Source organism: Corynebacterium heidelbergense, assembly GCF_028609845.1.
Taxonomy (GTDB): Bacteria; Actinomycetota; Actinomycetes; order Mycobacteriales; family Mycobacteriaceae; genus Corynebacterium; species Corynebacterium heidelbergense.
Window position 1 is genome coordinate 744,304 of record NZ_CP063191.1, and the last position, 115,343, is coordinate 859,646.

At 64.7% G+C, this 115,343-nt stretch carries 97 protein-coding genes, 3 tRNA genes and 1 other RNA gene (2 of these 101 only partly in view); 63 read left to right on the plus strand and 38 right to left on the minus strand.

Going from position 1 to position 115,343, the window contains the following annotated elements; genetic code table 11:
• On the plus strand, window positions 1–850 hold the 3' portion of the coding sequence (locus CHEID_RS03310; protein ID WP_112769811.1) for an exonuclease domain-containing protein. 2,951 nt of this gene lie to the left of the window's left edge; the window shows 850 of its 3,801 coding nt (coding positions 2,952–3,801); its start codon lies off the left edge, out of view; the stop codon is at window positions 848–850.
• A gap of 37 nt (window positions 851–887) precedes the next feature.
• Here the strand turns inward: CHEID_RS03310 and CHEID_RS03315 are convergent, their stop codons facing one another.
• Window positions 888–2,717 carry an ABC-ATPase domain-containing protein gene (locus tag CHEID_RS03315; RefSeq protein WP_273661246.1) on the minus strand — a complete coding sequence of 610 codons (1,830 nt, stop codon included), beginning with the start codon at window positions 2,715–2,717 and terminating at the stop codon, window positions 888–890.
• A gap of 11 nt (window positions 2,718–2,728) precedes the next feature.
• Window positions 2,729–3,301, minus strand: coding sequence for a type II toxin-antitoxin system PemK/MazF family toxin (locus tag CHEID_RS03320; RefSeq protein ID WP_112768835.1), 573 nt, complete (start codon window positions 3,299–3,301; stop codon window positions 2,729–2,731).
• Between the two features lie 173 nt (window positions 3,302–3,474).
• Between CHEID_RS03320 and lepA the strand changes: the two genes are divergently transcribed.
• Window positions 3,475–5,328 (plus strand): translation elongation factor 4, encoded by a 1,854-nt coding sequence (lepA, locus tag CHEID_RS03325; RefSeq protein WP_112768836.1) that lies wholly within the window; start codon window positions 3,475–3,477, stop codon window positions 5,326–5,328.
• A gap of 65 nt (window positions 5,329–5,393) precedes the next feature.
• Here the strand turns inward: lepA and CHEID_RS03330 are convergent, their stop codons facing one another.
• From CHEID_RS03330 to CHEID_RS03355, 6 genes are all read right to left on the minus strand, one after another.
• Window positions 5,394–6,623, minus strand: coding sequence for an Nramp family divalent metal transporter (locus tag CHEID_RS03330; RefSeq protein WP_112768837.1), 1,230 nt, complete (start codon window positions 6,621–6,623; stop codon window positions 5,394–5,396).
• A 169-nt stretch (window positions 6,624–6,792) separates the two neighbouring features.
• Complete coding sequence (locus CHEID_RS03335; RefSeq protein WP_112768838.1) at window positions 6,793–7,542, minus strand: DUF2786 domain-containing protein; 750 nt, start codon at window positions 7,540–7,542, stop codon at window positions 6,793–6,795.
• 138 nt (window positions 7,543–7,680) lie between these two features.
• Entirely contained in the window at window positions 7,681–8,454 is a 774-nt protein-coding gene (locus tag CHEID_RS03340; protein WP_181645862.1) for an anti-sigma factor, read from the minus strand.
• Window positions 8,441–9,019: an RNA polymerase sigma factor gene (locus CHEID_RS03345; RefSeq protein ID WP_112768840.1), complete on the minus strand. Its 579-nt coding sequence runs from the start codon at window positions 9,017–9,019 to the stop codon at window positions 8,441–8,443. Before CHEID_RS03345 ends, CHEID_RS03340 begins: the two co-directional genes overlap by 14 nt.
• A 23-nt stretch (window positions 9,020–9,042) precedes the next feature.
• The gene (locus CHEID_RS03350; protein WP_112768841.1) at window positions 9,043–9,672 is read right to left on the minus strand and encodes a class F sortase; all 630 of its coding nucleotides are present in this window, start codon (window positions 9,670–9,672) and stop codon (window positions 9,043–9,045) included.
• Window positions 9,673–9,702: 30 nt separating this feature from the next.
• Window positions 9,703–10,506: a DUF4397 domain-containing protein gene (locus tag CHEID_RS03355; RefSeq protein WP_112768842.1), complete on the minus strand. Its 804-nt coding sequence runs from the start codon at window positions 10,504–10,506 to the stop codon at window positions 9,703–9,705.
• 559 nt (window positions 10,507–11,065) lie between these two features.
• Between CHEID_RS03355 and CHEID_RS03360 the strand changes: the two genes are divergently transcribed.
• The 4 genes from CHEID_RS03360 (at window position 11,066) to CHEID_RS03375 (ending at window position 15,146) form a co-directional block, all read left to right on the plus strand.
• A complete protein-coding gene (locus CHEID_RS03360; protein WP_112768844.1) occupies window positions 11,066–11,665 on the plus strand; it encodes a metallophosphoesterase in 600 nt (199 codons plus the stop codon).
• 97 nt (window positions 11,666–11,762) lie between these two features.
• Window positions 11,763–13,520: a thiamine pyrophosphate-binding protein gene (locus CHEID_RS03365; protein ID WP_181645863.1), complete on the plus strand. Its 1,758-nt coding sequence runs from the start codon at window positions 11,763–11,765 to the stop codon at window positions 13,518–13,520.
• Window positions 13,521–13,922: 402 nt separating this feature from the next.
• Window positions 13,923–14,777 (plus strand): 3-hydroxybutyryl-CoA dehydrogenase, encoded by an 855-nt coding sequence (locus CHEID_RS03370; RefSeq protein ID WP_112768846.1) that lies wholly within the window; start codon window positions 13,923–13,925, stop codon window positions 14,775–14,777.
• Between the two features lie 174 nt (window positions 14,778–14,951).
• Complete coding sequence (locus tag CHEID_RS03375) at window positions 14,952–15,146, plus strand: CsbD family protein (RefSeq protein ID WP_112768847.1); 195 nt, start codon at window positions 14,952–14,954, stop codon at window positions 15,144–15,146.
• A gap of 185 nt (window positions 15,147–15,331) precedes the next feature.
• Here CHEID_RS03375 and CHEID_RS03380 read toward each other — a convergent pair whose 3' ends face one another.
• The 4 genes from CHEID_RS03380 to CHEID_RS03395 form a co-directional block, all read right to left on the minus strand.
• A complete protein-coding gene (locus CHEID_RS03380) occupies window positions 15,332–16,924 on the minus strand; it encodes an aminotransferase class III-fold pyridoxal phosphate-dependent enzyme (RefSeq protein ID WP_112768848.1) in 1,593 nt (530 codons plus the stop codon).
• Window positions 16,925–17,102: 178 nt separating this feature from the next.
• Complete coding sequence (locus CHEID_RS03385) at window positions 17,103–18,995, minus strand: ABC transporter ATP-binding protein (RefSeq protein ID WP_112768849.1); 1,893 nt, start codon at window positions 18,993–18,995, stop codon at window positions 17,103–17,105.
• A gap of 7 nt (window positions 18,996–19,002) precedes the next feature.
• Entirely contained in the window at window positions 19,003–20,283 is a 1,281-nt protein-coding gene (locus CHEID_RS03390) for a MalY/PatB family protein (RefSeq protein WP_112768850.1), read from the minus strand.
• A 14-nt stretch (window positions 20,284–20,297) separates the two neighbouring features.
• The gene (locus CHEID_RS03395; protein WP_112768851.1) at window positions 20,298–21,836 is read right to left on the minus strand and encodes a carboxylesterase family protein; all 1,539 of its coding nucleotides are present in this window, start codon (window positions 21,834–21,836) and stop codon (window positions 20,298–20,300) included.
• Window positions 21,837–21,903: 67 nt separating this feature from the next.
• Here CHEID_RS03395 and CHEID_RS03400 point away from each other — a divergent pair, with 67 nt between their 5' ends.
• From CHEID_RS03400 to CHEID_RS03410, 3 genes are all read left to right on the plus strand, one after another.
• On the plus strand, window positions 21,904–24,072 hold the full coding sequence (locus tag CHEID_RS03400) for a M3 family metallopeptidase (protein ID WP_112768852.1): 2,169 nt from the start codon (window positions 21,904–21,906) through the stop codon (window positions 24,070–24,072).
• Window positions 24,065–24,256, plus strand: coding sequence for a hypothetical protein (locus tag CHEID_RS03405; protein ID WP_238599232.1), 192 nt, complete (start codon window positions 24,065–24,067; stop codon window positions 24,254–24,256). Before CHEID_RS03400 ends, CHEID_RS03405 begins: the two co-directional genes overlap by 8 nt.
• Before the next feature lie 152 nt (window positions 24,257–24,408).
• A complete protein-coding gene (locus tag CHEID_RS03410; RefSeq protein ID WP_112768853.1) occupies window positions 24,409–24,819 on the plus strand; it encodes a hypothetical protein in 411 nt (136 codons plus the stop codon).
• A gap of 1,120 nt (window positions 24,820–25,939) precedes the next feature.
• On the opposite strand, the gene CHEID_RS03415 is transcribed toward CHEID_RS03410, so the two are convergent.
• A complete protein-coding gene (locus CHEID_RS03415) occupies window positions 25,940–28,132 on the minus strand; it encodes a 4-alpha-glucanotransferase (protein WP_420536382.1) in 2,193 nt (730 codons plus the stop codon).
• Between the two features lie 110 nt (window positions 28,133–28,242).
• On the opposite strand from CHEID_RS03415, the gene CHEID_RS03420 reads away from it, so the two are divergent.
• The 14 genes from CHEID_RS03420 (at window position 28,243) to CHEID_RS03485 (ending at window position 43,103) form a co-directional block, all read left to right on the plus strand.
• Window positions 28,243–30,081 carry an AMP-dependent synthetase/ligase gene (locus tag CHEID_RS03420; protein WP_112768855.1) on the plus strand — a complete coding sequence of 613 codons (1,839 nt, stop codon included), beginning with the start codon at window positions 28,243–28,245 and terminating at the stop codon, window positions 30,079–30,081.
• A gap of 162 nt (window positions 30,082–30,243) precedes the next feature.
• A complete protein-coding gene (locus CHEID_RS03425; protein WP_112768856.1) occupies window positions 30,244–30,969 on the plus strand; it encodes a hypothetical protein in 726 nt (241 codons plus the stop codon).
• Window positions 30,970–30,971: 2 nt separating this feature from the next.
• On the plus strand, window positions 30,972–32,192 hold the full coding sequence (gene hemW / locus CHEID_RS03430) for a radical SAM family heme chaperone HemW (RefSeq protein ID WP_112768857.1): 1,221 nt from the start codon (window positions 30,972–30,974) through the stop codon (window positions 32,190–32,192).
• Between the two features lie 105 nt (window positions 32,193–32,297).
• Window positions 32,298–33,323 (plus strand): heat-inducible transcriptional repressor HrcA, encoded by a 1,026-nt coding sequence (gene hrcA, locus CHEID_RS03435; protein WP_112768858.1) that lies wholly within the window; start codon window positions 32,298–32,300, stop codon window positions 33,321–33,323.
• Between the two features lie 239 nt (window positions 33,324–33,562).
• A complete protein-coding gene (dnaJ, locus tag CHEID_RS03440; RefSeq protein WP_112768859.1) occupies window positions 33,563–34,705 on the plus strand; it encodes a molecular chaperone DnaJ in 1,143 nt (380 codons plus the stop codon).
• Window positions 34,706–34,762: 57 nt separating this feature from the next.
• Complete coding sequence (locus tag CHEID_RS03445) at window positions 34,763–35,602, plus strand: 16S rRNA (uracil(1498)-N(3))-methyltransferase (RefSeq protein ID WP_112768870.1); 840 nt, start codon at window positions 34,763–34,765, stop codon at window positions 35,600–35,602.
• Between the two features lie 93 nt (window positions 35,603–35,695).
• Window positions 35,696–36,745, plus strand: a complete 1,050-nt coding sequence (locus CHEID_RS03450) for a PhoH family protein (RefSeq protein WP_238596629.1) — start codon at window positions 35,696–35,698, stop codon at window positions 36,743–36,745.
• Entirely contained in the window at window positions 36,742–37,359 is a 618-nt protein-coding gene (gene ybeY / locus CHEID_RS03455; protein ID WP_112768861.1) for an rRNA maturation RNase YbeY, read from the plus strand. The genes CHEID_RS03450 and ybeY overlap by 4 nt, the downstream gene beginning before the upstream one ends.
• Before the next feature lie 29 nt (window positions 37,360–37,388).
• Entirely contained in the window at window positions 37,389–38,306 is a 918-nt protein-coding gene (gene era, locus CHEID_RS03460) for a GTPase Era (protein ID WP_112768862.1), read from the plus strand.
• A gap of 185 nt (window positions 38,307–38,491) precedes the next feature.
• On the plus strand, window positions 38,492–39,700 hold the full coding sequence (locus tag CHEID_RS03465; protein WP_238599233.1) for a DUF4282 domain-containing protein: 1,209 nt from the start codon (window positions 38,492–38,494) through the stop codon (window positions 39,698–39,700).
• Between the two features lie 3 nt (window positions 39,701–39,703).
• Window positions 39,704–40,324 carry a DUF4282 domain-containing protein gene (locus CHEID_RS03470; RefSeq protein ID WP_112768863.1) on the plus strand — a complete coding sequence of 207 codons (621 nt, stop codon included), beginning with the start codon at window positions 39,704–39,706 and terminating at the stop codon, window positions 40,322–40,324.
• 6 nt (window positions 40,325–40,330) lie between these two features.
• Window positions 40,331–41,101: a DNA repair protein RecO gene (gene recO, locus CHEID_RS03475; RefSeq protein WP_112768864.1), complete on the plus strand. Its 771-nt coding sequence runs from the start codon at window positions 40,331–40,333 to the stop codon at window positions 41,099–41,101.
• A gap of 99 nt (window positions 41,102–41,200) precedes the next feature.
• Entirely contained in the window at window positions 41,201–41,962 is a 762-nt protein-coding gene (locus tag CHEID_RS03480; RefSeq protein ID WP_420536395.1) for an isoprenyl transferase, read from the plus strand.
• Window positions 41,963–42,023: 61 nt separating this feature from the next.
• The gene (locus CHEID_RS03485; RefSeq protein WP_112768872.1) at window positions 42,024–43,103 is read left to right on the plus strand and encodes a VIT1/CCC1 transporter family protein; all 1,080 of its coding nucleotides are present in this window, start codon (window positions 42,024–42,026) and stop codon (window positions 43,101–43,103) included.
• Between the two features lie 50 nt (window positions 43,104–43,153).
• Here CHEID_RS03485 and CHEID_RS03490 read toward each other — a convergent pair whose 3' ends face one another.
• Together CHEID_RS03490 and CHEID_RS03495 are read right to left on the minus strand one after the other, a co-directional pair.
• Window positions 43,154–43,576: a Fur family transcriptional regulator gene (locus CHEID_RS03490; protein WP_112768865.1), complete on the minus strand. Its 423-nt coding sequence runs from the start codon at window positions 43,574–43,576 to the stop codon at window positions 43,154–43,156.
• Window positions 43,577–44,268: 692 nt separating this feature from the next.
• Window positions 44,269–44,424: a hypothetical protein gene (locus CHEID_RS03495; protein ID WP_181645864.1), complete on the minus strand. Its 156-nt coding sequence runs from the start codon at window positions 44,422–44,424 to the stop codon at window positions 44,269–44,271.
• A 477-nt stretch (window positions 44,425–44,901) separates the two neighbouring features.
• Here CHEID_RS03495 and CHEID_RS03500 point away from each other — a divergent pair, with 477 nt between their 5' ends.
• Window positions 44,902–46,281, plus strand: coding sequence for a glycine--tRNA ligase (locus tag CHEID_RS03500; protein ID WP_112768867.1), 1,380 nt, complete (start codon window positions 44,902–44,904; stop codon window positions 46,279–46,281).
• Between the two features lie 75 nt (window positions 46,282–46,356).
• Entirely contained in the window at window positions 46,357–46,830 is a 474-nt protein-coding gene (locus CHEID_RS03505; RefSeq protein ID WP_238599234.1) for a hypothetical protein, read from the plus strand.
• A gap of 169 nt (window positions 46,831–46,999) precedes the next feature.
• On the opposite strand, the gene CHEID_RS03510 is transcribed toward CHEID_RS03505, so the two are convergent.
• The gene (locus tag CHEID_RS03510; protein WP_273661263.1) at window positions 47,000–49,015 is read right to left on the minus strand and encodes a TPM domain-containing protein; all 2,016 of its coding nucleotides are present in this window, start codon (window positions 49,013–49,015) and stop codon (window positions 47,000–47,002) included.
• Between the two features lie 306 nt (window positions 49,016–49,321).
• Between CHEID_RS03510 and CHEID_RS03515 the strand changes: the two genes are divergently transcribed.
• Together CHEID_RS03515 and CHEID_RS03520 are read left to right on the plus strand one after the other, a co-directional pair.
• Window positions 49,322–49,933 carry a YdcF family protein gene (locus tag CHEID_RS03515; RefSeq protein ID WP_238599371.1) on the plus strand — a complete coding sequence of 204 codons (612 nt, stop codon included), beginning with the start codon at window positions 49,322–49,324 and terminating at the stop codon, window positions 49,931–49,933.
• A 10-nt stretch (window positions 49,934–49,943) separates the two neighbouring features.
• Complete coding sequence (locus tag CHEID_RS03520; RefSeq protein WP_273661265.1) at window positions 49,944–51,290, plus strand: deoxyguanosinetriphosphate triphosphohydrolase; 1,347 nt, start codon at window positions 49,944–49,946, stop codon at window positions 51,288–51,290.
• Here the strand turns inward: CHEID_RS03520 and CHEID_RS03525 are convergent.
• Window positions 51,287–51,757 (minus strand): guanyl-specific ribonuclease, encoded by a 471-nt coding sequence (locus tag CHEID_RS03525; RefSeq protein WP_112769916.1) that lies wholly within the window; start codon window positions 51,755–51,757, stop codon window positions 51,287–51,289. The genes CHEID_RS03520 and CHEID_RS03525 overlap by 4 nt on opposite strands.
• A 26-nt stretch (window positions 51,758–51,783) precedes the next feature.
• Window positions 51,784–53,565, minus strand: coding sequence for an FAD-dependent oxidoreductase (locus tag CHEID_RS03530; protein WP_112769917.1), 1,782 nt, complete (start codon window positions 53,563–53,565; stop codon window positions 51,784–51,786).
• Window positions 53,566–53,740: 175 nt separating this feature from the next.
• On the opposite strand from CHEID_RS03530, the gene dnaG reads away from it, so the two are divergent.
• The 3 genes from dnaG (at window position 53,741) to CHEID_RS03545 (ending at window position 58,937) form a co-directional block, all read left to right on the plus strand.
• The gene (gene dnaG, locus CHEID_RS03535; protein WP_273661266.1) at window positions 53,741–55,696 is read left to right on the plus strand and encodes a DNA primase; all 1,956 of its coding nucleotides are present in this window, start codon (window positions 53,741–53,743) and stop codon (window positions 55,694–55,696) included.
• 926 nt (window positions 55,697–56,622) lie between these two features.
• Window positions 56,623–57,189: a hypothetical protein gene (locus tag CHEID_RS03540; RefSeq protein ID WP_146743879.1), complete on the plus strand. Its 567-nt coding sequence runs from the start codon at window positions 56,623–56,625 to the stop codon at window positions 57,187–57,189.
• Window positions 57,190–57,431: 242 nt separating this feature from the next.
• Window positions 57,432–58,937 (plus strand): hypothetical protein, encoded by a 1,506-nt coding sequence (locus CHEID_RS03545; protein WP_146743880.1) that lies wholly within the window; start codon window positions 57,432–57,434, stop codon window positions 58,935–58,937.
• A 327-nt stretch (window positions 58,938–59,264) separates the two neighbouring features.
• Here the strand turns inward: CHEID_RS03545 and CHEID_RS03550 are convergent, their stop codons facing one another.
• A complete protein-coding gene (locus tag CHEID_RS03550) occupies window positions 59,265–59,579 on the minus strand; it encodes a hypothetical protein (RefSeq protein WP_112769921.1) in 315 nt (104 codons plus the stop codon).
• A 201-nt stretch (window positions 59,580–59,780) separates the two neighbouring features.
• Here CHEID_RS03550 and CHEID_RS03555 point away from each other — a divergent pair, with 201 nt between their 5' ends.
• From CHEID_RS03555 to CHEID_RS03610, 12 genes are all read left to right on the plus strand, one after another.
• Complete coding sequence (locus CHEID_RS03555; RefSeq protein WP_238599372.1) at window positions 59,781–60,923, plus strand: S-(hydroxymethyl)mycothiol dehydrogenase; 1,143 nt, start codon at window positions 59,781–59,783, stop codon at window positions 60,921–60,923.
• 154 nt (window positions 60,924–61,077) lie between these two features.
• Window positions 61,078–61,740: an MBL fold metallo-hydrolase gene (locus CHEID_RS03560; RefSeq protein ID WP_112770286.1), complete on the plus strand. Its 663-nt coding sequence runs from the start codon at window positions 61,078–61,080 to the stop codon at window positions 61,738–61,740.
• Between the two features lie 54 nt (window positions 61,741–61,794).
• Complete coding sequence (locus CHEID_RS03565; RefSeq protein WP_112770285.1) at window positions 61,795–64,032, plus strand: heavy metal translocating P-type ATPase; 2,238 nt, start codon at window positions 61,795–61,797, stop codon at window positions 64,030–64,032.
• Window positions 64,029–64,310 (plus strand): metal-sensitive transcriptional regulator, encoded by a 282-nt coding sequence (locus CHEID_RS03570; RefSeq protein WP_112770284.1) that lies wholly within the window; start codon window positions 64,029–64,031, stop codon window positions 64,308–64,310. Before CHEID_RS03565 ends, CHEID_RS03570 begins: the two co-directional genes overlap by 4 nt.
• An 80-nt stretch (window positions 64,311–64,390) precedes the next feature.
• The gene (locus CHEID_RS03575; RefSeq protein WP_112770283.1) at window positions 64,391–65,530 is read left to right on the plus strand and encodes a FecCD family ABC transporter permease; all 1,140 of its coding nucleotides are present in this window, start codon (window positions 64,391–64,393) and stop codon (window positions 65,528–65,530) included.
• On the plus strand, window positions 65,527–66,285 hold the full coding sequence (locus CHEID_RS03580; RefSeq protein ID WP_112770282.1) for an ABC transporter ATP-binding protein: 759 nt from the start codon (window positions 65,527–65,529) through the stop codon (window positions 66,283–66,285). Before CHEID_RS03575 ends, CHEID_RS03580 begins: the two co-directional genes overlap by 4 nt.
• A gap of 101 nt (window positions 66,286–66,386) precedes the next feature.
• The gene (locus CHEID_RS03585) at window positions 66,387–67,466 is read left to right on the plus strand and encodes an ABC transporter substrate-binding protein (protein ID WP_273661273.1); all 1,080 of its coding nucleotides are present in this window, start codon (window positions 66,387–66,389) and stop codon (window positions 67,464–67,466) included.
• Between the two features lie 49 nt (window positions 67,467–67,515).
• Complete coding sequence (locus tag CHEID_RS03590; protein WP_112770360.1) at window positions 67,516–68,349, plus strand: Rossmann-like domain-containing protein; 834 nt, start codon at window positions 67,516–67,518, stop codon at window positions 68,347–68,349.
• Complete coding sequence (locus CHEID_RS03595; protein ID WP_273661275.1) at window positions 68,346–69,518, plus strand: MFS transporter; 1,173 nt, start codon at window positions 68,346–68,348, stop codon at window positions 69,516–69,518. The genes CHEID_RS03590 and CHEID_RS03595 overlap by 4 nt, the downstream gene beginning before the upstream one ends.
• Window positions 69,515–70,444, plus strand: coding sequence for a GHMP family kinase ATP-binding protein (locus CHEID_RS03600; RefSeq protein WP_181645982.1), 930 nt, complete (start codon window positions 69,515–69,517; stop codon window positions 70,442–70,444). Before CHEID_RS03595 ends, CHEID_RS03600 begins: the two co-directional genes overlap by 4 nt.
• Window positions 70,441–71,565, plus strand: coding sequence for a pyridoxal-phosphate dependent enzyme (locus tag CHEID_RS03605; protein ID WP_181645983.1), 1,125 nt, complete (start codon window positions 70,441–70,443; stop codon window positions 71,563–71,565). The genes CHEID_RS03600 and CHEID_RS03605 overlap by 4 nt, the downstream gene beginning before the upstream one ends.
• Before the next feature lie 59 nt (window positions 71,566–71,624).
• Window positions 71,625–72,281, plus strand: coding sequence for a hypothetical protein (locus CHEID_RS03610; protein ID WP_112770352.1), 657 nt, complete (start codon window positions 71,625–71,627; stop codon window positions 72,279–72,281).
• 153 nt (window positions 72,282–72,434) lie between these two features.
• Here CHEID_RS03610 and CHEID_RS03615 read toward each other — a convergent pair.
• Window positions 72,435–72,506, minus strand: a tRNA-Asn gene (locus CHEID_RS03615).
• A gap of 155 nt (window positions 72,507–72,661) precedes the next feature.
• Between CHEID_RS03615 and CHEID_RS03620 the strand changes: the two genes are divergently transcribed.
• Window positions 72,662–72,735, plus strand: a tRNA-Ile gene (locus CHEID_RS03620).
• 501 nt (window positions 72,736–73,236) lie between these two features.
• On the opposite strand, the gene CHEID_RS03625 is transcribed toward CHEID_RS03620, so the two are convergent.
• A complete protein-coding gene (locus CHEID_RS03625) occupies window positions 73,237–73,521 on the minus strand; it encodes a helix-turn-helix domain-containing protein (protein WP_238599324.1) in 285 nt (94 codons plus the stop codon).
• Window positions 73,522–73,683: 162 nt separating this feature from the next.
• Between CHEID_RS03625 and CHEID_RS03630 the strand changes: the two genes are divergently transcribed.
• Window positions 73,684–74,757 carry a hypothetical protein gene (locus tag CHEID_RS03630; protein ID WP_112769553.1) on the plus strand — a complete coding sequence of 358 codons (1,074 nt, stop codon included), beginning with the start codon at window positions 73,684–73,686 and terminating at the stop codon, window positions 74,755–74,757.
• 39 nt (window positions 74,758–74,796) lie between these two features.
• Window positions 74,797–75,906: a hypothetical protein gene (locus tag CHEID_RS03635; RefSeq protein WP_112769552.1), complete on the plus strand. Its 1,110-nt coding sequence runs from the start codon at window positions 74,797–74,799 to the stop codon at window positions 75,904–75,906.
• Between the two features lie 43 nt (window positions 75,907–75,949).
• Here the strand turns inward: CHEID_RS03635 and CHEID_RS03640 are convergent, their stop codons facing one another.
• Together CHEID_RS03640 and CHEID_RS03645 are read right to left on the minus strand one after the other, a co-directional pair.
• Window positions 75,950–76,720, minus strand: a complete 771-nt coding sequence (locus CHEID_RS03640; RefSeq protein WP_181645917.1) for an anti-sigma factor — start codon at window positions 76,718–76,720, stop codon at window positions 75,950–75,952.
• Entirely contained in the window at window positions 76,717–77,289 is a 573-nt protein-coding gene (locus tag CHEID_RS03645) for a sigma-70 family RNA polymerase sigma factor (RefSeq protein ID WP_112769550.1), read from the minus strand. Before CHEID_RS03645 ends, CHEID_RS03640 begins: the two co-directional genes overlap by 4 nt.
• Window positions 77,290–77,616: 327 nt before the next feature.
• On the opposite strand from CHEID_RS03645, the gene CHEID_RS03650 reads away from it, so the two are divergent.
• Window positions 77,617–78,117, plus strand: coding sequence for a hypothetical protein (locus CHEID_RS03650; RefSeq protein ID WP_112769549.1), 501 nt, complete (start codon window positions 77,617–77,619; stop codon window positions 78,115–78,117).
• A gap of 89 nt (window positions 78,118–78,206) precedes the next feature.
• On the opposite strand, the gene CHEID_RS03655 is transcribed toward CHEID_RS03650, so the two are convergent.
• Complete coding sequence (locus tag CHEID_RS03655) at window positions 78,207–79,082, minus strand: serine hydrolase domain-containing protein (RefSeq protein ID WP_112769548.1); 876 nt, start codon at window positions 79,080–79,082, stop codon at window positions 78,207–78,209.
• Between the two features lie 16 nt (window positions 79,083–79,098).
• Window positions 79,099–79,566, minus strand: a complete 468-nt coding sequence (locus tag CHEID_RS03660) for a phosphopantetheine-binding protein (RefSeq protein ID WP_112769547.1) — start codon at window positions 79,564–79,566, stop codon at window positions 79,099–79,101.
• Between the two features lie 183 nt (window positions 79,567–79,749).
• Between CHEID_RS03660 and CHEID_RS03665 the strand changes: the two genes are divergently transcribed.
• Window positions 79,750–80,766 (plus strand): alpha/beta fold hydrolase, encoded by a 1,017-nt coding sequence (locus CHEID_RS03665; RefSeq protein WP_112769546.1) that lies wholly within the window; start codon window positions 79,750–79,752, stop codon window positions 80,764–80,766.
• Between the two features lie 65 nt (window positions 80,767–80,831).
• On the opposite strand, the gene aceE is transcribed toward CHEID_RS03665, so the two are convergent.
• Window positions 80,832–83,705, minus strand: a complete 2,874-nt coding sequence (gene aceE, locus CHEID_RS03670) for a pyruvate dehydrogenase (acetyl-transferring), homodimeric type (protein ID WP_112769545.1) — start codon at window positions 83,703–83,705, stop codon at window positions 80,832–80,834.
• Window positions 83,706–83,914: 209 nt separating this feature from the next.
• On the opposite strand from aceE, the gene CHEID_RS03675 reads away from it, so the two are divergent.
• Window positions 83,915–84,367, plus strand: coding sequence for a DUF3052 domain-containing protein (locus CHEID_RS03675; protein ID WP_112769557.1), 453 nt, complete (start codon window positions 83,915–83,917; stop codon window positions 84,365–84,367).
• Window positions 84,368–84,500: 133 nt separating this feature from the next.
• Window positions 84,501–84,576 (plus strand) — tRNA-Val (locus tag CHEID_RS03680).
• Here CHEID_RS03680 and CHEID_RS10540 read toward each other — a convergent pair.
• On the minus strand, window positions 84,564–85,631 hold the full coding sequence (locus tag CHEID_RS10540) for a helix-turn-helix transcriptional regulator (RefSeq protein WP_112769544.1): 1,068 nt from the start codon (window positions 85,629–85,631) through the stop codon (window positions 84,564–84,566). The two genes, CHEID_RS03680 and CHEID_RS10540, sit on opposite strands and share 13 nt — an antisense overlap.
• A gap of 35 nt (window positions 85,632–85,666) precedes the next feature.
• Here CHEID_RS10540 and CHEID_RS03685 point away from each other — a divergent pair, with 35 nt between their 5' ends.
• Both CHEID_RS03685 and CHEID_RS03690 read left to right on the plus strand, forming a co-directional pair.
• On the plus strand, window positions 85,667–86,260 hold the full coding sequence (locus CHEID_RS03685; protein WP_112769543.1) for a mycothiol transferase: 594 nt from the start codon (window positions 85,667–85,669) through the stop codon (window positions 86,258–86,260).
• A gap of 96 nt (window positions 86,261–86,356) precedes the next feature.
• Window positions 86,357–87,424, plus strand: a complete 1,068-nt coding sequence (locus CHEID_RS03690) for an SURF1 family cytochrome oxidase biogenesis protein (RefSeq protein ID WP_112769542.1) — start codon at window positions 86,357–86,359, stop codon at window positions 87,422–87,424.
• Here the strand turns inward: CHEID_RS03690 and CHEID_RS03695 are convergent.
• The gene (locus CHEID_RS03695; protein WP_112769541.1) at window positions 87,421–88,167 is read right to left on the minus strand and encodes an HAD hydrolase-like protein; all 747 of its coding nucleotides are present in this window, start codon (window positions 88,165–88,167) and stop codon (window positions 87,421–87,423) included. The two genes, CHEID_RS03690 and CHEID_RS03695, sit on opposite strands and share 4 nt — an antisense overlap.
• Window positions 88,168–88,269: 102 nt before the next feature.
• Here CHEID_RS03695 and CHEID_RS03700 point away from each other — a divergent pair, with 102 nt between their 5' ends.
• The 6 genes from CHEID_RS03700 to CHEID_RS03725 all read left to right on the plus strand — a co-directional run bounded on the left by CHEID_RS03700 (window position 88,270) and on the right by CHEID_RS03725 (window position 93,718).
• On the plus strand, window positions 88,270–89,403 hold the full coding sequence (locus CHEID_RS03700) for a Nif3-like dinuclear metal center hexameric protein (protein WP_273661282.1): 1,134 nt from the start codon (window positions 88,270–88,272) through the stop codon (window positions 89,401–89,403).
• The gene (locus tag CHEID_RS03705) at window positions 89,400–90,110 is read left to right on the plus strand and encodes a zinc ribbon domain-containing protein (RefSeq protein ID WP_112769540.1); all 711 of its coding nucleotides are present in this window, start codon (window positions 89,400–89,402) and stop codon (window positions 90,108–90,110) included. The genes CHEID_RS03700 and CHEID_RS03705 overlap by 4 nt, the downstream gene beginning before the upstream one ends.
• 48 nt (window positions 90,111–90,158) lie before the next feature.
• The gene (locus CHEID_RS03710) at window positions 90,159–91,316 is read left to right on the plus strand and encodes a bifunctional RNase H/acid phosphatase (protein ID WP_202973255.1); all 1,158 of its coding nucleotides are present in this window, start codon (window positions 90,159–90,161) and stop codon (window positions 91,314–91,316) included.
• 90 nt (window positions 91,317–91,406) lie between these two features.
• Window positions 91,407–91,929: RNase P RNA component class A (gene rnpB, locus CHEID_RS03715), an RNA gene on the plus strand.
• A gap of 34 nt (window positions 91,930–91,963) precedes the next feature.
• On the plus strand, window positions 91,964–93,445 hold the full coding sequence (locus CHEID_RS03720) for an RNB domain-containing ribonuclease (protein ID WP_112769538.1): 1,482 nt from the start codon (window positions 91,964–91,966) through the stop codon (window positions 93,443–93,445).
• 99 nt (window positions 93,446–93,544) lie between these two features.
• Complete coding sequence (locus CHEID_RS03725) at window positions 93,545–93,718, plus strand: hypothetical protein (protein WP_181645915.1); 174 nt, start codon at window positions 93,545–93,547, stop codon at window positions 93,716–93,718.
• Between the two features lie 103 nt (window positions 93,719–93,821).
• On the opposite strand, the gene panB is transcribed toward CHEID_RS03725, so the two are convergent.
• Window positions 93,822–94,742 carry a 3-methyl-2-oxobutanoate hydroxymethyltransferase gene (panB, locus tag CHEID_RS03730; RefSeq protein ID WP_273661286.1) on the minus strand — a complete coding sequence of 307 codons (921 nt, stop codon included), beginning with the start codon at window positions 94,740–94,742 and terminating at the stop codon, window positions 93,822–93,824.
• A gap of 120 nt (window positions 94,743–94,862) precedes the next feature.
• Here panB and glnA (CHEID_RS03735) point away from each other — a divergent pair, with 120 nt between their 5' ends.
• The 3 genes from glnA (CHEID_RS03735) (at window position 94,863) to CHEID_RS03745 (ending at window position 100,172) form a co-directional block, all read left to right on the plus strand.
• Window positions 94,863–96,203 (plus strand): type I glutamate--ammonia ligase, encoded by a 1,341-nt coding sequence (gene glnA, locus CHEID_RS03735; protein ID WP_112768946.1) that lies wholly within the window; start codon window positions 94,863–94,865, stop codon window positions 96,201–96,203.
• An 8-nt stretch (window positions 96,204–96,211) separates the two neighbouring features.
• Window positions 96,212–99,352: a bifunctional [glutamine synthetase] adenylyltransferase/[glutamine synthetase]-adenylyl-L-tyrosine phosphorylase gene (locus CHEID_RS03740; RefSeq protein ID WP_112768947.1), complete on the plus strand. Its 3,141-nt coding sequence runs from the start codon at window positions 96,212–96,214 to the stop codon at window positions 99,350–99,352.
• A gap of 160 nt (window positions 99,353–99,512) precedes the next feature.
• Complete coding sequence (locus CHEID_RS03745; RefSeq protein ID WP_112768948.1) at window positions 99,513–100,172, plus strand: hypothetical protein; 660 nt, start codon at window positions 99,513–99,515, stop codon at window positions 100,170–100,172.
• Here CHEID_RS03745 and CHEID_RS03750 read toward each other — a convergent pair.
• From CHEID_RS03750 to glnA (CHEID_RS03760), 3 genes are all read right to left on the minus strand, one after another.
• Window positions 100,120–101,493 (minus strand): DUF418 domain-containing protein, encoded by a 1,374-nt coding sequence (locus tag CHEID_RS03750; RefSeq protein WP_112768949.1) that lies wholly within the window; start codon window positions 101,491–101,493, stop codon window positions 100,120–100,122. The two genes, CHEID_RS03745 and CHEID_RS03750, sit on opposite strands and share 53 nt — an antisense overlap.
• A complete protein-coding gene (locus tag CHEID_RS03755) occupies window positions 101,494–102,996 on the minus strand; it encodes a glycosyltransferase 87 family protein (protein WP_146743822.1) in 1,503 nt (500 codons plus the stop codon).
• Between the two features lie 190 nt (window positions 102,997–103,186).
• Window positions 103,187–104,623, minus strand: coding sequence for a type I glutamate--ammonia ligase (gene glnA, locus CHEID_RS03760; RefSeq protein ID WP_112768951.1), 1,437 nt, complete (start codon window positions 104,621–104,623; stop codon window positions 103,187–103,189).
• Between the two features lie 315 nt (window positions 104,624–104,938).
• Here glnA (CHEID_RS03760) and CHEID_RS03765 point away from each other — a divergent pair, with 315 nt between their 5' ends.
• The 3 genes from CHEID_RS03765 to CHEID_RS03775 all read left to right on the plus strand — a co-directional run bounded on the left by CHEID_RS03765 (window position 104,939) and on the right by CHEID_RS03775 (window position 107,963).
• Window positions 104,939–105,418 carry an RDD family protein gene (locus tag CHEID_RS03765; RefSeq protein WP_112768952.1) on the plus strand — a complete coding sequence of 160 codons (480 nt, stop codon included), beginning with the start codon at window positions 104,939–104,941 and terminating at the stop codon, window positions 105,416–105,418.
• A 53-nt stretch (window positions 105,419–105,471) separates the two neighbouring features.
• On the plus strand, window positions 105,472–106,467 hold the full coding sequence (locus CHEID_RS03770) for a TDT family transporter (protein WP_238599248.1): 996 nt from the start codon (window positions 105,472–105,474) through the stop codon (window positions 106,465–106,467).
• Between the two features lie 275 nt (window positions 106,468–106,742).
• The gene (locus tag CHEID_RS03775; protein WP_112768975.1) at window positions 106,743–107,963 is read left to right on the plus strand and encodes an MFS transporter; all 1,221 of its coding nucleotides are present in this window, start codon (window positions 106,743–106,745) and stop codon (window positions 107,961–107,963) included.
• 14 nt (window positions 107,964–107,977) lie between these two features.
• Here CHEID_RS03775 and CHEID_RS03780 read toward each other — a convergent pair whose 3' ends face one another.
• From CHEID_RS03780 to CHEID_RS03805, 6 genes are all read right to left on the minus strand, one after another.
• Window positions 107,978–108,601: a LysE family translocator gene (locus CHEID_RS03780; protein ID WP_146743823.1), complete on the minus strand. Its 624-nt coding sequence runs from the start codon at window positions 108,599–108,601 to the stop codon at window positions 107,978–107,980.
• A 45-nt stretch (window positions 108,602–108,646) separates the two neighbouring features.
• The gene (locus tag CHEID_RS03785; RefSeq protein WP_112768955.1) at window positions 108,647–109,426 is read right to left on the minus strand and encodes a DUF4191 domain-containing protein; all 780 of its coding nucleotides are present in this window, start codon (window positions 109,424–109,426) and stop codon (window positions 108,647–108,649) included.
• A gap of 39 nt (window positions 109,427–109,465) precedes the next feature.
• Entirely contained in the window at window positions 109,466–110,515 is a 1,050-nt protein-coding gene (gene lipA / locus CHEID_RS03790; protein WP_112768956.1) for a lipoyl synthase, read from the minus strand.
• Window positions 110,516–110,582: 67 nt separating this feature from the next.
• A complete protein-coding gene (lipB, locus tag CHEID_RS03795; protein ID WP_112768957.1) occupies window positions 110,583–111,347 on the minus strand; it encodes a lipoyl(octanoyl) transferase LipB in 765 nt (254 codons plus the stop codon).
• An 8-nt stretch (window positions 111,348–111,355) separates the two neighbouring features.
• A complete protein-coding gene (gene sucB / locus CHEID_RS03800) occupies window positions 111,356–113,722 on the minus strand; it encodes a 2-oxoglutarate dehydrogenase, E2 component, dihydrolipoamide succinyltransferase (protein ID WP_112768958.1) in 2,367 nt (788 codons plus the stop codon).
• Between the two features lie 163 nt (window positions 113,723–113,885).
• Window positions 113,886–115,343: the 3' portion of a leucyl aminopeptidase gene (locus CHEID_RS03805; protein WP_112768959.1), read on the minus strand. It continues 132 nt past the right edge of the window; 1,458 of the gene's 1,590 nt are visible here — the last part of the coding sequence; its start codon lies off the right edge, out of view; the stop codon is at window positions 113,886–113,888.

Genomic DNA, 115,343 nt, shown 5'->3' on the forward strand with positions numbered 1-115,343 from the left:
GGACTTGATCAGCGAAGATACCGCCGATGGTGGCCTGCATGCCGGGGGTGCGCAGGACAAGGACAGTGAGACGGACCCCGCGGATCTGCCCACGCCGCGGGTCGGGGTGACCCTCCGCGAACTGCTCGCGGAGTTGCCGGAAAAGTTCGGCGTGGCACCCAGCTCCATCAAGGCCTACGCCGCAACCGGGGAGTTCGAGATCATCGACGGCACCGTCTACCGCCGCGAGAATCCTCAGGTCAACGACGCAGAACCGGAAGAGTCCTCCGGGCTATACCGCCGCGACGGTCAGTGGCAGTTGCTCGCCACCATCACTGCGGATCATTTGCGGGGTTCCGGGTTCGGCGTCCCGGCGGGCATGCCCTGCCTCTGGGCGGTTGAGTTCGGGCAGACGATCACCCTGCCCAGCCGCCTCGGGGATCAGCCCATGACGTGGGGCATGCTGGCGCAGTCTGGCAGCATCCGGCGCTTCTGTGAGGACATGGAGCTGCGCGTTGGGGATCGGGTGTGGATCAGCGACAACAACGGTCAGCGCTTCGAGGTGGAACCGGCGCCGCCGCTGCGGGAGCACACGGGCCTGGCCGCAGTGGCTGCGGCGATGGGCATTGATCCCGAGCAGGTGGGCACCCACCCACAGGAAGATGGGGAGAATCCACAAAAGCACGCTACCCACCCACAAGCAGACGGGGCCGAGGCGGAGGCCCGCCTGGAGGGCCTCATCGCCGAGGCCCTCGGCTTTCCCGCGACCGCCCCGCGCCGGAAGGTCTTGGCCCGGTTGCGCCATCGGCGGGAAAACCGCTTGGTGGAGATCCTCGAGGGGCTGTGGCTGCCGAGGCGCACGGAGGACTAGGCCCCGAACTGCCGAAGCCCCGCCGGGCTTAGCGCTGCTAGATCTCGGCCGAGCGCTGCCGGATCACCGCCGAGCGCAACCGGTTGACCGCCGCGGCGATGTCCTGCCGGCGCGGCAGCGCCAAACGGCCGGGATGCCCCCGGTGTGGGGACAGCGCTTCCACACCGCCGCGTTCCATCTTCGTGAACAGGTGATCTACCAGCTCGGGTAGCGTCGCCCGGCCATCAGCGGCACCGTCGATTCGGGCCAAGGCCGCGGCGATCGCCCTGGTCTGGGACACGTCCACTAGCTGCTTCACGGCACCCAGATCCAAGAACACGTCGCCCACCCGGATCGTGTCCAGCCCCTTGGCCTGCGGCGGCTTTGGTCCCCGTGGACCTCGTGGACCTCGCGAATCTCCATTCCCGCGCGATCCTTGCCTCTCCCGGTCCCCATGCGATCCCCGTGAATCTCCGCCCTGCCCCTGCCCCGTGCCAAGCCCCACCACAACCCGCGCCCCAGCGCCGTGACCCCCACTCCCGCCACCCGGGATGGGATGGGAGCACGCGGCTACCGCGGATGGGTCGGCCAAGTCTCGGGCAGCGGAGGTCACGTCCACCGGCTGGTACGCGTCGAGCTGGATGACGGTATCGGCGGCGTCGATAAAAGCCCCAGAACCCCCGGCGACCAGTACGGTCGAAACCCCATGGTCCTCCCACAACCCCCGGACGTGGTCGATGAGCGGGGTGATCGGTTCCTTGGTACTCGGCACCAACCGCCGCATCCGCTCGTCGCGGATCATGAAGTTTGTCGCGGAGGTGTCCTCGTCGATGAGCAATGTCCTGGCGCCCGCCTCCAGCGCCTCGATCAACCCGGCGGCCTGTGATGTGGAACCGGAGGCATTCGTCGTACGGAACTCACGCGTGTCCGCCCCCGACGGCAGATCCCGGATAAAAGGGGACACGTCCACGTTCGTCACCGCCCGCCCATCCTCGGCCCGCAGGCTCACAGCGGTGGGGTCCGCGATCGCGAATTCGCGCCCATCGCCCCGGACGTGGTCATACACCCCCAGCTCCAGGGCCCGCAGGACCGTGGACTTACCGTGATAACCACCGCCGACGATGAGGGTAACGCCCGCGGGAATTCCCATGCCCGTCACCGTGCGGCCGGAGGGCAGGTCGAAGCTGGCCCGCAGGCTCTCCGGTGCGGCGAAGGGCACCGCGTTGTCCAGCGGCAGGTCGCTATTGCCGGCCGCCCGGGGCAACACGGCGCCGTCGGCGATGAAGCCCACCAGCCCGCGCCCGGGGAGCTGTTCACGCAGGGCATTCTGGTCCCTGGCGAGGTCCAGGTGTGGTTGTATTGCGGACGCCAATTCCCCCGGCGTCTCCTGGAGCATCAGCGCATCGTCCACGACGTCCGGCAAAGCTTCCGTGAGAAGGCGCCGGGCTGCGTGCCCCATGATGCGTCGACCCCGCGCGGGCAGGGCGGCTTCTAAGCGCAGGCGAAGGACGGGGGAGGGTCCGCTCAGGTCGCGGACCACGCTGGCGCGCTCGAGAACCTGCTGGCCGGGCGCGTCGATGCTGAGGTGCCCGTCGGCCTTGCCGCCGGACTTGGCACCGTGGCGGGCGATGGCGGCGGACAGGTATCGCGCGAGTTGGTCGGTGGTGGCGCGCGCGGAGGTGGCGTTTGCAAAGAAATTATCCGGAAGCCCCACCATCTCTAGTGGGACAATGACCTGGATGAGGGACGGCGGGGCAAAAAGATCCGATTGGACCTTGTCGACGGATAAGCGGAGGTCATCGTCGAGCTGGTGCAGGCCCGATAGGCGCTTGTAGGCGCCGTAGCTGGCACCGTCGAGCTGAGCAAGGGTAGAGGCGAGGGAAGTCATCGCCGGTCATGCTAGCGCCATCCGTAGTCGTTGCGCAGACGCGCCGAGATCCGGTCGAAGCGACGCTCCGGCATGGAGACCCCACGCCGCAGGATCTGCGATTCCGGCACCTCGATGAGCTTATCCAGGCGGATCCAACTTTCCCCGCCGCGGTTTTCCCACGGGCCGGAGCCAATGGGCAGCCAGTTGTCCTCGCTGAGGTGGTCTTTGTTCTCACTGATGAGCAACGTGAGCAGGGTGTGGCCATTGCGACCGATGATGAGGACCGCCCGGCTTTCCATCTCCCCTCCGCGCCGAGGGCGGATATCCACCCACACCACTTCCCCCGGGTCCGCCTGCCCATCCATGTCGGGGGCATACATCACCGAGCGGGCATGATTGGCCGTGGGGGTTTTCACCGTCGTATCCGTCTGGAGCTGCGCGGCGAATGGCTGAGTGTTGAGGCCTAGCTGGGAGTTGAGCTTGTCCAGGCCCTCCGACAGACTGCCGCGGTGGCTGAAGTACCTGTGGATGAAGCGCGACCACGGGTTCTCCTCCGGGCGCGCGGGATCCTCGGGGCGGGGAGATGAGGCGGCCTCGGACATAGTTTCCACCCTATCGCCGTGTTGGGCGGGCGTCACCTGGTTGCTAACGCTTCGCTAGCGCGGTCGGCTGGCACGGCAGCCGGGGGGCGCTGCGTTGGCGCGGCGGTCGGTAGGGGGTTGACGGGTGTGGCGATAGTAAGGTTTGAACGAGTTACCCACCAGGAGGACCAAGCATGGCAAAAGCGCAGGAGAACTACGCGACTACGACGTTTACCGACCCGTCGCGCATTCGAAACTTCTGCATCATTGCCCACATCGATCATGGTAAGTCCACCCTTGCCGACCGTATCCTCGGTCTGTCTGGGGTGGTGGATGACCGCGATATGCGCGCCCAGTACCTGGACAACATGGATATCGAGCGGGAGCGTGGGATCACCATCAAGGCTCAGAACGTCCGCCTGCCGTGGGTGCCGCGTTCTGGGGAGCATGCCGGGCAAGAGCTCGTGCTGCACCTCATTGACACCCCCGGGCACGTGGACTTCACCTATGAGGTCTCCCGCGCCCTGGATGCCTGCGAGGGGGCTATCTTGCTTGTGGACGCCGCCCAGGGGATTGAGGCCCAGACACTAGCCAACCTGTACCTGGCCATGGAAAACGACCTGGAGATCATTCCGGTCCTCAACAAGATTGACCTCCCGGCGGCGGATCCGGACAAGTACTCCCTAGAGCTGGCGCACATCATCGGCTGCGAGCCGGAAGAAGTCCTGCGGGTTTCCGGCAAGACGGGGGAGGGGGTGGAGGCGCTTCTGGATCGGGTGTGTGAGTTGGTTCCCCCGCCTAGTGGGGACGCCAATGCCCCCGCGCGCGCCATGATCTTCGACTCGGTGTACGACATCTACCGGGGAGTGGTCACCTACGTCCGCATGATGGACGGCCGCCTGGAGGCGCGCCAGAAGATCAAAATGATGAGCACCGGCGCGACCCACGAGACCCTGGAGATCGGGGTAGTCTCGCCGGAGCCGGTGAAGACAAAGGGCCTGGGCGTGGGTGAGGTTGGCTACATCATCACCGGCGTGAAGGACGTGCGGCAATCGAAGGTGGGGGACACGATCACGTGGGCCGTTCACGGAGCGGAGCAAGCGCTGAAGGGGTACGAGGAGCCGACCCCCATGGTTTACTCCGGGCTATTCCCCATCTCCGCGAACCAGTACCCGGACTTGCGAGAGGCCATCGAGAAGCTGCAGCTCAACGATGCCTCGCTGACCTTCGAACCGGAGACGTCCGTGGCCCTGGGCTTTGGCTTCCGGTGCGGGTTCCTGGGGCTGTTGCACATGGAGATCACCCGCACGCGCTTAGAGCGGGAGTTTGGGTTGGACCTTATCTCCACGGCACCCAGCGTGGTCTACCGCGTGGTCAGTGAGGACGGCAGTGAGCAGTTTGTGCGAAACCCCAGCGACTGGCCGGGCGGGAAGCTGCGTGAAGTCTACGAGCCAATGGTCAACATGACCATCATCGTGCCCGAAGAGTTCCTCGGCGGGACGATGGAGCTGTGCCAATCTAAGCGCGGCCAGATGAAGAACATGGACTTCCTTTCCCAGGATCGCGTGGAATTGCGCTATCTCATGCCCCTAGGCGAAATAATTTTTGACTTTTTCGACATGTTGAAGTCCCGGACTAGGGGCTACGCCTCCCTAAACTACGAGGACGCCGGGGAGCAGCTTGCAGACCTGGTCAAGGTGGATATCCTGCTTCAGGGGGACCCGGTGGATGCCTTCAGCGCTATCGTCCACCGCGACAATGCCCAGTGGTACGGCAACAAAATGACGGTGAAGCTCAAGGAGCTCATCCCGCGCCAGCAGTTCGAGGTGCCCGTCCAAGCGGCTATCGGGGCAAAGATCATCGCGCGCGAAAACATCCGAGCGCTGCGCAAGGATGTGCTGGCCAAGTGCTACGGCGGCGACGTGTCCCGGAAGCGCAAACTGCTGGAGAAACAGAAGGAGGGCAAAAAGCGCATGAAGTCCATCGGCTCCGTGTCCGTGCCCCAGGAAGCCTTTGTGGCCGCGCTGTCCACGGACGAGGGGAAATAACGGTGCCCTCGGCTGGGTGGCCGGTATTGCCCTAGTTGTGTAAGTGGCGCTGTCCGCTCAGGAGGTTAGGCCTCACCGAGTGCGGTCAGCACCACGAGGGCTACGTTGAGTAGCACGATGACGCCGCAGGAGACCCAGGCGATGGAGCGGATGAGCGGGGAGTTAACCAATCGGCCCATAATCGTGGGGGAGGAGGTCGCCCGAACAAGCGGGACGGCTGCGAAGGGAATGCCGAGGCTCAAGGCCACCTGGCTCATCACCAAAGCCCACGTCGGTTCCACCCCCAGGAAAAGGATGATGATTGCCGGTGCCAGGGTCACCAAGCGTTGCGCCCACACGGGGATCTTGATGCGCAGCAGGTCCCGCGTTACCGAAGATCCGGCATAGGCCCCCACGGAGGCCGAGGCCAGCCCGGACGCCAACAAACCCACGGCGAAGATGGTGGCCACCATGCCCCCGAGGCCAGAAGCGATGGCAGCGTGGGCCCCTTCGATGGTGTCCGTGTTCTCGGCCCCGCTCAAGGACGCGGCGGCGAGGAGCAGCATGGCGACGTTGACGGAACCGGCGAGTGCGAGGGCGAGGACCACGTCCAGGCGAGTGGCCCGCAGCAGTTGCTTGCGGCGTTCGTGCTCGTCCGATCCGCCGAAGCGGTCGTTGATGAGGCTGGAGTGCATATAGATCGCATGGGGCATGATCGTTGCGCCCAGCATGGAAGTGGCCAAGAGCAGGGAGTCCGTTCCGGCAAGCCGGGGCAGCAATCCGCCGATCATCTGCGTGGGGGAGAACCCGGAGAAGAACAGGCCGGTGACGAATCCGATCGTGATGACCGCGAGAAAGGCCATGATGATGCGTTCGAAGGTCCGCTGGCCCCCGTGCTGCTGTGATTGCAGTACGGCCATGGAGATCGCCCCGATGATGATGCCGCCGAGAGGCAGCGGAACCCCGAACAGCAGTTTGAGGGCGATCGCCCCACCAATGACCTCCGCAATATCCGTGGCCATTGCGATGAACTGTGCCTGCATCCAATAGGCGGTGGTGGTCTTCGGCCCCATCCGGTCCGCCGCGACGGAGGCCAGGGATCGCCCGGTGGCAATGCCGAGTTTCGCCGAGAGGTACTGGAAAAGCACCGCCATGACGTTCGCGAGGATCAGCACCCACACCAGGAGGTAGCCGTAGCGAGCTCCGGCAGTCAGATTGGCGGCTACGTTGCCGGGGTCTACGTAGGCGATAGCGGCAACGAAGGCAGGTCCCAGCAGTCGCCACAGGCCAGGGGCCCTTTCGGAGCCCGGCGTCATCGGCCCCCCGGTAGTCGGGGTTCGCTTGGCCCTACGAAAGAGTTCAATATCACGAACATTCACGTTGTGCACCTTACGCCGTACCGAGGAAAGTTGGCCAGCCCGACCCCAGCAACCCGGCGACCAGTCTCCGCGCACCCGTTCATCGGGCCACTGCGCCCGGGCAGGCTCACACCGCCCGGCCACGCCCCAGCGCCCGTACCCCCCGCTGCACCCGCTGCTGTCCTAAATCCATTCCGGCACCCGCCTGGACCCCGGCCTGGTAGCTGAACGGATCAAAAGTCCGGGGTCTGCCCTGGCTGAGGTCCGTTTTCAAGCCAGGGAACTTCTCCCGCGCTGCTGCATAGGCTTGCTTGCGATCATCTTGGAGCGCCACAACCCCCCGGGCCGCGCTAGTTTGGGATTCAAATTGCGGGGCGTGCTTCATCTCAATGGCCTCCAGGCGAGAGCCAACGCTATGGATGAACCCCCGCATCCAGGAACGCTTCTGAGTTTGCGGGCTGGTGTGCGCAAACCCGCACGTGGGTGGAGCTTTGCTTGCTCCGACAATCATGTGCCCACTCAGCAGAGTGTGGAGCATCATCACACGCTCGATGTGATGGTCTCGGCCAAATACGAAGGCTTGATGCACCTTCGTACTGCGCCGCAGTTTCAACCGGACGACCTGGCAATGCAACGCGTGAGCCAGGGTGTTGAGCAGCTCAAACTGCATGTCGGTGTATGTGCCCGCGAAGTTCACCTGTTGGTCTGCGGTGTGGCTAGTTTTGTCCTCCGCCGCCTCGCGGGAGGCCTCCACTCCGTACTGGGCCATGAGCTCGAACGCTTTATCGCGAAAGGAGTCACCCTCGGGGGTACCCTCTCGGTCCGCCGCCTGCCGCAGCAGCTTTTCTACTTTGTCCTGCACCTGCGTCAGCTTCATATCTGAATAATCCCTCAACGTGTCGGCCGTTGTGTGAGGGACAGTAGCATTTCCGCCACTGACCACCCTCGTGCCCTAGAATTACACAGACCGCGACGCACTACACCGTAAAGATCCAGGGGTGACTTACACTAACACTCACCTGATGGCCGCCCGGGCGATAGAGTGGCCGGAATGGAGTGGATCTCCGTCAAGAGTCTCATTTGAGACATCAACCACGGTGTAACCGCTTTCCAGGACAGAGTCGGTCACAGGCAATGACGTCCCCGAGGTCTGGTTAAGCAAACCGAGGGATATCATGCGTTGACCATCCTTGTTGAGCAACCACACTTCGATTTCCTGATCCTTGGGAGTGCTAACGCCAGGCATCTGTACAAGAATATGCTGCGTCGAGTCTGTCTCGCTCTTGATCAACTCCACGGAACCAACGCTATTTTTCCCATCGAGGCTTTCGAGTTCTGCAGAAGACAAAACCACCTCGGGTGGGATCGTCGTTTCACTCCGGTGAAACGAGGGAACAAAAGCGTAGAGAATTAATAGGCAAGCGGCGGCACTCATAGCAACAGTGAGCCTACCAAGATGGGCGAATCCCAGAAAGTTTTTTTTGAAAACACCTTCCCGATTGCCAGACCAGGGGAGCGACAGACTGCGGATCTTGGGGCTGCGATCGAAACGTGATCTCGTAGTTTCATCAAGACAGCTGACGCCTGCATTATCCAGTGTGTATCCCTCGGACGAAAGCTGGGCGCCAGCGTTACGGATGTGAGTGCAAAATGAAACTAAGTTTGCGCAGTCCGGACAATTCTCGAGGTGGGATGCTTCCGCATTTGTAAAACTGTTCCTGCCGCCTGTTGTTAGGCGATCAAGAATGTCATCGGATGTGAGATGGCCACCGCTGTTACTTTCGTTCAAGGATATCGGCCAATCTGCTTCTCAGGAGTGGTATGGTGCGCCTGATATGGCTTTTGACCGTCCCCAGGGGGACATTCAGGCGCTCGGATATTTTCTGGCTAGATAGCCCCTCAACTAGAGATAGCCACATTATTGCCGATCGGGGTTGACCTAGAGAAGAAAGTTCATTGACAAGAGTCATTCTCAATGCCACATCGAATGTTTCTGATAATGCGCTTTGAGTGGCCTCTTCGATGCTCTTGTCGAAAATTAGCTTAGACCTATAGCGAAGTTTCCGAACGTCGGCGATGGTGTTTTTCAGGATTCCCACTAGCCAACCCGGCAGAGATGAGTCGGTAACCTTGAGGGTGTGCCGAGAACGCCATGCACCGAAGAAGGTCAGCTGCACAGCTTCTTCGGCGTCTTCCTTCGACCCTAGAGCGCGGTATGCGATGTTGTAGAGCAGGGAATGCCAAAGGTCGTGTGCCTCTCGGAGACCGCGTTCATCTCCGGCACTAATTTTCTTCGCGATAGAAAGCCGCTTTTCGGCGTCTCCATCATCCTTATATCTGCTGGATCTATGCATAGTGACGCTGCGCGTCAATCCTCTTAGCTCTTTGGAACAGCTGTGGCGATGATGTTGTCGGTGTAGTTGCGAGCAGCGGCGTCAAAAGGACCTCCGCAAGTGATGAGCTTCAATCGCAGGGGCCCGGTCCGGTCGAACACCTCTTGAAAATCTATTTGGTCCTTCGGTTTTTCTTCGACCTGTTCGATGGAGAAAGTCTGAGTCCCAGTACGGTTCCGGAGGCGGATCTCGTCTCCCTCGCGCAGTTCTTTCAGCCGAGCGAAGGGCCCCGTTCCCGATTCCCTTCCGTCTACGTGCGCGGCTAGAACTATCGATCCAGCTGGTGAGTCGAGATCAGGACCAAACTTATACCAGCCGGCTACACCAGGGTCTTCCGGGATAGCCATCTCTGATTTCTCGTCCACACCCACGGGTACAACTGGCATGTCAACGTTCCACTCTGGAACGGTTAGTGCCTCTGGTGCCCCGAGCGGTGGCTGCTCAGTTCCTTCGGCTGCCTCCGCGGTTGTGTCGTCCGCGGTTGCAGCCGCTCTACCGTCGGGCGACTCTACCTCATTTGGTTGCCCGCGAAAGTAAAGCACACCGGCTGCAAGAATCAAGATCGCAGAAAGCGCCAGCAGAATTTTGCTGAAACTCCCGCTGGCGCTTTTCAAGGTGTGCTCTTGTTCTGCTGTTACCGGGGGTTAGGCCGACTTGCGTCGGATAATCACGGCCCCAGCTGCAGCCGCTGCGGAGAGCGCGACCAAGCCCGCGGCGACGGTGACTGACGTGTTGTCTGCGGCACCGCCGTTACCGGCTGGAACGCCCATTGGGGCGGAGTGGAGGCCACCGACAGTTTGGGTTGCGAGTTGCAAGTTGTTGTCCTTCGCGCTGCCCCATGCGTAAACGATCGTGTTCTGGCCTTCAACCAGATCGAGGTTCGCCGGGCCGAGGACGACCTGATCGGTACCAGCGAGCACGACGTCTGCCGAAGCGGTGCCAGCAGGGACGTCAGCTTTGCCCTCATTCGGGTTGGTGACGTTCTTGAACACTGGCTTAGCGTCCGCACGAATGTCTACGGCTGGTGCCGCAGCGATGTGGCGGGCGGTCAGGCGAGCCTGACCCGGCGCGGTCGGCGTGGTGTCGTTAACGAATGGGGTCAGCTCAGGCTTGCCAGCTTCGTCCAGGTGAGCAGCAACCGTGATATTTGCGTTTGCGGGAACCTGTACGTCGTTTGCCTCGACGATGGCTTCACCGTCTTTGCCTGCATCCGGTGCAGTGACCTTGAGGTCATAGTCTCCAGCAGGGAGAGTCAGCGGGTCGGTGAGCGTACCCGGCTTGAAGTCCTCGAGTGTGAGATCGCCGTTGACGTACACGTCCACTGTCGCGTCAGGCACCGCGTGGAGCACAGATACCTGGGCATTCCCACCTTGTGCGAGCGCGGGAGCCGCGCCGAAAATCATAGAACCGGCGGCTAGGGCCGTGATGGTGGCAGTCTTTTTGAGCATGTGTCTCCTCTGAGTGGCCCGACGTTCCGGGGAACCTTGTAGATGAAACTTTTTCTCACCCACTACCCACTTCTTCTTGTTTGCAGCACATTTTGGATGCAGCATCGTGAAAAAATTTCTGGCGCGTGCAACTACGAGCTTGAGCCGCATTGTCGAACCGTCCTCGGCACGTGTGCGGAGCATCTGTGTCCCCGGTGATCGGTTGCCCGCTCAGCAGAGTCTGTATCGCATCGGCCAACATGCTGAGCAGTTCAAACAGCTTCTCGCTGAAGGCATCGCCCTCCGAGGTGCCCTCTCGGTCTGCCGCCTGCCGCCTCACTTTTTCCAGTTGGTTTTGATGGTGTTGAGCCGGGTCTCGTCGACACTAGAGCTGTTGTCGATCTCGTCCTGCTCTATCTTTGCGTACCCCGCGCTTCGTAGTGGTCCGTCGCAGCCGTACGGTCGGCCGCAGGTGGGAACACCCCGCTAGGGTGGAGTGGCGGATCCCCGCCGGAGGCGGTTTTCCCTACCCATTCACTGCCGTGCGGGCGCGCACCAAGGCGGAAGGAAGGTACCTACCTTGACCACCTGGATCACCGCTGACCTTCACCTGGGCCACCCTTTCGTGGCCAAGCTGCGCGGTTACCCGGACGTCTTACAACACGACCGCATCATTGTGGATAACCTCCGCGCCGCCTTGCGGCCGGGGGATGTGTTGTGGATGCTCGGCGATATTTCCTCCGGGTGGGGCCCGCAGGAGGAAAGGGCTCTGGATGTTTTGGACGCCACCTTCCGCGCGCTACGGGAAACCCCCGCCGGCTTTTCCGTGCACCTCATCGCGGGCAACCACGATACGTGCAACCCTCTGCACCCGGAATCGCACTTGCGGCAGCGCCGCTTCCTGGACGTTTTCGACAGCGTGCAGACTTTTCAGATGGTGGAGTGGGGCGGGGAACAGGTGTACCTCAGCCACTTCCCGCGCCCCGGCTATGAGCACGACAATATGGAATCTCGCTACGACGAGCTGCGGTTGGACGTGCCGTTGTTGGTCCATGGGCACCTGCATTCCAGCCGCCCGGTCACCGGCCACGGGATGGTGGATGTGGGGGTGGAGGCCTGGGACCTCCACCCGGTGCCCGCGAAGGTTGTCCAGCAGACGTTGTTTACGCAATCGCTGTAGCAAGGCGCGTGGCCGCTGCTACGCCCCTCCATTCCCCTCTCGGGGCAGCAGTCTTGCCACACCGAGAATGTCCCGCCCAGCGGTTAAACTCCTGTGCGTGCACAACCCAGATCACAGTGACGCTGTCGCAACCCCCGACCTCCCGGCGCCCAGCAACATCTCGGAAGCCATCGCCCAGGTGGTCCGCGAGGCGGGCGCCCACGTCTTCGGGCTGGTGGGCAACGGCAACATTCACTTCGTCAACGCCCTGCCCGCATCGGCCGAGCTGTACACATCCACCCGGCATGAGGCCGGGGCCATTGCTGCGGCTGACGCCTACTACCGCTGTACCGGCGAAATCGCCGTGGCCAGTACAACCTACGGCCCGGGTTTCACGAATGCACTGACCCCGCTGTCCGAAGCGCAGGCCGCGCGCATCCCCATGGTGTGCATCATGGGTGATGTACCCACCACGGGTCTGCGTCCGATTGATGTGGACCAGCGGGCGATTCTCTCCGCGCTCGGGGTGCGCTACCTCACCGCGCAGCCCCACAATGGCGCCGACATCGCGCGCCGGGCTTTCGAGCTCGCCAGGCGCTTGAGTGTCCCGGTCGTTGTTCTCACCCCCCACGATCAGTGCGCCGCACCCCTCGAGGATGCCGAGGCCCCAGCGGATTGTTGCGGCTCCGATGAAACTCGCGAGCCAGCGCGGACGGGGGACGGCTCGGAGAGCCTCGACGACTCCGCAGCCGATCCCACTGCCGCCGTTGAGGAGGTCGCACGTGCCCTCCGCGCCGCCCAGCGGCCTCTCGTCTTGGTGGGTAGGGCAGTGGTGGAAACGGGCACTTCCGATCTCGTGGAGCGCATTGGGGCCGCCACCGGCGCCCTGTTCCTCACCAGCGCCATGGCCCGCGAATGCATCGGCCCCGACTTCAGCCTAGGCATCGCCGGTGGCTACACCCACCGCGGGAGACTGCCGACCGTCCGAAGCGCGGATCTCGTGCTCGTCCTCGGGGCCAGCCTCAACCTGCTGCAAACTCGCAAGGGGACCCTCTTCGGTACGGATGCGCAGATCATCCAGGTGGATCGCGAGTTCCGCCAGGGATTTATTGCGGTCGACCGGCGCGTCCAAGCAGACGTGCGCGATTTCCTCCCGCGCCTGGTCGATGTCTTGGGGACGCCACCACCGCGCGCGGTGGGGTGGCGTCGTGAGATAGGAACCATCCCACCGGCCGAGACGGAGCAGGCAGACCCCGGCTGCTTCGGCACCCGAGGGCCCGACGGCAAACTGGACCCCCGACATGCTCTGCGCCGCCTGAACGATCTGCTACCCCGCAACCGCACGGTCGTGACGGACGGGGGCCACTTCCTGGGATGGGTACCGAAGTACATCGACTGCCCGGACCCCAGGTCTACGGTGCTGGTGGGCACGGCGGTGATGACGATTGGGCTCGGGCTGGCCTCTGCGGTGGGCACGGCGGTGGGGCGGCAGGACCGCTGCACCACCCTGTTCACGGGCGATGGTGGGACCCTCATGGCGCTAGCAGACCTGGACACGCTCCTCCGCGTCGGGAGGCTGCACCAGGTGCCGGGGGAGCCGGCGGCGGTGATTACCGTGCTCAACGACGAGGCCTATGGGGCGGAGGTGCACCAGTACGTCCCGCAGGGCCTGGACGATGCCGCGATGCTCGTTCACGGGCAGCGATTCGCCGCGATGGGGGACCCCTGGGGAGCGCCCGGGCTCACCGTGGAGGATCCGGAGCAGCTGGCAGAAGGCGGGGAGGTCCAACGCTTCCTTGCGGACCACAGTGGGCAGGTCTGCATTCTGGACGTGCGGATCTCCCGGGATGTCATTGCGGACTTTTTGCGGGAGTAAGCGGGCTTTTGGGCTAGTGGTCTCGAGGTTCGGCTCTGTTCCCTCACCGCCGCGTAAGGACCAGAAGCAGGGCGACAGCGCATAACAACGGCGCCCCGCAGATCACTAGCGTGGTCCACGAGGCGCCGTTGCCGACGTTTCAGAGGAGAAATGACCGCTCGTATAGAACCCTTTCTGTTGGTGATATCTAACCGGTGATTCACACCGTAGGGGCCCACCATAGGAGGACCCTGAGGGGCCACTTGAAGGTCACTATCCGTTCAGTAGCGGTTCAGTGGACAAGCGGGTCTTGCATGGCGGGCTGCAGCTCGGGGGCAGGGGGAGAGCGCTCACCAGCCGGTGGGCCGCGCGCGTATGGTTGAAACCGCAAGCCAGACGAACAAAAGCGCAAAAGGAGCGACAATGGTTCAGCGAGTGGGAATTATCGGTGCAGGGCAGATGGGCTCCGGCATCGCGGAGGTCGCCGCCAAGGCGGGTAGCGACGTGCTGGTGTGGGAAGCCAAGCAGGAGTTCGCCGATGCCGGTAAGGCTCGCATCGAAAAGTCCCTGGCCAAGGGCGTGGAGCGCGGCAAGCTCTCCGAAGAGGACAAGAACGCCGCCCTCGGTCGCCTGACCTTCACGACCGAGCTGAAGGACTTCGCCGACCGCGAGCTGGTCATCGAAGCCATCGTGGAGGACGAGAAGATCAAGAAGGACGTTTTCGCCCAGCTCGACAAGATCGTCGAGGATGAGAAGGCAGCCCTGTGCTCCAACACCTCCTCCCTTCCCATCCAGACCATCGCGTCCGCCACCAAGAACCCCGGCCGCGTTCTGGGGCTGCACTTCTTCAACCCGGTGCCAGTGCTGCCGCTGGTGGAGGTCATTCCCGCTCTCACCACCGACTCGGAGGTCGTGCAGCGCGCGGAGGGCTACGCCACGGAGGCCCTCGGCAAGACCGCTATCCACGCTAAGGACCGCTCCGGGTTCATCGTGAACTTCCTGCTGGTGCCCTACATGCTCTCCGCCGTGCGCATGGTGGAACAGGGCGTGGCCACCAAGGAGGACATCGATACCGGCATGAAGCTGGGTGCCGCCCACCCGATGGGCCCGCTGACCCTGGCGGACATGGTCGGCCTGGACACCTGCGCCTTCATCGCGGACGTGATGTACAAGGAATACGGCGAGCCCTCCTACGCTTGCCCCCCGCTGCTGCGCCGCATGGTTCAGGCCGGACACACCGGGCGCAAGTCCGGCAAGGGCTTCTACGATTACAACTAAAATCAAACTCGCCCGTGATGCGCTGAACTGCGGTTTTGGTGTTTCGGCGCCTGGAATATTCGCGGTTCGTACCAGTGCAGCGGGCGTGTGCGTATAGTTGTATGCACAACGTTGGCCAACCAACCCAGGCTGGCTCGTTTCGAATTTCGATGATTCATCCTTTTAGGAGGACATATGTCTACTGATGAGCTGAAGAACAAGGCTGAGCAGTTCGGCGGCAAGGCCAAGGAGGCCGCTGGCGACGCTACCGGCAACGAGTCCCTGAAGTCCGAGGGCAAGGCCGACCAGGGCGCTGGCAAGGTCAAGGAGAAGGCCAACGAGGCTAAGAACAAGGTCGCTGGCAAGCTCAACGACATCCTCGACAACTAGGGGTAACCGCCCGGGCTCGGACCCTGACCAGCCCGCCGCGTTCTCGGCCCTCCCCCGGCCGGACGTGGCGCCCGTTATTACGAGCTCGTAGTGCACTGAACCGCCCCCGCTGTTTTCGGACAGGCGGGGGCGGTTTAGTTTGTGCCGAAGGTGGGGAAACCGCGGGATGAAAGGGGGGACAGTACCTACAGCGCCCGGTCGGTGGCGTCGATAGCCGAATCGACGACCTCCAGAGCCTGCCGTACCTCAGCTTCGGTGGTGATGAGCGGCGGCGCGATGTGCGTCCGACTCCCCGAGACCATCGGCCACACCCCGCCGGCTTTGCACTCGGAAGCGAACTGCTTCATCGCCTCCGCGCCCAAGGGTTCCTTGCTGTCGTGGTCGGCGACGAGCTCAATGGCCCAGAAGAAGCCGCGGCCCCGGACATTACCCACGCTCGGGTGCTTCGCCGCGATCTCCGCCAAGGCCGGGCCAATCACCCGGGACCCAATGTCTGCGACGTGGTCGAAAATGTGATCGCGTTGGTACACCTCCTGGGCTGCCACAGCCACAGCTGCGCCCAATGGATGCCCGGAGTAGGTCAACCCGCCAGGGTAGGGACGATCGCCGAAGGTGTCCGCCACCGCCTGCGTCATCATCACACCCCCGAAGGGAACAACGCCCGAGTTCACCCCTTTCGCGAAGGTCACCAGGTCCGGCTGCAGCACGCCGCCATCCCTGGCGCAGCCCCCGTGCTCGTAGGCGAACATCCTCCCCGTCCGGCCAAAGCCCACCATGACCTCGTCGGCAATCCACACCGCCCCATGCCGGTCGCAGATGTCCCGCACCCCCGCCAGGTACCCATCCGGCGGCGCGATGACACCGGAGGAACCCACCATAGACTCCACCAACACCGCGGCGACATCGCCCTCGAAGATCAGCGTCTGCTCCAGGTGAGACAGCGCACGCTCGCACTCTTCTTCCTCGGTGGTGGCGTGGAAGGGGGTGCGATACAGGAAGGGGCCCCAGAAGTGCTTGATATCGCCATCGGTGGTGGGGTTGCCGTGCCGACGCGGCTCACCAGTTGCCATGATCGCCGAGCCCGTGGCCCCGTGGTAGCTGCGGTAGGCCGTGAGGATTTTCGACTTGCCCGTATGCAGGCGGGCCAGGCGAATGGCGTGCTCGATGGCGTCCGCTCCGCCGTTGGTGAAAAAGACGTGCGAGAAGTCGCCCTGGGCTCGGTCCGTGATCGTCTCCGCGACCTGCCCGCGCAGGTCGTTGGCGAAGGCGGGGTTGAGGTTAGTCACCCGCGTGGCCTGGCGCTGTAGGGCGGCGACCAAGTCCGGATGGGCGTGCCCCAAATTGGCGCTGACTAACTGGCTGGCCAGGTCCAAGTAGGCGTTGCCCGCATAGTCGAAAATCCAGGCCCCCTCGGCGTGGGCAATCGGCATGGGGTTGATCTTGTTCTGGGCAGACCAGGAGTGGAACACGTGGCCCCTGTCCCTGCGGCGCGTTTCCCGTTCCTGCTCTGCGGCCTCAGCGGAGCCGAATGCTACACGGTTTCCGGCAGCATCTGTGTAGTGGGTGGGGTTGGGGTGGCACGAGTTTCCCTCGCCGTTGCTCTCGCTCTCACCCAGGTACTCACCTTGCACCGGTTCCGGGGTTTCCGCGACGGTAGCCGACTCCGGGGCGGCCTGTGCCCCCGCCAGCGGTCCGGCTTCTGCGGGATGGGCCCCGGGGGTGTGATCGGATTGTGTGGGGGAGGAACCTGCTTCCGAGACTGCGTTAGGGCCGGTCATGGAACCTTCTTTCTGCGAAACGTGGGGGCGGTGTTGCCGGTGGCTCATCGAGGGGTGATTGAGGACGCCACCACGGCGCAACCGGTGGAAGTGAACCGATGGGTCTACGAACAGCAACTGTAGTGGGGCTAAGGAGAAGTCCGCAGCCCTGGTCGCTTCCGGGGATACTGCCTGGTATTTAGGCGGGCCGGTCCGCTGACTCAGCGGTGTCTAGGAAGCCAAACCGCTTGAGGCGCTCGCGGTCAGCGGCAGACGCCGAGGACGTCAATCGCAGTAGCTCGGAATAGATCCCGCCGGAGGTAGCCAGCTCGGCGGGCGACCCCACCTCGTCCACCCGCCCCTTATCCAATGTGACAATCGTGTCGACGTTGGCGATCGTAGACAGGCGGTGTGCGATGACCAACGTCGTGCGACCGGCCATGAGTTTTTCTAATCCCGCTTGAACTACTCGTTCCGCTTTGGTGTCCAGCGCGGATGTTGCCTCGTCCAGTATGAGCACCGGCGCGTCCTTGAGCATTGCCCGGGCTACTGCGATGCGCTGCTTTTGCCCGCCGGACAGCCGCAGTCCCCGTTCCCCGATGACGGTGTCGTAGCCGTCCGAGAATCCCATGATGAAGTCGTGCGCATTCGCGTTTCTCGCCGCCGAGATGACTTCCTCATCCGTGGCGTTTGGCCTGGCGTACGCGATGTTTTCCCGCACCGTTCCTGAGAACAAGGCGGGGTCCTGGAAAACAACGCCAACAGACGAACGCAATTCCGCACTGGTCAAGGATGCCACGTCCCGTCCACAAACACGCATTGTGCCACCGGTGGGCCGGTACAACCCCAGCAGCAGATTGACGAGGGTCGACTTGCCACCCCCGGACTCGCCGACCAGCGCAACCTTCTGGCCTTTCTCGGCCGCGAAGCTCACCGCGTGAATGACGGGTTCCTTCTCGTTGTAGCCGAACGTCACCTCGTCGAACTCGAACACGGGCCCGCCGTCTGGCGCAGAAAGCTGGGGGCATACAGCAGCGTCCACATCCGATTCGGCCACCAGGTCAGGCCCCCCGGTTCGGGACGCCGTTAACAGGGCGCTGGTCGCGGAGGGTTCCTCGAGTTCTTCCATTACCTTGAAGTACTCCCGGGAGCCGGCAGCGGCACGTTGAGCTGTGTCGACCATGTAGCTCATCATCATCGCGGGTTGGCGAGCCATGACGACGAACTGCAGCAGCAAGACCATGTCGCCCAAACTGAAGTGTCCGTGCAGGGTGCGCCAGAACAACATGATGTATACCGCGAAGAAGATGAGGTTCATCCCGCCCATGCGGATGATGTCCATCTTGTGCCAATAGCGCGACTGATGTTTGGTGAGGCCGACAACGGAGGCAAAGTGGTCCTGGAATAAACGGAGTTCCCGAAGCTCGGTGACGAAGGATTTCACCACCTTTACCTGGCCCACCACCTCCGCGAACCGGCCCTGGGCAGTGTCGATGTGCTCATTTTTTCGCTTTTCCCAGACGATCCACCGCTTGGATGTCAATGTGGTCATCCACAAGTACAGGGGGAAGATCACTGCAAGCAATAGGGCCAAGGGCCAGTAGTAGATGGCGGTGACGATGAGGATCATCGAGACCGTCAGCAGCATGGAGAAGAAGTTGTTGGCGAAGGTCTGGAAGAAATCCGTCAACCCGGCGATCGACCGGTCCAGTCGGGAGATGATCGTTCCGGTGACCTGGTTATCGAAATAGCGTTGGGGTAGCCCGAGCAGCTTGGCGAAATACCGGTTGGACAGGATCTGGCGCATGCGTGTCGCCATGACGTCACCGAACCAACCCCCGATGTTTTTCACCAGGTTGCTGCTGAACTCCACTGCCAGCAGAGCGACGGCGAACCAGATGATCTTGGTGCTGGCGTCCGCAAGGGAGCCCCTGCCCTGCAGGTGGGCCACGATGGTGTCCGTAGCCAGCTTGACCAGGAAAGGGGTCGCTAAAGCCAGGAGGGCCGTGGTGACGCCCGAGATGATGACAATGACGTAGAAGGGCCACAGTTCCCGCGTCGAGCGCAGGATGCGGGAAAGTGAAGAGAACATACAGTGGCTAAGCGTAGCCCCCGAAGTCCACTTTTTCGATCCGGGCGAAAGCCTCCTCGAGGATTTCCCGGCTGGTCGCGAAGTTGATTCTCACGCAGCCCGCCCCCTGGGCCCCGTAGTTGGTGCCCTCGGCGAAGGCGACCCGAGCCTGCTCCAGGATCGTGTGGGCGGGACGGTCCGCAAGTCCGGCAACACCGCTAAGGTCAACCCACATCAGATACGTCGCCTGGGGAGGCGTGAACTCAGCTCCGGGGAAGACCTCTGGAATCCGCTGGACGAGGTACTCCACGTTGTCGCGCAAGACCTCGATTTGGTTGTCCAGCCAGGCAACCCCCTGGGTGTACGCGGCCGCAGCGGCCACCCTGCCCAGGGTGGAACCGATGCCCGTGCGCAGCGGATGCACCTTGCACATGATCTCCCGGTCTTTGGGGTTGCTCAGGATCATTTGGGCGCACTGCAGTCCGGCGGTGTTCCAGCCCTTGGACGTGGCGGTGACCGTCACTGTTTGGCGAGCGGCGGTCTCCGAGATGCTGGCGGTGGGGATGTGCGGGTGTTCGCCGAGGACAACGGGGGAGTGGATTTCATCGGAGATGACCCGCACTCCGTGCCGGGCAGCTAGCTCCACAACGTTTTCCAACTCCTCGGCGCTAAATACCCGCCCCAAAGGGTTGTAGGGGCTGCACAGAATGAGGGACCCCACTCCAGCCTCATGTTCCGTTGATGTAAACGCGGCCTCCAAACCCTCCAGGTCGAAAGTCCACTGCTCTCCGCAGCCCGGAATGTCCGCCCGTATCATCGGAACCTTGATACACGGACGCTTTGTGGCTCTTGGTACGTCGAAGAAGGGGTGATAGCTGGGAACGGGGAGAACGATCGCAGACCCTTCGGGCGTCAGCTCGTCGATCGCGACTGCCACGCCTTTCACCACGTCCGGCAGTACCCGGACCCACTCGGGTTGCACATCCCAATCGAACCGCTGGGAGCAAAACGTGCTGAGTGCCTTTTCGACGAGATGATCGTGGGCATGATAGCCAAAGTATTCCCGTGAAACGCCGTTTGTAATGGCCCGAAATACTTCGGGGCAGGTATCGAAATCCGATTCTGCCACCCACAGCGGAAGCACGTCCGGGGGATAGGCGGTCCATTTCATCGTGCCCCGGGAGCGCAACGTCTCCACGGAGGGCACGGTCACTTCCAGGTCGCAATGCGTCTGCAACGGCTGGGGATCGCGGTTGACCAGGGGGTTATCTGAAGACTGCGCGGAAGTGTGGGGCTGGGAACCTGTCATGCGGTTCAGTTTAATTAACTGCTCGGGTCGGGCCGCGGGAAGAACCGCCGAACGGCAGTGAACCCGTCCTTCACCACCTGTTCAGCACACGTATTCATGTCGAATTGTTTGGCCAGGCGCTCAGACGTGGGGCTGTACTCTGGCCAATCCGGGGCCATCCCGTGGGCAAAATTCGCCACCAGAGAATGAAACCGATCTGCCAATGGCTGCAAACGCTCTGGTGCATTCGGGCCGCAGAACAAGTTGACGCTCACTGGGCCAACGGAGAGGCAATCGAAGACCAGTGGCAAGTCCCCGCAGTGTTGAGCGTCGGTGCCCCGGGCCCGGCTGTCCCCAGCGCCGCCGTAGAACTCGTACGCCCACGTCCGGCCGTGGCTGCCGCGGGCTTCCAGGGTGCTAATGGCCCACTGCCGGATGGTCAGATCACTTGCTGCCCGGCCCAATGGGCGGGGGACCGGTTCACCTCGGGCGGCCTGAAGCCACCCTTCGCGTTGGCCACGCTCTGGTGGGACGCCCAGAACAGACAGCCCCGCGCGGGTAATCGCCTTGCCGAGCGTTCGAGGCAAGGCCCGGTGGCTGGAACTCAACCGGTCGATCCGCTCTGTGACCCCGATGCCCAGGAATTCCCCCTGCATCGTGCCGATCAACAGTGGAACATTGGCCAGTCTCGCGGGATCGAAGGGGTATGGGCCGACTGCGCAGTCGCTGGGGAACATGCGGGCAAAGCGCAGGTAGGCCCGGAGCAACTGTGCTTCGGAGAGCGTACTGAGGTGATCCACTGTCAGCGGGCCGCCGAGGAAACCCTCCGCACACCGCGCCCGGCGAAACCACGGGGTCCGCGGGAAACCCGGGGACATGACCACAGCCCGGTTGATGAGGTCAGCGCCGCGGAGATCGCATAATGTCCACAGAACCAAGGCGGCTCCCGCGGATTGTCCCATGGCGGTGACATTTGCCGGGTCCCCGCCAAAGGCGGCGATATTGTCTCGGATCCACTGGAGGGCGAAGACGACGTCCTCGGCTCCGCGGAAGTAGGGGTGCCCCTCCCTGGCGTCCTCACGAGAAGAGACCGCCAAGCTCCCAGGTACCGATTCCCTGGACAGGGGCAGGAACCCCTCGAAACGCTTTCGATAATTGACGGTGACCAGTACGCAACCGGAGCGGGCGAAGGCCTCCCCGCGGTACCAGGGGGCATCCCCGTGACCCTCCTCGAAGCGGCCGCCGTGGACGAAGACCACGACTGGATAGAGGCCGGGTCTGTTCCTGCCGGCCGCTGATTCGTCTGGGGCTCCACCGGCAGACGCGGCGGCACGGGGCGCGGTAATGGAGATGGTGGCGTCCGTACCCATGCGCGTACTCGAACAATCCAGTGGCTCCCCCCACGGTGCGGGGGACCTCGGCGGGGAGAACAGATCTGCGGTGCAGGTCGGTTCCGCCCGGCAGGGGACGGCACGCCAGTGAGCCACGCCGGGGCACAGTACACTGCCTTGCACAGGGCCCCTGGCGGTGATGGCAATCGGCCGGGGATCGTCCACAGGCTGTGACATGGGCATATCAGTGATGCTAACGCTATAGGACCGTCGGGTGCGGCGGATTTACCACGACGTACACTAGGTCGCCATGGAGGACTTCCTGAACGCATCTGACCTGCCCTACGGCCTGCCGGATTTCGGATCCATCACCTTGGACTCCCTCGTTCCGGCCTTCCGCACCGCAGTGGTCGACCACGCAGCGGAGATTGAGGCCATCGCCGTCAACCCGGCCGAGCCCACGTGGGAGAACACGATGGAAGCCCTCGAATCGGCCGGGCAAATGCTGCACCGCGTCTGCGCCATTGTGTTCAACTACGCCGGGACCCTGGCCGATGGGGAAGTACAGGCCGTCGAGGCAGCCGTCTCGCCCGAGCTGGCCGCCCACATGTCCCGCATCGCACTCAACGAGCAGCTATGGCGCCGCGTGCAGAGCATGCCGGAGCAGCCCGAGGGCAGCGAGGAGGCGGCGCTGCTGGAGCATTGGCGCAAGCGCTTTGTGCGCGGTGGTGCGAACTTAAGCGGTGAACAGCGCGACAAGCTGGCGACCATCGACGCTCGCCTCGCCGAACTGTGCACCGGGTTCGGGACCTCCCTGCAGCGGGCCACGCAGGCCAATGCTGTGCTGCTCGCGGAGGAGGAAACTGCTGGCCTAGATGCGGCCACCATCCAGCGCCTCGCCGCCGCCGCCGCCGCAGCCGGGCACCCAGAGGGGACGTACCTGGTGCACCTCGGCCTGCCGAGCGTGCAGCCCATCTTGGCGGAACTAGAAAAGCCTGCTGCTCGACGGAAGGTCTACGAGGGTTCCCTGCACCGCAGCGACGGCGTGAACGACGCCGCCATCTTGGACATCGCGCGCCTGCGCGCGCAGCGAGCGGAGCTGCTGGGTTACGCCAATCACGCCGAGTTCGTGGTGGAGGACGAGACCGCGGGCAGCGTGTCCGCCGTGGAGGGGCTGCTTAACCAGTTGACCCCGGCGGCGGTGGCCAACGCGCTCGGCGAGCACAAGCGACTGGTAGACAAGGCTGCGGAGGATGGCGGGTCCCCCAGCGCGGCAGGCAATGATGCGGATGCCATGGGGGCCGCCGATTGGTCCTTTTGGGACGCCAGGCTGCGCGCCGAGGAGCTTTCCGTCGACGAAACAGAGATCCGGCAGTACTTTCAACTGGACCGGGTGCTGGTCGATGGCGCTTTCTACGCGGCAAAACGGCTCTACGGCATCGATGTTGCCCCGCGCGAGGACCTGGCGGGTTACCACGAGGACGTGCGGGTGTGGGAGGTGCGCGAAGCTGACGGGCGGCCCATCGGGTTGCTGCTGACGGACATGTTCGCCCGTCCCACGAAACGGGGTGGGGCCTGGATGAGCAGCTTCCAGGAGCAATCCCACCTGCTGGGCACCCTCCCGGTAGTGGTGAACGTCATGAATATCGCCAAGCCCGCGCCCGCCGCAGACGGCAGCCCCGGGGTGGCCTTGCTCAGCATGGATGAAGTCAAGACGGTTTTCCACGAGTTCGGACATGCCCTGCACGGCCTGCTTTCCGACGTCCGCTACCCGAGCCTGTCCGGGACGAATGTGCCCCGCGACTTCGTGGAATTTCCCTCCCAGATCAACGAAAACTGGGCGCTGGAACCGGAAGTGCTGCGCAACTACGCCCGGCACGTGGACACGGGGGAGGAGCTGCCCGCGGACTACGCGGCGGCGGTGGCCAAGCAGGCCCAGTGGGGCCAGGGCTTTGCCACGACGGAATACCTGGCCGCCTGCTGGGTGGACATGGCCTGGCACACGCTGAGCGCCGAGGAGGCTGCGGCGATCGATGACGTGGCGGCCTTTGAGGAACGGGCGGTGGAGCGCGCTGGTGTGGGCGTCGATAAATTAATTGCGCCTCGGTACCGATCCGCGTACTTCAACCACATCTTCAGCAGCGGGCTCGGGTACTCCGCCGGGTACTGGTCCTACCTATGGGCGGAGGTGCTGGACGCCGACGGGTTTCAGGCCTTTGTGGATACCGGGGCCGCCCACGGGGCCGAAGCGGCAATGGAAGGGCGAGTGCGGGCGGTAGCGGACGCGGATCCGGAGGACGTGCGCTTCGCCGGGGATCGTTTCCGACGGATGATCCTCTCGCGCGGGGCCAGCATCGATTACGAAGATGCCTTCTGGATGTTCCGCGGCAAGCAGCGCAGTGTGCAACCCTTGCTGGAACGGCGAGGGTTAGCTGGCGCGATCGCGCCGGGTGCTGCGGATGGGCCAAAGCATGATTGACTGGCTTATCTCCGTACCCGTGTGGATCCAAACGCCCCTGGTTGTTGCGATCATCATTCCCGTCGCCGGTGGCTTGGCGTGGGGGCTGTACCGGTTATCCGCTGAGGCATTGCCACTGTCTGAGACCGAGCGCGCCTACCTAGCCGCCGACAAGGGGACCGAGCAGAAAGAAGACTCCCGGTGAGACACTCGAAAGTGCGCCTAGCGCTGATTAGCCTGCTGGTGTTGATCGTGCTTGCGTGGGTTGTTACCCAGTTCATGGGGTGACTGTGGCGGCCTGTCGAGCGCATGGAGGGCGGTTTTGATGTTGTCTCGATTTGAGTCAAGGGGTACACAGTGAACGACATTGAACGCCTGGAGCAGCGGGTGGATTATCTATCTACCCAGGTTGAGCGCCTCATTGATCTGCATCAACCTTTTCCCGCGTGGCAAAGACACTTCCGCAAGGCCGCAATGCTCACTGGACAAACCCTCATCCAGGAAGTTCATGCACGGAGGGTGCTGGCGTACGTGATGCACCGGCCGTCTGAGCGCGCCAACATTGATCTCACCACCGGATTGGTGCCGCTCCCCGAAAAAACACAACAATTGCTGTTGTCTCGCGCGAGCGAAGAGCGAATCGCGGATCGCGAGGTGCATTGCATTCTGACGACTGTCGTCGGCGGTGGTGAAAGTGGAGCCGAGCAGCTTTTCGAGGCCTGGCAGCGAGATCTCGCCGTAGAGCAGAACGCAGCGGGTGGTAACTGAACAGTGCCCGGTTCTACTCGTGACAGAGGTCGCGCTTTCGCCCGGTTGGCTGACCTAGGTTGCTCCGACCGGACGGGCACGTCGGCCCAAGGCGAGCCCCAGAAGCCTCGGATGACCCCCGATGGGGAAGTAGAGGGCTCCAAAATTCTCGGACGAACCGGCGAAAGCTGAACCTTATAAGCACCAAGTTGAATTTAAGAAGCTGGCGATTCGGTACTAAATAATCTTGGTGCAAATTTCCGTGATCTGCCTGGTATGCCGTTGCTGTTGGATGAGCGAAACGTGAGAATGGCAATTGGTCCGGTCGGAATAAGGTAACTAACCAGAGGTGATTCTTACCCATTGTCTTCGAATTCGTACCATGAATCTCCCAGATCGCGAACTTTTGCGCTAGGCGGTTCCGGAGCTGTTCTTGAGGTGTCCTTGATCCATCCTCGGATGCTCCACAAGGCCGAACCATCGGCGTCTGTGATGGTGATAGACCCTGAAGGGTCGTGACTGACGGAGAAAACCTCGACACTTCCTACCTGGCGTGGCTCGTCAAAACCATAGGTCTCGTGCCAGCCTAAGGGCTTCCGTTCGATGTCGTTGGCCAACGACTCAAGATCATCCTGTGAACGTTCGAAGTCGTCTGGAGTGCAATACGTTACTGTGGCAAGAACAACGACTAGCGCCAAGCCCAGAAAAACTGGGGTTAGATTGCGAAACCTCCAGGATTTGTTTTTGATTCTAACAAATAACAGAATGAGTAGCGATATCACAGCTACCGCTAAACCGAGATAGAACCCCACTATCACCGCAAGAGTTCGATGGCTGTCGTCGATGTTGCCGGCAAACGGGGACCAATCTACCGCAAGGGTTACAGCGATAAGCCCATATGCGATGACACACAGATCGAGTACCAGTAGAACGGCTCTCCGCATTCCGTAATCCAATCTGGAAGATATGAATATGCGATTTGTTTACTGCAAAAACAACGGGCACGGTGCCAAACCGTCGGAGCCAATCACATCGTCGAACTAGGATGGGGTTACCGATGGACGGTCTCGCCACGTCGTTAAGCCCGTTTGTCCTCGATTGGTCACTCACCACCGTCACACCAGCCACCCCATTCCCGTTCCTACTGACCGCGTGCCGCCTGCAGGATAGCTTGCGCTAGCGCGCCGCTGGTGGCGTCCTCAGCAAGAATAGGGCGACCGGTGGAATCACACAGGGGAACGCGCCAATTCTCGTAGGTGTCGCCGCTGGTCCCGGGCTGGTTTTGCGCCCGGACGTCGCCCACCAAATCCACCAGGCAGATGCATTTAAGCGCGGATGGGGTCATGGCCGCGTAACGGTGTAGCCCCTGGATGATGCCGCTACCAGCGGGTTCGTGCTCCAGGTCCGCTAGCCCGTCCGCACCCCCGGGCCGCTGCTCCCGGCCGTGGCGGGCATCGGCAATTTCCTCCCGCGCGCGCCCGGAAGCGAAGTACTCCTCGCACGGCTGCCCGACAAACCCACCGTGCTCGGCGACCGTGGACAACACCTCGGCCTGCCACTGGGCATCGTCGGCGTACTCGGCCTCCACATCCCGGGTCAGCACCCCCAGCCGGTCCCGCAGTGAAATGTGCTCACCGCGCAGATAGGCCGCCGTAGGGGGGAGATCGTGGGTCGTCACGGAGGTTAAACACAACTCCCGGTAGGCCTGCGGGGGCTTGGCGCCCGTCTCGTCGCCTTCGAACCACAGGATCGACGTGCCCATCACCCCGCGACCGGCCAGGTAATCCTGCACCCAGGGTTCAAAGGTGCCCAAATCCTCCCCGATCACCACGGCCCCCGCCCGCTCCGCCTCCAACACCAGCGCGCCGACCAACGCCTCGTGGTCGTAGCGCACATAGGTGCCGGTCGTGGGGGCCTGCCTGCGGGGGATCCACCACAGGCGGAACAGGCCCAGCACGTGATCGACGCGAATGCCCCCGGCGCTGCGCAGGATGGTCCGCAGCATGTTGCGCCACGGCGCATAGCCCTGCTCCGCGAGCTCCCAGGGGTGCCACGGGGGTTGGGACCAGTCCTGCCCCTGCTGGTTGTAGCCATCCGGGGGCGCCCCCACGCTCACCCCGCCGACCAGCACATCTGCCAGCGTGGTGGCGTCGGCGCCGCCCGGGTGCACGCCCACCGCCAAATCCGCCATCAAGCCAATCCGCATGTGCTCGGTCAGTTCTGCCTGGGTCGCCGTCTCCTGCTCCTGGCAGAGCATTTGCAGCCAGGCGTAGAAGTCGGGGGAGTGGTCCTGTTCCGGTTCCCGTTGCTTGGCGTACTTCGCGCACCAACGGGCGAAGTCCTCCAGCCCTTCGCCTTCCACGGCGCGGTAGGCCTCCAGCTCGGCACGGCGCTTATCGCCCAGGCCGGCCTCCCACAGCCACCGCAGGGCCTGAAGTTTGGCGCCGAATGCAGCATTGCGATCCAGGAATTCCGCGGTGGTGTTTTTCGCCCGCAAGGGGGCTGATAGCTCCGCAATGCGGGTGTGCATTTCGGGGTGGGCGGCGTATTCCGGGGTATCCTCCACATGGATGTACAGCGGATTGGTAAATCGCCGTGTGGTGGGCAGGTAGGGGGAATCCTCTACCGGCGGACAAGGTTCGGCGGCATGCATCGGATTGACCAACAGGAAGTCCGTATTCTTCAGGACGCCCCCAACAGTGCGCAGGGTGCGGTAATCGCCCACGCTCCAGGCGGTGGCGTCCCGAACCGAATAGAGCTGGGCCATGACCCCCGTGGCAGGACGGGACACAAAGGCCTCCGCACTGCTCAGCCGGGCCGGAGAGCAGATCAGTGTGGCGGTGGCGGCGGTGGTTTCCGCGGTGGCTTCGATGCGGTGCCACCCCATGGGCAGCGCGGGGATCTGGAAGGTGGCGATGCCCCAGGTCTGCGGGCGCTCCGCTTTCGTGTGCACCGGGTCCACCCACACGTTGAGCTGTGGGCACGCCAGCGTGTTGCCGTCTTCCAGGAGGACCTTCACCTGGACCTGCTCCCCGTCCCGACAATGCACCTGAAGGTCCCGGGTCTGCCCGGCACAAGAGCACACGGTGGGCGGGATCATCCGCGCATAGCGGGCGGCCCGCAACTGCTCCGTGTGCTGGCGCACCTCCTCCGGTGGGATGGTGGGGCTGATAGGCAGGCCCAGTTGCGTGAGGATGGTGGCGATCGTGGCCGCGCTGACCTCCTGGCGGCTACCGTCCTGGCCGGTGTAGCTTGTGGCTACGCCGCAGAGGTCCGCGAGGGCTGCCAGTTCGGGGGTGGGGGTGTGGGGAAAATCCTCGTGGTGCTCAGTCACATCCGCCATTGTGCCGCCCCCGGCGCTTTTCCGCTGGCCCAGGGGCCAGATTTGGGGTGATGGTGCGGTAGCCTGAATTTGATATCCGAGCTGGGACCCCAAGGAGAATGATGACAGCGGAATACACAGCCGAGGCGTTGTACACCGTAGGCGAGAAGGAGACCTGCCTGACCGCCGTGCGCGATCTGCAGCGGGACAACCCTGAAGTGGTGCTATTCAACCGTCCACTCCATTTCGAATGGGTAGACGTTACGACTACCGAGTTCCTCGACCAGGTCTATGCCGTGGCCAAGGGGCTAATCGCCAACGGGGTCGGGGAAAAAGACCGCGTGGCCATCATGTCCGAAACTCGCTACGAGTGGTCCCTGCTGGACTTTGCCATCATGGCCGCCGGGGCCATCTCCGTACCGATCTACCCGTCTTCCTCCACCGGCCAGTGCGAATGGATCATCCAGAACTCCGGTGCGATCCTCGCGATCGGCGAGACCAGCGACCACACATACCGGTTGGAAACGTTCCTCGGCTCCGACGCCGAGCACACCGATGAGACCAAGCCGTTGCGCCGCGTTCTGGGGATCACCGGGGGAGCGGTGGACATCCTCATCGAGGACGGCAAGAACGCCGAGGTCTCCCAGGAAGTCGTGGAGCAGCGCATCGCGGGCGTGCGCTCCGAGGATGTGGCGACGCTCGTCTACACCTCCGGCACCACCGGTAAGCCCAAGGGCTGCCGCTTGACCCACCACAACCTCCTCTCGGAGTGCCGGGGGCTGCTCACCAACCCCATTGGCAAGATCGGCAAGCCCGGTTGCCGCTCCCTGACCTTCCTGCCGCTGGCCCACGTGCTTTCCCGTTGCGTATCCCTCACGATGGTGGTCAGCGGCGCTACCCAATCCCACTGGGCGGACTTCGGCACCCTCGTCACCGAGTTCCAGCGCTCCCAGCCGCACATGATCCTCGGTGTCCCCCGCGTCTTCGAGAAGGTCCACCAGTCCGCCAAGGCCAAGGCCACGGACGGCGGCGGGCCCCAAGCCAAGATCTTCCTGGCCGCGGAGAAAACCGCGCAGGAGTACTCCCGCGCCCTTGACGAACCCAGCGGCCCCTCCCTGCTGCTCAAGGCGCGCCACAAGGTCTTCGACAAGCTGGTCTACTCCCGCGTGCGGGAAGCCATGGGCGGCGAGCTGTTGTACTGCATCTCCGGGGGATCTGCCCTAAACCCCGATCTCATGCACTTCTTCCGCGGCGTGGGCGTGCTCATCTACGAGGGCTACGGCCTGACCGAATCCACGGCGGCGATTGCCGTGAACCACGAGCAGTCCTACCAGATCGGCACGGTCGGTCGCCCGGTCGGCGGTAACACCATCAAGACCGCCGATGACGGGGAAATCCTGCTCAAGGGCAACATGATCTTCCAGGGCTACTGGAAGAATGAGGAGGCCACGAAGGAGAACTTCACCGAGGATGGCTTCTACCTCTCCGGGGATGTGGGCAAGATCCTGCCGAACGGGCATTTGAAGATCACCGGCCGGAAGAAGGAGATCCTCGTCACCGCCGGTGGCAAGAACGTCTCCCCGGGCCCCATGGAGGACATCCTGCGCTCTGCCCCGCTGATCTCCCAGGCCATGGTGGTCGGGGATGATCAGAAGTTCGTCGGCGCTCTCATCACGCTCGACGAAGAGGCTGCGAAGAAGTGGAAGTCCGCCAACGGGGTGCCGGCCAACACCTCCATGCGCGAGCTGGCCAAGAACCCCAAGCTGCGCAACGTGATCCAGGATGCGGTCAACGAGGCCAACCAGTCCGTTTCCCATGCCGAAGGGATCAAGCGCTTCCGCATCCTTGATCGGGACTTCACGGAGGAGAAGGGGGAGGTAACACCCTCGATGAAGATCAAGCGGTTCGTCATCGCGAAGAACTTCGCGGACGATATCGCCTGGATCTACAAGAATCAGTAAAACCGCGACCTCCTTCCTCGTGTCTGCGTCTACCCGCCCGCCGGGTGCCTTAGGGTGAGAAAACGTCAGCGCGGTTCCCCCGCCCAGTCCGGGATTCTTCCCGACTGAGGTCCCGGGCCCCGTGCACACAAGACCGACGTAGATGTGGGAAAGGACCTTCGCGTGCACTTTGACGCCACCTTGCGCGTTCGCGAGCTCACCCAGAACATCTACGACATCGGCGACGAAGTTGCCGAGCACATCGAGCACGTCGCCCAGGCCATGGCAGACTGGGACCCCGAACTCCTCGCCGAGTGCATGCACGAGTTGAGCGACGTCATTGCCCAGGGCCGCGCGGAAGTGCGCCCGGGCCTTGCCGAGCTCAATGGCCTGCGGCAGGCCTTCATCTCCGGGATCAGGGCGGGGGAGATGTCCAATCACTTCGCCCACCCTGGGCGCACCTTGTCCTTCTTGCATGGGGGCAGATCAGATGTTCTTTCGGACGCCACCCCCACCGCGCGCTCCGGCGCCGTCGGCGCCGCCGAACCCCAGGGTGCCGAAGGTCCCGCCGCGCAACTGGGCACCCAGATGGCCTCCACCGCGGCGTGGCGCCTGTGGCTGCGGACCAACGCGGAAGCGCTCACTGCCCGCCTCAACGGCATCGCCGAGTGGGTGGTGCAGCAAACCCAGGCGGCGGTGGAGAACCAGTCCGTTCTCCTTCCGCAGGCGCTTTCCCGCGCCCAAACGTGGACTGAGGAGACCGTCGTGGACTGGGCGGAGCTGGTGGCCAAGCAGCCGGAGCTCGCCGCGGACATGCGCGGGGAGGCCCCACCGGCGTTCCTTGCCGAGCGGGCGCGGGTGGAGGCGGTTGTGGCCAAGCTGCAGCGGCGGCGCAGCGCGGCGGGCTAACGGTGAGTTCCACACCCCGCCGCGGCCTGTACATCCACGTCCCCTTTTGCGCCACCCGCTGCGGCTACTGCGACTTCAACACGTATACCCCGGCGGAGCTGGCCAGTTCCGGTGGCAGTTCGGCCGGGACCCTGGGAAACACCATCCCCGGGTACCTGCGCGCCCTCACCTGCGAGCTGGAACTGGCCGCCGAGAGCTGGGATGTGCCGCATGTGGACACCGTGTTCTTCGGGGGTGGCACCCCCTCCGTGCTGGGGCATGCCGGGTTGACCCGGGCTCTTAGCGCCGTTCGGCAGACGGTGGGCCTGGCCCCCGATGCGGAGGTGACCGCCGAAGCCAATCCTGAATCCACCGACCCGGAATTCTTCGCCGAGCTGCGGGCGGCCGGTTTCACCCGGGTATCCCTGGGCATGCAATCCGCCGCCGGGCACGTGCTGAAAGTGCTGGACCGCCGCCACACCCCCGGGCGCGCTGTCGCCGCCGCCCGGGAGGCCCAGGGCGCCGGCTTCGATCACGTCAACCTGGACCTCATCTACGGAACTCCCACGGAGACCGACGCGGATCTTCAAGCCAGCCTGGATGCCGCGCTGGAGGCAGGGGTGGACCACATCAGTGCCTACTCGCTCATCGTGGAAGACGGTACCGCGATGGCCCGCAAGGTCCGTCGCGGGGAACTGCCCGCTCCAGACGAGGACACCCTCGCTGACCGTTACCGGATGGTCGACCGAGCCCTGAGCCAGGCCGGTTTTACCTGGTACGAGGTGTCCAACTGGGCCCGCCCCGGCGGGCAGTGCGAGCACAACCTGGTCTACTGGCGCTCGGGGCAGTGGTGGGGTGCGGGGCCCGGAGCCCACGGCTGCGTCCACCTCACCCCCGCGGCACTTGATACCCGTGGCCTCACACCGCCGGATAGCGGATTGACTCGCATGGTCAACGCCAAACACCCCGCCCGCTACTACGAGTCCCTCATCACCGAGGGCCAGCCCCCCGTGACCCTCTACGAACCGCTCAGCGAGCAGGACCTAGCCACCGAGCGGATCATGCTGGGATTGCGCCTGCGCGAGGGCATCGAGTGGCGCTTGGTTGCGGAAGCGGCGTCCACAATTGAAAAATGGATGGACCATGGCCTTTTGCGCCGGGACGCGGATCGGGTGAGCCTCACCGAGGCCGGAAGATACCTAGCGGACGGTATCGTGGCAGATATCCTCTTCGCCCTGGATTAGCCGGAAACCCCGACTCCGACCAAGACCGACCCGAACCGAGACCCACCCCGAGCGAGACCAGCCCCACGAGGGGAGCCGACGACATCGAGAGGGAGCGCACCGCACATGTCCTCCGCCACCGATCAGCGCCGACGCGAGGTCCTGCGGGCAATCGTGGCCGATTACATCGCGCTGCACGAACCGGTGGGATCCAAGATGCTGGTGGACCGGCACAAACTGGGGGTATCTAGTGCCACCATCCGCAACGACATGGCCGTGCTCGAGGCGGAGGGCTACATTACCCAACAGCACACTAGTTCCGGGCGCATCCCCACGGCCAAGGGATACCGCCAGTTCGTCGACGGTATCCACGAGGTCAAACCGCTCAGCGCCCCGGAACGCCGCGCCATCCTCAACTTCCTGGAACACGGCGTGGACCTCGAAGACGTGCTGCGGCGCAGCGTGCAGCTCCTTGCCCAACTCACCCGGCAAGTCGCCGTGGTGCAACTGCCCAACCTGCGGGTCGGGCGGGTGAAGCACTGCGAGGTGGTGCGGCTCACCGAACACCGGCTGCTGCTCGTCCTCATCACGGACACCGGGCGCGTGGACCAGCGCAACGTCGAGCTGGACGACGCGATCACCGAGGAAGACGTGCCGCGCCTGCGGGACCTCATCAACGCGACGGTGGAGGGGCACACCCTCGATGATGCCTGCGCCCGGATCGCCGCACTGGCGCGGGAAGCCACTGGCAATACTTTGCCCGCGGAGCTGCGACCCGCCATGCTTACCGTGGCGACGGTGCTGGTGGAAACGCTGCTGGAACGCCCCCGGGAACGGCTTATCCTCGCGGGAACCACCAACCTCATCGGGATGGGCGAGCTCACGCCCGTCCTGGAGGCCCTGGAGGAGCAGGTCGTTGTGCTCAAACTTCTTTCCGGGGTGCAGGACACCCAGGTGCAGGTGAGCATCGGCGACGAGAACGAACCAGAGGAGCTGCGCAAGGCGGCCGTGATCTCCACCGGGTACGGCTCCCACGATGCCGTCCTCGGCGGCCTGGGTGTGCTGGGGCCCACCCACCTGGACTACCCGGGCACGATGAGCTCCGTCACCGCCGTAGCCCACTACGTCTCCCGCATCCTCTCCGGTCGCTAGCCGGGGTTGAACCACGCACCAGCGGGCCCGACGACTACGCACAACCGACACCGCCAACCACGCACCAGCGGGCCCTTCAACTACGCACCACCGGGGCTAAGGGGGAGGGGCCCAGACCCCACGCGCTAAGATGGCCCTCTGAACTGCGGGAGCACCGCAATCGCTATCCGCCAGCTCGTGGCCTCCCCCCAGCGACCAGACCAGTGACTCGAGAATGAAGTAAGGGGACAAATCCCACCGTGGCACGCGACTACTACGGCATCCTGGGCGTGGACCGGGATGCCTCAGACGCCGAGATCAAAAAGGCCTACCGCAAACTCGCCCGGAAGTATCACCCGGACGTGAACCCCTCCGAGGAGGCCGCCGAGAAGTTCCGGGAGGCATCCCTTGCCCAGGAGGTCCTGACCGACCCCCAGAAGCGCCAGATCGTCGACGCGGGCGGGGACCCAGAGGAGCAGGGCTTCGGCCAGCCCGGCGGCGGATTTGGCGGCTTCGGCGGCAGCGGCGGCCTGGGGGATATCTTCAACGCGTTCTTCGGGGGCGCCGCCGGCGGGGGGCAGCGGGTCCCCCGGGTGCGCCAGGGCAACGACGCGCTGCTGCGGATGTCCCTATCGCTGGAGGAGATCTTCGAGGGCATCAGCAAGGACGTGACGGTGGACACCGCCGTGGAGTGCGATGTCTGCGACGGCAGTGGTTCCGCCTCCAAGGGGCCGGCCGAGGTCTGCCCGACCTGCAGCGGATCCGGCAAGGTGATGGAGGTGCAGAGCTCCATCCTGGGCCGGGTGCAGGTGGCGCGCCCCTGCTCCCGCTGCTCCGGCACCGGGGAGGTCATCCCGGACCCCTGCGAGAACTGCGGGGGAGACGGCCGGGTGCGGGCCCGGCGGGACATCAAGGTCAATGTCCCGGCCGGCATCTCCGACGGGATGCGCCTGCGGATGCCCGGGGAGGGGGAAGTGGGCCCGGGCGGTGGCCCCCCGGGGGATCTGTACGTCGAGATCAAGACCGAGGAACACCCGGTGTTCCTCCGCGACGGCGACGATCTGCACGTGGACGTGCGCGTTCCGGCAGTAGAGGCGGCCCTGGGCACCTCCGTGGACGTGCCTGCCCTGGATGGGTCCACCGCCACCGTGGTCATCGAGCCCGGCACCCAACCGGCCGCGAGGGTAGTGCTGCGCGGCCACGGCATGCCGCATCTGCGCCGGGAGGGCAGGGGCAGCATCGTGGCCCACGTGGATGTGACCATCCCCACCGAGTTGAGCCACAAGCAGCGAGATTTGCTGGAGCAGCTGCGGGAGGCAACGCGGGAACGTGCGGAAGTGGCGGGCAAGGCCGATTCCCACTCCGGTCTATTCTCCCGGCTGCGGGGTCGGTTTGGTCGCTAGGGGACTGGGCGTGGCCGGGTTTGGTGCCACGGCTGGAAATTGCGGGGTGTGGCAACCGTGAGTGATCCGCTGTTCATCCACCCCATGCCGCGGGGTGCCCGCCCCGGGGATATCTTCGCGCTCACCGGGGCGGAGGCCAAGCACGCCCAGGTCAAGCGCCTGAAAGAGGGGGAGGGGGTGATGGTCAGCGACGGAAGCACCACCGCCGTGCGCGGGCAGTGGACCCAGGGGGGCGTTCGGATCGTGTCCGAACTACAGGTGCGAGCGCCCCGCCCCTTCGTCACCGTGGTACAAGCGCTGCCGAAGGCCGACCGCGCGGAGTTGGCGGTCGATTTGATGGTGCAGGCCGGGGCCGATCGGATCGTCCCGTGGGCTGCGGAGCGCAGCATCGCCAGTTGGCGGGGTAAGGAGGCCAAGGCCCGGGCCAAGTGGGAGAACGCGGCTCGAGCTGCGGCGAAACAGGCTCGGCGGCTGCGAATTCCCGAGGTGACGGAGCTGGCCGGTTCCGTCGCCGACATTGGGGCGCTAAGGCCGGGGGGATACGACGCCACCCCACCGAGCGCTGACTTCACTCGGACGCTGGTGGTGCTCCATGAGGCCGCCCATACGCCCCTGGCCCAGGCCCCGCTGGACGTCGACGAGGTGGTGCTCATCGTCGGCCCGGAGGGGGGCGTGGCCGATGGCGAGCTTGCTGATCTGGCCGCCCTGGGGGCCCATCCTGTGGTGCTGGGCCCCGAGGTCTTGCGTACAGCCACCGCCGCGGCGATCGCGCTGGGTGCCCTGGGAGCGCTGACCCCTCGGTGGGATCAGCAGCAGGGGCAGCGCGCCGAGGAGACCCCGCAGCCCCGCGACCTGCAGCTCCCGCGGCCCGGAGACCCAGCAAGAGGGGAACATTAGAATGAACGTTCAAACCAACATCGGCCGCCGCCTCCCCTCCACTGGGGCCCGACACAAAGAACCGCAACGATTGGAACCACCACGCCTATGCCCGTGAGTAGCTCGACGCCGCGCACCCCCTTCGGGCGCCACCGGATAGCCAGCTCCACCATTGACCTAGAGGACCACCTTGCGCTGGCGGTGACGGGTCCAGCCGACGAGAACCTGCGGGTCGTCGAAGCCGCAGTCGATGCGGACATCCTTACCCGGGGCCAGCAGCTCACCATCCGGGGTGCCGCCGCTGAGGTGGCCCGGGCCCGGCGGGTGCTGGAGGAGATGGTTAAGCTCGCGCAGCGCGGAACGCCGGTCACCCCGGAGGTCACCCGCTCTGCGATAAACATGGTGGACCGCTCCGCACCTTCCCTGGGGGACGCGCTGGGCGAGGCGATCGTGAGCTACCGGGGTAAATCGGTTCGCGCCAAGACCTTGGGGCAACAGGAGTACGTGGATGCCATCGACGAGCAGACGGTGGTGTTCGGCATTGGCCCGGCCGGTACCGGAAAAACCTACTTGGCGGTCGCCAAGGCGGTCCAGGCCCTTCAGCGCCGCGAGGTCACCCGCATCATTCTCACCCGCCCCGCCGTGGAAGCGGGGGAGAAGCTCGGTTTCCTACCAGGCACGCTCACGGAAAAGATTGACCCCTACCTGCGCCCGCTGCACGACGCGCTGCGGGACATGGTGGACCCGGAGACCATCCCCCGGCTCATGGAGACACAGGTTATCGAGGTCGCCCCGTTGGCCTTCATGCGCGGGCGCACGCTCAACGACAGCTTCATAATCCTCGACGAAGCCCAGAACACCACCCCTGCCCAGATGAAAATGTTCCTCACCCGGCTGGGCTTCGGGTCCAAGATGGTCATTACGGGGGACATGTCCCAGGTGGACCTCCCTGGAAGGCAGCAGTCCGGCCTGGAGGTGGCCCGTCGAATCCTGCGCGGGGTCGATGGCGTCCACATCGCTGAGTTCGATAGTGAGGACGTGGTCCGTCATCACCTGGTGGGCCGCATTGTGGACGCCTACGAGGCATATGAGGCGGAGGAAGAGTTACGACGCCAGGACGCGGGGATCGGGCCCAACGGCATGCAGAAGGGAACAAACCAGTGAGTATTGAGGTCTTCAACGAGTCTGGCCGGGCTGAGATCAACGAGGAGGAGTTGATCGACGCTGCCCAATTCGCGCTGTGGACGCTGGACGTCCACTCTGCCGCGGAACTATCCATCCACATCATCGACGAGGAAACGATGGCGGACCTGCATAAGCGGTGGATGGACTTGCCTGGGCCCACGGATGTGATGAGTTTCCCCATAGATGAACTCACGCCGGGGTGGGGCAGGAAGGACGGCCCGCCGCCGTCGCCCGCGATGTTGGGGGACATCATGTTGTGCCCGGACTTTGCCCAGGGGCAGGCGGATCGGGCGGGCCATTCCCTCGGCCACGAGCTGGACCTGTTGACCGTCCACGGCGTGTTGCACCTGCTGGGTTTCGACCACGGTACGCCGGACGAGGAGCAGCGGATGTTCGCGCTGCAGAATGAGATCCTGGCCAATTGGTACGACTCCCAGGCCGAGCGGGGGGTCAGTTTCGGCCCCAAGCCCACCGGCCCCGGTGCCTTCCCCACCGCGGCGCAGCGGGATGATTCCGGCAGCAGCGCGCAGCAGCCCAGTGAGAAGAGCGAACGCAACGGTGAGAAGAACGATGACAGCAATGCGGCTGAGTAGGAAACGCGAGCGAAAGGGAAGAGTGAGCAATGGATAACACCCACACAACCGGGGAGTTCCGCTCGGGTTTCGTCAGCCTCGTGGGGCGCCCCAATACCGGTAAATCCACCCTGATCAACGCGCTGGTCGGGGAGAAGATTGCGATCACGGCCAACCAGCCGGAGACCACGCGGCGTCCCATCCGCGGTATCCGGCACGAGGAGGACGCGCAGATCATCCTGGTGGACACCCCCGGACTGCACCGCCCCCGCACCCTGTTGGGGGAGCGGCTTAACGAATCCGTGAAGGAAACCTACTCGGACGTGGACCTCATCTGTCTGTGCATCCCCGCCGACGAAAAGGTCGGGCCCGGGGACCGCTGGATTGTTGATGCGCTGGCCCGGTTCGCGCCGACAACGCCGGTCGTGGGCATCGTGACCAAGGTGGATAAGGCCACGAAGGACGAGACGGGCGAGCGTCTGCTGGAGCTCTACGGACTGCTGGAGGAAAAAGGCGAAGTGGTCCCGGTGTCCGCGATGGAACAAACCCAGCTAGATGTGCTCGTGGACGTCATCAAGCGCCACCTGCCGGAGGGGCCGAAGTTCTACCCGGACGACCACGTCACGGATGACGATCGGGATACCCGGATGGCGGAGCTGATCCGCGAGGCCGCCCTCGACGGTTTGCATGACGAGCTACCGCACTCTGTGGCGGTGGCAATCGACGAGGTCTACGACAACCCCACCCGTGAGGGCGTGTTGAACATTCACGCAATCATCTACGTGGAGCGGGAAGGGCAGAAGGCGATCCTGCGGGGTAAAGATGGCCGGAGGCTATCCCGGATTACCCACCGGTCGCGGCTGGAGATCATTGAGCTGTTGGGGACGAACGTCTACCTGGATCTGCGGTTGAAGGTGGCCAAGAATTGGCAGACCGACCCCAAGCAGCTCGGCCGGATGGGTTTCTGAAATCGGAGCTAAACCCCAGGGGGTGGTTTCTTCACCGGCGGAACTACCTTATGTTCGATAAAGTGAATCGGCGCCGATGCGAGACGGGCGCCTGGCTCTGATTCGAGCTCCCGATCTCCGCTGCCGCCCGAGAACGTTCGACCCCCCGCACGAACCAGTATTCGAAGAAAGGTGTTTGTCCACCGATGACCACTCCCCAGGATCCCAACGGCCGCCATGACGGTTCCGCCTCCGACCGCCCTTCGGACAATCATTCTTCGGAGGGTTTCGGCTCCCACGCCGCTGGTGACTTCGGTAGCACCGGCTCCACTGGTGGTGCCCATTCCGCCGACAACCAGGAGACCCGCAAGCTGAATCTGGGCTCTGGTGACAGCGCCTCGGAGCAGTCCACCTCTGGCCCCTCCGGGACCTCCTACCCGGCCAGTCAGTCCGGTCAGGGCGCGCCAGGCGGGTCCTCTTCTTCGGACGCCACCTACGGGGCGCCCTCTCAGTACGGGTCTGACGCCCAGGGTTCCTTCGGCCAGCAGGGCTACGGGCAGGAAGGTTATGGCCAAGGCGGCTACGGTCAGCAGGGCTCTAGCCAGCAGGGCTACGGCCAGCAAAGCTTTGGTCAGGGCAATTACAGCCAGAACACCTATGGCCAGCAAGGCTTCGGCCAACAGGGCTTCGGCCAACAGGGCTACGGCCAGCAGGGCTTTGGCCAAGGGAGCTATGACCAAAGCGGCTATGGCCAGCAGGGTTACGGGCAGCAGCAGTATGGGCAGTCGCAGTACGGTTCGGCCGCATCCCCCAACCCGTACACCGCCGGATCGGATTCGGCCCAGGGGGCCGAGGACCGCTCCGCCGAGTCCTCCAGCTCCACAGCCGCAGATTCGTCTGGTTTCAACGGTTACAACGCAAACCAGTCCCAGCCCGACTCCTCCGGCAGCTTCCCCGCAGCGAACGGATACGGGGACCAGAGCGCAGCCGCCTACGCCGGCTACGGCCAGCAGCAGCCGATGGGCATGCCCGCCGGCTACCCCCAGCAGGGCGGACAGGACAACCGCGCCGGGGTAGAGAAGGACTCCTTCTTCAAGGCCCTGTTCGACTTCAGCTTCACCCGCTACGCCACCCCCAGTGTGGTGAAGGTGCTGTACATCCTGCTCATGATTCTGGTCATGCTCGGGCTCCTCATCTTCCTGGTGTTCCTGCTCTACGCCGCTACCCAGGATTCTTCGGGCATCATCGCGTTGGTCGTCGGCCTGCCCATCGCGGTCCTGTTGGCACTGTTCTTTGTGGCCATGCACCGGGTCTACCTGGAAGTCGCCGTTGCCCTGGTGCGCACGGCCCAGTCGGTTCAGAGCATCGACAAGCGCCAGGCAGAAGCCGAGCTCAACCAGACCCCGAAGGAATAGCTCATGGCTACCAACTCCCCACATCACGTGGGCGGTCCGGAGCCTACGCCCAACTTTGCCCCCACTCAGGGAGCTAACGCCATCGGCCCCCAACCGGGATGGGTGCCGCCCGTAGGTTCCAAAGGGGATAAGTTCCTTACCGCCTTGGCAGACTTCGGCTTCACCAAATACGTCACCCCCACTGTGTTGAAGGTGCTCTACGCGCTGGGAATCGTCGTTATCGTGGCCAACCTCCTGCTCAGCACGATATTTGCCGGATTCAACCCCACTAACTCCTTCGGAGCGGATTTCGGAATAGCCTCCTCCGATTCCTTCACCAGCGGGGCATTCGGCCTCGATACTCCGGAGGGGGAGTGCCTCGGCACGACCCAGCGCTACTCCACGGATGAGCCGTCCGAACTGGACCCATTCACCGACACCTACCGGCTCTGCCCCGAGGAGCACAGCGGCTTCTCCTTTTCCGATATGGGCATCCAGTTCGTGCAGTCCCTCATTGAGGGCTTCATCGATCTGCTGGTCCTGCGGATCACCCTGGAGGTGTGCGCTGCGGTGGTGAACACTGCCCGGGCTTGGCAGAACATCCAACGCCGGGCACAGCAGCGCGGCGCGGGGTCGGTGGCCTAGGAGCGCATGTCAGCTGCACCGGCGCGCCGCTCCTGGCGTCCTACCCGGCCCAACTACCGTGACCAGGCATTCGTCGTGCGTTCCCACAAGCTGGGCGAGGCGGACCTCATCCTGGTGTTGTTGACAAGGGAGCACGGCGTTGTCCGAGGTGTGGCCAAGGGCATTCGGAAAACCAAATCCCGGTTCGGTTCACGGCTGGACCGGTTTTCCCGTGTGGACGTGCAGCTCTACCCCGGGCGGAACCTGGCGAATATTACGGATGCGGCGACCGTCGCTACCTATGCCGCCGCGATCGTTGCGGATCCGGATCGCTACTTTGCGGGGGTGGCGATGCTGGAGATGTCCCAGTACTTCGGTGCAGCGGAGGGGGCTGGGCAGGCCGTGTTTACGTACCTTGACGCGGCTCTGGCCCGACTGGCTGGGCCGGAGGGGGACCTGCCGCCCGTCTGCGTTGCCGACGGTTTCGTGCTGCGATGCCTAGAGGAGACCGGGTGGATGCCGAGCCTGGTGGACTGCTCCCAGTGCGGCAAGCCGGGCCCCCACCGGGCCTTCCACCCCGCAGCCGGGGGAGCGGTGTGCGTGACCTGCCGTCCACCGGGTTCGGCCACGCCCCCGCCGCAGGCCGTCCGGTTGTTGTGGCTGCTGTGGCAGGGCCGATTGGGCACCGCTGAGACCGTGGCTCGGGAGCCTGGGATAGCTGCCGCGGCTCATCAACTGCTAGTTAGCCACGTGCGGCATCAGGTGGATGTGCCCGCAACAGCCTACGGTTCGCTGTGAGCCGCCTTATGCGGTGTACTCCGGGGTGCCGCGCCTTGTGACGAATCCAGGCCCCTGCATGATTCGATGGGAACCCTGGCACAATAGTCCGATGTGACCATCCCCGAAACCCCACCCACGCCGACCGGCCCCAGCCGTGAGGAGATCCCGGTACCCCTGCGGCCGCGCCACATAGCCATCGTCATGGACGGCAACGGCAGATGGGCCCAGGAGCGGGGGCTGCCGCGCACAGAGGGCCACCGGCGCGGGGAAAAAGTGCTGCTCTCCCTAGTGGAGGAATGCCTTGCCATGGGCGTGGAGGCGCTGAGCGCCTACGCCTTCTCTACGGAGAACTGGCGCCGGTCCACGGAGGAAGTGCGGTTCCTTATGGGCTTCAACCGGGATGTGCTTCGCCGCCAGCGCGACTACCTGGATAGCCTCGGGGTGCGCATCCGCTGGGCCGGACGGCGCCCGCGGTTGTGGCGCTCGGTGATCACGGAGCTGGAGCGGGCGGAGCAACAGACCCGTAACAACACAAAGATGACCTTGTACATGTGTGTGAACTATGGGGGCCGGGCAGAAATTGTGGATGCGGCCCGGCACCTGGCCGAAGATGTTCGCTCTGGGAAGGTGGCGGCCCGCAGCATTTCAGAGGATCTGTTCGCTAGCTATCTGGACGAGCCGGACATGCCCGACGTGGACCTTTTCCTGCGTCCTTCTGGAGAGCAAAGGACGAGCAACTTCCTGCCCTGGCAGTCCGTGTACGCGGAGATGGTGTACCAGGATGTGTTGTTCCCGGATTATCGGCCGGAGCATCTGCGCGCCGCGATGTTGGAGTTTGCGCGGCGGGATCGGCGGTTCGGCGGTTATGGGAAGAAGTGACCACGGCTGGCTTGCGGGCCCGCAGGAAAGCGCAGGGGAGTAGGCAGCTATGAGCGAGCAGATGCACCGGTCGGAGCCGACGCGGCGGCAGATCAACCGCTGGCGCCAGTACCTGGCCAACGAACGCGCCGAGGGTGCCTTGTACCGGGAGATCGCGCGCAAGCGCACCGGGGAGGAACGGGAAATCCTGCTGTCCATCGCCGAGGCGGAGTCCCGCCACGAGGCCTACTGGCGCAATCGGTTGGGGGAGCATGTTGGCCTGCCCCGGAAGGCGTCTCTGGGGACCCGGATGATGGCATGGATGGCCAAGCGGTTCGGTACCTTCTTCGTTTTGGCGCTCATGCAGTCGGCGGAGGCGCGGAACAAATATGTTGATGATGTGGACGCCAGCGACCAGATCGCAGCCGATGAGGCCATCCATGCCGAGATTGTCCGCGGGCTGGCGGCGCGGGGGCGGGCGCGGATGTCCGGGGACTTCAGGGCGGCAGTCTTCGGTGCTAACGACGGGCTCGTGAGCAACCTGGCGCTGGTGTTGGGCATGGTGGGGTCCGGGGCCTCCGCGCATGTTGTTTTGGTCACGGGTTTGGCCGGGTTGCTGGCCGGCGCACTGTCGATGGCGGCTGGGGAGTATGTCTCCGTGACCTCCCAGCAAGAGCTGTTGGCCGCAAACCGGCCGGACCCCGAGGCGGCGGGGGCGTTGCCGAAGCTCGACGTTCAGGCCAACGAGCTGGAGCTAGTGTACCGGGCGCGGGGGATGACGCCGGAGGATGCTCAGCTCAAAGCACAACGCGCCTTCGAGGCGATCCGGGAGCGGGAGGAGGCTGCCGAGGGTGCAATCGATGTTGAACCTCGGGAGGAGGACCACGGAGGTTCTGGGCTGTCCGCGGCGCTCTCCAGTTTCCTCTGTTTTGGTGTGGGTGCTTTGATTCCGGTGCTGCCCTACATCTTCGGGGCCTCCGGGGCAGTGGCGGCCTGGATCGCTGGCGTGTTGGTCTCCCTGGCTCTGCTGTTCACGGGGGCCACGGTCGGGCTGCTGTCCGGGGTGGCGCCGGGCAAGAGGGCGCTGCGTCAGCTCCTCATCGGCATCGGTGCGGCCGGGGTGACCTTCGGGCTGGGGTCCATCTTCAACGTCAGCGTCTAGGGGACCCAGCCAAACGGGGGAGTGTCACCACCGGCATGCAGGAGCGTTCGCTACCGACTGCGGCAGTCCTGGCACAGACCGAAGATCTCCGCAGTGTGACCGGTCTTCTCGAAGCCGTGGGCCGCGGCGGTATCTTGAGCCCACTGCTCCACGGGCCCCCCGTCGATCTCCACGGTGCGCCGACACGAGGTGCACACCAGGTGGTGGTGGTGGGTGTCCGTGGCACAGCTGCGGTAGAGGGTTTCCCCCGAGTCGTCGTGGAGGGTGTCTATAACCCCCATCTCGTGTAACTGCTGCAGGGTCCGATACACGGTGGTGAGCCCCACCTTTTGTCCACGGTTAGTGAGCCGCAGGTGGATGTCCTGAGCGCTGGCGAACTCCACTACCTCATCGAGGACATCCACTACAGCAGCCCGTTGGCGGGTGTTGCGTTGGCCGATCTTGATGTTTCGCTTTGGGGTGGTGGCTGGCATAAAACCTTCGTTTCAAGTTTCCCGGGGGAGGGGCGATCGATGGTCCTGAGGAGCCCGACGGGCTGTCTCATGCAAGAACCGACGGGCTGGTGCGCGCGGGAGGTGCTGCGGGGGGGGGATGTCGTCCCCAAGTGAAGTGTGAGGTGGGAGCCTCACACGGTCGCACTGGGCATCGCGTTCCGGTTTCGATCTTAACCCCGTCACGTACTGATTTTCAATAAAGTTTCAATAAGATCTGGCGTTTCTTCTACGAGATGCGCCGTCCATACGTCGGTCGCTCCTCCGGGAACAAAGAGTGTGAACGTGTGCGACCGCAGCGGCCTGCGACACGCACGGCCCCGATGCCTCCACCCGCTACAATCCGTGCAGCTCACAGCGCATTCGGAGAACATACACTAAGGAAATTTGACACTCTCCGTCTAACCCGATTACATTCGGCATAGTTCCTCAGGGACGGCGTAATCCCCCCCCTCGCTCGTCCCAACTACGAGGAACAGGCCCCATTCACTTCGGTGAACAGCGTGGCCGGGACCTGCGGTCAACCCCCCCCTATCCGCAGGTCCTTTTTTATGCTTAAGTCAAGCTGCGGAACAGCGCCTCAACTGGCGAACAGATTCGTTCGAACAGCGTCGTTCTTGCGAACGACCCTGGGGCCGCAGATCGGGCTGAAACACGCTTTCGGGTGCGGGGGTCTAGCCGCCGTGGTGCGCGAGAAGTTCGAGGATCACGACGAAGCCGCCCAAGGTGCCCTCGGTGCCGAGAATCAGAGGCCGCTGCCACCAGGTCAATGGCAGTCTGCGTACCGCGAAATAGCCGGAGAGAACCAGGGTGGTCAAGGCGAGGGCCACACACGTACAGGGCATGAGGAACACTGACCAACTGAAACACCGCGGCCAGGAGCACGGCGAGAACTGGAGTGATCGTGGACAGGGAAGCGAGTGATATCGCATCCTGCATGGCGATCTCGGGGCGGCCCAGCCACCTCTGGTGGGCAACGAGATGGGCTATCAGTTCCGCCGTGAACACGGCCGCACTCGCCGACGGCGGATGGGCACCCAAGGCCAAGCACGCCGCGAGAGTTGTAAACGCGATATAGATGCGCTCCTTCAGCAGATCGACGCGAAGTGCCCCGGCATCGCCCCGGTAGTTGCGGCTCAACCACCCATGCCAGCGGCTGCTGCCAGTGGGCGGGGAGGTGCTGGGTGCGCGGTTGTTGGTGGCGTCGTTCATAAACCCCAAGTGTCCCGCGAAGGAGCGCCGGGAGCACTGCGGTTAGGATGTAGGGGATATTCGAACAGCAGCAACCGACAGGAGAAATGCTGACAATGGCCGGCACCATCGACGCAGTAGTCAACCTAGCCAAACGACGCGGGTTGGTGTTCCCGTGCGGCGAGATCTATGGCGGAACGAGGTCCGCCTGGGACTACGGGCCATTGGGCGTTGAGCTGAAGGAAAACGTCAAGCGGCAATGGTGGCGGCACATGGTGACCGCTCGACGCGACGTAGTGGGGCTGGACAGCTCCGTTATCTTGCCCAAGCGGGTTTGGGAAGTATCCGGGCACGTAGAAGTGTTCACGGATCCTCTGGTGGAATCCCTCTACACCCACAAGCGCTACCGGGCCGATCACCTACTGGAGGCCTACGAGGAAAAGCACGGGCACCCCCCGGCAAACGGCCTGGCGGACATCAAAGACCCCGAAACCGGCCAGCCCGGCAAATGGACGGAACCACGCGCGTTCTCCGGCCTGCTCAAGACTTTCCTAGGACCCGTGGACGATGAGGAAGGCCTGCACTACCTGCGCCCGGAAACCGCCCAGGGCATCTTCACGAACTTCAAAAACGTGATGACCACCGCCCGGCAGAAGCCCCCCTTCGGCATTGCGCAGGTGGGCAAATCCTTCCGCAACGAGATTACGCCAGGCAACTTTATCTTCCGCACGCGCGAATTTGAGCAAATGGAGATGGAGTTCTTCGTTAAGCCCGGCGAGGACGAGCAATGGCACCAGTACTGGATCGATAACCGGCACCAGTGGTACATCGACCTGGGCATCAGTCCGGAGAACCTGCGCCTATACGAACACCCCCAGGAGAAGCTGTCCCACTACTCCAAGCGGACCGTTGACGTGGAATATGCCTTCGGTTTCCAGAACTCCAAGTGGGGCGAGCTGGAGGGCGTGGCCAACCGCACCGACTACGACCTGTCGGTGCACGCGAAGGGATCCGGGGAAGACCTCAGTTACTTCGACCAGGAAGCCAACGAGCGCTGGACGCCCTACGTCATCGAACCCGCAGCCGGACTTGGGCGCGCGATGATGGCCTTCCTCGTCGATGCTTACCACGAGGAGGAAGCCCCCAATGCCAAAGGCGGCACCGATAAGCGCACCGTGCTGCGCCTCGACCGCCGCTTGGCTCCCGTGAAAGTTGCCGTGCTTCCGTTGTCCAAGAAGGACACCCTGATCCCCACCGCGGAGAAGGTGGCCGAGGAACTACGCGGGCTGTGGAACGTGGACTACGACACCTCCGGGGCCATCGGCCGGCGCTACCGACGGCAGGACGAGATCGGAACGCCCTTCTGCGTCACAGTGGATTTCGACTCGCTCGAGGACAATGCCGTTACCGTCCGGGAGCGCGACAGCATGCAGCAGGAGCGGGTCAGCCTGGACCAATTGCAGAGCTACCTGGCGACGCGATTGGCTGGGTGCTAAGTGAACTCCGATATCCGCTGGGCCCTACCCTCCGACGGTCACACCTTTCCCATTTATGCCGGACCCGTAAAAGACATGGACCGCGTCGCCGAGTTTGCCGACGAGCGGGGGGTGCAGCACATTTACTTCGGGGGCGACATGTGGCGGTTGCACTGCGATGACGGGCCGGAGGCAAGCGCGGAGACGGCCACCGGGACGTGGCGTGCGACCGCCGACAAAGACAAGTTCCGCAACGCTGAGCACGTACGGGTGGAGGCGGATCGCCATGTCATCACCATTACGGCGGAGAGCTCCCGGAATTTCGTCATGGATATCGACGGGGATAAGGCGGGGCAGTTCACCAGTGCCGGACGAGGGCTGCGGAACCTGCACGTGGAGTTCGAGGGGCCTGGGGAGAAATTGCCTCTCGACGTGCAGATCTTCGTTTCCTGGGTCGCGCGGCGCTGCATGGAGACCCGCATGGTTCGGTCCACCTGGATGTGGACTTTGCTCATGCTGCTGTTCATCCCCATCGCCATCCTCTACTGGATGGGGTTGCTGCCGCAGTAGGGGGGTTTGGGGGTGGGTGTTGGCGCGTGGTGGTTGGTCGCACGGCCGGGGTTTTTACCGGTTTTGTGTCGGGTTCCGGGGGTTTATTGGCATGAGAGCGGTAAGAACGCGGTGGGTAGGGGGGGCCGAGCCGCGGAGGGCCGCGAAGGGGGGCCGACCGCAGCGGGTCCTAGAAGGAGGCCGAGTCGCTCCCGCCCCCGAAGTCACCGCCACCGTCGAAACCGCCGCCGTCGCCCCCACCGAAGCCGCCCCCGAATCCTCCGCCGAAACCGCCAAATCCGCCGTTGCCGCTGAGCAATGAGCCCAGCACCATGCCGGTGATGAGGTTGCCCCCGCCGAATCCGCCGCCAAACCCGCCGCCGCCGAAGCCGCCCCCGTAACCACCGCCGTAGTAATTGTTGCGGCGGGAGAACTCCTCCATGTCGTGCTCGACTAGTTGGGTGGCCTCCCGGGCAAGCTGACTGGCGCTCTGTGCATGGGCCAGGGCTGCCTTCGGGTCAGCAGCCCGCACCTGCGCGGCAGCGTCCAACTGTGCGCGCGCCGACTGGGCGGCAGTTCGGGCGTCCACACCGATCATGCTGCCGCGGGTGTGGATAGTGGATTCCACTGCCCTGATGTACTGATCGACGTCGGACAGGGTCCTATCGACCATTTCGATGGTGCGCCGATAGTCGTTGTCGGCCCCGCGAGCCTCATCGAGCTCCACGTCTAGGGCACTGTCCGCCTCCAGCAGAGCCGAGTAGCTGCCCAATGGGTCGGTATCACCGGACTGGCGGGCCTTGGCCACGGCCTTCTTCGCCGCGGTCGCGGCGTCGCTCAGCCCCTTGCGGTCGATGTCTGCCTGACCCGCCAGCAACCCCTCGGCCTCCCGGATCTCATCCTCGACCTCAGCAATGAGTGCGGTGAGGTTTGTTCGCGCGGCAGAAAGGCGTTCCTCCGCGTGCTCCACGGCGGTGAGCAGCGAGTCGGCCTGCCCCAGGGCCATGCGGGCTGCGCTGATGGCGTCCACCAGCCCGGCCTGCTGCCCTGCTGGCTTCGCCGCGAGTTCCCGCCCGTGGCCCACGGCCTCCTCAGCCGCATCCACGCTCGCCTTGGCGATAGCCGGATTGTCCGCGATCGACTTGACCTGCTGTTCACCCAGACGCTGCTTGAGCTGCTCCAAGGTGTGCTCGGCTGGAGCGATCCGGGCCCGGGCGTCCACAATTCGCTGGGTGAGCTCCCCGAGCAGCTTGGGTGCATCGATCAGCTCCCGACGCAATGCAGAGAAATTCTCTGCCTCCCCATTGAGCTGCTCGTCGGCGGAACCGCAGGTGGAGATGATGTCCACGAGGAGTTGCCGCACCTCGTTTTCGTCTCGGTGGGGGTCGATGCGCAGCTGCTGGTGAATACCGTGGGCCCGATTGAGCGCCTCCCGGGAGTGCTGTACGGCGCGGGCCAAGCTGCGGGTTCGCTCGCTGCCGAATTCCTCTTGGGCGGTTGCGTACTCCTGCTCGCCCTTGCGGATCGATTCGTCCGTGCTCTGGAGCTCGTCCTGGGCGAGTTTCCACAACACGGGGGTGGGTTGCCGGGCCAGGTCATCCGTTGCCGTGGGGGAGAGCGACTTGGCTGCCTCGAACTGCTGCGTCTCGCGCTCCTTGCGACGGCGCTTGGACCACCAGAAGGCCCCGGCCCCGCCACCGACGACAGCCACGCCGGCTGCCCCCATCCACCCGAGAGTTGCGGGATCCGTCTTTTTCGCCACCTTCCGCGCAGCGGCTTGGGCACCGGCGTTGAAGTCGTCGTCGGCGAACTTCTTTACAGCGGCATCTTTAATCTCACCGGCAGTCGTCTTGGAGACCGATGCGCCCCAATCGGTGCCGACCCGTCGATCTTGGGTGCCGGTGACCAGGACCATCGTGTTGTTCGTGCGCACCTGGCTGCGCAACTGCTGCGCGTAAGCCACTGGATTTTCGGTGGGAATGCTGGGCACGAAGACGATGTAGAGCTTGATGTTGCTCTTGGACACTCCTTGCCGGAGCATCCCGGCGATCTCGTCTCGTTCGCTGGGGGAGAGCACCTTGGATTTGTCCACCACTTGGCTGTCCAACCGGACGTCGGTGGCCGTCGCGGTTCCCTGTGCCAGCGTAGTCGCCGCCGTGGTCCCCTGTGCCAGCGTGGTGGCCGTCGCGGTTTCCTGTGCCAGCATTGCGGCCGTACCCCTCGGAATCGGTGCCGTCTCCGCCGCAGTGGCCAGAGGCATTCCATTTGCGACGCCGGGTCCGACCAACCCCAGGCCCAATCCGAGCCCCATCCCAAGGATCACAGTCGAGGCGACCCTGGCGGCGGTGGCCGCTGTGAGTCGAGGTGACGGGGGCTTGGCTGGCGCGCTGCGTTTCATGGGCACCACCATAACCGAACTGCCTGACCGCCTTTGTCCCACTGGTGTCGTATGGTTTGTCCCATGTCTGTTGGGCGGGTCCTGCGATTGGCTGTTCAAGGAGTCGGTTACGTGGTGGCCGGCACGTTGGTGCTGGGGCTGCTTCTGCCGGTGGCGACCGCGACCCACGTTTGGGCTCACGCGCGCGGAGACGATCGGGCCCCCGTGGACACGATCTTCGTTCTAGGGGCCGCTCAGTACGACGGGGTCCCCAGCAATTGGTTGGCGTCCCGGCTCAACCATGCTGCCGAGTTGTACAAGCAGGGGATTGCACCGGTCATCGTCACCGTCGGGGGAGCTGCGGACGGCGACCGTTTCACCGAGGCGCAGGCGGGGAAGAACTACCTCGTCCAGGACCTCGGGGTGCCGGACAGTGCGGTGGTGGAGGTCAACTCGGGGCGGGACACCCTGACTTCCGCGCGGGACTTCGCCGAGGTGGCCAAGCAGAACGGCTGGTCCAGCACCGTGGTGGTGACCGATCCTGCACACAGCCTGCGAGCCCAGCAGATGGTCCGGGACCAGGGCCTGCGGGCGGGCAGCTCTCCGACGAGGCAGGGGCCCAGCGTGGCGACGCGCAGCGAGCAGATCTCCGGGATCGTTCGGGAAACGGGGGGCATGTTGTACTACCAAGTTGTGGAGCGCCCGGGGTTATTCGGCCGAGGATTGTCCTCAGCCGGCAATGCCTAGGCTGGTAGTCATGCCGGAGATGTACGTCTACTCGGAACACGAGCTCGCGCGGCGCAGCCCCGTGGCCCCCAAGACCTTGGGCTTGCCCGGTTCCGTGCGTGATGGCCGGGACGATTTCGATCGAGATCGCGCCCGCGTGCTGCATTCCGCCGCTTTGCGTCGCCTTGCGGACAAGACGCAGGTCGTGGGGCCAGGGTCCGGGGACACCCCCCGTACCCGATTGACCCATTCTCTTGAGGTTGCCCAGATCTCCCGGGGGATTGGAAAAACTTTGGGCGTGGACCCGGATCTGGCGGAGCTTGCGGGTCTAAGCCACGACATTGGGCACCCCCCGTACGGACACAATGGGGAGCGGGCCCTCGACGCCGCGGCGCAGAAAGCCGGTGGCTTCGAAGGTAATGCCCAAACCCTGCGGATCCTCACCCGCCTGGAGCCGAAGACGCTGGTCGCAGTTGGCAACGCACCGGGCCTCGGCAGTGCGGCGGGGGTTGGCAGCACGCCGGGCGCCGGGGACACCGTGCAGTCCTTCGGGCTCAATCTCACCCGGGCGAGCATCGACGCGGCCTGCAAGTACCCGTGGGGTCCCCTGGCGGAGGACGGTTCCAAGCGGCGGAAGTACTCGGCCTATCAGGATGATCTGCCGGTGCTGCTCTGGGCCCGGGAGGGTGCCCCGGAGGGGCGGAAATGCCTGGAGGCGCAGATCATGGACTGGTCCGACGACGTCGCCTATTCGGTCCACGACGTGGAGGACGGAATTCTCTCCGGCCGGATCACCTTGGATGTTTTGTGGGATCTCGTGGAGCTGGCGGCGTTGGCCCACAAGGGTGCGGCTTTGTTCGGGGGCGATCCCGAATCGCTTCTGGACGCCGCTGCCCGGTTGCGGGATATGCCCCTGGTGGCCCGTGCAGCCGACTTCCGGGGATCACTGCAGGACATGGTGGCGCTGAAGGCGATGACTTCCGAGCTGGTGAGCAGGTTCGTCACGGCCGCTGTAACCGGTACCCGCCGCGCCTTCGGCCCGGGGGCGCTGGGCCGCTATGCCGCAGATCTCGTTGTGCCAGAGGATGTCGTGGCGGAAGTTACCCTGCTGAAGTCCGTCGCGGTGTTGTACGTCATGGATGAGCAGCGCCACCTGGCGGAACAAGAACGCCAGCGCGACCGTATCTTCCGGGTCACGGAGTACCTGTGGCAAGGGGGCTCCGGGGCCCTGGACCCCATGTTCCGGCCGTGGTTCGAGGCCGCGAGTTCCGATCCGGAAAAGCTGCGCGTCGTGGTGGACCAGGTGGCTTCGCTCACCGAGGCGCGGTTGGAGCGGCTGGACAGATACGCCAGCGGCGTGAGCGTGGCGTGGGCCTAAGACCGCTGTTCGGCGTCCGGGATGGTACAGAAGCTTTGGTAGTGGTCGGGGGAGTAGTACCACACGTCCGGATCCGTTTTGCTGCCCCCGCCCACGACAATGCGGCGTTCCCCGCGGCTTTTCTTCCCCGGGGTCTTCACCGTGTACTCCCGGTAGTAGTTGCCAGGCTTCTCGGGTAGCAGGTGTTCGTAATTGCCGAAGTGCTTGCCATCGGCTTCGCCGTCGTCCGGCGGAGCGCCGGTGAGGATGTCCCGGGCCTGTTTTGCCGCCTCCGGCGGTAGCGAATTGAGGGTGCAGGTCTCGGACGCCGACTTAGCACCGCTGCTGCTCGGGGATGAATGCTCGCCGTCACCGTTGAAGGCCTGGTAACCCAGGCCCGCCGCTGCTGCAAGCACTGCTGCAGCCAGAGCCACGGATGTGCGGCGGGAGGGGGCCGATGGGCGGGGCCGACGGTCGCGCTGGGACATGCCCGCAATTGTGTCACATTGGACTGCTACACCCGCACGGGCGTGATGGGCAGCCGGAGCGCGCCGGGTGCGCTGGTCGGAACCACGGGATGCTTCGGCGCGACCGGTTCAATCCGCTGGTAGGGAAGCTGCTGGGCGGGTCGCGGGTCAACCTCCCCCTTATTGGGCCACATTGCGGCAGCGCGCTCAGCGTTGGCCGTGATGGACAGGGAGGGGTTCACTCCCGGGTTTGCCGAGATGGCAGAGCCGTCCGTGATGTGCAAGGTGGGGTACCCCCACGCTCGGTGGTAAGGGTCCACCACACCGTGATCCGGGGAGCTGGAAATTGCACAGCCACCGAGGAAGTGAGCGGTTAGTGGGATGTCGAACACCTCCCCCCAGGTGCCACCGGCAATCCCATTGTTCATCAGGGCCGCGAGGTGGCGGGTGGCGTCGTTACCCTCCTTGATCCATGAGGGATTCGGCTCCCCCGTACCCTGACGGGACAACAGCACCCGGAACGGGCCGATCCTCTTGAGATACGTGGTCAGCGAATTGTCCCGCGTTTGCATGACCAGGTTGATCACGGTCCGCTGCGACCACTTATTCAGTTTGAACAATCGGGGAATGTCCTTGCGCTGGAGCGCGACCTGGCGCAAGAACTCTAGGAACCTCGGCCGTAGCTTGTCGCCGTCCGTCATGAGCGTCTGCAGTAGCGCCATGGAATTGGAGCCCTTGCCGTAGCGGACGGGCTCGATGTGGGTATCCGGCGCCGGGAAATAGGAGGAGGTGATCGCCACGCCCTCCGAGTAATCGTTGTTTGGATCCACGTGCTCCACGTTGGCTCCCAACAGCGCCTCCGAGTTGGTGCGGGTCATCGTGCCCAGGGCGTCGGAAAGGTGGGCAAGGTTGCCATTGTGCTTCTGGCGGTGCAGGAGGTTTTGGGTGCCCCACGCCCCGGCGGCCACCACGACGTGGTCTGCAGTGAAGATCCGGCTGGGGCGCTGGCCCCAGGGCAAGGAAGGGCCGGTGCGGCGTGTATGGACCTCCCAGGATCCATCTGCCTGAGGCTTGAGCTCCGTCACGCTGGTGCGGTCGAAGACCTTCGCGCCACCCCGTTCGGCCAGGTAGAGGTAGTTCTTCAGGAGAGTGTTCTTGGCGCCGTGGCGGCATCCGGTCATGCACTCGCCGCACTCGTGGCAAGCGGTGCGATCGGGGCCGACCCCACCGAAGTACGGGTCCGAAACCGTTTGCCCGGGTTCACCCTTCAACCCGGCCTTGGCACCGAAGAACACGCCAACCGGGGCGAGCCGGAAGGTATGGCCCACGCCCATTTTCTCGGCGACCCTCTTGGACAGCTTGTCCGCCGGGGTCATGGTGGGGTTCTGCACCACGCCAAGCATGCGGCGGGCTTGGTCGTAGTAGGGCTCCAACTCCGCCGACCAATCAGTGATGTGGGCCCACTGGCGGTCCTCGAAGTAGTCCCGCTCCGGCTTGTACAGGGTGTTGGCGTAGTTCAGGGATCCGCCGCCCACACCCGCCCCGGCGAGAATCATGACGTTGTTGAGAAGGTGGATCCGTTGGATTCCGAACATTCCGAGCTGCGGGGCCCAGAGAAAATCCTTGAGGTGCCAACTGTTCTTCGCGAAGTCCTTATCAGCGAAGCGCCGGCCGGCCTCGAGAACGCCGACAGAGTACCCCTTCTCCGTTAGGCGCAGGGCGGTGACGGAACCCCCGAAGCCGGATCCGACGACGATCACGTCGAAATGGGTGGGTGCGTCCGCACCGGAGTGGGCGGAGGGGCTGCTGTCTGGGCGCTGGGTGGCCATGGGGGATCGTTCCTTTCCGGTCGATGGCGGCCTCCGGTGGGGTGGGGCCGGGATGAGGTGGAGCGGGGCCGTGTTGAGCTGGGGCCCGAAACGTTTCTAAGCTAAACAAAATCTACCGGCGGTGGAGCGGTTTTCGGGACAAATTGGTTATGACCGGCTGTACTAGCATGTGGTCATGGCAAAGGGACGCATCCCGGAACGGGACATCGAGGCGATCCGGGAACGCACCCCGATCGAAGAGGTGGTGGGGGAATACGTCCAGCTCAAGCCTGCGGGCGCCGATTCGATGAAGGGGCTTAGCCCCTTCAAAGACGAAAAAACGCCCTCCTTCCACGTGCGCCCCAACAAGGGTTATTTCCACTGCTTCTCCACGGGGGAGGGAGGGGACGTGTTCAGCTTCCTCATGAAGATGGAGCACGTCACCTTCCCGGAGGCGGTGGAGCAGTGCGCCGAGCGGGTCGGCTATCGCATCAGCTACGAGGGTGGGGGTCCTGGGAACCGCGAGGAGCCGGGCACTCGTCAACGGCTGGTGGCCGCGAACAAGGCGGCTTTCGAGTTCTACCGGGAGCAGTATGACGGCTCTGAGGAAGGGGCCGAGGTGGCCCGGGCTTTCCTGGCGGATCGCGGTTTCAGCGCCGAACATGCCGCCACATTCGGCTGCGGTTACGCCCCGGGGGGATGGGACAAGTTAACCAAGCACCTGCAGCGCAAAGGCTTCAACTTCAAAGAGTTGGAGGCGGCGGGGCTGTCCAAAATGGGGAAGAGGGGGCCGATTGATCGCTTTCACCGGCGGCTAATGTGGCCCATCCGCAATGTCGCCGGCGATGTCATTGGGTTTGGTGCTCGGAAGTTGTTTGAGGACGACAAACTGGGCAAATACATGAACACGCCGGACACGATGCTCTATCACAAGTCCCGGGTGCTGTTCGGGATCGATTTGGCGAAGCGGGAAATTGCGAGCTCCCACCAGGCCGTCGTGGTGGAGGGGTATACGGACGTGATGGCACTGCACGCCGCGGGGGTCAAGACGGCGGTGGCGGCCTGCGGTACGGCTTTCGGCGGGGATCACCTGCAGATTTTGCGGCGGTTCATGCTGGATGATCAATTCTTCCGCGGGGAGATCATCTACACCTTCGATGGTGATGAGGCAGGGCAGAAAGCGGCGATGCGGGCATTCGAGGGCGACCAGAGTTTCGCCGGTAGGTCTTATGTCTCGGTCGCACCGGGCGGGGAGGATCCGTGCGATATTCGGATGAACCGGGGGGATGCTGCTGTCCGAGAGCTCGTGGCCGCGCGTCTGCCTATGTTTGAATTCGTTATTCGTTCCGTTATCGCTCAGTACGATACGGCGAGTGTCGATGGCCGCCTGCAGGCATTTCGGCGGGCCGTGCCGGTGTTGGCGGGGATTCGTGATGAAGCGTTGCGCGATGAGTATGCGCGTCAGGCGGCCGGCTGGATTGGGTGGCAGCAGGAAAACGAGCTGGTAGCGGCGGTGCGCGAGGAGGGCAGGAAAGGCCCTGCGGTACCCCGGAATCTGGAGTTTAAGCGGGGGTCCGCGCAGTCCGTCGGAGCCGGGGGAACCGATTCGCGCGAAGGTGTGCCCGGGAAACCCGCCCTGCGGGCGGTGAGTGGAATGGAGCGGCCCGATCCATCGGACGAGTATTTGGACCGTCCAAGGCAGGTACTCAAGCTGGGTTTGCAGGAGCCGGAGTTAGTCGGGGCGATGTTGGATTACATGCCGCCCGAGAGTTTTGTTCATCCGACCTACGTTGCCGTTGCGCGAGCAATTGAGGAATGCGGCGGAGCTGCCCAATCCGATGGTGGTCCTGCGTGGATCGATGCGGTGGGTAATCATCTTGCGGACGCCATGGGCAGGGCGGTCGTGTCAGAACTCGCAGTGGAAGACATTCCCTGTGACCCGGACCGTTTAAAACCATATGCCAAAGCGATTATGGCCAGTATGCAGGAACGTTGGGTGGGCAATGAGGTCGCGGATTTGAAATCCCGGCTTGGCCGCATGCGTGCCGATATGCAAACGGAGGAATACCACGCCCTTTTTGCAGACCTCGTGGCACTGGAGAAATACCGTCGTTCGCTGGAGGCGCAGGCCGCTGAGTACGGGGGATTTTAAGTCAAGCGCGTTTGTCGGTTTTTGAAGGGTGTTGCGGGCCGGGAAACCTGGACGGATTCGATAGTGCGGGTTTAATCGCGCGTGGTTTTGGTGACTACTGCTCGCGCTGGCTACGAAGGTGCCTCTGGCCCCTCGAGAGGGCTGGGGTCAGGCCCGGATCGGGTTGCCGCGAAGGGGTTTGGGGATCGGCTTCGGAGTGGTTTTCCACAGTTTTCAGACCAATTTTCGGCGAAATTTTTGGCCTGCCGCACAGGCTCTATGGGCCTCTGAACAGTACATTTGGGATCGGGAACCCTACGAAAGTTGCTTGCAGTCTGTGAGCAAGCTGTCTCTTGCCCGGCACATCCCTGGCTCGTGCGCTACGTTGTGTGAGGAAACCGTTCGGAACGGCGTCGCAAACGGCGGCGCCGGAGTAGGAGAGCTTGGGGGTCAGGAGTGAAACGGGGGAGTTCACAGTGGGGACAGCAGCCCAACAGTGGAGGTTTTGGGACACCTCCGGAGACGTTGGCGCGGATGTGTCCACGACGGGCCGGCAAGTTTAAGGGGCGCCCGCACGGGGAGGACGGCGCGTCCCGGAGTGGTGTCCGGTGGGAGGGTCGATCGCGCGTCTGGACCTACTCGGCTCCGCGGTCTACGCGTTGGATGCACGTTGGTTTACGGGAGCGCAATGGGGGAGGTTCCCCGGCGTGAGGTGTCTGCGTTCGCGGGTAATCCGCGCTGTGTGTGCCGCTGCGGTGGTCGGGTTCTCCGCCGCCGCGAGTGGGTGTGGTGTGGGTGAACTTTTGGTGAACTCGCGAACCGTTCAGGCGGACGCGGAGTCTAAGAACATCGAGGGTGTTGCCGGGGAGGCTCGTACACCGGGGATGCCTGCCCGACCAGTGACCACTAGTGATGGGAGGATGCTGCGCCCCGAGGGGCATCGGGGCATGTGGTTTGAGACGGAGCCGACCGATCCGTGGGATCAGGCGGTGTGGCGTTCGCAGAAATTCGTGGGCGACCCGCTGGAGCTTCCCACGCTGGGTCCGGGAACTGCTGAGGAGCCGTTCCACGGCAAGCCGGATATCTGCAGTGCACCGTTGAGTGAACGCTTGGATTCAATCGGGATCGAGAGGACTAAGGCTTTCAATGGTGCGCAGTTAGTCAGTGATCACCATTATTACATGTGTGTTTACTCAATCAAGGAGCAGGTCTCCAAGGTTGCTTGGCCGGGTGGATTCAGCCTCACTCACCAGTCTTTCGACAAGAGCACTCTACGAGACGATGTGCGGATTGACGACATCCGGGCCAGAAAGGCTCCAACGCTGCCTGGAAACGGAGTTTCGCTGAGTGATCCGAAGCTCGACTTAAAATGTGCGTATGCCGAAAACTTCGACGAACTCAACGCGACCTCAATGGTGGATTATATGAAGTTCGAAGCTGCTTTGGGTTCGGATGAACCATGCAGTCCTGTCGTTAGTATGTATCAGCTCATCTACAACACAAGGGGGAAATGATGCTAGAGCTGCAACCTATGGAACTAGCCGGGGCTGTCAGGGGCCTAGGCGCAACCGCCACCTCTCTTGGTGGTGGGGTCGCGGGGGAGGCACCGCTCGAAACCTACACCTCATCACCTGCACTGTCACTAGCGTTCGCGCAACACGGTTCCTTCTGGAGTGGGCAACCGGGGTCTGCCTGTGCCGTCATTGATGCTTTGAGTAGGGATGTCAGTTGGGCCAGTAAAGCGCTGCAATCCCACGTGAGCGCGATGATCGCCCAGGATTCTTCCTCCGCAGCCTCCCTTTCCAAGTTGCAATGTGAAGCGGGGGATGTGGTGGTGAACGGCGAATGCACCTCCGTGATGGATTTGCGCAACCCGTTCCAGATAACGAACCTCGCTTACGCCCCAGTCGTCCCTGTCGTCGAAGCCTCTACACCTTTGGACGCGCTCTTGGTGATGTTCAGCGGTTCCGATGCGGCCCCGCTTGCAGCAGCAGCGCGTTGGGACCAGGCAGCCGAGAGTATTACGGCCGCCATGGACCACCTAGGCCGCGTGTCGGGGGATGTAGCAGCCGCCGCCGAAGGGATCTCATTCGACGCGGCGCGCCAAGCTCTTGCGGACATCACCTCGTCTGGGCGCATTCTCGCAGCCAACGCTTCCATCATGGCCGCCAACGCTCGCGTCTTCCCCGAGGTTCGAGCCACCAACCTAGCCGCGCTAGAAGCGATCAAGGTTTCCCTGGCGGGCATCACTGAGCCTGCCGAGAAGGTTGCAGCCGAGCAAGCTGCCGTCGTCACCTTCGTGTCCACTCAGCTCGGGCCCTCGCTAGACCTCCTCACGCCGCCGGTCGTGAACCTTGGGGTCCCTGTGCTCGGGCACACCGGAGGCGGAGCCTTCGATACTTCGGGCCCAGCCACCAACTGCGGGCAAGTAGTTATCACGTCGCCAACCTCCGCCCAAGGCGTAGCAGCAGCTCAATCGGGGGCAACCCACGTAGCACAACCAGTTAACGCGGCCCCGGCCACCGCTAACCAGGCGCCCGTCGCCCCTGCTGCCGGGGGCATCCAGCCGGTCTCCGCCCCAGGCGGTGGGACCCCGCAGCCCACCGCCGGGGCGGGCGTGGCACCAGCGACACCCGCCGGAGCGGGAATCGGACCTGTCGGCACAGCTCCTGCACTGTCCAACAGTGGCCTGAACGCGCAGAACGCTGGCGGCACGGGCTCCGGTGTTCACACACCGGGAACCCCGGCAGCGGGGACCTACGGGGCCATCGGCGGGACCGCAACCGGGGCCAACAACACCGGGACCGGGCGTGGGCTCACGGGCAACCCGGTGGGGGCCGGGTCAAGTGTCGGAACCGGTGCCGGTATAGGGGCCGGCACTGGCCGGGGATACACGGGCAACTCCGTTACCCCCGGTCCCGGCCGCCCGGGACGGGTCACGCAACCACTACTGCCCAAGGCGGTAGTGGACGCCGACGCCCGAGCCAAGGCTGGCGTAGGCGGCCAGGCCATCGGTGGTCACACCACCGGCGGCCGGGCAGGCGCCGCGGCTGGCGGAGGTAAATCCCGCGGGGGAATGTTCGGTGGGCTCCACGGCGCGCTGGGGGGCGCAGCCGGAGCCAAAAACACCGGGCGTTCCCGCCGCTCCAACAAGGCTTCGACCGGGGGCTTTGTCGGAGCAAACGAGTACGGAGTTGAGGAGTACTACCGGAGGGAATACCTGGGGCAGAAACCCCGAACCGTCCGGCCAGTGATCCGATAAATTCCGCTCGCTCAAAAACGGGCTGGTGGTGGCGTTATAGGGGGCGTCACTATCAGCCCACAGGAAGGGGATTGGTGTAATAGGGGGCATCAATCCCCTTCCGCTATTTCCGCCGTCAATTGTTCCTACCAGCCGGGAGAAGCGTCATACCTCGGCAGCTGATAGCGGCGGCCGCACTACGGCCACAACCTGCAACGTCTTCCCCATGACGATCTATTAACATCAGAAGATGTACTAGCCACCCGAGCTGATCAAGCGGTTAGCCACCCGTTCAAACGGTTAGCCGCCCGCGCCTGTTGCGCGCCGCGCGACAACCGAGCTCGCGACCTACCGGCCGAACCTCCGCCGACCAGATCCACCGCGGTCCACCCGATCGTTCGGGTGCTCCGTATCCGCCTCCACGATCGTTGTGCCATCCCGTAAAGCCGACCGGGAAGAATCACTGAGATCCCGCACCTCGTGCATCCGCGGATCCGGGTCCAGCCGGTTGGCCAAGGCCTTCCGCCCCGTGCGCAAGGCCGCTTTCGTGATGTCCGAATTTACCGCCGTCTGATACCCCCTGCGGATCTGCTCATAGCGGCGTCGACCTGCTTTGGTCCCCATCAGGTAACCAGCAGCGGCCCCGGCAACAAACTGAATCATGGCGTCTCCAGACGGATCAATGAACGTGCGTGCCCACTATAGCGCCGCGCCCCCACCCCATGCCCCACCGCATTAAAAGACATCCATTATCAATAAATGTGCAGGTAGGAGCGCTCCGCTCGGTGCGGGCCCGGTCGACTCTGTGCCACCATGGGACAACACAGTCCCAACACAAGGTCCCGACCCAAGGAAGAACAGACAGTGAACAATCCCACGGACGCTGCGGCGACCACGAAAACCGATACTTACGCCACGGTTAGGGGCGTCGTTAGCAAAAACAAAGCTGAGCCAGTCGAACTCGTCGACGTCAACATCCCCGCGCCTGGCAGCAACGACGTTGTTGTCCGCATCCAAGCGTGCGGCGTATGCCACACCGACCTCGCCTATCGCGACGGCGGGATCACCGACGACTACCCCTTCCTGCTCGGGCACGAGGCCGCCGGGATCGTCGAGAAGACCGGCGACCGAGTAACCCACGTCGCCGAGGGGGATTACGTGGTCCTCAACTGGCGTGCCGTATGCGGGGAATGCCGGGCCTGCCTCAAGGGCGACCCGAAGTACTGCTTCAACACCCACAACGCCTCCCGGTCCATGACCCTCGCCGCGGACGGGACTCGCCTGGAACCCGCACTCGGCATCGGCGCCTTCGCCGAAAAGACCCTCGTGCATGAGAAGCAATGCACCAAAGTCAACCCAGATGCCGACCCCGCCGCCGCAGGGCTCCTGGGTTGCGGAATCATGGCCGGGCTCGGGGCGGCCGTCAACACCGGGGAAATCAAGCGCGGTGAATCCATCGCCGTCATCGGCGTTGGAGGCGTGGGCATGGCCGCCGTCGCCGGAGCCCGCCTGGCCGGAGCCACCCCGATCATCGCCATCGATCGGTCCGACGAGAAGCTCGCCCGCGCCAAGTCCGAATTCGGGGCGACCCACACCATCAACTCCGCCAACCTCAGCGATGAGGAGCTCACCGAGAAAGTTCAGGCCCTCACCGACGGCTTCGGTGTGGATGTTGTTGTGGACGCCGTGGGCCTCCCGGAGACCTACAAGCAGGCCTTTTACCTTCGCGACCTCGCGGGACGGGTGGTGCTCGTGGGCGTGCCCACCCCCGAGATGAAGCTGGAACTGCCCCTGCTGGACGTGTTTGGCCGGGGCGGATCGCTGAAGAGCTCCTGGTACGGCGACTGCCTGCCGGAGCGCGATTTTCCGATGTATGTGGACTTGCACCTGGAGGGCCGCTTCCCGCTCGGCAAGTTTGTCGACGAGCGCGTGGGGCTGGACGCCGTGGAGCAGGCCTTCGAAACCATGAAGTCCGGCCGCGTTCTGCGCTCGGTGGTCGAACTGTAGGGGTCTGGCCCGGCGCTCGGGGCCCGCTCGCCCCGGCTTCGGCACCCGGCCCCTGAGGCTCGGCCCCCGGGCCCCGTTGCGCGCCACCCCTCTCACCCCCACCCCGCTCACCACCGAGCAATACCCAAACCCACCCCAAATTAAGGACGAGACCATGGCAGACACACGCTCACACCCGCCCCAATCCGCAACCGGCCTGCGTATCGACCGAGTGGTCACCCACGGCATTTTCGCCCTCGACGGGGGTGAATGGGAGGTCGATAACAACATCTGGGTCCTCGGGGATGACGAGCAGTGCGTGATCATCGATGCTGCGCACGAGGCGGCCCCGATTGCCGCCGCCGTCGCCGACCGCGAAGTGCTGGGCGTACTGTGCTCCCACGCCCACAACGACCACATCACCGTCGCCCCGGAGTTGGCCCGCCGGTTCGACAGCCGCGTATTTGTCCACCCCGGCGATCGGATGCTGTGGGACGAAACCCACCCCGATGTGGAACCCTTCGACCTGGCAGACGGGGACACCTTCAGCATCGCCGGAACGCAGATGCAGGTGATGAACACCCCGGGCCATTCTCCGGGGAGCTGCGCCTTCTACCTGCCGGAGGCGAAGGTGCTGTTCTCCGGGGACACGCTATTTGCCGGCGGGCCGGGCGCCACGGGCCGGTCCTTCAGCGACTTCGGGACCATCATCGAGTCCATCAAGCAGCGGCTGTTGACGCTACCCAACGACACCGAGGTCTATACCGGCCACGGGGATGCCACGCAGATCGGTGAGGAAGCTCCTCATCTGGAGGAGTGGATCGCCCGCGGCCACTAGTCCGCCCCCTTTCGCCGGTGGACTTATACCCCCTGGGGGTATATCGTGGCGGGTATGGCTACCGTCGATCTCACACTGACCGGCATGACGTGTGCCTCCTGCGCCAATCGCATCGAACGCAAACTCAACAAGTTGGATGGCGTAAGCGCTAGCGTCAACTACGCCACGGAGAAAGCCCACGTCTCGAGCGAGGACGATCTGGACCCGGCACTCCTGGTTCAAACCGTCACGGGGATGGGTTACGGGGCCCAGGTAGAGGCCACGGAAGAACCGGCCGGGTCCGCCGCCAACGAGTTGGCTTCACTGCGCCGCCGGTTGTGGATCGCGGTTGCGCTTTCCGTCCCAGTCATCGTTGTCGCGATGGTGCCGCCGCTGCAGTTCCCGGGGTGGCAATGGTTCAGCGCCGTGCTCGCGGTGCCGGTGGTGGCGTGGGCTGGTTGGCCGTTCCACCGAGCAACATGGGTGAACGCCCGGCATGGGGCCGTCACGATGGACACGCTCATCACCGTGGGATCTATCACTGCGCTGTTCTGGTCCCTCATCTCTCTATTCCTTGGGGACGCCGGTCACCTGGGCATGCGTCACAGCTGGAGCCTCATGCCGCACGTCGGCGCGGGTATGGGCGCGAGGGCGGCGATGGGGGATGTCTACTTTGAGGTGGCCGCAGGTGTGGTCACCTTCGTCCTGGCCGGCCGCTACTTCGAGAAGAAGGCCAAGGCCCGGGCCGGGGAGGATATGCGGGCGCTGACGGAACTGGGCGCGAAGCAAGTGACCATTGTCGACGGGGACCGAGAGCGTCGGGTTGATGCCGCCAAGGTGGCGGTGGGCACCCAGTTTGTTACCCGCCCGGGGGAGCGGATCGCCACCGATGGGGTGGTCGAGCAGGGCACGGCCGCGGTGGATACCGCGATGCTGACGGGGGAGGCCGCGCCCGTCCACGTGGAGCCAGGTTCCGAGGTCGTGGGTGGCACGATCAGCACCAATGGACGGTTGGTCGTGCGGGCTACGAAAGTGGGGCAGCAGACAGCTCTGGCCCAGATTGCCCAGCTCGTAGAGCAGGCGCAGACCGGGAAAGCACAGGTCCAGCGCCTGGTGGATGCCGTGGCCCGCGTCTTCGTTCCCGTGGTGTTCGTGCTGGCGGCGATGACGCTGCTGGGTTGGGGCGTGCTGGCGGGCCAGTGGACCAAGGGGTTGACGGCCGCCGTGGCAGTCCTCATCATCGCGTGCCCATGCGCGCTCGGGCTGGCTACCCCGGTGGCCCTGCTGGTCGGCACCGGCCGCGGGGCGGCGAAGGGGATGCTCATTCGTGGCCCTGAGGTGCTGGAACGGGTTCGAGGTGTGCACACCGTGGTGTTCGATAAAACCGGCACGTTGACGACGGGCCAGATGAGCGTCAGCGAGGTCCGCCTCACCGCGGGGGCCCAGTATGCAGAAGGTGAGGCAATCGCCCTGGCCGCGGCTGCCGAGATGGGCTCGGAACATCCGATCGCCACCGCGATTGTGCGGGCTGCGGGGGAGCGGGGGATCCCCGTACCCCGGGCCCGCGAGTTTGAGGCCACCCCCGGCTGGGGTATCTCCGCCCTGGTGGCGGATGGTAAAGCGGAGCACCGGATAGAGGTTTGTCGGCCGAGCGGTGCACGGTCGAATCGCAACCAGACGGGGGACCGTGACAACGAGACCGGGGCCGCCCAGACCGACGTGGAGTTGCGAGTAGACGGGGCCACGGTGGCGATCATCGGTGTGGCGGACCGACTCAAGCCGGGAGCTGCCACGGCCGTCCGCGACCTACGGTCCATGGGGATGGATGTTGTGTTGCTCTCCGGCGATAACCAGGAGGTGGCCAATTACGTCGGTGGGCTCGTGGGGTTGGACGCCACTAACATCCGCGCCGGTGTGAGCCCCCGGGGAAAGGTGGACACCATTCGCGAGTTGCAGCTAGCGGCGGGGCCACGGGGGAAGGTCGCGATGGTCGGAGACGGGATTAACGATTCGGCCGCTCTAGCCCAGGCAGACGTGGGGATGGCTATGGGAAGCGGGACGGACGCGGCGCTCCAGGCGTCCGATATATCCCTGGTGCGACCCGAAGTGGGCGCGGCCGTGGACGCATTGCGGTTAGCCAGGAAAACGTTCGGCACTATTAGGGTGAATCTATTTTGGGCAATGGCCTACAACGTGATCGCGTTGCCGATCGCGGCTATGGGATTACTGAATCCCATGCTCGCGGGTGCGGCGATGGCGTTGTCCAGTGTTTTCGTTGTGGGGAATAGTTTGCGCTTAAGGAGGTTTCAATGACCAGCGGATATGTCAGCGATAAGGCCCGCTATAGCGCGCGATTGAGGCGCATTGAGGGGCAGGTGAGAGGGTTGGAGCGAATGGTTGAGCAAGAGGCCTACTGCATCGATATTCTGACTCAGCTTGCCGCCCTGCAATCCGCGTTGAAAGGGGTTGGCCTCGCCTTACTGGAAGATCATATGAATCACTGTGTGGTGCACGCAGCGCGGGCCGGAGATGAACAAGCGCGCCAGAAAGTGGAGGAGGTGACCGCCGCGGTCGGCAGGTTGCTGAGGTGAGCGAACTGGGTCGCCAGCGGGATCTTGTGACCGGATTCACCTTGCTCCCGTAAACGACAATCATTATCGTCAAGCGGGACATGATCCCGATTGACCCCTCTACCCACCCGAGCGCGCCCGACGCGAGCGCGTCTTATCCACGCCCGTCGCACCCTCATCCCCGGCGACCCGCCCCCGGCGCGGTGCCCCCTCGCGTCCGCTGGGCGGCGCTTGCCCTCCTGCCCATCCTGGCCGCCTCCATTCTCGCGGCCACATCGCTGGGGGCCGCGGCCATCCCCCTGGGCGAAGCGAGCGGGTACATCTGGGCGGCCATCACAGGCGCCCAGCTGCCCCGCGAACAGTTCACGGACTATACCGTCGTCACCTCCATCCGCTTGCCCCGGGCCCTCCTAGCCGCGCTGGTCGGCGCGGGTCTCGGGGCCCTGGGTGTGGCAGCTCAGGCGATGGTGCGTAACCCGCTGGCGGATCCGTTCATCCTCGGCATCTCCTCCGGGGCCTCCGTGGGTGCTGCCGCCGTCATCGCCCTCGGCACCCTGGCCAGTTGGGGCGTGTATGGCCTGTCGATTGCGGCGTTCGCGAGCGCGTTAGGGGCGTCCACAATCGTTTACCTCCTGGCCCGGACGAAAGAGGGACTGGCACCGACCCGCCTCATCCTTGTCGGCGTGGTGCTCTCCTTCGGTTTCCAGGGGCTGACCAGCGCCATTGTGTTCTTCGAGCCGCGCGGGGAGGCCGCCCGAACGGTCATGTTCTGGCTGCTTGGCAGCCTCGGCGGGGCCTCCTGGTCCCATATTCCCGTCGCCGTCGGCGCCGTAGTCATAACCGTGGTGGTCCTGTTCAGCCGCGCCCGGGTGCTCGATGTTCTCTCTACTGGGGACGCCGCCAGCCTGAGCATGGGCATCAACCCCAAGACAGTGCGAACCCAACTATTCGTCCTCGTCGCGTTGGGCACGGGAGTTCTGGTGGCCGTCAGCGGCACCATCGGGTTCGTGGGCCTCGTGATCCCCCACATCGTGCGGATGGTGGTGGGCCCAGCTCATCGCGCCATGGTAGTGCTGGCGCCGCTGATCGGGGCAATCCTGCTGGTGTGGGTGGACGTATTCTCCCGGAGCATCGTTCCGCCGCGGGAATTGCCGATCGGGGTGGTTACTGCCCTGCTGGGGGTGCCCATCTTCGTTCTCATCATCCGGTCCTCGCGCTATGTCTACGGGGGCAGCCGATGACGCTTCAACCCCTGGGCGTGACGGTGGACGGGGCCCAGGTCGCCGTGGACGGGGCCACCATCGTCACGAACGCCAGCTTCGCAGCTCAGCCTGGTGATTTCGTCGCGCTTGTGGGACCTAACGGATGCGGCAAAACAACCCTGCTGTCCACCCTCTACCGAGCCCGGAAGCTCAGCGGCGGGCAGATACGCGTCGGCGGGCAGGACCTAGCGGACCTGGGCATTCGGGACAGCGCCCGCCTCGTCGCCGCGCTACCGCAAAGCGAAACGCACGAGCTCAACTTCCGGGCCGAGGAGGTCGTCAGCTTTGGCCGCCGAGCCCACCCGACGGATCGGGACGACGAGCTCATCACCGAAGCAATGGAGCTCGCCGGGGTGCGCCACCTGCGAGAAGCGCCGATTCTCAGCGTCTCCGGCGGCGAGCGGCAGCGGATTCTGCTCGCCCGCGCCATTGCCCAACACACTCCGGTGCTCGTCCTCGACGAGCCGACCAATCACCTGGACCTCAGCCATCAAGCCAAGTTGCTGCGCACCCTTCACACCCTCAAGCGCAGCCGGACGGTCCTCGCCGCGGTGCACGACGTGAATCTCGCTATGCATGCGGACCTCGTGGTGGTGATGGTCGACGGCACCGTGCGCTGCTCGGGACCGCCATCGGAGGTGCTCACGCCCCAACTTGTCCAGGAGGTCTATGGCGTGCAGGCCGCCGCCGTGCGGCACCCGATCACCGGCAGGCAGGTCTTGCTGTTCGGTTGAGCCTCGCAAGGGTGGTCCCCCGCCCGCTCTGGCTCGGGCCTTTCGCGCTTGTGCCCCTCATTTCCACACCCCCCAACTTGTCCACCAGGAAAGGAATTACCGTGAAGAAATCCCCCGCCATCCCGCCACGCCACCTCCCGCCTCGCCACTTCCCGTCCAGCCCGGTCCCGCCATCCCGATCCGCCGCACTCCTGGCCACCGCCCTTCTGGCGGCCGCTGGGCTCACCGCCTGCGGAGCAGACGTGGAAGACACGCCGCAGGACCGCAACATCACCGTCACCAACTGCGGCGTCACGCAGACCTACCCCCGCCCGCAGCATCCCGTGGCCTATGACGTCTCGGCTATCGAGAAGATGTTCTCCCTGGGCCTGGCCGATCAGATGCGCGGCATCGTTATGCCCAAGACGGTCAACAGCGCCATCGGCAAATCCCCCTACCACCAGGACTATCACTCGGTGGAGACCATCAGCGACCAGGTGCTGGGCCAAGAGGCGATCGTCAACGCCAAGGCCGACTGGGTCTTTGCCGGGTGGCAGGCCGGCTTTAGCCAGGAGCGGGGTGTCACGCCGCAGTCCTTGGACAAGTTGGGCATCCACAGCTACATGCAGGAGGAGACCTGCTACAACTACGGCGCCGGGGGCACCAAGGAAGCTAATCCCGCCGCCCCCGATCAGCCCATCGAGGCGATGTACCAGGACCTGCACAACCTGGGCGAGATCTTCGGCGTCCAGGATCGCGCGGAGAAGCTGGTCCGCGATCTGCGCGACCGGGAGCGCAGCCTCCACGACAAAGTGCAGGCCATCCCCGCCGCCGAGCGGCAGAAGGTCTTTGTCTACGACTCCGGGACGGATGAGCCGTACACCGCGGGCCGGCGAGCCGCGCTAAATTCGGTCATCGACTTGGCGGGCGGCCGCAGCGTGACCGGGGACGTGGATGCGCGCTTCACCACAGTGGGGTGGGAATCCATTGTGACGGCCGAGCCGGATGCCGTGGTGGTCATCGACTACAACAAGCAGCCAGTAGCGGACAAGATCAACTATCTGCGAACCCAATCACCAATCAAGGACACCCCGGCGGTGAAGAACAACCGGATTTACGTCATCGACTACGGGGAGGCGGTGAGCAACCCCCGCAACATCGAAGCGGCGGAGAAGCTTGCCGGATTCCTCGCCGGAAAGTAGGGGTTTCGTGCACAACAGCGCTGAAAATCCCCAGGGCGAAGCGAACCCGATGGCACGCACCGTCGCTGACCTGGTCGCCGCCGCGATCGCCACCGAAAGCACCGCCGATACCCCCACCGCTGTCCGGAGCGTGTTCTACATCGAACACGGCACGCGACTGGGCACACGGGTCGGCACGGGTGGGGAGGATGTGGTCTACCGCAACCGCTATGTCCTGGCCCGCATCGGCACCAGCTTCGGGGCCTGCGCCTGCGAGGCCGGTGCGGTGGGCCCGGAGGTCGCGGACTTCTCGGGAATGCCGGCCGCCGACATTCTCACCCAGGCACCTGCGGAGGTGCGGATGGCGGTTTTGGACGCCTGGCTCGCCGAGCACGCGCCCCACCGCTCGCATCCGCTGGCCACCTCCGTGGAACTACCGACGGGCACCCCGCTGCAGCGAGCCCTGGCCCGCGACGCTGCCATCGTGGACCTGGTCGCCCCCCAGGTGGGGGACACCATCGCCGTGGTGGGGGTGGTAACTCCCCTCGTCGAAGGATTGCTCCGCCGCGGGGCACATCCCCGGCTGTGCGATCGCAACGCGGAGACCTGCGTGGGGTTGCCCGTCGAGCAGGATCTCGATGCTGTCCTGACCGGTGCCGACCGTGTCCTGGCTACCGGTATGACCGTTAGCGATGGCAGCTTCGATGTGATCCGCCAGCACTGCCTGTCCACCAACGCCCCGCTGTACATCTACGCCCAATCCGGTACCGCCATCGTCCGTGATTTCCTCGGCGCGGGCGTGCGGGGAATGACCGCAGAGCACTTCCCCTTTTCCCAGTTCAGCGCGGACGCGACCCCCATGTACGTCTACCGCACCGGGCAGGAGGGTACGCGGGAGCTATGACGGATCGACACATCGCCACCCGAGTTTGGCCACTGCTCCTCGTCGCCGCGCTGGGTTTGGCGCCCTTCACCGTGTTCAGCAACTCCCTAGTGGACATCGCCGCCGATGCCGGGTCCACCGACTCTGCGGTGGGAAGCCTGCGGGGCCTTGGCGGCGTGGCCGCCATCCTCGTAGGCGTATTGTGCGCCCCGCTTATTGACGCGTTATCGCGGCCCCGGCTCATCGCCTGTGCCGCCGCCGTACTGGGCGTGGGCTGCGCTATCAGCACCGAGGGGTCCACCTGGGCCTGGGTGGCCTTCTGCGTACTCATCGGAGCAGGAACGGCGATCCTCAACCCCGCAGTGTCGGCCCAGGCCAGCGACACCTTTACTGACAAGGCGGATGCGGGGCGGGCGGCGACCCTGGTCAGTTCCACCATGACGCTTACTGCCATGCTGGCCGCGCCGCTGCTCGCGGGTCCCGCTCTGTGGTGGGGGTGGCGTGGAAACATGGTTGCCCTCGGGCTCGCCTTCGCCGCGGGGGCAGTGGTGTTCGCCCGTGGGGGTGGTTCGGGTCGCGCCGGGGTGGGGGTGGCGTCCCCAAGAACAAAACGCTATCCCGGACTGGCCGCCGCGGCCCCGCTGCTTGCGGTCTCCACGCTGCGCACTGCGGCGTTCATGGGTCAGTTGGCCTTTGTCGCCTCCCTGTACCACGAGCGATTCGGGCTGGGCCCGGAGGTTTTCGCCTGGGTGTGGAGCCTGTCCGGACTGTCCTTCTTCCTGGGCAACTTTGGGGGTGGGAAGGTGATTAAGGGGGTCCGGGCGCCGCAACGGATCGCGGGGCTGCTCACCGTGGCGGCGATGGCGAGCGCCCTGGCGATTGTGGGGTTGTGCTACGCCCCGACGCTGCCGCTGGCCCTCATCGCTACTTCCGCAGTGGCCGTGACCCACGCCGTGATCGCCGCGTGTGTGACCACGCTGCTGGTGCGCCAATCGGAGGCCGCCCAGGGCAGAGGCGCCATCCTGTCGCTCAACGGGGTGGGGCAGAGCGTCGGCGTGTTCCTGGGGGCCTCCGTGGCGGGGGCCGGGTTGGCGCTCGGGGGCTGGGGTGGAGTGGCCGCGGCGCTGGGCGGGGTGTCCATCCTCGCGGCGCTGGGCGGGGTGTGGGCATGGTGGGAGGCGGGCCAATGATGGGGCAGGGACATTGTTGGGGCCACCACGGAGAGATCCTCCAGGGGAGCTTCACGGGGATCGGACAGGGCCTGGTGAGCCTGCCCATTGCCTCCCGGGGCAGTTGGGCTCGCTTCACAGTGGATCGGCATTCCCCCGCATCCGTCGAGCCCCCGGCCACCGACTGCTACGAGGGCCAGAGCCGCGGGCTGAGCCGGATTCGATGCAGCTCCTGGCGCTCGAAAACCGCCGCGGCTGCGCACCTGGCGCTAGAGCACATCGCCGCATATCGGCCGGAGGTCGCCACATGGACCGGGAGCCTGGAGGTGGGCAGCTCCCTGCCGCCTGGTTGGGGGATGGGCTCGTCTACCTCCGACATCGTTGCCGCCATCCGAGCAATCGCGAACGCGGCAGGCATCACCTTGCCCCCGGAGGCCATCGGCCGCATCGCCGTGCGGGCGGAAGGGGCCAGCGACCCCCACGGGGAGGCGCTTCCCGTGCTCTACGCCCAGCGGCGCGGCCACGTTGTGCGGCGCTGGGACCGGCCCCTGCCGCCGCTGGTGCTGGTGGGGTGCCGGTGCGGGCAGCCGGTGGACACTGTGGGAACCCCGCCGCTTGAGGCCGATACCGAGTACGACGAGCTTCACACCCGGTTGGATGTGGCGATCCTGCGCAGCGATGCGAGGGCCATCGGGGAGGTTGCCACCCGCAGTGCGGAGTTGAACCAGGCCCGGGTGCCCAAGCAGCGGTTCGGGGAGCTAGTCGAGATCTGCGCTGATTGCGGTGGGGTGGGGGTGCAGGTCGCCCACAGCGGCGCGGTCGGCGGCATTCTTGTGGACGCCACCGCGCCGGGCGCTGCTGCGCAGTGGGCGCGATGCCGCGCAGCCCTGAACCATGCTGGGTTCCCGAAGACGGTGGACGAGCTGGTGGGGAGCATGGCGCAATGAGAATTCACGATCACGCAGCCGGCGCCTTGGGGCAACCGGACCTCATCGACTTGGGGGAGGGGTTGTATGTCCTGCGATTCGAATCGATGAAGGTGGCCTCTGCGGAAGGGGCGGTGCGCAGTGTGCTGCGGGATGGGAAGGTACGCCCTGGGGGCACGGTCGTCGATTCATCTAGCGGAATCTACGCCCATGCCCTGGCCCTGGCGTGCCACCGGCATGGCTTGAGGTGCCACATTGTGGGGTCTACGACGGTGGATCCCACGCTGGTTGCGCAGTTGCGGTTGCTCGGCGCGACGGTGGAGCGCATGCCGTCGTCCGATTCCCTGCGCCTGGACCAGCACCGCCGCGTGGGTCGGATACAGCGATTGTTGGCGGAGAACCCCGGGTGGTACTGGATGCAGCAATACCACTGCAGCCGCCATTACGAGGGTTATCGACCTCTTGGGGACGCCACCTACACAGCGCTTGCCGATGCGGGGCACGGGGAGCGGATACGCCTCGTGGCCGCAGTGGGTTCCGGGGCCTCCTCGGCGGGACTGGGGGAGGGAATGCGGGCGGCGGGCGCGGATGTGGAGATCGTGGGCGTGCAGCCCTTCGGCAGCGTGACTTTCGGTTCGGCGGATGTGCCGGACCCGGACATGCTCATCGCGGGGATCGGTAGCTCCATCGAGTTTCGGAATGTGCGCCCGGAGATCTTTGCCGCTATCCACTGGGTTTCCTTCGAGGTGGCCCGGGCCGGGGCGCGTGATGCCCTGCGGCAGCACGGGCTGTTTGCGGGCTTGTCCACCGGGGCTTGCTGGGCGGTTGCTCGGTACGAGCATGGTGGTCATCGCGGACGCGATGGCGACGATGGGCGGGGCAGCGACAGTGGGCTAGGCAGCGACAGTCGGCTAGGCAGCAGGCGCGGCATCCAGGACGGGGACAGACGCGAGGGGAAAGACAGCAGACGGGCCACGGTGTTCGTGGCCCCGGATACGGGGCACCGCTACCTGCACAGCGTCTTCGAGGGACCGGATAGCCAGTTAGGGGACTTACAACCCTCTTGCGTGGATGAGGGTGGCGGCGGCCTCCCGGAGTTGCCGTGGTCTATGACGAGGCACCCGGAGCGGTGGGCAGGGTAGCCCCGGTGGGTTACATTCGGTAGCAGATGAACTCCCCGCAGCACTAAGGAGGGTGGCTGATGGATCAGCCAACGTTTGACCCCAATGACCCCCATGGCGGCCCCGGCTCCGCCGAAGGGGGCGGGGCGGATCGACCGACCCCGCAGGCCTCCCGGGGCTTGCCGCCGGCGGCAATTGCAGCGATCGCGGTGGGGGTGTTACTGGTCATCGCGCTGATCGTGGGGTTTGCCGTGACGCGTTCTGGGGAGGACACATCGGCGAGCGGGGCGCAGTCCGCCGTCTCGGCGAGCCCGCAGACCTCCGGGTCTAGCGGAACTGCTTCGGCATCCGTTTCTACGTCGGCACCGATTCTTACCGGGGTGCCCTTCGACGGGCAGGGCCAGGGAGCCGTTCAGGCCGAGGGGCAGGCCGAGGGTGCTGGGGCCGGCTTGATGCCCGCCCCCACGGTGGGGCAGCAGGAGCAAGCGGCGCCGGTGAACCCGGAGGCGTCGGCTCCGCAACCCAATGGGGCGCAGCAGGGCCAGGGACAACCGATCATTCCTGGGCCTCCGCCGCCGGAAACCAACCCGAACTACGAGTGGTTCATTCGCGGCCCTTACGCAAGTTCGTGGACGTGCCAGCAAGCAAAAGACGTATGGCCCGCTGGTAAGCGGGATTGCCAGCAGGGGCCGGATGGCAATTGGTACCACTGGGCTATTCGTCAGGCCACGCACTAGGGGCTTCGCCGAACGGCACGGGGCTGTGGCGGGGCCTGAGGGGTGGCAGGGGGACCCATAGGGGGCCAGGGGTCTCGGCTAGAGGTGTTGAGGGGGGGGGAGCCGGAGGAGACCGGGCCCTTATGGCGTAGAAAGCCTCCGGGCATAAAAAAGCTCCCCCAGCTGGACTCGAACCAGCAACCCTTCGATTAACAGTCGAATGCTCTGCCATTGAGCTATGGGGGAAGAACTGCCCTGCTGGGCAACGAGACCATACTCTAGTGGGGGGCTGGTTTTCCTCCAAATCCGCAGATGGGAAGCAGTGTCCTGGCTGGCAGCCGGAGGGGCTTCGCCCCGGTGTACCAGGGGCGGAGACGGGTGTGGTTGAATCTTGTGGTGCTGGGGCTATAGCTCAGTCGGTTAGAGCCGCGGACTCATAATCCGCTGGTCGCGGGTTCGAGCCCCGCTGGCCCCACTCCTATACGCAAGGCCCGAACCTTGGCAATCGTCAGTGATGCCGGTTCGGGCCATTTTGCTGCGCCTGGCTTCACACAAAGGGAGGGGCGGTGTGCCGCGCCGACGGGTAGCCCTGGGCGTCGTGCCACTACGAACCGCACAAGCGTCTCTCTGAGGCGCACCTGAACCGAGCGTGCACATAAATGCTGGGTGGAAATAGGGCGATGGATGTGAGGCGGGCGGACGGAAGGCTACCGGACCCCCGTGGGAAGCCTGCTTCGTGCACCGAAATCGAGTCGACGGAATGTGATCTTCGTCACGTTTATTCGAACTCGCGCCTGACTAGTGTTTTGAAATTGGCGCGACTTGAGGGTACCAGACGTGTCAAGCCCCCGAACCCTTGCGTTGGCAGATTGGTTAGTCCAAAGTCGCACCTAGGCGGCCACAGACGCCGTCGGGAGAATCAATCCGAGATGGGGTGAGCAGTGAGGATCGACACGCAGAACGTGCTGCAGAAGCGTTAGTCCCGGGGGCGAGCGGATAGTGCTTCTACCCGCCGCAGTAATTCACTCGGTCGCATGGAGAAGGCGTCCGCGAAACGGCAGAAGACATCGAGGGTAGGGCTAGTAGCTCCAGACTCCAGACGGATGACCCCTCGGGTACTGATCCCTACGGCCTGGGCGAGCTGAGACTGAGTCATCCCGCGCTCGCGCCGCAGGGATTCCACTACTCGCCCCAGCATCATGCGCCGCTGCTCCTGTAGCCGCAGTTGTGCGGCGGATAGGTGATCAGCGGACTGGGGCATGACAACCATTGTGCCCGAGGACTTCGGATCAGCAAACAACGATAAGTAATCATTGCTCCTCCTCCGCTCTTGATGTTCCCGGCTGGTGACAGTACTGTCACTTTTGAGGGATATCAAGTGCCGCAGAGGGCAGTGATGGGAACACCACACAAGGGGAAAGTGATGAAACGAGCCAACACCACAACCGCCGCCGCGGCCGTCATTGCAGGAGCACTGCTTCTCGGGGGCTGTGGCTCCCAGGAGGTAAGTAACGGCGGTGCCAAACCCGCGACAGCGGCCGCACCGGCAGCAGTCACGGCGCTTCCGCAGGGCGGCCAGCCGTCCGCAGACCAGGATCGGATGGAGGCGTACCGCAAGCAGATTGCTGCGGCGGCATCCGTAACCTTTGACGGGCCGAACTACCGCATCTATCCGGAGTTGATGACGGGGGAATACCAGTACGCCCTGATAGATCTCGGCGGAGACGGACAGAAGGACCTACTCCTCAAGCGGGTTTCTAGGGAGGTCAGCCCAATCCGCGCCTTCACCTACGACCCGGCCAGCCGAACCGCGAAAATGATCGGAGACCCCGCTGGCGACGGGGCGGCCTCTGCAGGGGGAGAGCGGGCAGCCGTTGCCGCCGCAGTTCCAGATGGAGGGATGCTGGTTTCCGATGGCCGATCCGGCACTGGCCTGTACACCACCACGCTCTGGAAACGCCAGGGGTTCGACTTGCAGAAGACTAGCCGCGTGTGGAACTACCGCTCCGACCAGAAACCTGGCGATCTGCAGACGATGGAGCAACCCATCAAGTGGTTTGCAGCCGGTGATGAGCAAGGCTTGACCTCCTCGCCGACCCAAGAACCGGCCCCTGCGGGAGCCCCTCAACCAACGTTCGGCCAGAGCGGTGAGCAGCTGCAAAGCCAGGGTCTCAGTACGAGCAGTGGTCGATCTAAGGCTGATTACCCCTCATTTACGGCTGGTCGAACCGGTACGGCGTGGGATCCCAGGCCGAATCACACCTCCAAGGAGTTCGCCCGGGCGGTTTATAACCAGTTCATCGAAGCCTGGATTCGCGACGGTAACGACTCCCCGCAACTGAGCGTGCAATCACCGGTCACTGGTCAGACCTATCAGATGAGTTGCGAGAAATCTAAGTTTCACGTCCTGTGTGCGGGTGGGAATGACGCGAAGGTCTACATTTACCGCCCAATCCCCGCTGACGTGACGATGCCCTACGACATGCAATGGGGATAGTGCGGAAGATGGACACGAGAAAGCGGAAGCGGGACAATAATGGCTGGATATGATCTGTATCGCTCTTTGGGGCTCAATTCAGCGCACACGCCGGAACGGCTCGCTGGAACCATCAGTTTACTCAAGGCGCAAACGGACGCCAGCGACGCGGCGCGCATGGAGGAACTCACCGTTGCCGAGAAGATCCTCGGCAAACCCGGACTGAAGGCTCAGTACGATTCGCGTCTAGCAAATCCGGAGGGTCCAACCGTTACCGTCGATGATTTACGCCAGCTAGCGGGCTCCGGAGCCGGTTCCCGCGACATTCTGGCCGTAATCCGAACTTATGTCGTGCGTGCGGGGCACCTAGCTCGGGCTTACCCCAAGGCGGCGGCGGGTAGTGCGTTGGGCGTGGTGGTGATACTGGCCGTGCTCATCGCCGGGTTCCTCGCAATCGGTGGTGGGGGTGGGGGCTCGGATCAATCGGGTTCCTCGGGATTGTTCGGGGGATCCTCCCATCAACGGGCCGACGGCCTTCCCTCCTTCGAGGACGAGAAGAAGGACGATTCTGTTGCACAGCCGGGGGAGGAGATTACGTTTGTGGATGGCGATCTCTATACGTACCCAGACGGACACAGCGAGTTATCAAAATCTGCAACAAAGTGGAGCATCAGTGTAAATAATTTGCGATTGCGAGACGTTTACAAGCCGGGTGATTCTAACGCGCCGAGGGATCATCCTCTGTCTAAACCATCGAAGGATGGAGTGAGTGTGTGTTACGACGAAACGGTCAAGTTTATTGAAGCGGGTAGCGAAGTCTCGCAGTCGTCAAGAGTCGTAGACAAGTACACGGTTTCCAATGCTGCTGACGAACTGATTGTTTGGACTTGGACGGACAGGTCATCTTGGTCGGAACCACTAGGCAGTAGGGAGATTTGGGCACCGGGTGCGGATAAGTCCTATGTCCGTAACCAGGACGACCCTTTGCTTGATAAGCCGCAGATTTCAGGGAATTCAGCGCTTTTCAGCGTATGCCAGGAGTTGGAGGTCCAATCCGATGGGTCTGTTCCCAGTGAATGGATCGGGTTTAAAGTGTTTCCCAGTGGTTCGGCACTCGGTGAAAGGCAAGGGTCAAAGACCCAGTGGATCTTCGACATGCCCGCCCACTAGTGCCAGGTCCGCCCACTAGTGCCGCTGGGGCCGGGATTGACGTTTACACCGCGACGTCCACCACCGGTTGGCCCGTGGGGGTGGTGGAGCCCCCTGTCGGCTCTACCGTCACCATGAAGCGTGTCACCCCGGACATTCCCGCCAGCACCGCCCGGGTTTCGGGGTGGACGTCCCCAGCCTCCATCACCCCGGCTGAGCGAGCCTGCCCTTCGCGCATCATCCACATCTGGTAGGCCTGCCCCTCCGGTGGGGCCGGGACGTCAATTAACCGGACGGTTGCCTCGTCCGAACCGGGGGCATGAGCCAGCGAAAACTGGCCACCTGCGGGCACGTCCAGGGTGGTTTCCGAGGCGGCGGGTTCTTCAGGCTGAGACGATTGGGTGGTGGTAGCGCGGATGTCGGTGGCGTCCGGACCGAAAAATCCGGCGGCCCACAACCCCCCGCCGCCCAATACCGCCGCCGCAACACCGGCAGCCGCCAACAACACCCCAGAATTGGCCACACGGCGCCTGCGACCGGGACCCGTGACGGGCTTTGCAGAGCGCGAGCCTGATCGTCGGCGCAGCAACGGCGCGACATCATTCGAGCCCCGAGCGCGGCTGAGAACCGCCGCAAGCACGCTGTCGCGAAGCTCCGTTGGGGCGTCCGCTTCCACGCTGGCCGCCAACGCGGCTGCGACCTCGCTGTAGTCCGCTACGCGCCGGTCAAAGCCGGGGTGCTGCGAACGCAACCGATCAATGGTGGGTTGATCCTGGGCATCCACGGCGCCCAGCGCCACCAATGCAGCCCACTGATCCAGGTCATCAGCCGTCACTGGTCCAGGCACCTCCTCAGGGCCGTCAAGCCATCTCGAATTCTGGACTTCACCGCCGGCAACCCGGCACCCACGCGCTGAGCGACCTGGCGCTGCGTCAACCCCTCGTAGTACGAAAGCAAAATCGCTTCCCTCTGCTTGTCGCTGAGAGCACCCAAGCACAGGGCCACCGCATGCCGCTCGGAACGCTCCTGCTGAAGCTCCGGGGGTGTCTGCGGGGATAGCACAAGATCCCGCCGACCTGCGGCTGATTGCCGCGCGCGCAAGGCCTCATTGTGCCGGACCACATCGACCGCCCTGGCGTGGGCCACGCTGACTATCCAGGCCACAGCCGAACCCCGACGGGGATCGTAGGACCCCGCCCGGTCCCACACCAGCAGCCATGCCTCCTGGGCGGACTCCTGAGCAAGGTCGGGATCGCGGATGACGCGCAAGGACAGGCCATGAACCCGGGCCTGTAAAAGGTCGTAGAGCTGCTCGAAGTAAGCCACCGCATCGTTTCCGGTAGTGCCAGCCATACCGCGCAGCAACTCCCGCGCACGGGATTCGATGGGACTAGTGGCTGGCATGGTGGTGGGTTTCTTCCTCCGGAGGGCGCAGGGGCTAGGAGCAGGTTAGCGAATCGCCCGGATCTTTCCGACGTGCACTCCCTGTCCACGGGGGATGCGCGCCGCTGTGGCGCACCCTTCCAAAAGGCGCGCCCTCCTAGTCGCGGGGGAGGCCGATAATCCGGATCTGGATGCGAACTCAGTAACCGGTTGGCAAAATAACCTTGAGGTTTGAAGTCAACTGGACCCATCCCGGGTCCCGCTGGCTCCGAACTACAGATAACGGCACACCGCGCTCCGCAGTGTGTTCCGGCTGGACCCCAGCACAGACGTTTCGCAGGAGGAACTATGAAAACCCGTACTCGTATCGCAACCGCCGGTGCTGCTGCCGCAGCAACCATCGCCCTCACCGGTGGCATGGCCTCCGCCGCCACCCCTACCCCGCAGCAAGTCGCCTCCGGCAACTTCTCCGTCCAAGGCGTGGACGTTGCCGCCGCCCTTCCCGGCTGGGACATCAACAACGCCCAGTCCCAGGCAGCCGCTCGGGATGCCATCGCCCTCGCCGTCTCCGCTCAGGGCGGCAAGGTGGATGTAAACGCCGGCAGCTTCTCCGGCCCGGCCGGCATCGCGATTGGCGACGGTGCCGTTGTCAATGCACAGGGTGTGAAGCCCGGTTTGGCCATCGGCATTGCAGGTCCCGGAACCACGGTAAACATCTCCGGAACCGCGCCTGTGAAGTGCGAGGGTAACGCAGCCTTCGCCGGGGATTTCCAGACCCTCACCGGCTGCGTGATCTACCAGACCCCGCAGGGGCCGGTTAGCATCCCGCTGTCCGTTCTGCCCCGCTAGGCAGCTTTCGCCAGTACCCGCCAGGCGGCCTTAGTGACCTGGCGGGGTGGCCGCCCGGGCGCATGCCGCGGCATCATCCCGATCTAGCGCTACAGCTCTGGATTCGCGGCCCGCCACAATTGGGCGTTGAACTCCGCCCATCGCGATTTGGCCCAGGGCCCGAACGGGCGATCGGTAAGAACGACCGCGGCTGTTCCGCTGCGCTGGTGGAACCACGTGAACGTCCCGGATTGACCGAAGTGCCCGGCTACATCCGGCGGCATCTCAGCGGCCAGCCAGTGGGGTTGTTTGGCCCCATGAATCTCAAACCCCAGCCCCCACGGGCAGGGGTTTTGCCGTCCGTATCCCGGCACAATTCCGCCGAGCTCGGGGTTTTGCACCGTGAGGGCCTCTTGCATGGTCTGCGCGGCGAGCAGCGTGGGCGAGAGGAACTCCCGCACGAGAGCAACCATGCTGGTGAGGTCGCTGGAAAAACCGTGGCCCGCGCTACCTGTCAGGGCGATATTCAGCCCCAACGGATTGCAAACGCCGAGGCGGACGTATTCGCCAAACGGGATTTCCGTTGTACGGGCGATCACGTCCGCCAGGATCTCAAACCCCGACGACGAATACACCCGTTTAGCGCCGACCGGAGAGTGTTGAATCCGAGACGAGAATTCAACGCCAGAAGTGTGTGACAGCAGTTGCCGGACCGTGGGTGGGCAATCGAACCCTTCCACCAAGTCCGAATCCACCGGCTGGTCCAGACTGAAGGCGCCCTCCTCAGAAGCTAGCAACACTGCGTAGGCGCTAATCAGCTTCGACACGCTCGCCAGGGGGTAGACGCGGTTGGCGTCGCCGTAGGTCGCGCAATCTCCCCCGCTAACGACGGAGGCCGACACGTTGTCGGCTGGCCACTCTTCGACCTGCTCTAAGACGCTGTCTAGCGCCGAGCCTTTTCGGGGATCGCTTCTTGACACGGTCATGGCGACTCGTTGTTCGCTAGTGCCCTAGCTTCCGCTGCACCAATTGAACGAGGCCGTCCACGGTCCCGGCGGATTTAACATCCGGCTCCTCCACCCGAATGCCGTATTTATCCTCGAGCTGCACCGCAATCTCGATTTTTGTCAAGGAGTCGACGTTCAGATCGTCGTCCAGCGAGGACCGGGCCCTAATCTCGTCGGATTCAATCCCGGTAGCGTCCTCCACAATCTGAATGACGGAGGACAACACGCCTCCGTCAGACAAATCGCCCTTGGTGGCCGTGGGCACATCGCCTAGCGCGCTCACCTCCCCAGGGCGGGCTGCCCCATCCTGGTTCGCCGGGGCAGTGTTCCGTGGGGCACGATTTTCCGGGCTAGCCTCGTCCGCGGTATCCGGTGCGATGCCGGATTTCTTCAACGCGTCCGCCATACCCGTGGACAGCGGGGAGGAGCCGGAGGGCTGGGAGCTGGGCTGACCAGGGGCCATGCGGGAAGATCACCTCTCTGAGGGGCCTACAGGTGGAAACGGGAAAGACCGCCGATCCCGCTACAATGCAATACCGATCAAGTGTAACAACGCCACCGCAAGACCAGACAACAACTGTTCGCTATTCGAAATTGTGGACCCCGGTGTGCTTTACCGACACCGACCGAAGGGAAGGCCGCCACCATGAGCCTGTCGAGCACCGTCGCCAACCTGTGGCGCGCGCAGCGCTCCATCCGCCATCGGGTGGTGGAGCGCATCGGCCACAATTCGAAGGAGCTGCCCTCCCTGGGGGAAGTCGACCGCCAGTTCACCGTCCACACGGACGCGGCCATCAACGTCTACGAGGTCGGTCCGCGAGATGCCGAGGTGACGGTCCTCTTCGCCCACGGCTTCACCCTCACCGCCCAGTCCTGGGCCTTTCAAGTGCGCCACCTGCGCAAGCGCCACGATGTCCGCATGCTCATCCCGGATCTACGCGGTCACGGCCACAGCACGGACGGCAACGAGCTCAGCGTGGAAGCCACAGCCACGGATCTCCTCGCGATCCTGGCGCAGGAAGTGCCGCGCGGGGATGTTGTGCTGGTGGGGCACTCCCTGGGTGTGATGACGATGCTTGCGGTGCTTCGGCGGATGGACGCCAGTACCCGGGCGCGGGTGAAGGGCGTCGCTTTGGTCAACGGGGCAATCCGGGCATTTGCGTCCGCAGGAGTGGCCACCGTATTGACCACCCCACCGGTCCGTCTACTGCGGCGGCTGGGAAAGGCAACGCCGAAGCGGGCAGAGCGGGCAAAAGACGGCGTGGAATGGTTGCTTAAACCGGTGATCGCCGCCTTCGTGTACCACGGTGCGCTGGAGGAGGGCCTGTCCGATCACTTCGATATCGTCGATTTCCACGCCCAGCAGATCGATCAGACGTCGATAAAGACCATCCTGGGTTTCTACGACGATCTGGCGCGCCACGATGAGACCGACGCGGCCCCGGCTCTGGCGGGTATCCCGGGGGTGGTGATGGTGGGGCGCAAGGATGATGTGACCCCCGCCAGCCAGACCCGGCAAATCGCGGAAGTGTGGCCGGACTGCACGCTACGGGAGGTGCCCGAGGCCGGGCACATGCTGGTGGTGGAGACCCCGGAGGCCGTCAACGCGGAGTTAACCCGGTTGCTCAGCTCCATTGGGGAGCAGGCGGGCCAGCAGCCCTAACCCCGCCCCCGGGTGCAAGCCGGGGTGCCAGCCGCACCCGGCCGTTGCGCAGCTCGGCAGCCCCGTTAGACCACCGTCGGGTCGGTGATTTCGAACTTCTTCGCCGCCTCAGCAGCGATGGAACGATCGATCTTGCCCTGGCGGGCCAGGCCCAACAGGACCGCCACCGCAACGGACTCCCCATCGATATTGAAGAACCGGCGTGCGGCCGCCCGGGTATCCGCGAATCCAAACCCATCCGCCCCCAGGCTGATGTACTCGCCCGGCACCCAGTGCCGGATCTGTTCGTGTACTGCACTGGAGAAGTCGCTGACGGCGACGAAGGGGCCGTCCACCTTAGCCAGCACCTGGGTGACATACGGGGTGCGCGGCTCGGCGGAGGGGTCCCGCAGCTGATCGCGTTCAGCGGCCTGCCCATCCCGGGCGAGCTCCGTCCACGATGTTACGGAGAAGATGTTGACATTCACGCCGTAGTCCGTGAGCAACTTCTTTGCCTTCACCGCAGCGGCCATGCCCACGCCGGAGGCCAGGACGTTCGCCGTGTACTCGAGCTTCTCGGCCGGGCCGGAGTCCCCGTTGACGGTATCGCCCGAGCCCAACTCCCGATCGGCGGGGGAGTAGAGGTAGATGCCCTTCAGCAGCCCCTCCACATCCACGTGATCCGGCACGGCGGGCTGGTGGATGGGCTCGTTGTAGGTGGTGATGTAGTACATCACGTTCTTCCCGCGCCCCTCGCCGTACATCCGGTCGATGCCTTCGCGGATGATGTAGGCCATCTCGTAGGCAAACGCGGGGTCGTAGGAAACGACAGCGGGGTTCGTGGAGGACAGCACGTGGGAATGGCCATCCATGTGCTGCAAGCCCTCGCCGCTCAAGGTCGTGCGACCGGCCGTGGCGCCGATGAGGAAACCGCGGGTCATCTGGTCCGCTGCCGCCCACAGGGAATCCCCGGTGCGCTGGAACCCGAACATCGAGTAGAAGATATACAGCGGGATCATGGGTTCCCCATGCGTGGCGTAGCTGGTGCCCGCCGCGATGAAGGATGCCACGGAGCCGGCCTCATTGATGCCCTCGTGCAGGATGTGGCCGTCCTTGGCCTCCCGGTAGGAGAGCATGAGGTCGTGGTCCACCGGGGTGTATTTCTGGCCGTGGGTGTTGTAGATCTTCAGGGTGGGGAACCAGGAGTCCATCCCGAAGGTGCGGGCCTCGTCGGGGATGATGGGGACGAGCCGCTTTTTGAGCTCCTCGTCGCGGGTCAAATCCTTGAAGATGCGTACCAGGGCCATGGTGGTGGCTACCTCTTGCTTGCCGCTGCCCTTAAGCGCACTCTTGAGCTGGCTGACCTCCGGCACGGCGATGGGCTGGTAGCTGTGCCGACGCTCCGGCAAAAAGCCGCCCAGCTCCTTGCGCCGGGCGAGCATGTACTTGATCTCCTCCGACTCCGGGCCGGGGTTGTAGTAGGGCGGCAGGTACGGGTCTTTCTCCAGAACCTCATCGGGGATGGGAATATCCTGCTTATCCCGGAACTGCTTGAGGTCCTCCAGCGCCAATTTCTTCATCTGGTGCGTGGCGTTGCGGCCCTCGAAGTTGTGGCCCAGGCCGTAGCCCTTGATTGTGTGGGCCAGGATGACCGTCGGCTGGTCCTTGGTTTCCAGGGCGCGCTTGTAGGCGGCGTACACCTTCCGGTAGTCGTGGCCGCCTCGCCGCAGCTTCCAAATTTCCTCGTCCGTCATGCCCTCCACCAGCTTGGCGGTGCGGGGGTCCCGGTTGAAGAAGTACTCGCGCACGTAGGCGCCATCGTTGGCTTTGAAGGTTTGGAAGTCCCCGTCCGGCGTCTGGTTCATGACGTTGACCAGGGCGCCCTCCGTGTCCTTCTCGAACAGGGCATCCCACTCCCGGCCCCAGACGACCTTGATGACGTTCCACCCCGCGCCGCGGAAGAAGCTCTCCAGCTCCTGGATGATCTTGGTGTTGCCGCGCACTGGGCCGTCGAGGCGCTGGAGGTTGCAGTTCACCACGAAGGTGAGGTTGTCCAGGTTGTTCACCGTGGCCATCTGGATCAGTCCGCGGGATTCGGGCTCGTCCATCTCGCCATCTCCGAGGAAGGCCCAGACGTGCTGTTGGGAGGTGTCCTTGATGCCCCGATCATGCAGGTAACGGTTGAACCGCGCTTGGTAAATGGCGTCCATAGGCCCCAACCCCATAGATACGGTGGGGAACTCCCAGAACTCCGGGCGACCGAAGGGGTGCGGATAGCTGGGTAGGCCGTGCTCCGGCTTGCTGGCCTCCTGACGGAAGGCATCCAGGTCCTCCTCGGAGAGGCGACCCTCTAGGAAGGCGCGGGCGTACACGCCGGGGGAGGCATGGCCCTGGAAGAAGATCTGGTCGCCGCCGCCGGGGTGATCCTTGCCGCGGAAGAAGTGGTTCAGGCCGACCTCGTACAGCGGGGCGGCGGAGGCATAGGTCGATATATGCCCGCCGACGCCAATACCCGGGCGCTGGGCGCGGTGAACCATGATGGCCGCGTTCCACCGGATCCACCGCCGGTACCTCTTTTCGATGGCCTCGTCGCCTGGGAAGTCCGGCTCCATCGTGGTGGGGATGGTGTTGACGTAATCGGTGGACAGCAACGGGGGCAGGGCCACGCGCTGGGCCGTGGCCCGCTCTAGCAGCCGCAGCATGAGGTAGCGGCCGCGCTCCGGGCCCGCCTCGGCCAACATGCCGTCGAGGGAGTCCATCCACTCCTGGGTTTCTTCCGGGTCCGAATCCTGGAGGTAGGAGGCCACCCCGTCGCGGATGAGGGCGAAGTTGCTATCGGATCGGGTGGCGTCGATCGACGGGTTTGCGCCGGTCACAGTGCCCTTGCTAGTGGTTGGGCCCTTGGTGGGATCGCCGGGGTGATCGCGATCAGCGCCGTCGGTGCGGTGGCCTTCGGACATGGGTTTTGCTCCTCGCTGTTGGGGGTGTACAGCCGTTGTGATTACAAAACATGCTACGCCAGCTCCGGGGCGCTTTGGTGGGGGTATAAATGTGTAAAAATTTCGTAAGCTAGCTGCGTTTCCGCTGGCAACCCCTTACCCTGGGACAGGTGAACACCTCTCAACCCACCAAGGAAAGGTACGAAGCGACAGTGGGAATGGCCCCGACGATGGCCCCGCGCGCTACAGCAGACAACGGTGCCGGTCACGGCGCAGACGCAAAGGGCGGTCACGATTGGGCTGCCATCCTCAACGTGGCACAGGACGAAGTGGTCCAGGAATTGGGCTGGGACGAAGACTGCGATAGCAGCATCAGCGAGGCGCTCGAGGATCGGATCGGCGAGGTTCTCCTCGACGCGGATACCGACGAGATGGTTGATGTTGTGTTGCTGTGGTGGCGAGCGGAGGACGGGGACCTAGTCGACGGGCTCGTCGATGCCACCCGGAACTTAGGGGAGGACGGCCGGATTTGGCTGCTCACCCCTGCGGCGGGAGCGGCAGGGACGGTGCAGCCCGGGGATGTCGCAGAGTCCGCGCAACTGGCCGGCATGGTGCAGACCAGTTCCGAGCGGCTAGGGGAGTGGCAGGGGGCTTGCCTCGTGCAGGCGGGTAAGAAGCGCTAGCAGAGGAGGCGCCAACGTACACCGAAGGCAGGAACCCGCTATCAGATCTGCGCCATTGCGGCCCCGGTAGTGTCCGCCGGGGCCGCTTCTTCTTGCCCCTCCCGGGGGCGTGCTACACTGCAACACGCTTCACGCGCCTTTAGCTCAGCTGGAAGAGCAGCTGGTTTACACCCAGCAGGTCGGCGGTTCGAACCCGTCAGGGCGCACCAAAGGACGTTATTCGTCGGCCGATGCGAACAAGGGCGTCGGAAAACTCGGGTGGGGAAATGGGTTGCATCGTCACGCCCAATTTGATTGCTATGAGCGCTAGGTGACCCGCCAGCGCGTCCCAATCTTCAGCACCGGCGGTGACTTCGGTCGTACCGTCTTCGGCAGACCGGCACGAGCCGTATATCCCCGGGACCTCACCGACAATCATTTCGAGCGGTGCGATGTAACGCACCCGGGCCCAGACTGGCCACCGAGGGGTCTCTGTCAGATTCTGCTGAAGGTAGCGAACGGGATCCGGAAGCTCTCTGCGCTCAGCACGGAACGTGGTGACGGTGAGCTCCGTGATTCTGTCAAGGCGGAAGGATCGTAGTGCCTGGCGATTGGAATCAAAACTTACGCAATACCACGCGTTTCCAGTTGTGAGGATGCGGAGAGGTTCAACATCCCGGCTGCTAACCCTGCCGCGAGAATCGCAATAGCGAAAACGGACGCGCACCTTCCGGTTGCAAGCTGCAGCGAGTTCAGCGATGAGACGGGTGTCGGGGGGTACATTCCAGCCTACGTCGACAGTCCCGGAAGCTGCGTATACCGACTTGACGGAAGACAGCACCGAGCTCGGTAGCAGGTGCTGCAAGGTCTCGATGGCCCGAAGGGAGTCTGCGGTACTAGTCACAGGGGCACCGGCGGCAGCCTGGAGCAGAGCGACGGCTACGGAGACGCTTTGAGCGTCGTCCAAAACGGCTAGGTAGTGGTCTCCGCCTGTCCTCATCCGATAACCGCCCTCGGGGCCCTGCTCAGCTTCTATTGGGAACCCCATATCGCGGAGACGGTTCACATCGCGCCGAATGGTTCTTGAGCTCACCCTGAGCCGATCCGCCAGTGTTGCTCCGCTCCAGCATTGGGCAACCGAGAACAGGCTGAGTAGAGCGATTGCTCTGTGGGTCGGGCTAGTCATGAGCCCATCGTCACACACGTAGCGGACAAGATCTGTCCTCCTCACCTGCCAGCCTCTGGAGGCGGAGCTTCCCCACAGATGGTCTTGGAAGCCACACATCGATCGGGTCAGACGGCCCGCCGCAAGAAGGAGGAATGCCGGTGTTACCCACCACAGTTAACGAAACCCAGAACTACGTGCTCGCCCTCGGCGAGGCACTCGAAGGGATACGCAACGCTGCTTTCGGTCTTTCTGATGAGCAAGCACGGTGCACACCTTGCCGGTCGGACCTCAGCGTGTCCGGGATTCTGAAGCACTCAACCTGGGTGATGGTCGACCAGATGGGAGAACGAAAAGCGGAACCCGGCTCCCAAGAGGGAGCTATGGAATTCGCGAACAGCTTCGTGCCCAACGAGGAGGAGGACATTCAGTACCTGCTCCAGAAGTTCGACCAGACGAGGGAACGCTACATGCAACTGATGGGGTCCATGGACCCAGATGAGCGTGCGATGGCTGGACCGTTCCCATGGGTGGACATTTTCGAACCGGTTGAGACCTCTCGTCGCCTCTTCTTTTCTCGCGCCCTTCTAGAGTTCTCCAGGCACGCGGGTCACGCTGACATCATTCGCGAACAGATCGACGGCGCCACCGCCATGCCTCTACAGTTTGCCGTGGCGGGTCGGTCCGGGAATAAGTACATCCAGCCGTGGAACCCCGGTAATCGTCGCGGGAATTCCGCAGGAGATTGACCAGCCCACCTTTGTTCTTCCCGCCGACGGAGGCCTACAGTGGCTTGCGAACAGACCGCCGTGCGGCGGGAGATGAGGTAGGTGGCGTCCGAAAAAATGGCAACAACCCGCAAGCCCCGAACGAGCCGAGGAGGATGGCGGAGCTTCTTCACCCCCGGATGGGCCCTCACGGTCGTACTCGTCATCGCCTTCAGTTACCTCGCTTTCAGCGTGCTCGCCCCCTGGCAACTAGGCAAAAATGAGCGGAGGTCCGCCAGCAACGACCGGCTGTCCTCGGCGGTGACCAAGGATCCGGTGCCCGTGACGGACGTGCTACCGCGCGATGGCAGCAGCGCGGGGGAGGGGGCAGAGTGGACCCATGTGAAACTCCAGGGGCACTTCATCCCGGACGCCGAAGTGCTGCTGCGCAACCGGCCGGTGAACTCCACCCCGGCGTTCCACATTCTCACCCCGTTTGCGGTTGATGGTGGCCCAAACATCCTCGTCGACCGCGGTTGGGTGGAAAGCAAAAACGGTTCAGAAGTACCGGAATTCGCTCCCACGAGCGCCAAGCCGACGACCGTCACCGGGTTCGTCCAGATGCCCGAGACCGCACAGCCCGGTTCCGAAGCGACCAGTGGGCACCACCGCTTGGTGAATAGCATCGACCCTAAGAATATCGGCCAGACCAGCGGGTTAGCACTCGCGGCGGATTACATTCAACTAGACGACGGTAGCGCCCACGCCCTGGCCACCCAGTCCGCCCAGCGGGGGGAGACCGGGCAAGAAGTGCGGCCCATTCCACTCCCGCAGCTCGACGCGGGGCCGTATCTGTCCTACGGCATTCAGTGGATCGCCTTCGGCATCATCGCGCCGCTGGGGCTGGGGTGGTTCGTCTACTCCGAGCTGCGGGAGCGTCGGCGCGAGCGGGAGGAGCGCGAGGCTCTGGGCGGGGCTGCCGAATACCTCGGTGGTGCAGGACAGCCCGGCGTCGCGGACCAACCCGGGGTCGCATCGCCCGCGGAATACGGAGCGACGGACGGGGAACTCCGGGAGCCGGGTGTCCGGGAAAAGTCAGCCCACGACGCCGCAACCGAGCTGAAGCTGCAGGATCGTTACGGTACGCAGCGCAAGCCTAGTCGCTTCGGGCGCTCCAAAACCCCCGGTAACGAGGAAAGGTTTTAACCAGCCGTCACCCGGGTCACCGCGGCCGGTGTTCCGGCCGCGTGGGTGTTGGTCTCCTGGGAAAATTCATCAACGACGCCACCGAGCTCCTCAGCATCCCGGGCGGTAAATGCGGCTGCGGCGTGCTCTTCCTCGGAGCCATATCCCCAGGTCACGAGGGCAGCCTGGATGCCGAACTTCTTTGCCCCCTCCAGGTCGTGCTTACGATCCCCGATCATGAGCACCTGGCTGGGATCCACCTCTCCGCCCACTAACGGGGCCCCCTCGACGTCTCGGAGCAGCCCGAGGGTGTGCTCGATAACATCGTCCTTCTTCTGGCGGGAACGGCCGGGCTTGTCGGCCTCCTCCGCGGCCCCGAGAACGTGGAAGTAGCCGAGCAGGTCGAAGTGCTCGAGCACCCGCTGCGCGGAGGATTCGGCCTTGCTCGTGGCCGTCGCCAGGATGAACCCCTCGTCCCGCCACGTGCGCAGCAGCTCGGGGATGCCGGGGAAGACCTCGCAGTTCTTCCACGCGCCCGAGCGTTGGCTGGAGATGTAAGTGTCCATGGCGGTGCTCAAATCCTCCCCCTCCAAGCCAAGATCCCGGTAGTTTTCAATCATCGGTGGGCCCGGTATGTGGCGCAGTACATCCTCGCCCGGAACCCGCGCCCCAACGGCCTCGAGCCCCTCGATAAAACTCTCCCGGATACCGGGGTAGGAATCAATGAGGGTGCCATCTACGTCTATTAGCAGAATCTTTTGCACCGCTCCAGTGTGTCAGAAATCGCTACCCTGGACGCAACCGAAGACGCGCGGATCCCCGAGCCCCACCCACCCAGTGCGGGACCGCAGAAAGGGAAAACCACAGTGCCAGCAGAAACATCGCAGGTCACCGTCGCGGATGTGGTTGCCGCCATGGACCGTGCCTATCCTCCCCACCTCGCGGAGGACTGGGACGCCGTCGGACTCATCTGCGGGGACCCAGGCGAGGCCGTCTCCTCCGTGGCCTTCGCGCTGGACTGCACCGATGCTGTGGCCGAGCGCGCCATCGAGCTCGGCGCAGACATGCTGGTGGTTCATCACCCACTTTTGTTGCGCGGGGTCACCGGAGTTCCCGCCGATCACCCGAAGGGCCAGATCATCCACCGCCTCATCCGCGAGGGCGTGGCACTGTTCGCCGCGCACACCAATGCGGATGCCGCCCGCCCCGGGGTCAACGACCGCCTGGCGGAATTGCTGGGCATCACCCCCGGCGCACCACTGCGGCCCATCGAGGAACCCATGGACAAGTGGGGCTTCACCGTTCCACCGGAAAACGCCGAGGAGGTCAAGCAAGCCCTGTTCGCCGGCGGTGCCGGCACCATCGGCCACTACGAGCACGCCAGCGCACAACATCCCGTCACCGGCCAGTTCCGGCCAATGGTGGCGGCACAACCGCACACGGGCCGCGCGGGGGAGTTGGAAACCGTCGAGGAACTCCGTGTTGAATTCGTGGCCCCCAAACGCCTGCGGGAAAAGCTGCGCCAGACCCTCAAGCGCACCCACCCCTACGAGGAGGTGGCCTACGACGTGCTCACCACCCACACCGGCACCGCGGACCTCGGCATCGGGCGGGTCGGGGAACTGGACCGCGACATGAGCCTGCGGGAATTCTCCCAGCGCGTTGCCGAGCGGTTGCCCCGAACCGCGTGGGGTATCCGTGCCGCTGGGGACCCCGACGCGCGGGTGCGCACTGTGGCCGTGGCCAGTGGGGCCGGGGATAGCTTCCTCGATACGGTCCGCCGTCTCGGCGTGGACTGTTTCGTCACCTCCGACCTGCGCCACCACCCCGTCGACGAGCACCTTCGCGCCGGGGGGTGCCCCGTCATCGACACGGCCCACTGGGCCAGTGAGTTCCCCTGGTGCGAGCAGGCTGCTGGCGTCGTACAAAAAGAAACCGGAGCACGCACAACGGTGATTGATCTGGTGACCGACCCGTGGACCATACACGAGGAGAAATGATGCACTGCACCCCCGAACAACGCCGCGCGCTGGCTACCCTCGCCAGCAGCAGTGAGCAGCTAACCATCCTCAGCGCCCGGATTGTGGAGCTCCCCGAGCGCAAGGAGTACGAAAGCGCCAAGCAGGACATCATCGAGTCCCGCAACGAAGCGGCCCGCAACCGTGCCGAACAGCGCCAGGAAAAGCAGGACCTCGAACGTATGCGGCAAGACGTCGCCAAGCTCGCGGAGCGGAAGAAAGCCGACGTCAAAGCCCTATCCGCCGAGATTGACCGCGAGAAGCGCCGGGAGCTCAAGTATGACCTCGCCGCAGCGGAAACGCGCCTGGAGGAACTGCAGAGCCGACTGCAGCACATGGAGCACACCCACAACCTCTTCCACGAACCGGTTGAGGTTGAGGAGCACGAGGACCTCTCGGAAGCCAGCGAGAAACTGGCCCGCGCCGAATCCGCGCTGCGGGCCGATATCACCGCCGCCGAAGCCCGCGTGGCCAGCGCCCGCGAACAACTGCCGCAGGAGATCCTGGAGGCCTATGACGCGCAGGAGCGAGAGCACGGGGTTGGCGCGGCCCCGCTGCATGGCCGGACCTGCCAGGGTTGCTTCATGGAGCTGGATACCGCCAGCATGAAGATGGTGCGGCACACCACCATCAACGAAATCCCGCGGTGCCCGGAGTGCGGGGTGTTTCTTCTTGTGGACGCCACCTAAACCGAGCGCCAGCAGTGCTCCCGCCGATGGGGCGGTAGAACACGGAGATTGGTTCAGCAGAAAGGTCGTGGAACGGACGTGAAGCTCATCGTCAACACCGACGGGGGCAGCCGGGGGAACCCGGGCATCGCGGGGGCCGGTGCCGTGGTGTACGCGGAGGACGGTACGGAGCTCGCGGCCCGGTGGGACTATCTTCAGCGGGGCACCAACAACGTGGCGGAGTACCGGGGGCTCATCGGCGGCTTGGAGCTGGCCGGGCGGGTTGCCCAGCGGCTGGGCGAGCGGGCCGAGACGGCGGACGTGAGCGTCCGGATGGATTCGAAACTGCTGGTGGAGCAGATGAACGGCCGGTTCAAGATCAAGAACGCCGCGCTCAAGGAGCTCGCCCAACAGGCCCAGGGGATCCGGCGGGGGCTGGGCAATGTCACCTTCGAGTGGGTGCCGCGCGCGGAGAACAAGCGGGCCGATGAGCTGGCCAATAGGGCTATGGATCGACGTGAGAGTGGGTCGGAAGGCCCGGATGGCCCTCGGCGCGAGAAGCCGGAGCAGCGGGAGACCGCGCGGCCTACGCCGGCTAAGCAGCGGCCCACGCAGTTGCTGCTGCTGCGGCACGGTGAGAATCCGTTGAGTGTGGAGGGTCGATTCGCCGGCGTTTCCAACCCCGAGCTCACCGAACGCGGGCATCGGCAGGCCGAGCTCGCCGGAGCGTACTTGGCCAAACGCTTTGCCGTGGATGCGATTGTGGCCTCCCCGATGATCCGCGCCCGGCAGACGGCTGAGCACGTCGCGCGGGCATGTGCGATCCCCCCGGCGAGCATCGATAGCGACCCCGACCTGCGCGAAATCGACTTTGGGCGGTGGGAGGCGAAGACCTTTCGCGAGGTTCGTGAGCAGCATGCCGAGGAGTTCACCGCCATGATGGCCGATCCTTCCCAAGCTCCACACGGAGGGGAATCTGTGGACGCCCTTTACCGGCGCGTGACCCAGGCGATGGCGCGCATTGCCGCGGATCACGCGGGTCGCACGGTGGCGGTGGTGACCCACATGATGCCCATCAAGAGCATGGTTCGGTGCTGCCTGGGAAGCGACGCTTCCGTGTACCGACGCACCCACCTGGACCTAGCGAGTCTGACGGTGGTCCGGTTGGCCGGTCGGCCCACACTGATGCTGATGAACGACGCCCACTACCTGGAGGATCTCGACTAGCGGCGGCGGAGTGACGGGGCGCGGCAGACAGGCTTGGGGAACGCCGCTGATTGCCCCCCGCGCGCGGGGCGGATTAGGCTAACGGTGCGTTGAGAGGGCCGGGTGGTCGCGGCGCACGGAACGCGTGGCCTAGTTCCCGCCATCGCCGCTCGCGGCGAGACAGGGGGAGCCAACGGCCGGTATGCCGAGTGTCGAGGAAAGTCCGGACTCCGCAGAGCACGGTGGTTGCTAACAGCAACCCGGGGTGACCCGCGGGCAAGTGCAACAGAAAGTAGACCGCCAGCCACTGCGGTGGTTGGTAAGGGTGAAAGGGTGCGGTAAGAGCGCACCAGCGCGGCGAGTGATCGTCGCGGCTAGGTAAACCCCACCGGGAGCAAGGTCAAGTGGCTCCACTGCCGGTCGGTGACAACCGCGGCCTTCGGGCCGGGGCTGTCGCGGACGAACAAACGGGGGTGGGGCTGTGCCCTCATGGGCTGCTCGTCCGCCGACGAAGGGCAGGTAGACCGCTTGAGGCGCCCAGCGATGGAACGCCCAGATGGATGGCCACCTCGCCCCCGAGCGCCCTGGGCGCGCGGGGGTAGGACAGAATCCGGCTCACAGGCCCTCTCAACCGCCAAGCTCGTTCGCCATGTGCCACCCTGGTGGGCATGAAGCTTTTCGCCGCCGCCCTGAGCTATCGCGATATCCACACCGAATTCGGCCTCCCGGAGAAGTTCCCCCCGGATGTGACGGAGGAGGCCGCTCGCGCCCAGGACCTTTACCCGGACGGGCGAAAGGAATGCACCGAGGTGCCCTTCGTAACCATCGATCCTCCCGGATCCATGGACTTGGACCAGGCGGTGCACATCGAGTCACTCGCCGGTGTCGGCGGTGGGGACGCTGCTGGCGGTGGATGGCGGGTCCGATATGCCATTGCCGACGTCGCCGCGTTCGTAACCCCAGGCGGCGCCCTCGAGCGGGAGTCCTTACGCCGCGGGCAAACCGTGTACTTGCCGGATGGATCCGTGCGCCTGCATCCGCCGGAGTTGTCCGAGGGCTCCGCCTCCCTGCTGCCCGATCAGGTGCGGCCAGCGGTGGTGTGGGACATGAATGTGCGCCCGGATGGGGAAGTGGACTCCTTTGACGTGTACCGGGCGACGGTGCGTTCTGTGGCGCGCTTCGATTACGCCGGGGTGGAGCGGGACCGGCTGGCCGGGCAATTGCATCCGGCAATCGAGGACCTGCCCGCAGTGGGAAGAGCCCGCATGTCTTCCGATAAGCGCCGCAACGCCATCAACCTCCGGCTCCCCAGCATCTCTGTGGAGCCGGAGGAAAGCATCCCGCACACCGCCGCCCGCACCTACCGGCTGAGCATCGACCCACGCGAGCCGATGAACGATTACAACGCGGAAGTCTCCCTCATGGCCGGGATGTGCGCCGCCGCCATGATGGTGCGGGCCGGCCGCGGCCTGGTGCGAACCCTGCCCCCGGCCAGCCCGAAGCAGCTCGCGGGCTTCGATACGGCCGCCGCCGCACTGGGTTTCCACCGCGCCCAGGAGTCCGTAGGGGAGCTACTCAACCGCGTGGATGCTTCCTCCCCGCAGGGCATGGCTCTCATGCGTGATGCCCAGGGCCTACTACGCGGGGCCTCCTACTACGCCTTCGGAGTAGGGGATAGCTCCCAACGGGGCTCCAAATCGGCGGCTTCTGGTGACGCGGCGGACGTGCCCATCCATGCCGGCGTTGGGGGCCACTACGCCCACGTCACCGCCCCGCTGCGCCGACTCGTCGACCGCTATGCCATGGAAATCTGCCTGGCCATCGCCTCGGGAAAACCGGAGCCAGACTGGGTCGTCCGGGGCTACCAGCAGGTCGTAGAGACCATGGGATTCTCCACCTCCCTGGCGAACAAGGTGGACCGCGCCTGCCTGGACCTCACGGAGGCCGTGGCGCTCCAACCGTGGGTGGGGCACAACTTCGCCGCGGCTGTCCTACATGCGGCCAAGGAGACAGCGGACGTGTTCATTTCGGAACCACCGGTCACCGCGCCGTGCTCCGGGCGTCCTGCAGAAGGCAGCCAGACCGATGTGACCTTGGTCAGTGCGGACGCTAAGCAACGTAGCGTGCGTTTCGCTTGGCCCGCCGACTAGAACGGCGCACCCCGCGTAATGCTGTGGTGCGGGGGACTCGGTTACTCTCGAAGCCAGACAACTACTTCAACGCCAACGCAGGAAGCGAGCAGAGCACCCATGAGCGATAAGTGGTACTACGACACCGAAACTCGCCAGGTTTCCCTGGGAGTTAGCGGCGGATTTGAGACCCGCATGGGGCCCTACGACTCGAAGGAGGAGGCCGAAAACGCGCTGGAGATCGCCAAGCAGCGCAACGAGGCGGCCGATAAGTACGACGAGGAAGACGACTAGCTAGCGGCCGATGAACCGCTAAGCCGGGTTCCGGAAATCCGGGCACTACGGGCAACTACGGCCCAACCGGGAACACCGGCCGGGCTGACAACGGCCGGGGGAGTTAGAAGCTGTGCTCCTCAGCGGGGAAGGACCCCTCGGCAACCTCGCGCTTGAACGCACTCGCAGCGCCAACGAGATCCGCGCCGACCTCAGCCCACTGCTTAGCAAACCGGGGGCGATGCCCGTCCTGGGGGAAGGCCACCATGTCGTGCCAGACCAGCACCTGCGCATCGCAGTGCGGCCCTGCCCCGATGCCGACAGTGGGGATGGGGAAGCGCTCGGTGACCTGTCGGGCCACATCGGCGGGCACCATCTCCAGCACGACAAGGTCCGCCCCGGCCTCGACGACGGCCGAGACATCCGAGAGCAGAGCCTGAGCCCCGGAATCGCCGCGCCCCTGGACCCGGTAGCCGCTGAGGGTATTGACGGATTGCGGGGTGAAACCAACGTGGGCGCACACGACCAACCCAGCCTGTTTCAGCGCCGCGATCCTCGGAGCCATCCGCTGGCCCCCTTCGATCTTGACGGCGTGAGCCCCGCTGCGGCGCAGCATCTCCGTGGCAGAGGACACTGCCGCTTCGTCGGAAGCCTCGTACGTTCCGAACGGCAAGTCCACGATGACGAAGCTGTTCCCGGCACCGCGAACCACACCGGCGGCCAGGTAGCACATTTCCTCCAAGGAAACTTGCTGGGTAGAGGGATACCCGAAGACGACGTTGGCGGCGGAATCCCCCACGAGGAGCACTTCGATGCCTGCCTGGGAAAAGGCCCGGGCGGTGGAGTAATCGTAGGCCGTGAGCATGGCCCAGGGGGTCCGATCCCGCTTCTTGGCCTGTAGATCCGCGAGCCGGACCTGTTTGGTGGGCACGAGATAGCCGGACGGCTCCGGGCGGGGGGCGGGTGTGTTCGCCGTGGGCTGGGGCTGGCCGGTTCCCGCCGAACCGGATTGCGCGGGTTGGGCTTGCTGCGGGGCAGAAGGCATGGCGTCGATTGTGCCATGCCCCCCCAAAACGGTTTCAGCGCCTTGGCGGGGAAAGCAACTGCGGCACACGTGGCTCACACCGCCATCGCGGGTCCCGGCCGACGCCTATGATGGTTGCTTATGAGTCGCCAACAGGAATACGTCTTGCGCACCCTCGAAGAGCGAGACATTCGCTTCGTCCGGCTGTGGTTCACCGATATTCAGGGCTATCTGAAATCCGTGGCCGTCGCCCCGGCCGAGCTCGAGGGAGCCTTTGCCGAGGGGATCGGGTTCGACGGCTCCGCTATCGAGGGGTTCTCCCGCATTTCGGAGTCCGACACAATCGCCTCCCCGGATCCGAGCACCTTTCAGATCCTCCCCTTCAACACGGAGCAGGACGGCTTCCTGTCGGCCCGCATGTTCTGCGACATCACCACCCCTGACGGCCAACCGTCCTGGGCCGATCCGCGGCAGGTGCTGCGCCGCCAGATGAAAGCGGCCGGGCAGGCGGGGTTCACCTGCTACGTGCACCCGGAGATCGAGTTCTTCCTGGTCCGCAGCGTGGAGACGGATGGCTACCCCCCGGTTCCGGCGGATTCCGGCGGGTACTTCGACCAGGCGGTCACCGACGAGGCCCCGAATTTCCGCGCAGACGCGATCAACTCGCTGGAGCGGATGGGCATTTCCGTCGAATTTTCCCACCACGAGACCGCGCCGGGCCAGCAGGAGATCGATCTGCGGTTCGCCGATGCGCTGTCGATGGCGGACAACGTCATGTCCTTCCGCTACCTCATCAAGCAGGTGGCCCGGCGCAACGGGGTGCGGGCGACATTCATGCCCAAGCCCTTAAGCGACCATGCCGGTTCGGCGATGCACACCCACCTGTCCCTGTTCGAGGGCGATGAGAACGCCTTCCACGACCCGGACGATGAGTACCGTCTGTCCACGACCGCCAAGTCCTTCATCGCGGGCATCCTCGAGCACTCCTGCGAGATCTCTGCGGTGACCAACCAGTGGGTCAACTCCTACAAGCGCTTGACCAGCGGGGATGAGGCCCCACGCGCGGCCTCTTGGGGGGCCTCCAACCGCTCGGCGATGATCCGCCTACCCATGTACACCCAGAACAAGGCCGCCTCCCGCCGGGTGGAGGTCCGCACCCCGGACTCCGCCTGCAATCCCTACCTGACCTACGCGGTGCTGCTGGCTGCGGGCCTCAAGGGCATCCAGGAGGGGTACGAGCTCTCCGCCCCGGCTGAGGTGGATGTGTCTATGATGACCCGCCGCGAGCGTATGGCCGCCGGGTACAAGGATTTGCCGGCGGACCTCGATCACGCCCTGCGGGCTATGGAGAAGTCCGAGCTGGTGGCCGATGCCCTGGGCGAGCACGTCTTCGAGTTCTTTCTGCGTAACAAGTGGCGCGAGTGGCACGAGTACCAGTCCCAGATCACCCCGTGGGAACTGCGCAGCAACCTGGAGTTCTAAGAGACGTTATGAACCGCCCCCGCACTTCGCGCCAGATTGTTCCCTCCGTCCAACAACTCGGGCTGACCCGACCCCGAGCGCAGGAGGATCTCACTCGGTTGGGGTGGACCGAGGAGCGGCACGTTCCCGTCCTGTGGGCCCTGTCCAGCGTGGGTGATCCCAATTTGGCGCTGAACAATGTGGTGCGGTTGGTGGAGGCCCTGCAGTCCGAGGAGAAGGCGGGGAAGATCACCGGGGACGCCAAGGCCAGCGCGCTGCTGGGCGTCCTCGAGGACAATGCCACGCTGCGCCGCCGCATCCTCGGACTATTCGGTGCTAGCTCCTTGCTAGGGGATCACATCGTCGCCAACCCGGAGCAGTGGACGCTCCTGGAACAGCCCCTGCCGACGCGGGAGGAGATGATGGCGGCGATGCTCGGTTGCGTTGGCGCCGAGCGCGTAGAGGGCGCCGGGGAATTGGTGTACCGGGCGGCCGTCAGCGGGATGGAGGGGGATTCCGCCATGCGGGTGACCTACCGCATGCTGTTGGCGCGGATCGCGGCCCACGACGTGGCCAGTACTTGCCACATTCGGGGGGAGGAGGACCCAGAGCCGCTGGATTTTGAGGTCGTGGCCCGTGCGTTGGCGGACGCCGCCGATGCGGCCCTGACCGCCGCGCTAGCCGTGGCTTGTGCCACGGTATATGGGAAGGTAGGGGAGGAGAAAGAGACCGAGCCGGCGCGCATGGCCGTCATGGCGATGGGCAAGTGCGGCGCCCGGGAGCTCAACTACATCTCCGACGTGGACGTCATCTTCGTCGCGGAACCCGCAGATTCGAAGGCCTCCCGCTGGGCCGGGGAGTTCATCAACGTCGGTTCGCGCGTGTTCTTCGAGGTGGACGCGGCGCTACGCCCCGAGGGTAAGCGTGGGGCTCTCGTACGCACGCTGGATTCCCACGTCAGCTACTACAAGCGATGGGCCTCCACCTGGGAGTTCCAGGCGCTGCTGAAGGCCCGCCCCATGAGCGGGGACCTAGAGCTGGGCCAGCAGTACGTGGAGGCCCTGGCCCCCATGGTGTGGTCCGCCGCCGAGCGGGAGGACTTCGTTTCCGACGTGCAGGCCATGCGCCGCCGGGTCATCGACAACGTCCCCGAGGAGCTGCGCCGCCGGGAGCTGAAGCTGGGCAATGGCGGCCTGCGCGACGTGGAATTCGCGGTCCAGTTGCTGCAGATGGTCCACGGCCGGACCGATGAGAGCCTGCGGGTTCGCTCCACGGTGGAGGCGCTGCACGCGCTCGTCGACGGCGGATACGTTGGCCGGGAGGACGGTAACACCCTCATTGCAAACTACGGGTTCATGCGATTGCTGGAACACCGCCTGCAACTCATGCGGCTCAAGCGCACCCACACCCTGCCGCCGAAGGAGGACAAGGCGGCACTGACGTGGTTGGCCCGCACCTCCGGGTGCCGCGCCACCGGGGGCAAGTCGGCGCGGGAGCAGTTAGAAGCAGATGTGCGCACCACCGCCGTGCAGATCCACCAACTGCACTCGAAGCTGTTCTACCGGCCACTTCTGTCCTCCGTCGTCGCAATGAGCGCGGACGCCGTGCGGCTGACCCCGGAAGCAGCCAAACGCCAGCTCGCCGCCCTCGGATACGAAAACCCCCAGCGGGCCTACCAGCACCTCAACGCGCTGGCCTCCGGCACCACTCGGCGGGCGAAGCTGCAGGCCATTATCCTGCCCAGCTTGTTGGAGTGGCTCGGGGCCACCGTGGACCCGGATGCGGGACTGCTGGCCTATCGCAAGCTCTCCGAACGCGCGGAGGGCAGGGCGTGGTTCCTGCGCCTGCTGCGCGACGAGAACATCGTGGGCAAGCGCCTCATGTTCCTCCTGGGAACCTCCCCCTACCTGGCGGAGCTCTACCTGTACTCCCTGGACTCCATCAAGCTGCTCTCCGACGGCGCCAACGGGCCCAAGCTGCTGGATCAGGACGCCGCCGTAGTGACGCACTCCCTAGTCGCTGCGGCCCGTCGCCACCGCAGTATCGACAAGGCCATTGCCGCAGCCCGGTCCCTCCGCCGCGCGGAGTTGGCCCGCATCGCAGCCGCAGACCTGCTGGGATTCATGGACGTCGAGCGGGTCTGCGAGTCCCTGTCCATGGTGTGGGATGCCGTGCTGGAGGCCGCCCTGGAGGCGGAGATCAAGGCGTGGGAGGACGAGAACTCCCGCAACGCCCCGGCCTGCATCTCCGTCATCGGGATGGGGCGCCTTGGCGGGGCGGAACTGGGCTACGGTTCCGACGCGGATGTGCTGTTCGTCGCGGAGCCGGTAGCTGAGCGGGGGCGCGGTGGGGTGGCGTCCGCAAGCACAACGGAACAGGAAGCCACGAAGGATAGTAACGAGGCCCTGAAGTGGGCCGAGAAGATCTGCGAATCCGTCCGCTCCCGGCTGGCGAAACCCTCCCAGGATCCGCCGCTGGCGGTGGACATGGACCTGCGACCGGAGGGGCGCAACGGGCCGGTCGTGCGATCCCTGGCCAGCTACGAGCGCTACTACCGCGAGTGGGGCGAAACGTGGGAAATGCAGGCGCTGCTGCGGGCCACGTGGATCGCGGGCAACAAGGACCTCGGGATCAAGTTCCTGCACATGATCGACCAATTCCGCTACCCGGAGGACGGCGCGACCGACAAGCAAGTGCAGGAAGTACGGCGGATGAAGGCGCGGGTGGACGCCGAGCGCCTGCCGCAGGGCGCCGACCGCAACACCCACACCAAACTGGGGCGCGGCGGACTAACGGATGTGGAATGGACCGTGCAACTGCTGACCATGCTGCACGGCCAGGTGGCTGCCAAGCTGCACAACACCTCCACGCTGGAGGTGCTCGGGGAGCTGGCGGAGGCCGGGATCGTCAGCGAAAAGGACGCGCAAACCCTGCGGATCGCGTGGGTGACGGCAACCCGGGCCCGCAACGCCATTGTGCTGGTGCGGGGAAAGCGCAAGGACCAACTCCCGGGCGCGGGCAAACCGCTGGCACAGGTCGCGGCGGCGGCGGGATGGGCACCGGAGGATTCCAACGCCTTCCTGGATGACTACCTCAAGAAAACCCGGCGGGCCCATCGCGTGGTCGACCGGATCTTCTGGGGGGAAGAGGACGTGGGGCCCGACTTCTAGCTCCCCGCCGTTGGGGGGGTCGGTTCCGCGAGCTTGGGGGTCTGGAGGTGCGGGAAAGGGGGTAGATGCGCGCTGACCCTTGCGCGGCACACCCTGGGTTAGGGTATGCTAACCCCCTCGAGGTCGGATTGGAACCGAGGGTGGTGTAGGAGAGGGAGAGATGATGAGTGCTGCACATCAGGCCGCCAAGGCCCGCGATGTTTCCCCAATTGTGGACGCCACCAACAGCGCGATCCGCGAAGCTCTCGCCCGATCCGTGATATGGCGCCGCATGACGGACGGCACCCTTTCCTTCGCGGGCCGGGCCGCCTTCCTGGAGCAGCACTGGGAGGGACTGCGCGTGCTGCGCACAGGTCTGGAGGGCCTCGGCGGCAGCGGGGATACCGTGACGGCGGCGCTGGCCCGCAACGCCGAACTGCTAGGTTCCGCACTGGACAGCGCCCACGCCACCGCTCGCTGGCGGGACCACCACGTCACCATGCCCGCCATGCTGCAATTCCGGCGCCGGGTGAACGAGATGGCCGCCGGGAAGGACGCGATTGGGCTGCACGCCCACGCCGTGGTGCGGCTCGCTGCAGTGGCCGCCTGCCCCGTCGCCCACGAGATGGCGCAGATCGACCCGCGCCGCGACATTACCTGCGTGCTCAGTACGGAGGACGAGGAACACTTCGCCGAGGAGATCTCCAACGCCACGCTGCTCGTCCTTGCCCAAGGTGCCGACGTGTGCCGGGCCTACCAGGGGGTGAACCGGGCGAGTTCCTGCGCCATCACCGCGGCGGCCATTCGGCGGGCCCTGAGCCAGTCGGGGGAGGCGCAGTAGGCGGGTAGGGCGCGGTTAACGGCGGCCCGGCAGCGTGCGGCCCGGGCGTGTGATGATGACGGGTCCCAGCCGGGGGTCCGTAGGCCAAGAGGCGATGAACTGCTTCCACGGGACCGCGCCGACCTGCCTTAGCCCAGCACACCGCGAACACGAGGGTGAGCGACCAGGTACCCAGTGCCATGAGGAAAGCCACCGTGGCCCCGTGGCCGTGGCCCACGTTGAGTAGATAGCGGGCGGTGAGGATGTGCAGCACAACGGACTGCATCACGTAGCCGGTCAGGGACATCCGGCCGAGCGCAGCTAGCCAACTGATGGGAGCGGATGGCTGCCCACCGACGGTCAGCAACCTCCGCTGGACGGGAATTAGCATCAGCGCGATCGCGGCGATGATTCCGGGGCCCGCGACCAAGCCCGTGGCGTAGTTCACCGCGGCGAGAACCGGCTCCCAGTCGGCGGGCCACCACCCGATCTGAACACACCCTTCGGCCACACCGACGACTACGGCCGCCGAGAGACCGCAGCCGGCCCACGGCAACATGGAGGGCCGATGGGACTCGGCATCTTCTAGCCAGCGGTACCGCGATGCAATGAGGCCGCCGAGGATCACAGGCCCGAGTTGCACGAGGTAGAGCGGGCTGAGGAGGACGTACTGCAAGGCAGCCAGTACCCCGAGGCCAACGTGGGTGAGGTAAGAGGATGTGATGAATAACTGGGGGAAGTCCTGGCCGCGCGGCGCGGTGGCGGGCGAGCTGCTGGGGGCTCCGGCGGTGGATCCTAGCGTGATACCGGGTACCAAGACGAGCTGCACGATGACAAGGGCCACGAGTACCCCGATGAGACCTCGGTAGGTTTTCGTCGACCAGTTGACCCCAATGACCAGCAGCATCGCGACGATGGAGTACAGAACGAGGATGTCCCCATGGAAGAGGAACACACAGTGGATCACCCCGATGACCAGCAACCAGGCATAGCGCTTGGCTAGTACCCCGCGGGCGCGGCGGGAATCGTAACCCCGGCGCGCGAGGGACTGCACGATCATGCCGAAGCCGTAGCCGAAGAGGAAGGCGAACATGGGCAGACCGCGGAAGTGTGCCGCGATGTCGTTGAGGACGATGAGGACCCGGTCGCTCGCGTTCAGCCATCCGGGAGAGGTGGCAATGCCCCCAATACCCGCGCCGCGTTGGAAGTGAGCCCCAAACTCGGTGCCGCTGAGCCACGCTGTGGAGACGTTCGCCACGCAGATGCTCAACAGCATGAGGCCCCGGGCTACGTCCGGGGCGAGGATCCTGTGGGAGGCGCCGCGGAAGGGGGTGGGCTGCACCTAGGACTTCTCCTGGACGAGGGTTGTGCCCGGGGGAGTGCTGGCCTCGCCGGCGGCCCCGTCGGAACCGGCGGGCTCAGCCGTAGTTGCCTGTTTCGTGGCATCTTTTGCTCCGCCCTCGGCGAGCGGGCCGTCTGCAGCACGCTCATCGCGGACGGAGGCATCGCTGTCTCTGCCCGTCCCTTGGCCTGGGGTGGAAACGCCTGGGGTGGAATCGCCGACCTCGTGGACAGCCTTGTCCTGTGCGTGGGCCCGCCGCACGCTGAGGACCCACAAGATGATGGCCCAGATGGTGAGGATGAGCATCCCGCTGTTGCGGATTGCCAGCATCACCACGGGCAGGCCCTTCAGGGAGGGGCCGATGAGCCCTTCATAGGTCACGGGGTACACCACCAGGGTGGCCGCGGTGACGAGGATGAGCAGGACGGCATAGAGCGCGGGGACGGTGGCTTTCCGGCGCACGCACATGACGCACACCAGCGGCGCAATCCACACCATGTATTGCGGGGAAAACACCTTGTTGCTCACAATGAGCAAGCACACCACGGCCAGCGCAAGGCTCATGGAGGTCCGGTCGTTCCAGGCCCCCCGGAAGAAGTGATAAGCCGCAGCGGCCAAGGCGAGCACGAGGGTTGCGATCATCACGATGTTCGTCGCGGTGATCGCCCAGTCCAGGTTGGGGCCCAGGATCTCGAAGCTCTTCGACGGCATGTACTTGATCCGCCACTGCCCGGGGTGCATCCATGCGGCGATGAGGTAGGGGGTTGCTGCCACGGACTCGATCTGCAGTCCCCGCCCATCCTGGTAGTTCAGGGGGGAGAATAACCGGTCAACCCCGCTCGTGGAGATGGTGATCCAGCACAACCCTGCCACGCTGAGGGCAAACCAGATTAGGCGCGCATACGTTCGGCGCGCGTTCCACTTGCCCACCAAGGCGGCTGCGAGCACCCCTGGCCAGAGTTTGGACGCGGTCGCGAAGGCCAGTAGCGCACTGGCGATGCGCGGATGGCTACCCACGAGGGCGAAGGTGAAGGCGACGAGCAGCCCGGGCACCAGGTCCAGCCGGGCCACGAGGATCGGGCCGGCGCAGGAGCAGAACAGGGCCCAAACCCAAGCCCCTCGCAAGCTGCCGCCCCTGCGGAGGCCGGAAACCCACAGGTACAGCATGAACAGCCCAGAGAGCACCCAGCAGCTCGTCGCGAAGGCCTGGACGAACTTGAAGGGGTCCGTGGGCTCCATGTCGAACACCAGGTTCAGCGGCCATGTGCCTGCGTGGGGGTATTCCGTCAGCGGCGCGCCGCGGGAGTGGGGGTTGCGGGTGCCCCAGTAGTAGTAATGCACGTCACCAGTGGCGGTGCGGTAGTGCGTTACGAAGTAGAAGAGCACCCACAGCGCGGCCAGCCAGATGGCCCATGCGCCGATGCTGCCCACGGCGAGAAGCCAGGGGGAGCGGCGGGCTGGTTTCGGCGCTGGTTGTAGCGCCCGATCTGCGGGGGATGTCACTCGAAGGATTCTAACGCGTCGGTGGGGCAAAACGGTGGTGGGAGTGGGGGAGGAGGGGTGGAAAGCCGGGTATCCAGTGTGCGGGCCCTGGATCCCGTCGACACACGCGAAAGGCCCCCTACCGGCGATGGTAGGGGGCCTTCGGGGTCAACTGCAGCCTCTCACCCCACGGCGGGGTGTGTCAGCGGACCTAGCAGTCGAAGTACAGCTCGAACTCCTGCGGGGTGGGACGCAGGCGGTTCGGGGCGATCTCGTTGTTGAACTTGTAGGAGATGTAGGTCTCCACCAAGTCGTCGGTGAACACGCCGCCTTCGGTGAGGAACTCATGGTCCTCTTCCAGAGCCTTGAGGGATGCCTCGAGGGAGGTGGGGGCCTGCGGGATGTTCTTGGCCTCCTCCGGGGGCAGCTCGTAGAGGTCCTTGTCCACGGGCTCGTGCGGCTCGATGCGGTTCTTGATGCCGTCCAGGCCGGCGAGCATCATCGCGGCGAAGCCGAAGTAGGGGTTGCCCGTCGGGTCCGGCGCGCGGAACTCGAGGCGCTTGGCCTTGGCGTTGGCACCGGTGATGGGGATACGCACGGCGGCGGAACGGTTGCGCTGGGAGTACACCAGGTTGATGGGGGCCTCGAAGCCCGGCACCAGCCGGTGGTAGGAGTTCAGCGTGGGGTTGGTGAAGGCCAGCACGGCACCGGCGTGCTCGAGGATGCCGCCGATGTAGTAGCGGGCCATGTCGGACAGACCGCCGTAGCCGGACTCGTCGTAGAACAGCGGGGAGCCGTCCTTCCACAGGGACTGGTGGCAGTGCATGCCGGAGCCGTTGTCCCCGGACAGCGGCTTGGCCATGAAGGTCGCGGCCTTCCCAGCGTTCCATGCGGTGTTCTTGATGATGTACTTGAACGTCTGCAGGTCATCGGCCGCGTGCAGCAGGGTGTTGAACTTGTAGTTGATCTCCTGCTGGCCGCCGGTGCCCACCTCGTGGTGCGCCCGCTCCAGGTCGAAACCCGCGTTGGCCAGGTTCTTGCACATCTCATCGCGCAGGTCCTGGTAGTGGTCGTAGGGGGCCACGGGGAAGTAACCGCCCTTGACACGGGTCTTGTAGCCGAGGTTGGTGGAGCCGTCCGGGTTCTCGGCCTTGCCGCGGTTCCACCAGCCTTCCACGGAATCCACGTGGTAGTAGGCCTGGTTCATGTCCGTGGAGTAGTTCACCGAGTCGAACAGGTAGAACTCTGCCTCGGGGCCGAAGAAGCAGGTGTCCGCCACGCCGGTGGAAGCGAGGTACTCCTCCGCCTTGCGGGCCACGTTGCGGGGGTCGCGGGAGAAGGGCTCACGGGTGAACGGATCGTGGACGAAGAACTTGACGTTCAGCGTCTTGGCCTTGCGGAAGGGGTCGATCTTCGCCGTCGCAAGGTCCGGCAGCAAGTTCATGTCGGATTCTTCGATGGTCGTGAAGCCGCGCACGGAGGAACCGTCGAAGGCCAGGCCCTCTTCCACGGCGTCCTCGTCGAAGGCCGAGGCAGGCACGGTGAAGTGCTGCTCGATGCCCGGCACGTCGGTGAAGCGTACGTCCACGAACTCGACGTCCTCGTCCTTGATGAACTTGACGACGTCCTCTGGGGAATTGAATGCCACTGTTCTTATGCTCCTTGCAATTGAGTAGCGTGGTTCAGACCCGCTCGCCTGAACAATATTCACCACGGTAGTAGCCCGATGTTGCGGGGCTATCACTCGAATGTTTCCGTCGTGTTAACCCTGTGCTCGCTTTTCCTGCGTCGGGGCCGCCACCGGTGGTGCTGGTGCCAGCTCAGTCGGCCGGTGGCCCCCACGATACGCAACCGCCGTTGGGGTTGGGGGCACTTTCCCCTGCGGCGGGGGGCGCGAGGCGGCGCTGTGGTCGGTGGCGTCATTAACCAAATATTCCGGGGCTTCGATAATCTCAGATCTACTATGGCTAATAAACGATCCTGGTTGGAGGGCCCAGAGCTCCCGGCAGAGAACGAAGACCCGACCAACCCCAGTGCCTACCCGGGCGAGGGGTTGGGGTTGCCACGGACGGGTCCCGGTTCCCTGGCCACGCTGACCCCGCGGATGGGGGCTCTGCTCATCGACTGGTTGGTCTGTTTCGGTATGGCGATGATGGTCACCGCCGCCACCGATGCCTTCGGAGACAACGCCACCGTCACGCTGGTGTTGTTCATCCTCTGGCGGTTGTTCTCGGTGTGGCTGTTCGCGCAGTCCCCGGGGCATTCCGTGATGGGCATTGGGGTGGCACGCATCGACGATCCCACCCAGCGAGTCGGTTTCATCCGCTCGTTGGCCCGCGTGTTGCTGGTGGTGTTCCTCCTCCCGCCGATCATCCAGGATCGCGACGGCCGTGGCATGCACGATCGAGCGACGAATACGGCGGTCATTCGTACCCGAGGTTGACCGCCCGACTCGCCCGTCCTATCCATTCCGATCTTTCATATAGGACGCCAACTTTGTCTGAGCAGCACACCCCCGCAGGTCTTCGACTTCCCCCGCTGGGCCCTGGTTGGGCCGGGGCCCTCATGGGCAGCTCCATCCTCGCTACCCTGCTGGAAGCCCATGCCACGAGCGGGCCGGTGCTGGAGATCCTGGCCAGGGTGATGCTGGCCGTGGCCACGGCGGTGTTCCTCCTGCTGGCAGTGGGCTTCGCGCGCCACCGCAACCCCCACTTCACGGCTCCCAACATGCCCGCGTGGGGCATGACGGCGATGGGTGTGCTGGCCATCGGCTCGGCCTACTCGGGCGTGTCAAAGTTCTGGGCTGTCCACACGATCTCGTGGGCGGTGGGCCTGGTGATGGGCGTGGCCTCCGCGTTGATCTTCCTGCGCTACCTGCTTTCCCGCAAAGCCGGAGCACCTGCCTTCACGTGGGGACTGCCCCTGGTGGCCCCCATGGTGGCGGCGACCTCGTCCGCCCAACTGGCGAACCACCTAGAGCAGGGTGCCAACGGGCAGTGGATGGTGGATACGCTGCGCATTATCGGGTTTGGCTGTTTCCTGCTATCCCTGTCGCTGTCCTTCCCGGTGTTCGCCCGCGTGTATTACGTGGTGTTCAAGGCTGGGCACCTGCCAGTCTCTTTCGCTACGACCGCGTGGATCCCGCTAGGGGTGTTGGGGCAATCTCCGGTGGCCGCGCACACCCTCGCCCACACCGAGCAGTTGCGGCCCTGGGCCATGGGGTATTCCGCAGTTGTCCTCCTTATCGCGGTGCCACTGACCGTGTGGGCGATCGTGCAGCACTGGCCCGCAGCATTGGGCCGGCGCGGGGAACGCATGGGCTACAACCCCACCTGGTGGGCCTCCACCTTCCCGGTCGGTACCCTTAGCCTGGGCAGTCACACGTTGGCTCAGTCCACCGGTTACCATTTGCTTGACGTTATTAGTATCGCAATGCTTCTTATGCTGGTGCTCCACTACGCCTGGGCCGTCGGCGGGTTCCTCAAACGCTAACGGCAGCGAGGGTGCCCCGCGCGCCGTTATCAGTTCCTCCAACTAGGTAAGGGTCTGGCGCCGCAGCGCTCGGGAGTGGGGGAGCCCGCGGGCAAAAGTCATTCCGAAAGGGAGGTTTCTTCAGCGTGCCCAAAGACGACCACGTGAAGGCCGGTACCCCAGAGGTTCATACCCCGGGAGTTTCTTCATCGCAGGGCGCGTCCTCTGCGCCGGCCACGGCGGGCCGGGCCGCCAGCCAAGGGCCGGGATGGAACGGCAAATCGGGGCCGGGAGTGCTGTCCGTTGGACTGATCTTCGTGGCCGTCATCGTCGCCGCCATCAACCTCCGGGCCGCCATCGCCTCCCTGGGGCCCGTGTTGCCGGACGTACTCGCCCATTTCGGCGCGGGCGGTTCCCTGGCCGGGGTCATCACCGCCCTCCCCGGGGCCATGTTCGCCGTCATGGGCCTGTCCACTGTTCCCCTGGCCCGCCGCATCGGCCTGAGCCGGACCCTCCTGTTGGGTGCCGTAATCACTCTCATCGGCACGGCCGCCCGCCCGTGGCTGCCGGGGGTGTGGGTGTTCATCGTCCTCACGGGACTCGTCGCCGCCGGCATCGCCATCGGCAACGTCCTGGTCCCCGCCTTCGTGAAGAAATACGGCGGACGGCACACGGTGACCCTCATGACCGTCTATTCCGCGCTGCTTGGCTTCTCTGGAGCGGTCGGGCCGCTGAGCGCCCTGCTCTTCCACGGAGAGAACCGCTGGCAATGGACCCTGTTCATCTGGGCCCTGTTCTGCGGGGTGCAGGTGGCCATCTGGACGGTTGTCGCCCTGCGCACCGGGATGGATGCGCCGAAGGCCGCCGATCGGCAGGCGCAAATCGCATCCACCGGACCCGCCGCCACCACTAGCATGTGGCGCTCCCGCACCGCCATCTTCCTCATGCTGTTTTTCGGCATCCAGTCCATGAACGCCTACACCCAGATGGGCTGGCTCCCCCAGATCTTTCAGGAAAACGGTGTTTCTCCCATGGTGGCCAGCATCGCCTTGGCCGTGGTGGGCAGCTTCCACGTCCTCGGCGGCACCGTCATGCCCACGGTTATCGACAGGGCCGAGAACTTCGCCATCTACCCCGTAATCTTCGGCGTGCTCACCGCCGCCGGCTGGGCCGGTATCCTCCTGGCCCCCACCCAGGTACCCCTGCTGTGGGCGGTACTGTTGGGCATGGGTGGATGGTGCTTCCCCACCGCTATTGCCCTCATCCCCGCCAGAACGCGGGTCTCACTCATCACCGCGCGGTTGTCCGGATTCGTCCAGCCCTACGGGTACATCATCGCCGCGGCGGGGCCACTCGTCATCGGCATGATCCACGGCATCACACATAGCTGGACGGCCATTCTGCTGGGACTCATGGCGTTGGCCCTCGTGATGGGAGCCATCGGCGTACGTGCCTCCCGCAAAACCGTCATCGACGACGAACTCGCGGGCGCCGCCGGGGCCAAGGCACAGCGTTAGATAACGGAGCGTGGTTAGAAAACGGAGCGTGCGGCCTCCACGAGCAAGGCCACCGCGACAGCGGTGAAGAGCGCGGCGGCACAGGCGTCGATAAGAGGACCGGCCGACAGCAACCGCCGCCGCACCACTTGCGTGCTCACGCCGAGAGCCAGGGAGCTAAAGAACACAGCCGACAGCGCCACGATGGACCCGGCGTAGAGCACACCCACCCACCACGGGGACCCCAGCGGCATGATCGGGGCGATAATTGCCGCGAAAAACAGCACGGCTTTCGGGTTGGACAGGTTGGTGAGGACGCCCTGCCCGTAGGCACCCGGAAGTGTCGGCAGAGTGGCCAAATCCGTCCACCCCTGCGCTTCTTGCCCGTCCCCATCCTGCCGGCGGGCTTGCTCGGCCCAACCGGTCCGGGCGGCCTGCACCAGGGAATAGGCCATGTAGGCCAGCCACGCCGAGCCGAGGAGCTGAATGGCCAGGAGAATGGACGGGTACGTGCGCAGCACAATCGCGGCGCCCGAGACCGAGAGCCCGGTCCACACGATCAACGCAGAGGCGATCCCCAAGGCCGCAGCCACTGCATGCGCGCGGGAGCGGGAGGCCAACCGCAGGACCAAAAATGTATCCGGGCCCGGGGTAGCCATCCCCGCTAAGCACAGGCCCAGAACCGAGAAGAGCGAACCCAGCACTTACTTCTTGCCGCGATTAGCTGCCCGTCGGGCCCGCCGGTTCATCCCCGCCATCTGGCCCCCCTTGGCGCCGCGGGGGAGCGGCCCCTTCGGCAGGGCGTTCTGCGGGCTCGTGCGCCGGGTGATGGATTCCACGCGGCTGTTCAGCGCATCCACCTCGCTCTTCTTGATGTTTCGGGGCAAGCGCATGAGGTGGCGCTGGAGCTTCTTGACCGGCACCTGGCCCTCCGCGTCGCCGACGACCACCTCGTACACCGGGGTGTCCCCCAGAATGCGCGACAGGCGCTTCCGCTCCTGGCCCATCAGTTGCTTGACCCGGTGGGGGCTGCCTTCTCCGACGAGGACCACACCGGGGCAGCCCACGACTCGGTGCACGGCGTCCATGTGGGTGTTGCTCGCCACGCCCGGCTGGCTAATCCACTTCATCCCCGCCCCATCGCGCAGGTTGGACAGAGCCCACGCGGCTGCCCCGGATTCCCCCTCGATCTGGTCGTATACCCCCGATTGCAGGCGGCGGCTGAACACCCAGAAGGCGGCCATCGCGCCCAGCAGGATGCCGATGATGAGGTTGAAGATCCAGCTTCCGAACACGAGGGAGAGCAACAGCAGCAACACCACGGGCACCAGGAAGGCCAGAACCATGTAGGGGATGAGTTTCTTATCCCGCTTGCGCTGCAACTGGAAGGCCTGGCGCAGTTGGCTGAACGTCTGCTTGCGCTTAGCGCGCTTCGCCGCGCGCTCGGCCTTCTTGTTCTCCTTGACCCGGATGTCTTTCGCCATGCCCCCCAGGATAGAACATGGGCCGACCGGCCCCGTGAGCTAGCCGACGCGGCTGGCGACGGGGGTGTCCTGCGACTCGCCGTACTTGTGCAGCAGGCTCTTCGCCTCCTGGGCGGTGGAGCCGTCCAGCGCGTCCTCCAGGTGGGAGAGGTTTGGCGGCACGGCCTCGCCGCGGGCCTTCTTGGCCTGGACGAACAGGCGCCCAGCGCGGTAGGAGGATCGCACCAGCGGCCCGCTCATCACGGCGTTGAAGCCCATCTCGTAGGCGGCCTCGGAGTAGGCCAGGAATTCTTCCGGCTTGACCCACCGCTCGATGGGGTGGTGCATCGGGGTCGGGCGCAGGTATTGGGTGATGGTGAGGATGTCCGTGCCCGCCGCGTAGAGGTCTCGCATTGCGGCCAGCACCTCCTCCTTTTCCTCCCCCATGCCCAGGATGAGGTTGGACTTCGTGACCAGCCCGTAGTCGTGGGCCGCCTGGAGGACTTCCAAGGAGCGGCCATATTTGAAGGCTGGACGGATGCGCTTGAAGATGCGCGGGACGGTCTCCACGTTGTGGGCGAAGACCTCCGGTTGGGCGTCGAAGACGATCTTCAGCAGCTCCGGACGGTTGGAGAAGTCCGGGGTGAGATTCTCCACTCCCGTGTTCGGATTGAGCTCGTGGATCTTGCGAACGACCTCCGCGTACAGCCACGCCCCCTCGTCGTCTAGGTCATCGCGCGTTACGCCGGTGATCGTGGCGTAACGCAGACCCATTTCGGCGACGGATTCCGCCACGCGGCGCGGTTCGTCCACATCCAGGGGGGAGGGCTTGCCCGACTTGATCTGGCAGAAGTCGCAGCGGCGGGAGCAGGTATCCCCGCCGATGAGGAAGGTCGCCTCGCGGTCCTCCCAGCATTCGTGAATGTTGGGGCAACCGGCTTCCTGGCACACGGTGTGCAGGCCGGCCCCGGCGACGCGATTGCGCATTTCCCGATATTCCGGGCCCATTTTCGCACTGGTGCGGATCCACCGGGGTTTGGCCTCAATGGGGGTCTGAGAGTTCTTCGCTTCGATCCGAAGCAGTCGTCGTCCCTCGGGATTGACAGTCATGGCTCCCACCCTACGCCGCCTGTCCAATCGCCCATCTGTGGCCAGTCACCCTGGGATGCCGGGGCCTTTACTGCTGCTGTGGGGCGGTCTGTTCCACCGGGAGCGTTCCGTCCAGGGCCGCTTCGATGTTCTGGGCCAGATTCTTTCGGACGCCCGCAACCCCTACGCGGTGACCCAGTTCCGCCGTGAGGCTAGTCACCCCGGCATCAGCCAGGCCGCAGGGCACGATGGTCTCGTAGGCCGCTAAGGAGTTGTCGCAGTTTAGTGCGATGCCGTGCATCGCGACCCCCCGGGTGACCCGGATGCCGATGGCGGCGATTTTCCGGTCGATGGCACGCCCACCGGGGTTCGAGCCGGTGGCAGTGCCCGTGTTGCTGGCAGCCCCCTGGCTGCCGTCGCTGCCCGTGCCACGAAGCCACACCCCTGAGCGCCCGTCGATGCGGCAGGTCCCCGTCAGGCCTGCATCGGCGCACGTTTGCATTAGCGCCTGTTCGAGGCGGCGAACGTAGTCCACCACATCGATGGGATTCGCCAAGGCAATGATGGGGTAGGCGACGAGTTGGCCGGGGCCGTGCCAGGTGATGCGGCCGCCGCGATCGACATCGACGACGGGGGTATCCCCGGCGGGGCGGTCCTCCGGCTGGGTTCGTTTTCCGGCCGTGTAGGTCGACGGGTGCTCCAGCAGCAGCAACTGGTCGGCAATCTCCCCGCGCGCCCGGGCTGCGGCAAGGTCGGCTTGGCGCTGCCACATTGCCGCGTAGTCCTCGCAGCCGAGGTGGTGGATCTCAATGGGATCCGAGGATGCCCGGATCCCAGCCTGCTGGAAACCCATCTGCCCGCTTAGAGCTCCAGATCCGCTTCGAAATCGGCGGTTTCCAGGCGATCCCGCACGGTGGTCATAAACCGCCCGGCGTCGGCACCGTCGAAGACCTGGTGATCGTAGGTCAGGGGCAGTTGCACGATCTGGCGAATGGCGATGGCGTCCGCGCCGTCCTCGTTGAGCACCACGGGACGCTTGACGATGGCCCCGGTGCCCACCATGCCCGCCTGCGGCGGGACCAGGATGGGGGTATCGGTCAGGGCGCCTTCGGATCCGATGTTGGTGATGGTGAAGGTGCCGCCGCGCAGATCATCCGGGCGCAGCTTCTTGCTGCGTGCGCGGTCCGCAATGTCCACGATGGCCTTCGCCAGCTCCGGCAGGGTCATCTTGTCCGCATTGTGGATCACGGGGGAGAGAAGGCCCTGCTCGGTGTCCACGGCGATGCCCAGGTGAACTTCGCCGTGGTAGGTCATCTCCTTTGTCTCCGCGTTGTAGGACGCGTTGACGTTGGGGTGGGAGACCAGGGCCTCCACGATGGCCTTGGCGAAGAAGGGCAGGTAGGTCAGGTGCACACCGTGCTTGTCGGCGAAGGCCTTCTTCGAGCGCGAACGCAGCTCCGCGACACGGGTCATGTCCACCTCGTGGACCTGGGTGAGCTGGGCAGTCGCCCGCAGCGAATCCAAGGTGGTCTTGGCGGTGATCTGCCGGATCCGGTTGACCTTGATGGTCTTGCCGCGCAGTTCCTGCTTGGCTGGATCCACCTTCTTCGTGGAGGCACGGGGTCCCGCCGCGGAGGTGGACTGGGGAGCGGACTCCTCCACCTGGCCGTCGATCGAGGTGGCCCCATCCGGGGTGTCCCCGGCGGCGGCGAGCACATCCTGCTTGCGGATGCGTCCGCCCACGCCCGTGCCGGTCACTGTGGAGAGGTCCACGCCGTGCTTGTCGGCGAGCTTGCGCACGAGCGGCGTGACGTACGGCAGGTTGTGGTGGTCCTGCGGGGCCTCGCCCTGGCTGTCGCCCTTGTCGCCGGATGGAGTCTCGCTGGCCACGGCCTCGTCGTCCGAAGTCTCGGCCGGTTGCGCGGCGGAGGAATCGGCCGCTCCGCTAGCAGCCTTACCGGAATCCTCGACTTCCCCACCGGACTGTTCGTCGGCACTGCCCTGGGTGCTCTTCGGGGAGCTGTCGGCCTCGTCTGCAGAGGTATCGTCGGCCGCAGAATCTGCCTGGGGTTCCTGCTTGGCGGCGTTGGGGTCGCCGATGCGGGCGATGACGGCTCCGACGTCGACGGTGTCGTCCTCTTCGGCGAGGATCTCGACGAGGGTGCCTTCGATGGCCGAGGGGACTTCGGTGTCGACCTTGTCCGTGGAGACTTCTAGGAGGGGTTCGTCGACCTTGACGGTGTCTCCGACCTGCTTGAGCCAGGAGGTGATGGTGCCTTCGGTGACGGATTCGCCGAGCTCCGGCATCTTTACGTCCTCCGCCTCACCGGACCCACCGGAGGCGCTCCCACCCGTGCTGCTACCAGCAGAGCCGGACTCGGACTGGCTGTGGCGCTCGGCGTCCTCCTCCGCAGAGGTATCAGCCGCAGCGGCACCGGGGGAATTAGGCTGAGCGCCGACGCCAGCGTCCCCCTTGGGGTTATCGGCGGCATCACTGCGCTGTGCAGCACCGTCAGCCTCATCTTGCGGGGAGCTCGTCGTCGCTGCGGAGCCGGAGCCCTCCGAGGATCCGCCCGTGGCGGCGCTGGGGTCGCCGATGCGGGCGATGACAGCTCCGACGTCGACGGTGTCGTCCTCCTCGGCGAGGATCTCGACGAGGGTGCCTTCGATGGGCGAGGGGACTTCGGTGTCGACCTTGTCCGTGGAGACTTCTAGGAGGGGTTCGTCGACCTTGACGGTGTCTCCGACCTGCTTGAGCCAGGAGGTGATGGTGCCTTCGGTGACGGATTCGCCGAGCTCCGGCATCTTTACGTCCTCCGCCTCACCGGACCCACCAGAGGCGCTCCCACCCGTGCTGCTACCCGCGGAGTCCCCGCCGGCGGGAGCTTGGGCAGCCTCGTCGGATGCATCATCGGCGCTGTCTTGGGTGGCGTCCGACTGAGAATCACCGGCCCCCTCGGCAGAGTCGCCGCCCTCACTGGGCTGCTCACCCTCCTCGCCGATTTCGGCAATGACCGCTCCAACATCCACGGTTTCGTCCTCCTCAGCCAAGATCTTCAGCAAAACCCCGGCGACGGGGGAGGGAACCTCGGTATCTACCTTATCCGTGGACACCTCCAGCAGCGGCTCGTCCACCGCGACCGTGTCACCGACCTTCTTCAGCCATTGGGTTACGGTTCCCTCGGTTACGGACTCGCCCAGCGTGGGCATCTCGACGGAGTGCGCCATGGTGTTGAAACTCCTTGTAAAAGTAACGCTTGTGAAGTTACTCACCCGACCAATCGGGCTTGTCTGTGCTGATACTACCCGCATCCCCCAGCCGACCCCGGGGGATGCGGGTGAAAAGGCCCCACGGTGGGGAGGGGCGACCCCTGCCGCGGCCAGCGCGCGGCTATTCGCCGCGGGCCAGGGCCTCGCAGGTGGCGATGATGGTGCGCACGGGAACGCCGGTTGCCCGCTTCGGGGTGTAACCGTGGGCCGCACCCGTGTTGTACGCCGGGCCCGCCACATCCATGTGCACCCACTGGATGCCGTCCGCGACGAAGTGCGAAAGGTAATGACCCGCGACGGACATTCCGCCCCACCGGTTCTTCGAAATGTTCTGCAGATCCGCCACGTCCGACTTCAGGGCCTCCCCAAGCTCGATCGGTAGCGGCATCGCCCAGCCGTTTTCGCCGATATCCTGCGAGATGGCGGCGACCTTGTCCCGGAAGGCGATGGAACCCATGATTCCGGGCGTGCGGTTGCCCAGCGCGACGATCTGCGCGCCGGTGAGAGTGGCTGTCTCAATAAGGAAATCGGGTTCATCCTCACACGCGCGGGCAATGGCGTCCCCCAGAATCAATCGGCCCTCGGCGTCCGTGTTGAGCACCTCCACCGTGGTTCCGCCGTAGTGCCGCAGCACGTCACCCGGGCGGATGGCGTTGTCCCCGGGCATGTTCTCTGCCATGGGGACGGTAGTGGTAACTCGCAGCGGCAGACCGAGTTCCGCGATGGCCAGCGTGGCCGCAATGACGGCCGCCGAACCACCCATGTCGGAAATCATGTCCCACATGTTTTGGGCCGGCTTGATGGAGATCCCACCGGTATCGAAAGTTACGCCCTTGCCCACCAGGGCGACATGCGGCACGTCGTCGCCGCTGTCCGGGGTGTAGCTCAGCCGCAGAAGACGGGGCGGGCGCGCGGAGCCCTGACCCACCCCAAGGATGCCGCCGAAGCCCTGCTTTGCGAGCTGCGTTTCATCCAGAATCTCGACTGCCAGGCCGCCGCGCTCGGCGAGTGCGCGGGCGATGTTGGCATAGGACTCCGGGTACAGCGTGTTGGCGGGAGTATTCACCAGATCGCGGGCCAGGCAGACGGCCCTGACGATCGCGTCCACGTGCCGCTGGGCCTCGGGGGGCGCGTCGGGGCACAGGACCGTGATTTCGGTGCGGGTCGCATCTGCCCCGTCCGTGCTAATCGGGGCAGTGTCCGTTTCCGCGGATCCCTCGGTGGCGGGGCTGCGCTGCCCCCGGTAGTCGTAGCCGCCCAGGGCGTGGCCCAGTGCCGCCGCCTCCGCCCCCAGCATGCCCAGGGTGGACAGGACCCGCCGGTCGGACTTCACCTTGCGCGCAACCACCCCGGCTGCTTCCCGGACATCCTCCTCGTCCACATCCTCCGCATCGCCCAACCCCACCGCGATGATCCGGCGGGCGGCGAAGCCCCCCTGCGAGGCGGAGTCGAACACTCCGGGCACCGTGGTGATCTCCTCCCGTTCCCCCTTCGCCCCCACGGAAACCAGCCACTTCCACAGGGCTATCTCCTGGTCCTGGCTCAACAACCCCGCTGGGGACCCCGCGAGCTCGATGCC

Excerpts from the sequence above, each read along its gene's own strand:
- CHEID_RS03645 (WP_112769550.1), bottom strand. The coding sequence starts at position 77,289 with ATGCCAGCCACTAGTCCCATCGAATCCCGTGCGCGGGAGTTGCTGCGC.
- CHEID_RS03560 (WP_112770286.1), top strand. The coding sequence starts at position 61,078 with ATGGCAGACACACGCTCACACCCGCCCCAATCCGCAACCGGCCTGCGT.
- CHEID_RS03375 (WP_112768847.1), top strand. The coding sequence starts at position 14,952 with ATGTCTACTGATGAGCTGAAGAACAAGGCTGAGCAGTTCGGCGGCAAG.
- CHEID_RS03575 (WP_112770283.1), top strand. The coding sequence starts at position 64,391 with ATGATCCCGATTGACCCCTCTACCCACCCGAGCGCGCCCGACGCGAGC.
- CHEID_RS03380 (WP_112768848.1), bottom strand. The coding sequence starts at position 16,924 with ATGACCGGCCCTAACGCAGTCTCGGAAGCAGGTTCCTCCCCCACACAA.
- CHEID_RS03370 (WP_112768846.1), top strand. The coding sequence starts at position 13,923 with ATGGTTCAGCGAGTGGGAATTATCGGTGCAGGGCAGATGGGCTCCGGC.
- CHEID_RS03610 (WP_112770352.1), top strand. The coding sequence starts at position 71,625 with ATGGATCAGCCAACGTTTGACCCCAATGACCCCCATGGCGGCCCCGGC.
- CHEID_RS03655 (WP_112769548.1), bottom strand. The coding sequence starts at position 79,082 with ATGACCGTGTCAAGAAGCGATCCCCGAAAAGGCTCGGCGCTAGACAGC.
- CHEID_RS03405 (WP_238599232.1), top strand. The coding sequence starts at position 24,065 with ATGATTGACTGGCTTATCTCCGTACCCGTGTGGATCCAAACGCCCCTG.
- CHEID_RS03335 (WP_112768838.1), bottom strand. The coding sequence starts at position 7,542 with ATGAAGCTGACGCAGGTGCAGGACAAAGTAGAAAAGCTGCTGCGGCAG.
- lipB (WP_112768957.1), bottom strand. The coding sequence starts at position 111,347 with ATGGGTTTCCAGCAGGCTGGGATCCGGGCATCCTCGGATCCCATTGAG.
- CHEID_RS03525 (WP_112769916.1), bottom strand. The coding sequence starts at position 51,757 with ATGTCCCAGCGCGACCGTCGGCCCCGCCCATCGGCCCCCTCCCGCCGC.
- CHEID_RS03780 (WP_146743823.1), bottom strand. The coding sequence starts at position 108,601 with ATGGCTACCCCGGGCCCGGATACATTTTTGGTCCTGCGGTTGGCCTCC.
- era (WP_112768862.1), top strand. The coding sequence starts at position 37,389 with ATGGATAACACCCACACAACCGGGGAGTTCCGCTCGGGTTTCGTCAGC.
- CHEID_RS03330 (WP_112768837.1), bottom strand. The coding sequence starts at position 6,623 with ATGACGCCGGGCTCCGAAAGGGCCCCTGGCCTGTGGCGACTGCTGGGA.
- CHEID_RS03675 (WP_112769557.1), top strand. The coding sequence starts at position 83,915 with ATGGCCCCGCGCGCTACAGCAGACAACGGTGCCGGTCACGGCGCAGAC.
- CHEID_RS03720 (WP_112769538.1), top strand. The coding sequence starts at position 91,964 with ATGAAGCTTTTCGCCGCCGCCCTGAGCTATCGCGATATCCACACCGAA.
- CHEID_RS03625 (WP_238599324.1), bottom strand. The coding sequence starts at position 73,521 with ATGCCCCAGTCCGCTGATCACCTATCCGCCGCACAACTGCGGCTACAG.
- recO (WP_112768864.1), top strand. The coding sequence starts at position 40,331 with ATGTCAGCTGCACCGGCGCGCCGCTCCTGGCGTCCTACCCGGCCCAAC.
- CHEID_RS03400 (WP_112768852.1), top strand. The coding sequence starts at position 21,904 with ATGGAGGACTTCCTGAACGCATCTGACCTGCCCTACGGCCTGCCGGAT.
- CHEID_RS03765 (WP_112768952.1), top strand. The coding sequence starts at position 104,939 with ATGGCTAATAAACGATCCTGGTTGGAGGGCCCAGAGCTCCCGGCAGAG.
- hrcA (WP_112768858.1), top strand. The coding sequence starts at position 32,298 with ATGTCCTCCGCCACCGATCAGCGCCGACGCGAGGTCCTGCGGGCAATC.
- CHEID_RS03785 (WP_112768955.1), bottom strand. The coding sequence starts at position 109,426 with ATGGCGAAAGACATCCGGGTCAAGGAGAACAAGAAGGCCGAGCGCGCG.
- CHEID_RS03395 (WP_112768851.1), bottom strand. The coding sequence starts at position 21,836 with ATGCCCATGTCACAGCCTGTGGACGATCCCCGGCCGATTGCCATCACC.
- CHEID_RS03505 (WP_238599234.1), top strand. The coding sequence starts at position 46,357 with ATGGACCGCGTCGCCGAGTTTGCCGACGAGCGGGGGGTGCAGCACATT.
- sucB (WP_112768958.1), bottom strand. The coding sequence starts at position 113,722 with ATGGCGCACTCCGTCGAGATGCCCACGCTGGGCGAGTCCGTAACCGAG.
- CHEID_RS03635 (WP_112769552.1), top strand. The coding sequence starts at position 74,797 with ATGGCTGGATATGATCTGTATCGCTCTTTGGGGCTCAATTCAGCGCAC.
- CHEID_RS03320 (WP_112768835.1), bottom strand. The coding sequence starts at position 3,301 with ATGTCCGAGGCCGCCTCATCTCCCCGCCCCGAGGATCCCGCGCGCCCG.
- CHEID_RS03420 (WP_112768855.1), top strand. The coding sequence starts at position 28,243 with ATGACAGCGGAATACACAGCCGAGGCGTTGTACACCGTAGGCGAGAAG.
- CHEID_RS03315 (WP_273661246.1), bottom strand. The coding sequence starts at position 2,717 with ATGACTTCCCTCGCCTCTACCCTTGCTCAGCTCGACGGTGCCAGCTAC.
- CHEID_RS03590 (WP_112770360.1), top strand. The coding sequence starts at position 67,516 with ATGGCACGCACCGTCGCTGACCTGGTCGCCGCCGCGATCGCCACCGAA.
- CHEID_RS03550 (WP_112769921.1), bottom strand. The coding sequence starts at position 59,579 with ATGATTCAGTTTGTTGCCGGGGCCGCTGCTGGTTACCTGATGGGGACC.
- CHEID_RS03540 (WP_146743879.1), top strand. The coding sequence starts at position 56,623 with ATGTGGTTTGAGACGGAGCCGACCGATCCGTGGGATCAGGCGGTGTGG.
- CHEID_RS03465 (WP_238599233.1), top strand. The coding sequence starts at position 38,492 with ATGACCACTCCCCAGGATCCCAACGGCCGCCATGACGGTTCCGCCTCC.
- CHEID_RS03685 (WP_112769543.1), top strand. The coding sequence starts at position 85,667 with ATGCCGGTGTTACCCACCACAGTTAACGAAACCCAGAACTACGTGCTC.
- CHEID_RS03390 (WP_112768850.1), bottom strand. The coding sequence starts at position 20,283 with ATGACAGGTTCCCAGCCCCACACTTCCGCGCAGTCTTCAGATAACCCC.
- CHEID_RS03660 (WP_112769547.1), bottom strand. The coding sequence starts at position 79,566 with ATGGCCCCTGGTCAGCCCAGCTCCCAGCCCTCCGGCTCCTCCCCGCTG.
- CHEID_RS03705 (WP_112769540.1), top strand. The coding sequence starts at position 89,400 with ATGATGCACTGCACCCCCGAACAACGCCGCGCGCTGGCTACCCTCGCC.
- dnaG (WP_273661266.1), top strand. The coding sequence starts at position 53,741 with ATGGCAAAGGGACGCATCCCGGAACGGGACATCGAGGCGATCCGGGAA.
- CHEID_RS03490 (WP_112768865.1), bottom strand. The coding sequence starts at position 43,576 with ATGCCAGCCACCACCCCAAAGCGAAACATCAAGATCGGCCAACGCAAC.
- CHEID_RS03485 (WP_112768872.1), top strand. The coding sequence starts at position 42,024 with ATGCACCGGTCGGAGCCGACGCGGCGGCAGATCAACCGCTGGCGCCAG.
- CHEID_RS03725 (WP_181645915.1), top strand. The coding sequence starts at position 93,545 with ATGAGCGATAAGTGGTACTACGACACCGAAACTCGCCAGGTTTCCCTG.
- CHEID_RS03470 (WP_112768863.1), top strand. The coding sequence starts at position 39,704 with ATGGCTACCAACTCCCCACATCACGTGGGCGGTCCGGAGCCTACGCCC.
- CHEID_RS03565 (WP_112770285.1), top strand. The coding sequence starts at position 61,795 with ATGGCTACCGTCGATCTCACACTGACCGGCATGACGTGTGCCTCCTGC.
- panB (WP_273661286.1), bottom strand. The coding sequence starts at position 94,742 with ATGCCTTCTGCCCCGCAGCAAGCCCAACCCGCGCAATCCGGTTCGGCG.
- CHEID_RS03345 (WP_112768840.1), bottom strand. The coding sequence starts at position 9,019 with ATGCATAGATCCAGCAGATATAAGGATGATGGAGACGCCGAAAAGCGG.
- CHEID_RS03510 (WP_273661263.1), bottom strand. The coding sequence starts at position 49,015 with ATGCTGGCACAGGAAACCGCGACGGCCACCACGCTGGCACAGGGGACC.
- CHEID_RS03570 (WP_112770284.1), top strand. The coding sequence starts at position 64,029 with ATGACCAGCGGATATGTCAGCGATAAGGCCCGCTATAGCGCGCGATTG.
- CHEID_RS03355 (WP_112768842.1), bottom strand. The coding sequence starts at position 10,506 with ATGCTCAAAAAGACTGCCACCATCACGGCCCTAGCCGCCGGTTCTATG.
- aceE (WP_112769545.1), bottom strand. The coding sequence starts at position 83,705 with ATGTCCGAAGGCCACCGCACCGACGGCGCTGATCGCGATCACCCCGGC.
- CHEID_RS03595 (WP_273661275.1), top strand. The coding sequence starts at position 68,346 with ATGACGGATCGACACATCGCCACCCGAGTTTGGCCACTGCTCCTCGTC.
- CHEID_RS03385 (WP_112768849.1), bottom strand. The coding sequence starts at position 18,995 with ATGTTCTCTTCACTTTCCCGCATCCTGCGCTCGACGCGGGAACTGTGG.
- CHEID_RS03605 (WP_181645983.1), top strand. The coding sequence starts at position 70,441 with ATGAGAATTCACGATCACGCAGCCGGCGCCTTGGGGCAACCGGACCTC.
- CHEID_RS10540 (WP_112769544.1), bottom strand. The coding sequence starts at position 85,631 with ATGTGTGGCTTCCAAGACCATCTGTGGGGAAGCTCCGCCTCCAGAGGC.
- CHEID_RS03520 (WP_273661265.1), top strand. The coding sequence starts at position 49,944 with ATGCCGGAGATGTACGTCTACTCGGAACACGAGCTCGCGCGGCGCAGC.
- CHEID_RS03740 (WP_112768947.1), top strand. The coding sequence starts at position 96,212 with ATGAACCGCCCCCGCACTTCGCGCCAGATTGTTCCCTCCGTCCAACAA.
- CHEID_RS03600 (WP_181645982.1), top strand. The coding sequence starts at position 69,515 with ATGATGGGGCAGGGACATTGTTGGGGCCACCACGGAGAGATCCTCCAG.
- CHEID_RS03690 (WP_112769542.1), top strand. The coding sequence starts at position 86,357 with ATGGCAACAACCCGCAAGCCCCGAACGAGCCGAGGAGGATGGCGGAGC.
- CHEID_RS03630 (WP_112769553.1), top strand. The coding sequence starts at position 73,684 with ATGAAACGAGCCAACACCACAACCGCCGCCGCGGCCGTCATTGCAGGA.
- CHEID_RS03530 (WP_112769917.1), bottom strand. The coding sequence starts at position 53,565 with ATGGCCACCCAGCGCCCAGACAGCAGCCCCTCCGCCCACTCCGGTGCG.
- lepA (WP_112768836.1), top strand. The coding sequence starts at position 3,475 with ATGGCAAAAGCGCAGGAGAACTACGCGACTACGACGTTTACCGACCCG.
- lipA (WP_112768956.1), bottom strand. The coding sequence starts at position 110,515 with ATGACTGTCAATCCCGAGGGACGACGACTGCTTCGGATCGAAGCGAAG.
- CHEID_RS03580 (WP_112770282.1), top strand. The coding sequence starts at position 65,527 with ATGACGCTTCAACCCCTGGGCGTGACGGTGGACGGGGCCCAGGTCGCC.
- CHEID_RS03650 (WP_112769549.1), top strand. The coding sequence starts at position 77,617 with ATGAAAACCCGTACTCGTATCGCAACCGCCGGTGCTGCTGCCGCAGCA.
- CHEID_RS03745 (WP_112768948.1), top strand. The coding sequence starts at position 99,513 with ATGATGAGTGCTGCACATCAGGCCGCCAAGGCCCGCGATGTTTCCCCA.
- CHEID_RS03500 (WP_112768867.1), top strand. The coding sequence starts at position 44,902 with ATGGCCGGCACCATCGACGCAGTAGTCAACCTAGCCAAACGACGCGGG.
- glnA (WP_112768946.1), top strand. The coding sequence starts at position 94,863 with ATGAGTCGCCAACAGGAATACGTCTTGCGCACCCTCGAAGAGCGAGAC.
- CHEID_RS03665 (WP_112769546.1), top strand. The coding sequence starts at position 79,750 with ATGAGCCTGTCGAGCACCGTCGCCAACCTGTGGCGCGCGCAGCGCTCC.